113 protein-coding genes and 4 tRNA genes (2 of these 117 cut by a window edge) are annotated in these 112,052 nt (G+C 65.1%); 34 read left to right on the top strand and 83 right to left on the bottom strand.

From position 1 onward, the window contains the following. From OQZ28_RS04070 to OQZ28_RS04005, 14 genes are all read right to left on the bottom strand, one after another. On the bottom strand, positions 1 to 223 hold the beginning of the coding sequence (locus OQZ28_RS04070) for a complex I 24 kDa subunit family protein (protein ID WP_458135206.1). Its footprint begins 428 nt before the window's first position; only the first 223 of its 651 coding nucleotides appear in the window; it begins with the start codon at positions 221 to 223; the stop codon falls past the left edge of the window. Between the two features lie 5 nt (positions 224 to 228). After that, the gene (locus tag OQZ28_RS04065; RefSeq protein ID WP_130730520.1) at positions 229 to 1,485 is read right to left on the bottom strand and encodes an NADH-quinone oxidoreductase subunit D; all 1,257 of its coding nucleotides are present in this window, start codon (positions 1,483 to 1,485) and stop codon (positions 229 to 231) included. A 4-nt stretch (positions 1,486 to 1,489) separates the two neighbouring features. After that, positions 1,490 to 2,056: an NADH-quinone oxidoreductase subunit C gene (locus tag OQZ28_RS04060; RefSeq protein ID WP_408884446.1), complete on the bottom strand. Its 567-nt coding sequence runs from the start codon at positions 2,054 to 2,056 to the stop codon at positions 1,490 to 1,492. Between the two features lie 91 nt (positions 2,057 to 2,147). Next, complete coding sequence (locus OQZ28_RS04055; protein ID WP_061272189.1) at positions 2,148 to 2,729, bottom strand: NuoB/complex I 20 kDa subunit family protein; 582 nt, start codon at positions 2,727 to 2,729, stop codon at positions 2,148 to 2,150. Positions 2,730 to 2,752: 23 nt separating this feature from the next. Further along, entirely contained in the window at positions 2,753 to 3,118 is a 366-nt protein-coding gene (locus OQZ28_RS04050) for an NADH-quinone oxidoreductase subunit A (RefSeq protein WP_061272187.1), read from the bottom strand. A gap of 293 nt (positions 3,119 to 3,411) precedes the next feature. Continuing rightward, positions 3,412 to 3,488: transfer RNA gene (locus tag OQZ28_RS04045), tRNA-Asp, on the bottom strand. Positions 3,489 to 3,522: 34 nt separating this feature from the next. Next, positions 3,523 to 3,597: transfer RNA gene (locus OQZ28_RS04040), tRNA-Val, on the bottom strand. Between the two features lie 83 nt (positions 3,598 to 3,680). Then, positions 3,681 to 3,968, bottom strand: coding sequence for an HU family DNA-binding protein (locus tag OQZ28_RS04035; protein ID WP_061272185.1), 288 nt, complete (start codon positions 3,966 to 3,968; stop codon positions 3,681 to 3,683). Positions 3,969 to 4,149: 181 nt separating this feature from the next. Beyond that, positions 4,150 to 6,645 carry an endopeptidase La gene (lon, locus tag OQZ28_RS04030; protein ID WP_458135205.1) on the bottom strand — a complete coding sequence of 832 codons (2,496 nt, stop codon included), beginning with the start codon at positions 6,643 to 6,645 and terminating at the stop codon, positions 4,150 to 4,152. A gap of 162 nt (positions 6,646 to 6,807) precedes the next feature. Further along, entirely contained in the window at positions 6,808 to 8,067 is a 1,260-nt protein-coding gene (clpX, locus tag OQZ28_RS04025; RefSeq protein ID WP_078524412.1) for an ATP-dependent Clp protease ATP-binding subunit ClpX, read from the bottom strand. Between the two features lie 134 nt (positions 8,068 to 8,201). After that, positions 8,202 to 8,837 carry an ATP-dependent Clp protease proteolytic subunit gene (locus tag OQZ28_RS04020; protein ID WP_061272180.1) on the bottom strand — a complete coding sequence of 212 codons (636 nt, stop codon included), beginning with the start codon at positions 8,835 to 8,837 and terminating at the stop codon, positions 8,202 to 8,204. Between the two features lie 264 nt (positions 8,838 to 9,101). Next, positions 9,102 to 10,439 (bottom strand): trigger factor, encoded by a 1,338-nt coding sequence (gene tig, locus OQZ28_RS04015; protein WP_458135204.1) that lies wholly within the window; start codon positions 10,437 to 10,439, stop codon positions 9,102 to 9,104. Positions 10,440 to 10,536: 97 nt separating this feature from the next. Continuing rightward, a tRNA-Leu gene (locus OQZ28_RS04010) sits at positions 10,537 to 10,621 on the bottom strand. Between the two features lie 81 nt (positions 10,622 to 10,702). Next, on the bottom strand, positions 10,703 to 12,148 hold the full coding sequence (locus tag OQZ28_RS04005; RefSeq protein ID WP_458135242.1) for an NAD(P)H-hydrate dehydratase: 1,446 nt from the start codon (positions 12,146 to 12,148) through the stop codon (positions 10,703 to 10,705). A 153-nt stretch (positions 12,149 to 12,301) separates the two neighbouring features. Here OQZ28_RS04005 and OQZ28_RS04000 point away from each other — a divergent pair, with 153 nt between their 5' ends. The 3 genes from OQZ28_RS04000 to OQZ28_RS03990 all read left to right on the top strand — a co-directional run bounded on the left by OQZ28_RS04000 (position 12,302) and on the right by OQZ28_RS03990 (position 15,835). Further along, positions 12,302 to 12,754 carry a CopD family protein gene (locus OQZ28_RS04000; protein WP_458135203.1) on the top strand — a complete coding sequence of 151 codons (453 nt, stop codon included), beginning with the start codon at positions 12,302 to 12,304 and terminating at the stop codon, positions 12,752 to 12,754. Positions 12,755 to 12,968: 214 nt separating this feature from the next. Further along, entirely contained in the window at positions 12,969 to 14,549 is a 1,581-nt protein-coding gene (locus tag OQZ28_RS03995; protein WP_458135202.1) for a DEAD/DEAH box helicase, read from the top strand. Between the two features lie 11 nt (positions 14,550 to 14,560). Next, positions 14,561 to 15,835 carry a class I SAM-dependent RNA methyltransferase gene (locus OQZ28_RS03990; RefSeq protein ID WP_458135201.1) on the top strand — a complete coding sequence of 425 codons (1,275 nt, stop codon included), beginning with the start codon at positions 14,561 to 14,563 and terminating at the stop codon, positions 15,833 to 15,835. Between the two features lie 105 nt (positions 15,836 to 15,940). On the opposite strand, the gene OQZ28_RS03985 is transcribed toward OQZ28_RS03990, so the two are convergent. The 9 genes from OQZ28_RS03985 to OQZ28_RS03945 form a co-directional block, all read right to left on the bottom strand. Next, positions 15,941 to 16,321 (bottom strand): HesB/IscA family protein, encoded by a 381-nt coding sequence (locus OQZ28_RS03985; protein WP_130730528.1) that lies wholly within the window; start codon positions 16,319 to 16,321, stop codon positions 15,941 to 15,943. Between the two features lie 20 nt (positions 16,322 to 16,341). Continuing rightward, positions 16,342 to 16,803 carry an SUF system Fe-S cluster assembly protein gene (locus OQZ28_RS03980; protein WP_458135200.1) on the bottom strand — a complete coding sequence of 154 codons (462 nt, stop codon included), beginning with the start codon at positions 16,801 to 16,803 and terminating at the stop codon, positions 16,342 to 16,344. A gap of 7 nt (positions 16,804 to 16,810) precedes the next feature. Next, the gene (sufU, locus tag OQZ28_RS03975) at positions 16,811 to 17,239 is read right to left on the bottom strand and encodes a Fe-S cluster assembly sulfur transfer protein SufU (protein ID WP_458135241.1); all 429 of its coding nucleotides are present in this window, start codon (positions 17,237 to 17,239) and stop codon (positions 16,811 to 16,813) included. A gap of 9 nt (positions 17,240 to 17,248) precedes the next feature. Beyond that, on the bottom strand, positions 17,249 to 18,499 hold the full coding sequence (locus tag OQZ28_RS03970; RefSeq protein ID WP_458135199.1) for an aminotransferase class V-fold PLP-dependent enzyme: 1,251 nt from the start codon (positions 18,497 to 18,499) through the stop codon (positions 17,249 to 17,251). Next, complete coding sequence (sufD, locus tag OQZ28_RS03965; RefSeq protein ID WP_458135198.1) at positions 18,499 to 19,773, bottom strand: Fe-S cluster assembly protein SufD; 1,275 nt, start codon at positions 19,771 to 19,773, stop codon at positions 18,499 to 18,501. Before sufD ends, OQZ28_RS03970 begins: the two co-directional genes overlap by 1 nt. Beyond that, on the bottom strand, positions 19,770 to 20,543 hold the full coding sequence (gene sufC / locus OQZ28_RS03960) for a Fe-S cluster assembly ATPase SufC (RefSeq protein WP_061272166.1): 774 nt from the start codon (positions 20,541 to 20,543) through the stop codon (positions 19,770 to 19,772). Before sufC ends, sufD begins: the two co-directional genes overlap by 4 nt. Positions 20,544 to 20,558: 15 nt before the next feature. Continuing rightward, positions 20,559 to 22,049 (bottom strand): Fe-S cluster assembly protein SufB, encoded by a 1,491-nt coding sequence (sufB, locus tag OQZ28_RS03955; protein WP_110568847.1) that lies wholly within the window; start codon positions 22,047 to 22,049, stop codon positions 20,559 to 20,561. Between the two features lie 19 nt (positions 22,050 to 22,068). Continuing rightward, positions 22,069 to 22,530 carry an SUF system Fe-S cluster assembly regulator gene (locus tag OQZ28_RS03950; protein ID WP_458135197.1) on the bottom strand — a complete coding sequence of 154 codons (462 nt, stop codon included), beginning with the start codon at positions 22,528 to 22,530 and terminating at the stop codon, positions 22,069 to 22,071. Positions 22,531 to 22,651: 121 nt separating this feature from the next. Next, complete coding sequence (locus OQZ28_RS03945) at positions 22,652 to 23,947, bottom strand: DUF445 domain-containing protein (protein WP_130730532.1); 1,296 nt, start codon at positions 23,945 to 23,947, stop codon at positions 22,652 to 22,654. Positions 23,948 to 24,104: 157 nt separating this feature from the next. Here OQZ28_RS03945 and OQZ28_RS03940 point away from each other — a divergent pair, with 157 nt between their 5' ends. Further along, the gene (locus OQZ28_RS03940) at positions 24,105 to 26,909 is read left to right on the top strand and encodes a phosphoenolpyruvate carboxylase (protein ID WP_458135196.1); all 2,805 of its coding nucleotides are present in this window, start codon (positions 24,105 to 24,107) and stop codon (positions 26,907 to 26,909) included. Then, positions 26,890 to 27,780: an MBL fold metallo-hydrolase gene (locus OQZ28_RS03935; RefSeq protein WP_458135195.1), complete on the top strand. Its 891-nt coding sequence runs from the start codon at positions 26,890 to 26,892 to the stop codon at positions 27,778 to 27,780. The genes OQZ28_RS03940 and OQZ28_RS03935 overlap by 20 nt, the downstream gene beginning before the upstream one ends. Before the next feature lie 117 nt (positions 27,781 to 27,897). On the opposite strand, the gene OQZ28_RS03930 is transcribed toward OQZ28_RS03935, so the two are convergent. The 5 genes from OQZ28_RS03930 to OQZ28_RS03910 all read right to left on the bottom strand — a co-directional run bounded on the left by OQZ28_RS03930 (position 27,898) and on the right by OQZ28_RS03910 (position 33,862). Next, positions 27,898 to 28,206, bottom strand: coding sequence for a hypothetical protein (locus OQZ28_RS03930; RefSeq protein ID WP_458135194.1), 309 nt, complete (start codon positions 28,204 to 28,206; stop codon positions 27,898 to 27,900). Between the two features lie 692 nt (positions 28,207 to 28,898). Continuing rightward, on the bottom strand, positions 28,899 to 30,986 hold the full coding sequence (fusA, locus tag OQZ28_RS03925) for an elongation factor G (RefSeq protein WP_130730535.1): 2,088 nt from the start codon (positions 30,984 to 30,986) through the stop codon (positions 28,899 to 28,901). 206 nt (positions 30,987 to 31,192) lie between these two features. Beyond that, the gene (rpmB, locus tag OQZ28_RS03920) at positions 31,193 to 31,492 is read right to left on the bottom strand and encodes a 50S ribosomal protein L28 (protein WP_061272153.1); all 300 of its coding nucleotides are present in this window, start codon (positions 31,490 to 31,492) and stop codon (positions 31,193 to 31,195) included. A gap of 178 nt (positions 31,493 to 31,670) precedes the next feature. Beyond that, the gene (locus tag OQZ28_RS03915) at positions 31,671 to 31,937 is read right to left on the bottom strand and encodes a hypothetical protein (RefSeq protein WP_130730536.1); all 267 of its coding nucleotides are present in this window, start codon (positions 31,935 to 31,937) and stop codon (positions 31,671 to 31,673) included. 101 nt (positions 31,938 to 32,038) lie between these two features. Then, positions 32,039 to 33,862 carry an ABCB family ABC transporter ATP-binding protein/permease gene (locus tag OQZ28_RS03910; protein ID WP_458135193.1) on the bottom strand — a complete coding sequence of 608 codons (1,824 nt, stop codon included), beginning with the start codon at positions 33,860 to 33,862 and terminating at the stop codon, positions 32,039 to 32,041. Positions 33,863 to 33,991: 129 nt separating this feature from the next. Here OQZ28_RS03910 and OQZ28_RS03905 point away from each other — a divergent pair, with 129 nt between their 5' ends. The 3 genes from OQZ28_RS03905 (at position 33,992) to OQZ28_RS03895 (ending at position 38,172) form a co-directional block, all read left to right on the top strand. Then, positions 33,992 to 34,843: an NUDIX domain-containing protein gene (locus OQZ28_RS03905; protein WP_458135192.1), complete on the top strand. Its 852-nt coding sequence runs from the start codon at positions 33,992 to 33,994 to the stop codon at positions 34,841 to 34,843. Positions 34,844 to 34,867: 24 nt separating this feature from the next. Beyond that, positions 34,868 to 36,952, top strand: coding sequence for a S9 family peptidase (locus tag OQZ28_RS03900; RefSeq protein ID WP_458135191.1), 2,085 nt, complete (start codon positions 34,868 to 34,870; stop codon positions 36,950 to 36,952). A 74-nt stretch (positions 36,953 to 37,026) separates the two neighbouring features. Beyond that, positions 37,027 to 38,172, top strand: a complete 1,146-nt coding sequence (locus OQZ28_RS03895; RefSeq protein WP_130730540.1) for an AI-2E family transporter — start codon at positions 37,027 to 37,029, stop codon at positions 38,170 to 38,172. Between the two features lie 92 nt (positions 38,173 to 38,264). Here OQZ28_RS03895 and OQZ28_RS03890 read toward each other — a convergent pair. The 7 genes from OQZ28_RS03890 to OQZ28_RS03860 form a co-directional block, all read right to left on the bottom strand. Then, positions 38,265 to 38,338: transfer RNA gene (locus OQZ28_RS03890), tRNA-Pro, on the bottom strand. 84 nt (positions 38,339 to 38,422) lie between these two features. After that, on the bottom strand, positions 38,423 to 39,136 hold the full coding sequence (locus OQZ28_RS03885; protein WP_458135190.1) for a MerR family transcriptional regulator: 714 nt from the start codon (positions 39,134 to 39,136) through the stop codon (positions 38,423 to 38,425). Further along, the gene (locus OQZ28_RS03880) at positions 39,133 to 39,456 is read right to left on the bottom strand and encodes an integration host factor subunit alpha (protein WP_130730542.1); all 324 of its coding nucleotides are present in this window, start codon (positions 39,454 to 39,456) and stop codon (positions 39,133 to 39,135) included. Before OQZ28_RS03880 ends, OQZ28_RS03885 begins: the two co-directional genes overlap by 4 nt. Before the next feature lie 99 nt (positions 39,457 to 39,555). Beyond that, the gene (locus OQZ28_RS03875; protein WP_130730543.1) at positions 39,556 to 40,527 is read right to left on the bottom strand and encodes a beta-ketoacyl-ACP synthase III; all 972 of its coding nucleotides are present in this window, start codon (positions 40,525 to 40,527) and stop codon (positions 39,556 to 39,558) included. 89 nt (positions 40,528 to 40,616) lie between these two features. Further along, positions 40,617 to 41,705, bottom strand: coding sequence for a phosphate acyltransferase PlsX (plsX, locus tag OQZ28_RS03870; RefSeq protein ID WP_458135189.1), 1,089 nt, complete (start codon positions 41,703 to 41,705; stop codon positions 40,617 to 40,619). A gap of 166 nt (positions 41,706 to 41,871) precedes the next feature. Beyond that, positions 41,872 to 42,075 carry a 50S ribosomal protein L32 gene (gene rpmF, locus OQZ28_RS03865; RefSeq protein WP_010506434.1) on the bottom strand — a complete coding sequence of 68 codons (204 nt, stop codon included), beginning with the start codon at positions 42,073 to 42,075 and terminating at the stop codon, positions 41,872 to 41,874. A 171-nt stretch (positions 42,076 to 42,246) separates the two neighbouring features. Continuing rightward, positions 42,247 to 42,777 carry a YceD family protein gene (locus OQZ28_RS03860; protein ID WP_130730544.1) on the bottom strand — a complete coding sequence of 177 codons (531 nt, stop codon included), beginning with the start codon at positions 42,775 to 42,777 and terminating at the stop codon, positions 42,247 to 42,249. A 183-nt stretch (positions 42,778 to 42,960) separates the two neighbouring features. Between OQZ28_RS03860 and OQZ28_RS03855 the strand changes: the two genes are divergently transcribed. After that, complete coding sequence (locus tag OQZ28_RS03855) at positions 42,961 to 43,530, top strand: outer membrane protein assembly factor BamE (protein ID WP_458135188.1); 570 nt, start codon at positions 42,961 to 42,963, stop codon at positions 43,528 to 43,530. A 23-nt stretch (positions 43,531 to 43,553) separates the two neighbouring features. Here OQZ28_RS03855 and OQZ28_RS03850 read toward each other — a convergent pair whose 3' ends face one another. Both OQZ28_RS03850 and rpsU read right to left on the bottom strand, forming a co-directional pair. Beyond that, the gene (locus OQZ28_RS03850) at positions 43,554 to 44,951 is read right to left on the bottom strand and encodes a sensor histidine kinase (RefSeq protein WP_458135187.1); all 1,398 of its coding nucleotides are present in this window, start codon (positions 44,949 to 44,951) and stop codon (positions 43,554 to 43,556) included. A 91-nt stretch (positions 44,952 to 45,042) separates the two neighbouring features. Next, positions 45,043 to 45,246: a 30S ribosomal protein S21 gene (gene rpsU, locus OQZ28_RS03845; RefSeq protein ID WP_010506446.1), complete on the bottom strand. Its 204-nt coding sequence runs from the start codon at positions 45,244 to 45,246 to the stop codon at positions 45,043 to 45,045. A 239-nt stretch (positions 45,247 to 45,485) separates the two neighbouring features. Between rpsU and def the strand changes: the two genes are divergently transcribed. The 4 genes from def to OQZ28_RS03825 are packed head-to-tail and all read left to right on the top strand — an operon-like array spanning position 45,486 to position 47,935. Continuing rightward, entirely contained in the window at positions 45,486 to 46,016 is a 531-nt protein-coding gene (def, locus tag OQZ28_RS03840) for a peptide deformylase (RefSeq protein ID WP_130730547.1), read from the top strand. Then, positions 46,013 to 46,636, top strand: a complete 624-nt coding sequence (locus tag OQZ28_RS03835; RefSeq protein ID WP_130730548.1) for a COQ9 family protein — start codon at positions 46,013 to 46,015, stop codon at positions 46,634 to 46,636. The genes def and OQZ28_RS03835 overlap by 4 nt, the downstream gene beginning before the upstream one ends. A gap of 16 nt (positions 46,637 to 46,652) precedes the next feature. Continuing rightward, on the top strand, positions 46,653 to 47,201 hold the full coding sequence (locus tag OQZ28_RS03830) for a MarR family winged helix-turn-helix transcriptional regulator (RefSeq protein ID WP_458135186.1): 549 nt from the start codon (positions 46,653 to 46,655) through the stop codon (positions 47,199 to 47,201). Further along, positions 47,198 to 47,935 (top strand): response regulator, encoded by a 738-nt coding sequence (locus OQZ28_RS03825; protein ID WP_130730549.1) that lies wholly within the window; start codon positions 47,198 to 47,200, stop codon positions 47,933 to 47,935. Before OQZ28_RS03830 ends, OQZ28_RS03825 begins: the two co-directional genes overlap by 4 nt. A gap of 152 nt (positions 47,936 to 48,087) precedes the next feature. Here OQZ28_RS03825 and leuB read toward each other — a convergent pair whose 3' ends face one another. From leuB to ispH, 18 genes are all read right to left on the bottom strand, one after another. Then, on the bottom strand, positions 48,088 to 49,206 hold the full coding sequence (gene leuB, locus OQZ28_RS03820; RefSeq protein ID WP_458135185.1) for a 3-isopropylmalate dehydrogenase: 1,119 nt from the start codon (positions 49,204 to 49,206) through the stop codon (positions 48,088 to 48,090). Between the two features lie 78 nt (positions 49,207 to 49,284). Next, complete coding sequence (gene leuD / locus OQZ28_RS03815; RefSeq protein ID WP_458135184.1) at positions 49,285 to 49,908, bottom strand: 3-isopropylmalate dehydratase small subunit; 624 nt, start codon at positions 49,906 to 49,908, stop codon at positions 49,285 to 49,287. A gap of 2 nt (positions 49,909 to 49,910) precedes the next feature. Continuing rightward, a complete protein-coding gene (gene leuC / locus OQZ28_RS03810; RefSeq protein ID WP_130730552.1) occupies positions 49,911 to 51,314 on the bottom strand; it encodes a 3-isopropylmalate dehydratase large subunit in 1,404 nt (467 codons plus the stop codon). A gap of 137 nt (positions 51,315 to 51,451) precedes the next feature. Next, complete coding sequence (rplS, locus tag OQZ28_RS03805) at positions 51,452 to 51,847, bottom strand: 50S ribosomal protein L19 (RefSeq protein ID WP_130730553.1); 396 nt, start codon at positions 51,845 to 51,847, stop codon at positions 51,452 to 51,454. A gap of 31 nt (positions 51,848 to 51,878) precedes the next feature. Continuing rightward, positions 51,879 to 52,625 (bottom strand): tRNA (guanosine(37)-N1)-methyltransferase TrmD, encoded by a 747-nt coding sequence (trmD, locus tag OQZ28_RS03800; protein ID WP_458135183.1) that lies wholly within the window; start codon positions 52,623 to 52,625, stop codon positions 51,879 to 51,881. Next, positions 52,622 to 53,173: a ribosome maturation factor RimM gene (gene rimM / locus OQZ28_RS03795; RefSeq protein WP_458135182.1), complete on the bottom strand. Its 552-nt coding sequence runs from the start codon at positions 53,171 to 53,173 to the stop codon at positions 52,622 to 52,624. Before rimM ends, trmD begins: the two co-directional genes overlap by 4 nt. A gap of 40 nt (positions 53,174 to 53,213) precedes the next feature. Beyond that, complete coding sequence (rpsP, locus tag OQZ28_RS03790) at positions 53,214 to 53,558, bottom strand: 30S ribosomal protein S16 (RefSeq protein ID WP_010506467.1); 345 nt, start codon at positions 53,556 to 53,558, stop codon at positions 53,214 to 53,216. A 58-nt stretch (positions 53,559 to 53,616) separates the two neighbouring features. Further along, the gene (gene ffh, locus OQZ28_RS03785) at positions 53,617 to 55,011 is read right to left on the bottom strand and encodes a signal recognition particle protein (RefSeq protein ID WP_061272112.1); all 1,395 of its coding nucleotides are present in this window, start codon (positions 55,009 to 55,011) and stop codon (positions 53,617 to 53,619) included. A gap of 197 nt (positions 55,012 to 55,208) precedes the next feature. Beyond that, positions 55,209 to 55,745 carry a Spy/CpxP family protein refolding chaperone gene (locus OQZ28_RS03780; RefSeq protein ID WP_458135181.1) on the bottom strand — a complete coding sequence of 179 codons (537 nt, stop codon included), beginning with the start codon at positions 55,743 to 55,745 and terminating at the stop codon, positions 55,209 to 55,211. Between the two features lie 145 nt (positions 55,746 to 55,890). Continuing rightward, complete coding sequence (pstB, locus tag OQZ28_RS03775) at positions 55,891 to 56,676, bottom strand: phosphate ABC transporter ATP-binding protein PstB (RefSeq protein ID WP_078524450.1); 786 nt, start codon at positions 56,674 to 56,676, stop codon at positions 55,891 to 55,893. Next, positions 56,673 to 57,581, bottom strand: a complete 909-nt coding sequence (gene pstA / locus OQZ28_RS03770) for a phosphate ABC transporter permease PstA (RefSeq protein ID WP_458135180.1) — start codon at positions 57,579 to 57,581, stop codon at positions 56,673 to 56,675. The genes pstB and pstA overlap by 4 nt, the downstream gene beginning before the upstream one ends. Before the next feature lies 1 nt (position 57,582). Further along, positions 57,583 to 58,545 (bottom strand): phosphate ABC transporter permease subunit PstC, encoded by a 963-nt coding sequence (gene pstC / locus OQZ28_RS03765; protein ID WP_130730558.1) that lies wholly within the window; start codon positions 58,543 to 58,545, stop codon positions 57,583 to 57,585. A 182-nt stretch (positions 58,546 to 58,727) separates the two neighbouring features. After that, complete coding sequence (locus OQZ28_RS03760) at positions 58,728 to 59,633, bottom strand: nucleoside hydrolase (protein ID WP_458135179.1); 906 nt, start codon at positions 59,631 to 59,633, stop codon at positions 58,728 to 58,730. Between the two features lie 183 nt (positions 59,634 to 59,816). Then, positions 59,817 to 60,596: an ABC transporter permease gene (locus OQZ28_RS03755; protein WP_458135240.1), complete on the bottom strand. Its 780-nt coding sequence runs from the start codon at positions 60,594 to 60,596 to the stop codon at positions 59,817 to 59,819. 228 nt (positions 60,597 to 60,824) lie between these two features. Continuing rightward, a complete protein-coding gene (locus tag OQZ28_RS03750; protein WP_130730560.1) occupies positions 60,825 to 61,547 on the bottom strand; it encodes an ABC transporter ATP-binding protein in 723 nt (240 codons plus the stop codon). Continuing rightward, entirely contained in the window at positions 61,544 to 62,044 is a 501-nt protein-coding gene (gene rnhA / locus OQZ28_RS03745) for a ribonuclease HI (protein ID WP_458135178.1), read from the bottom strand. The genes OQZ28_RS03750 and rnhA overlap by 4 nt, the downstream gene beginning before the upstream one ends. Beyond that, positions 62,041 to 63,012, bottom strand: a complete 972-nt coding sequence (locus tag OQZ28_RS03740) for a homoserine kinase (RefSeq protein WP_458135177.1) — start codon at positions 63,010 to 63,012, stop codon at positions 62,041 to 62,043. Before OQZ28_RS03740 ends, rnhA begins: the two co-directional genes overlap by 4 nt. Positions 63,013 to 63,025: 13 nt before the next feature. Beyond that, on the bottom strand, positions 63,026 to 64,024 hold the full coding sequence (gene ispH / locus OQZ28_RS03735) for a 4-hydroxy-3-methylbut-2-enyl diphosphate reductase (RefSeq protein WP_078524456.1): 999 nt from the start codon (positions 64,022 to 64,024) through the stop codon (positions 63,026 to 63,028). A 251-nt stretch (positions 64,025 to 64,275) separates the two neighbouring features. Between ispH and OQZ28_RS03730 the strand changes: the two genes are divergently transcribed. From OQZ28_RS03730 to OQZ28_RS03715, 4 genes are all read left to right on the top strand, one after another. Further along, positions 64,276 to 64,854 (top strand): hypothetical protein, encoded by a 579-nt coding sequence (locus tag OQZ28_RS03730; RefSeq protein WP_130730563.1) that lies wholly within the window; start codon positions 64,276 to 64,278, stop codon positions 64,852 to 64,854. Positions 64,855 to 64,864: 10 nt separating this feature from the next. Next, the gene (locus tag OQZ28_RS03725; RefSeq protein WP_458135176.1) at positions 64,865 to 66,805 is read left to right on the top strand and encodes an OPT family oligopeptide transporter; all 1,941 of its coding nucleotides are present in this window, start codon (positions 64,865 to 64,867) and stop codon (positions 66,803 to 66,805) included. A gap of 49 nt (positions 66,806 to 66,854) precedes the next feature. Continuing rightward, positions 66,855 to 68,528 (top strand): M3 family oligoendopeptidase, encoded by a 1,674-nt coding sequence (locus tag OQZ28_RS03720; RefSeq protein WP_458135175.1) that lies wholly within the window; start codon positions 66,855 to 66,857, stop codon positions 68,526 to 68,528. A 91-nt stretch (positions 68,529 to 68,619) separates the two neighbouring features. Further along, entirely contained in the window at positions 68,620 to 68,916 is a 297-nt protein-coding gene (locus tag OQZ28_RS03715; RefSeq protein WP_130730566.1) for a hypothetical protein, read from the top strand. Here the strand turns inward: OQZ28_RS03715 and OQZ28_RS03710 are convergent. Beyond that, positions 68,888 to 69,841, bottom strand: a complete 954-nt coding sequence (locus OQZ28_RS03710) for an SAM-dependent methyltransferase (protein WP_458135174.1) — start codon at positions 69,839 to 69,841, stop codon at positions 68,888 to 68,890. The two genes, OQZ28_RS03715 and OQZ28_RS03710, sit on opposite strands and share 29 nt — an antisense overlap. Beyond that, complete coding sequence (locus OQZ28_RS03705; protein WP_458135173.1) at positions 69,838 to 70,215, bottom strand: DUF423 domain-containing protein; 378 nt, start codon at positions 70,213 to 70,215, stop codon at positions 69,838 to 69,840. The genes OQZ28_RS03710 and OQZ28_RS03705 overlap by 4 nt, the downstream gene beginning before the upstream one ends. A gap of 287 nt (positions 70,216 to 70,502) precedes the next feature. Here OQZ28_RS03705 and OQZ28_RS03700 point away from each other — a divergent pair, with 287 nt between their 5' ends. Then, positions 70,503 to 71,072 carry a DUF4142 domain-containing protein gene (locus OQZ28_RS03700; RefSeq protein ID WP_130730569.1) on the top strand — a complete coding sequence of 190 codons (570 nt, stop codon included), beginning with the start codon at positions 70,503 to 70,505 and terminating at the stop codon, positions 71,070 to 71,072. A 196-nt stretch (positions 71,073 to 71,268) separates the two neighbouring features. Then, entirely contained in the window at positions 71,269 to 71,841 is a 573-nt protein-coding gene (locus OQZ28_RS03695) for a cob(I)yrinic acid a,c-diamide adenosyltransferase (RefSeq protein WP_458135172.1), read from the top strand. Positions 71,842 to 71,847: 6 nt separating this feature from the next. Here the strand turns inward: OQZ28_RS03695 and OQZ28_RS03690 are convergent, their stop codons facing one another. Further along, a complete protein-coding gene (locus tag OQZ28_RS03690) occupies positions 71,848 to 72,423 on the bottom strand; it encodes a gluconokinase (RefSeq protein WP_130730571.1) in 576 nt (191 codons plus the stop codon). Positions 72,424 to 72,829: 406 nt separating this feature from the next. Between OQZ28_RS03690 and OQZ28_RS03685 the strand changes: the two genes are divergently transcribed. Both OQZ28_RS03685 and OQZ28_RS03680 read left to right on the top strand, forming a co-directional pair. Continuing rightward, entirely contained in the window at positions 72,830 to 73,480 is a 651-nt protein-coding gene (locus OQZ28_RS03685; protein WP_130730572.1) for a hypothetical protein, read from the top strand. 24 nt (positions 73,481 to 73,504) lie between these two features. Continuing rightward, positions 73,505 to 73,987 carry a hypothetical protein gene (locus OQZ28_RS03680; RefSeq protein ID WP_130730573.1) on the top strand — a complete coding sequence of 161 codons (483 nt, stop codon included), beginning with the start codon at positions 73,505 to 73,507 and terminating at the stop codon, positions 73,985 to 73,987. Between the two features lie 90 nt (positions 73,988 to 74,077). Here the strand turns inward: OQZ28_RS03680 and OQZ28_RS03675 are convergent, their stop codons facing one another. The 3 genes from OQZ28_RS03675 to gluQRS form a co-directional block, all read right to left on the bottom strand. After that, on the bottom strand, positions 74,078 to 75,304 hold the full coding sequence (locus OQZ28_RS03675; RefSeq protein ID WP_458135171.1) for a pyridoxal phosphate-dependent aminotransferase: 1,227 nt from the start codon (positions 75,302 to 75,304) through the stop codon (positions 74,078 to 74,080). Between the two features lie 11 nt (positions 75,305 to 75,315). Then, positions 75,316 to 76,518, bottom strand: a complete 1,203-nt coding sequence (locus OQZ28_RS03670) for a pyridoxal phosphate-dependent aminotransferase (RefSeq protein WP_130730575.1) — start codon at positions 76,516 to 76,518, stop codon at positions 75,316 to 75,318. 61 nt (positions 76,519 to 76,579) lie between these two features. Continuing rightward, entirely contained in the window at positions 76,580 to 77,458 is an 879-nt protein-coding gene (gene gluQRS / locus OQZ28_RS03665) for a tRNA glutamyl-Q(34) synthetase GluQRS (RefSeq protein ID WP_458135170.1), read from the bottom strand. Between the two features lie 223 nt (positions 77,459 to 77,681). On the opposite strand from gluQRS, the gene OQZ28_RS03660 reads away from it, so the two are divergent. Further along, the gene (locus OQZ28_RS03660; protein ID WP_078524470.1) at positions 77,682 to 78,242 is read left to right on the top strand and encodes an HNH endonuclease; all 561 of its coding nucleotides are present in this window, start codon (positions 77,682 to 77,684) and stop codon (positions 78,240 to 78,242) included. Between the two features lie 97 nt (positions 78,243 to 78,339). Here the strand turns inward: OQZ28_RS03660 and OQZ28_RS03655 are convergent, their stop codons facing one another. Further along, positions 78,340 to 78,654, bottom strand: coding sequence for a hypothetical protein (locus OQZ28_RS03655; RefSeq protein ID WP_130730577.1), 315 nt, complete (start codon positions 78,652 to 78,654; stop codon positions 78,340 to 78,342). 384 nt (positions 78,655 to 79,038) lie between these two features. Here OQZ28_RS03655 and hpnR point away from each other — a divergent pair, with 384 nt between their 5' ends. Continuing rightward, entirely contained in the window at positions 79,039 to 80,583 is a 1,545-nt protein-coding gene (gene hpnR, locus OQZ28_RS03650; protein ID WP_130730578.1) for a hopanoid C-3 methylase HpnR, read from the top strand. A gap of 557 nt (positions 80,584 to 81,140) precedes the next feature. On the opposite strand, the gene OQZ28_RS03645 is transcribed toward hpnR, so the two are convergent. Beyond that, on the bottom strand, positions 81,141 to 81,428 hold the full coding sequence (locus tag OQZ28_RS03645; protein WP_458135169.1) for a hypothetical protein: 288 nt from the start codon (positions 81,426 to 81,428) through the stop codon (positions 81,141 to 81,143). 303 nt (positions 81,429 to 81,731) lie between these two features. Here OQZ28_RS03645 and OQZ28_RS03640 point away from each other — a divergent pair, with 303 nt between their 5' ends. After that, the gene (locus OQZ28_RS03640; protein WP_130730579.1) at positions 81,732 to 81,941 is read left to right on the top strand and encodes a heavy-metal-associated domain-containing protein; all 210 of its coding nucleotides are present in this window, start codon (positions 81,732 to 81,734) and stop codon (positions 81,939 to 81,941) included. A 95-nt stretch (positions 81,942 to 82,036) separates the two neighbouring features. Here the strand turns inward: OQZ28_RS03640 and OQZ28_RS03635 are convergent, their stop codons facing one another. The 11 genes from OQZ28_RS03635 to OQZ28_RS03585 form a co-directional block, all read right to left on the bottom strand. Next, a complete protein-coding gene (locus OQZ28_RS03635) occupies positions 82,037 to 82,483 on the bottom strand; it encodes a SufE family protein (protein ID WP_130730580.1) in 447 nt (148 codons plus the stop codon). 85 nt (positions 82,484 to 82,568) lie between these two features. Then, the gene (gene hslU, locus OQZ28_RS03630; RefSeq protein ID WP_130730581.1) at positions 82,569 to 83,882 is read right to left on the bottom strand and encodes an ATP-dependent protease ATPase subunit HslU; all 1,314 of its coding nucleotides are present in this window, start codon (positions 83,880 to 83,882) and stop codon (positions 82,569 to 82,571) included. Between the two features lie 2 nt (positions 83,883 to 83,884). After that, on the bottom strand, positions 83,885 to 84,478 hold the full coding sequence (gene hslV / locus OQZ28_RS03625) for an ATP-dependent protease subunit HslV (protein ID WP_130730582.1): 594 nt from the start codon (positions 84,476 to 84,478) through the stop codon (positions 83,885 to 83,887). A gap of 71 nt (positions 84,479 to 84,549) precedes the next feature. Next, entirely contained in the window at positions 84,550 to 86,511 is a 1,962-nt protein-coding gene (locus OQZ28_RS03620; protein ID WP_458135168.1) for a response regulator, read from the bottom strand. Positions 86,512 to 86,549: 38 nt separating this feature from the next. Then, positions 86,550 to 88,412, bottom strand: coding sequence for a response regulator (locus OQZ28_RS03615; RefSeq protein ID WP_458135167.1), 1,863 nt, complete (start codon positions 88,410 to 88,412; stop codon positions 86,550 to 86,552). A gap of 9 nt (positions 88,413 to 88,421) precedes the next feature. Continuing rightward, a complete protein-coding gene (cheB, locus tag OQZ28_RS03610) occupies positions 88,422 to 89,522 on the bottom strand; it encodes a chemotaxis-specific protein-glutamate methyltransferase CheB (protein WP_275100968.1) in 1,101 nt (366 codons plus the stop codon). Then, positions 89,519 to 91,621: a hybrid sensor histidine kinase/response regulator gene (locus tag OQZ28_RS03605; RefSeq protein ID WP_130730585.1), complete on the bottom strand. Its 2,103-nt coding sequence runs from the start codon at positions 91,619 to 91,621 to the stop codon at positions 89,519 to 89,521. The genes cheB and OQZ28_RS03605 overlap by 4 nt, the downstream gene beginning before the upstream one ends. Positions 91,622 to 91,632: 11 nt before the next feature. Then, on the bottom strand, positions 91,633 to 93,315 hold the full coding sequence (locus tag OQZ28_RS03600; protein ID WP_458135166.1) for a methyl-accepting chemotaxis protein: 1,683 nt from the start codon (positions 93,313 to 93,315) through the stop codon (positions 91,633 to 91,635). 6 nt (positions 93,316 to 93,321) lie between these two features. After that, positions 93,322 to 93,873 (bottom strand): chemotaxis protein CheW, encoded by a 552-nt coding sequence (locus tag OQZ28_RS03595; RefSeq protein ID WP_458135165.1) that lies wholly within the window; start codon positions 93,871 to 93,873, stop codon positions 93,322 to 93,324. Next, entirely contained in the window at positions 93,873 to 95,267 is a 1,395-nt protein-coding gene (locus OQZ28_RS03590; protein ID WP_458135164.1) for a CheR family methyltransferase, read from the bottom strand. Before OQZ28_RS03590 ends, OQZ28_RS03595 begins: the two co-directional genes overlap by 1 nt. After that, on the bottom strand, positions 95,264 to 95,857 hold the full coding sequence (locus OQZ28_RS03585; protein WP_130730589.1) for a chemotaxis protein CheW: 594 nt from the start codon (positions 95,855 to 95,857) through the stop codon (positions 95,264 to 95,266). Before OQZ28_RS03585 ends, OQZ28_RS03590 begins: the two co-directional genes overlap by 4 nt. A gap of 133 nt (positions 95,858 to 95,990) precedes the next feature. Between OQZ28_RS03585 and OQZ28_RS03580 the strand changes: the two genes are divergently transcribed. From OQZ28_RS03580 to OQZ28_RS03555, 6 genes are all read left to right on the top strand, one after another. Next, complete coding sequence (locus tag OQZ28_RS03580; protein WP_130730590.1) at positions 95,991 to 96,398, top strand: hypothetical protein; 408 nt, start codon at positions 95,991 to 95,993, stop codon at positions 96,396 to 96,398. A gap of 20 nt (positions 96,399 to 96,418) precedes the next feature. Further along, on the top strand, positions 96,419 to 97,090 hold the full coding sequence (locus tag OQZ28_RS03575; RefSeq protein WP_130730591.1) for a cell division ATP-binding protein FtsE: 672 nt from the start codon (positions 96,419 to 96,421) through the stop codon (positions 97,088 to 97,090). Beyond that, a complete protein-coding gene (locus OQZ28_RS03570; protein ID WP_458135163.1) occupies positions 97,090 to 98,034 on the top strand; it encodes a cell division protein FtsX in 945 nt (314 codons plus the stop codon). Before OQZ28_RS03575 ends, OQZ28_RS03570 begins: the two co-directional genes overlap by 1 nt. Beyond that, complete coding sequence (locus tag OQZ28_RS03565) at positions 98,031 to 98,660, top strand: YdcF family protein (protein WP_458135162.1); 630 nt, start codon at positions 98,031 to 98,033, stop codon at positions 98,658 to 98,660. The genes OQZ28_RS03570 and OQZ28_RS03565 overlap by 4 nt, the downstream gene beginning before the upstream one ends. Positions 98,661 to 98,736: 76 nt before the next feature. Beyond that, entirely contained in the window at positions 98,737 to 99,471 is a 735-nt protein-coding gene (locus tag OQZ28_RS03560) for a lysophospholipid acyltransferase family protein (RefSeq protein ID WP_458135161.1), read from the top strand. 100 nt (positions 99,472 to 99,571) lie between these two features. Then, a complete protein-coding gene (locus OQZ28_RS03555) occupies positions 99,572 to 99,730 on the top strand; it encodes a hypothetical protein (protein ID WP_458135160.1) in 159 nt (52 codons plus the stop codon). A gap of 16 nt (positions 99,731 to 99,746) precedes the next feature. On the opposite strand, the gene phaR is transcribed toward OQZ28_RS03555, so the two are convergent. Continuing rightward, positions 99,747 to 100,283, bottom strand: a complete 537-nt coding sequence (gene phaR, locus OQZ28_RS03550; protein WP_130730595.1) for a polyhydroxyalkanoate synthesis repressor PhaR — start codon at positions 100,281 to 100,283, stop codon at positions 99,747 to 99,749. 229 nt (positions 100,284 to 100,512) lie between these two features. Continuing rightward, positions 100,513 to 101,244 (bottom strand): hydroxyacylglutathione hydrolase, encoded by a 732-nt coding sequence (gene gloB, locus OQZ28_RS03545; protein WP_130730605.1) that lies wholly within the window; start codon positions 101,242 to 101,244, stop codon positions 100,513 to 100,515. Between the two features lie 93 nt (positions 101,245 to 101,337). On the opposite strand from gloB, the gene OQZ28_RS03540 reads away from it, so the two are divergent. The 3 genes from OQZ28_RS03540 to OQZ28_RS03530 are packed head-to-tail and all read left to right on the top strand — an operon-like array spanning position 101,338 to position 103,675. Next, entirely contained in the window at positions 101,338 to 102,090 is a 753-nt protein-coding gene (locus OQZ28_RS03540) for a methyltransferase domain-containing protein (protein ID WP_458135239.1), read from the top strand. A 34-nt stretch (positions 102,091 to 102,124) separates the two neighbouring features. Continuing rightward, the gene (locus tag OQZ28_RS03535; RefSeq protein ID WP_130730596.1) at positions 102,125 to 102,802 is read left to right on the top strand and encodes a phosphatidylserine decarboxylase; all 678 of its coding nucleotides are present in this window, start codon (positions 102,125 to 102,127) and stop codon (positions 102,800 to 102,802) included. A gap of 6 nt (positions 102,803 to 102,808) precedes the next feature. Beyond that, positions 102,809 to 103,675 (top strand): CDP-alcohol phosphatidyltransferase family protein, encoded by an 867-nt coding sequence (locus tag OQZ28_RS03530; protein WP_458135159.1) that lies wholly within the window; start codon positions 102,809 to 102,811, stop codon positions 103,673 to 103,675. An 89-nt stretch (positions 103,676 to 103,764) separates the two neighbouring features. Here OQZ28_RS03530 and OQZ28_RS03525 read toward each other — a convergent pair whose 3' ends face one another. The 6 genes from OQZ28_RS03525 to OQZ28_RS03500 are packed head-to-tail and all read right to left on the bottom strand — an operon-like array spanning position 103,765 to position 109,888. Continuing rightward, a complete protein-coding gene (locus OQZ28_RS03525; RefSeq protein ID WP_130730261.1) occupies positions 103,765 to 104,205 on the bottom strand; it encodes an NADH-quinone oxidoreductase subunit B family protein in 441 nt (146 codons plus the stop codon). Next, entirely contained in the window at positions 104,205 to 105,605 is a 1,401-nt protein-coding gene (locus tag OQZ28_RS03520) for an NADH-quinone oxidoreductase (protein ID WP_458135158.1), read from the bottom strand. Before OQZ28_RS03520 ends, OQZ28_RS03525 begins: the two co-directional genes overlap by 1 nt. Continuing rightward, positions 105,602 to 106,666 (bottom strand): hypothetical protein, encoded by a 1,065-nt coding sequence (locus OQZ28_RS03515; RefSeq protein ID WP_458135157.1) that lies wholly within the window; start codon positions 106,664 to 106,666, stop codon positions 105,602 to 105,604. The genes OQZ28_RS03520 and OQZ28_RS03515 overlap by 4 nt, the downstream gene beginning before the upstream one ends. After that, the gene (locus OQZ28_RS03510; RefSeq protein ID WP_130730264.1) at positions 106,663 to 107,208 is read right to left on the bottom strand and encodes a hypothetical protein; all 546 of its coding nucleotides are present in this window, start codon (positions 107,206 to 107,208) and stop codon (positions 106,663 to 106,665) included. The genes OQZ28_RS03515 and OQZ28_RS03510 overlap by 4 nt, the downstream gene beginning before the upstream one ends. Before the next feature lie 2 nt (positions 107,209 to 107,210). Further along, positions 107,211 to 108,179, bottom strand: a complete 969-nt coding sequence (locus OQZ28_RS03505; protein WP_458135156.1) for a hypothetical protein — start codon at positions 108,177 to 108,179, stop codon at positions 107,211 to 107,213. After that, positions 108,176 to 109,888: a hypothetical protein gene (locus tag OQZ28_RS03500; protein ID WP_458135155.1), complete on the bottom strand. Its 1,713-nt coding sequence runs from the start codon at positions 109,886 to 109,888 to the stop codon at positions 108,176 to 108,178. The genes OQZ28_RS03505 and OQZ28_RS03500 overlap by 4 nt, the downstream gene beginning before the upstream one ends. Before the next feature lie 983 nt (positions 109,889 to 110,871). Between OQZ28_RS03500 and OQZ28_RS03495 the strand changes: the two genes are divergently transcribed. After that, on the top strand, positions 110,872 to 111,177 hold the full coding sequence (locus tag OQZ28_RS03495; protein ID WP_458135154.1) for a hypothetical protein: 306 nt from the start codon (positions 110,872 to 110,874) through the stop codon (positions 111,175 to 111,177). A 109-nt stretch (positions 111,178 to 111,286) separates the two neighbouring features. Here the strand turns inward: OQZ28_RS03495 and OQZ28_RS03490 are convergent, their stop codons facing one another. Further along, positions 111,287 to 112,052 carry the 3' portion of an aldo/keto reductase gene (locus tag OQZ28_RS03490; protein WP_458135153.1) on the bottom strand. It continues 86 nt past the right edge of the window, so the window shows 766 of its 852 coding nt (coding positions 87-852); its start codon lies off the right edge, out of view; its stop codon occupies positions 111,287 to 111,289.

The following is a 112,052-nucleotide window of genomic DNA, read 5'->3' as shown; positions in this document are numbered from 1 at the left end:
CGAGGCGCTCGGCCACCACATCCATGGCAATACGCGGTATCCACGCGCTGCCGGTCTGGCGGCCCATCTGCTTCTGCACCACGTAAAGCAGCGGCAGCACGCCGCTTGCCTTGCGCTCGGGCGGGTATTTGGCAAGGATCACCGCGATCTGCTGCTCGCTCTCGGCATCAAATGCGAAATGGGTCGGTTCCGCGCCCGTGGGCGCAGTGGGCTGGGTGGACATGTCGGTCACCTGTCAATCTCGCCAAACACCAGGTCGAGCGACCCGATGATGGCTACGGCATCCGCCAGCATGTGCCGGCGCGACATCTCGTCGATTGCCTGGAGATGGGAAAAACCCGTGGGCCGGATCTTGCAGCGATACGGCCGGTTGCTGCCATCGGCCACCAGATACACGCCAAACTCGCCCTTGGGCGTTTCGGTCACGGTGTAGGTGGCGCCCGGAGGCACGTGATAGCCTTCGGTAAACAGCTTGAAATGATGGATCAGCGCCTCCATCGAGCGCTTCATCTCGCGCCGTGGCGGGGGCGTGATCTTGTGGTCGAGCACCTTGACCGGGCCGGGGCGGATCTGCTCGAGGCACTGGTTGATGATCTTCACGCTCTCGCGCATCTCGGCCACGCGCACGAGGTAGCGGTCATAGCAGTCGCCCTGACGGCCTACGGGCACGTTGAACTGCACCTTGTCATAATTGTCATAGGGCTGGCTGCGGCGCAGGTCCCATGGCACGCCGGAGGCCCGCAGGCACGGCCCGCTGAAGCCCCAGGCCAGCGCCTGCTCGGTGGTGAACACGCCAATGCCCACCGTGCGCTGCTTCCAGATGCGGTTGCTGGTCAGCAGGCTTTCAAGGTCATCAATCCATTGCGGGAAGGTGCGCGCCCAGTTGGCGATGCGTTCCTCCAGCCCCGCGGGCAGGTCCTGCGCCACGCCGCCGGGGCGGACGTAATTGGCATGGAAGCGCGCGCCGGATGCGGCCTCATAGAACTCGATAAGCTTCTCGCGTTCCTCATATCCCCACAGCGCGGGCGTCAACGCGCCACAATCCAGCCCGAAGGAGGTCAGGTTGAGGATATGGTTGAGGATGCGCGTGATCTCGGCAAACATCACCCGGATCCACTTCGCGCGGTCCGGGGCCTCGATGTCGAGCAGCTTTTCCACCGCCAGCGCGAAGGCCTGCTCCTCGCACATGGGCGAGACGTAATCGAGCCGGTCGAAATACGGCAGCGCCTTGGGGTAGGTCTTGTATTCGATCAGCTTTTCCGTGCCGCGATGCAAAAGCCCCACATGCGGGATGGCGCGGGCCACGACCTCGCCCTCCATCTCCAGCACCAGCCGCAGCACGCCGTGGGCGGAGGGGTGCTGGGGGCCGAAGTTCAGCGCGTGGGAGTCGATCTCCACCACATGGCGCTTCACCTCGCCATCGGGTTCTTCTGGCAGCAGGCTGTCGGGAATGTCCGTATCGCTACGCAGGGTGACATCGCTCATCGGCTCAGCCCTTTCGCTTGATGTCGTGGCGGTCGGCATGCGCCTTTTCATCGCCCGGCAGGGTCAGGATGCCTTCCCATGGCGATTCAAATTCGAAATTGCGGAAGTCCTGCACCAGATCGACCGGTTCATAGACCACCTGCCGCCGTTCCTCGTCGTACCGCATCTCGACATAGCCGGTCAGCGGGAAGTCCTTACGCAGCGGATGCCCCTCGAAGCCGTAATCGGTCAGGATGCGGCGCAGGTCCGGCTGGTCGGTGAACAGGATGCCGAACAGGTCATACGCCTCGCGCTCCCACCATGTGGCGGCAGGCCAGAGCTGGTGCACCGACGGCACGGGATGGGTCTCGTCCGTGGTCACGATCACGCGGATGCGGTGGTTATGGGTAACCGAGAGCAGGTTGTAGACCACCTCGAACCGCTCGGCCCGGTCGGGAAAATCCACGCCACATATGTCCATCACCTGCTGGCAGGCATAAAGCGGGTCATCGCGCAGCATGGTCATGAGCGAAAGCAGGCGGTCACGCGTGGTGCGCACCACTAGCTCGCCTTTTTCGATGCCGGCGGACATGATGCCCGGCACGGTGGTGGAAAGCCGGAAGCTGATGGCCCCCAGGCTGCCCGTGACCCCACGTGGCTGGCCTGCGGGAAGGTTCTGTGCCTCAGCCACGGCGGATTGTCCCTGTCCTGCGGATCTTCTTCTGCAGTTGCAGGATGCCGTAGATCAGCGCCTCCGCCGTGGGCGGGCAGCCGGGCACGTACACATCCACCGGCACGATCCGGTCACACCCGCGCACGACGGAGTAGGAATAATGGTAATACCCGCCCCCATTGGCGCATGACCCCATGGAGATGACCCAGCGCGGCTCGGCCATCTGGTCGTACACGCGGCGCAGGGCCGGGGCCATCTTGTTGGTCAGCGTGCCCGCCACGATCATCACATCGGACTGGCGTGGCGAGCCACGCGGAATGATGCCCATGCGGTCGAGGTCATAGCGCGGCATGTAGGCGTGGATCATTTCCACCGCACAGCAGGCCAGCCCGAACGACATGGGCCACAGGCTGCCCGTGCGCCCCCAGTTGACCAGCTTGTCGAGACTGGCGACGACAAAGCCCTTTTCCGTCATCTCGCCGGTGATGCCCTTGATCACCGCATCCTGCTCCGGCCCCGGGGGTAGCATCTCGCGGTTCCAGGCAATGCTGTCAGCGGGCCGGCCTGGCCCTGATGTATCGTCGTTGCCCATTGGGGCGCCTCCCCTTGTCATGCTCAATCCCAGTCCAGCGCGCCCTTGCTCCATTCGTAAATGAAGCCGACCACCAGAACGCCGAGGAAACCCATCATGGAAGCAAAGCCGAACCAGCCGATGCGCGACAGGCTGAGCGCCCAGGGAAAGAGGAAAGCGACCTCAAGGTCGAAAATGATGAACAGGATCGCCACCAGATAGAACCGCACGTCAAAACGGCGGCGGGCATTGTCAAATGCCTCGAAACCACATTCATAGGCCGACGTTTTCTCGGCATAGGGTTTCTGGTGGCCAAAAAGCAGCGAACTGCCCAGCATGGCCCCCGCGATCACCACAGCAATGCACCCGAATATCAGCACGGGTAAATAATCAGCGATAACGGAATGCATCTTCCGTGTTCCCAACCTGTTAATACGCCGCCCGGTGTCTTTATCGACTTATGTGTGGCTGAAGGGATGCTAGACCCAACACCGTGGGGGGAACAGTTACTTAACCGTGTGCAGTCATGAACATTACCGTGAAGATGAATACAGTAACGCTTCCGTCAACACTATTTGGTCATGACCATAATAGCACGATTTATTGTTCTCATTTTTCCGTGTGGAAAAACAGGCATAAAAAAAACGCCAGTGCAATGGCATCTGGCGTGGTGCGGAACATGATGAGGGGCTGTGCGCCATAATGGCGCGAGTGACGGGGCTCGAACCCGCGACCTCCGGCGTGACAGGCCGGCGCTCTAACCAACTGAGCTACACCCGCATGGGGCATGTTCCCGTACTAACACAGGAAGACATGGTGGGCGATGACGGGATCGAACCGCCGACCCTCTCGGTGTAAACGAGATGCTCTACCGCTAAGCTAATCGCCCGCGCCCCTAGTAAGGGATTACAAAAAAGGGGGCAACCCGGAAAATGGATTGCCCCCTCTTTTTTTTCCTGAAAACAGGCGGTCTTACTTGCTGACCGCTTCCTTCAGGTTCTTGCCGGGCTTGAAACGCACGGACGTGGATTCCGGAATGTCCAGCGGTTCACCCGTGCGGGGGTTGCGGCCCTTGGCGGCCTTGCGGGTCGCCGTAACGAACGTGCCGAAACCGACCAGGCGAACTTCCTGATTGTTTGCCAGCGCCTTTTCGATTGCACCGAAAACCGCATCAACCACTTCGCCAGCCTTGGCTTTGGCCAGATCGGCTTCCTCGGCTACCGCAGCAACCAGTTCCTGCTTGTTAAGTGGCTTCTCCATTTTACGCCTTTCTTTGTACTGTGCGCTTACGCAATCGTTCAAACATCGCGCCGCATTTCTGCTCGCACTATGCCGCTGTTTTTTCTCACGTCAACCAACAGAATTCGGGGAATGACAGAGAAAACCGTCATTCCCCTCCATCATGACATTTTTGCGACCACGCACCCCTGCCCTACGGCGCTCAATGCGTCAATGCAGGTGTTGCGGCCCCTTCGGTGGAAGGAGCGGCCACCGGCTCCGTCCACTCGATCGGCTCGGGCTTTTCCACCAGCGCCTGGCCAATCACTTCATCCACATGCGAGACCGGCAGGATGGTCAGCGCCTCGGTCACCACCGTGGGGATGTCCACCAGGTCCTTCTCGTTATCCTTGGGGATGAAAATGGTCCTGAGCCCCGCGCGGTGAGCGGCCAGCAGCTTCTCCTTCAGGCCGCCAATCGGCAGCACGCGGCCACGCAGCGTGATTTCGCCGGTCATGCCCACGTCGCGCCGCACGGGGATGCCCGTCATCACGCTCACGATCGAGGTGGCCATGGCGATACCGGCCGAAGGGCCATCCTTGGGCGTGGCGCCCTCGGGCACGTGCACGTGCAGGTCGCGCTTTTCAAATAGGTCGGGGCTGATGCCGAAGGTCACCGCACGGCTACGCACATAGGACAATGCAGCCGCGACACTTTCCTTCATCACATCGCCGAGCTTGCCGGTCAGCTTGACGTTGCCCTTGCCGGGCACCATCACGCTTTCGATGGTCAGGATTTCCCCGCCCACTTCGGTCCAGGCCAGCCCGGTCACGACTCCGACCATGTCTTCCGACTCGGTCTCGCCATGGCGGAATCGCTTCACGCCTGCGTATTTTTCAAGGTTCTCGGCCGTGATCGCCACGGTCTTGGCCTTGCCAGTCACGATCTCGGTCACGGCCTTGCGGGCCAGTGTCGCGATTTCGCGCTCGAGGTTACGCACGCCCGCTTCACGCGTGTAGCTGCGAATCAGTTCGCGCAGGGCATCATCGGACACCGACCACTCGCCCGGCTTGAGGTTGTTGGCCTCCGTCTGCTTGCCCAGCAGGTGGCGCTTGGCAATCTCGACCTTCTCGTCCTCCGTGTAGCCCGACAGGCGGATGATCTCCATGCGGTCCAGCAGCGGCTGGGGCATGTTCAGGCTGTTGGCGGTGGTGATGAACATCACATCCGACAGGTCATAATCGACCTCGAGATAGTGATCGCCAAAGGTCGAATTCTGCTCGGGGTCCAGCACTTCGAGCAGGGCGGAAGACGGATCGCCGCGCCAGTCGGCACCGAGCTTGTCGATCTCATCAAGCAGGAACAGCGGATTCGAGGTCTTGGCCTTCTTCATACCCTGGATGATCTTGCCGGGCATGGAGCCGATATAGGTGCGGCGGTGGCCACGGATCTCGGCCTCGTCGCGCATGCCACCAAGCGACATGCGCACATACTGCCGCCCCGTTGCCTTGGCGATGGACTTGGCAAGCGAGGTCTTGCCCACGCCCGGCGGCCCCACAAGGCACAGGATCGGCCCCTTGAGCTTCTGGGCGCGACTCTGCACGGCCAGGTACTCGATGATGCGTTCCTTGACCTTCTCCAGCCCGTAATGGTCGGTGTCGAGCACCTTCTGGGCCTCGGACAGGTCATGGCGGACCTTCGAGCGCTTCTTCCACGGAATGCCCAGAATCCAGTCGAGATAGTTGCGCACCACCGTCGACTCGGCGGACATCGGGCTCATGCTCCGCAGCTTCTTCAGCTCGGCCAGGGCCTTTTCGCGCGCTTCCTTGCTCAGCTTGGTCTTGGCGATTTTTTCCTCAAGCTCGGCGGTCTCGTCCTTGCCGTCCTCGCCTTCGCCCAGTTCCTTCTGGATCGCCTTGAGCTGCTCGTTGAGGTAGTACTCGCGCTGGGTCTTTTCCATCTGCCGCTTCACGCGGTTCCGGATGCGCTTTTCCACCTGGAGCACGCCGATCTCGGCTTCCATATGCGCGAAAACCCGCTCCAGGCGTGCATTCACGTCCTGGATCTCGAGGATTTCCTGCTTTTCGGGAATCTTCAGGTTCAGGTGGCTGGCAATGGTGTCCGCCAGCTTCGACAGGTCATCAATCTGGTTGAGCGAGACCAGCACCTCGGGCGCGATCTTCTTGTTCAGCTTGATGTACTGCTCGAACTGGCCGATCAGCGTGCGGCCGATGGCCTCGGCTTCCTTGCCGTCGGTTTCCTGCTCGGGCACGTCCTCGATCTCGGCCTCGAAGTGGCCATCGACTTCGTGCAGCGCAGTGATGTGGGCGCGCCTGCCGCCCTCGACAAGCACCTTGACCGTGCCATCGGGCAGCTTGAGCAGCTGCAGGATGGTGGAGACCGTGCCGTAGCGATAGATGTCATCGGGCGTCGGGTCATCCTGCGCCGCGTTCTTCTGGGCCACGAGCAGGATCTGCTTGTCGCTGCGCGTCACCGCCTCAAGTGCGCGGACGGACTTCTCGCGCCCCACGAACAGGGGCACGATCATGTGCGGAAAGACGACAATATCGCGCAGGGGCAGGACAGCAATCGTGTCACGCGTCGTGTCGTCTTCAGCCTCCTCCACGCCACGCGTGGTGGCGACGGGGGTGCCGGCCGTATTGGTCTCGGTGGTTTCCGTGCCTTCAGGCACGGGAGTCAGTCTGTCAGTTTCAGACATATTGTTTTTTTGACCTCCTGATGGACGATCCCGGATGGGCACCCAACCATGTGGCCTGCCCATCCGTTGCGCCGCATATGCGACAACCTCACTTCAATGTTGTCACGACGCGCCACCACCACAAGCCCGGTGGCGACAATTCGGCGTAAAGCGGCCAGACCGTCAGGCGGACTGTTCGGCCGGCTGGTTCTTGCCATACACATAGACGGGCTGCGCCTTGCCCTCGGCCACTTCCTTGTTGACCACCACTTCCTCGACATTCTTCAGGCCGGGAAGGTCGAACATGGTCGACAGCAGGATGCTCTCGAGAATGGCGCGCAGGCCACGGGCGCCCGTGCGCCGCGCAATGGCGCGCTGGGCCACCTGGCGCAGCGCATCCTCGGTAAAGGTGAGCTGCACGTCCTCCATCTGGAACAGGCGGGCATACTGCTTGACGAGCGCGTTCTTGGGCTTGGTCAGGATCTCGATCAGGGCTGCCTCATCAAGGTCCTCGAGCGTGGCGACCACGGGCAGGCGACCGATGAACTCGGGGATCAGGCCGAATTTCAGCAGGTCCTCGGGCTCCACCTCGCGCAGCACGGCGCCCATGCGCCGCTCGTCGGGCGACTGCACATCGGCGCCAAAGCCGATGCCCGAGCCCTTGCCGCGCGCGCTGATGATCTTGTCCAGCCCCGCGAACGCGCCACCGCAGATGAACAGCATGTTGGTGGTGTCCACCTGCAGGAATTCCTGCTGCGGATGCTTGCGCCCGCCCTGCGGCGGCACGGAGGCCACGGTGCCTTCCATGATCTTGAGCAGCGCCTGCTGCACGCCCTCGCCGCTCACGTCGCGCGTGATGGAGGGGTTGTCCGACTTGCGCGAGATCTTGTCGATCTCGTCGATATAGACAATACCGCGCTGGGCCTTCTCCACATTGTAGTCGGCCGCCTGCAAAAGCTTGAGGATGATGTTCTCCACATCCTCGCCCACGTAGCCCGCTTCGGTCAGGGTGGTGGCGTCGGCCATGGTGAAGGGCACGTCAAGGATGCGGGCCAGCGTCTGGGCCAGCAGGGTCTTGCCCGAGCCGGTGGGGCCGATGAGCATGATGTTGGATTTTGCAATCTCGACATCATTGTTCTTCTGGGCATGGGCGAGGCGCTTGTAGTGGTTATGCACCGCAACCGACAGCACCTTCTTCGCATGACCCTGCCCGATGACGTAATCATCGAGAATCTTGCAGATCTCACGCGGCGTAGGCACCCCGTCGCGCGACTTGACCAGATGCGTCTTGTGTTCCTCACGGATGATATCCATGCACAATTCGACGCATTCATCGCAAATGAACACGGTGGGACCGGCGATCAGTTTGCGGACCTCATGCTGCGACTTGCCGCAGAACGAGCAGTAAAGCGTATTCTTGGAATCGCCGGACTTGTTATTCATAACCGCTCCTATTCCCGCCTGGGGGAACTTCTCCATACCTTGCGACCGGGCAAAAAACGCTGCCTGGACCGCCGCAGGCAATCCTTCCCCACCGGGGCCGGGAGCGCGCCTGCGAACGCGCCCCCTGATGCAGATTACTCTGCAGGTTTTGATGCAACGTTACGACGGACCACTTCATCCACAATGCCGAATGCCTGCGCCTCTTCGGCAGACATGTAGCTGTCGCGCTCCAGCTTCTGCTCGATCTCCTCGAGCGTGCGGCCGGTGTGCTCCTTGTAGATCTCGTTCAGGCGCTGGCGAATGGTCAGGATTTCCTGCGCCTGGATCTCGATGTCGCTGGCCTGGCCCTGCGCCCCGCCTGAAGGCTGGTGCACCATGACGCGCGAGTTGGGCAGCGCGAATCGCCGCCCCTTCTCGCCGCCTGCCAGCAGCAGCGACCCCATCGAGGCCGCCTGCCCGATGCACACCGTGCTGACGGGGCAGCGGATGTACTGCATGGTGTCATAGATGGCGAGCCCCGCCGACACCACGCCGCCGGGGCTGTTGATGTAGAACGAGATTTCCTTGCTGGGGTTCACGCTTTCCAGATAAAGCAGCTGCGCGGAAACCAGCGCCGAGACCTGGTCATAGACCGGCCCGGTAAGAAAGATGATCCGTTCCTGCAGAAGGCGGGAATAGATGTCGAATGCCCGTTCCCCGCGGGAGGTCTGCTCGACCACCATCGGTACCAGAGCGTTATTGAAGATCTCTACGGGATCCCGATCCCTCATAGCCATATTCCCGATCCTGAAAAGCAAGGGCCCGTTCCACGTTACCCGCCCGGTGCAGGAGGCACGGACAGCGCAGGCGCAGCCGGACCCTTCCCGGTTACTTATGACAAAATAGAGACAAACACGCCAGATACCACCCCACCCCTGTCATTTTGCCAGAAACGGGCCGCACAATCGGGGCGTGTTCCCCTATCCACAAACACATACGGCGCGCGGAAGTCCCCTTCCGCGCGCCGCAGGCGTTACCTATGCCGCCAGAGCGGATCAGACGTCAGCTTCCGGCATTTCGGCCAGTTCTTCCGGCGTCACGACCTTGTCCTCGACCTTGGCCAGCTCGACGATGTAGTCGATGACCTTGTTCTCGAAGATCGGGCCACGCAGGCCATCGATCGCCTGCGGGTTCTTGCTGAAATATTCGAACACGGCCTGTTCCTGGCCCGGATAGCGCGCGGCTTCGGCCCGGACGGCGTGAACGATTTCTTCCTGGGTCACGGTGATGTTGTTCACACGACCGATTTCAGCCAGCAGCAGGCCGAGCTTCACGCGGCGCTCGGCAATCTTGCGATAGTCGGCGCGCAGGGTGTCCTCGTCCTTGTCCTTGTCTTCCTCATCGAGGCGGCCGGCCTTGCGGTCTTCCTCGATGCGGGCCCAGATCTGGCCGAACTCGGCCTCGACCATGCCCGGAGGCGCCTGGAAGTCGGTCTTTTCGGCCAGCTTGTCGAGCAGCTCGCGCTTGAGGCGCAGGCGGGAAAGCTGGTCATATTCCTGCGTGACCTGCTGCGTAATCAGCTCGCGCACCTGCTCCAGCCCCTCGAAGCCGAGCTTCTTGGCCAGCTCGTCGTCGATCTTGGCTTCAATCGGGCGCTTGAGCTCCTTGACCTTGATGTCGAAGGTGGCTTCCTTGCCCGCAAGGTGCTCCGCGCCGTAATCGGCGGGGAAGGTGACGGTGATCACTTTTTCTTCACCGGCCTTCATGCCCACGATCTGCTCGGCAAAACCGGGAATGAAGCCCGCGCCGCCGAGTTCGACATTCACGTCGTCAGCGGAGCCGCCTTCAAAGGCCGTGCCGTCAACCTTGCCCACGAAGTCCACCGTCACCACGTCGCCATCGGCGGCGGGGCGGTCTTCCTCGACCTTCTCGAACTCGCGCTGGCGGCTCGCAATTTCCTTGAGCGCCTTGTCCACCGTCTCGGCATTCACCTCGGACTTGAGGCGCACGAGCGACAGGGTGGACAGGTCGGGAATGGTGATCTCGGGCAGGACCTCGAATTCGACCGTGAACTTCAGGTCTTCCTTGCTGCCCGGCTCGCTGCCCGAAACGAGGTCAACCTTCGGCTGCATGGCAGGGCGCAGGCCGCGCTCGTCAAGCAGGGTGCGGGTCGCGTCGCTTACGACCTGCTCCATCACCTCACCCTGCACGGATTCGCCATAACGCTGCTGCAGGATGCTCATCGGCACCTTGCCCGGGCGGAAACCCGGCAGCTTCATGGACTGTCCAACTTCTTTCAGGCGCGCGGTGCGCTTGCTCTCGATTTCTGCTGCGGGCACCGTAACGGTGAAACCGCGCTTCAGGCCATCGGAAAGCGTTTCAGTAACCTGCATCTGCCAGGCCATCCTCTCGGTCAGAACGTGTCAAAGAACGCAAGAAGCCGGTTGGGGCCACCACGTCTGCTCGCATAACGCGACTTGCCGGGATCATTGGTACGGGCGGAGGGACTTGAACCCCCACGGCTTGCGCCACCAGAACCTAAATCTGGCGTGTCTACCAATTCCACCACGCCCGCACAGTGCCCAGCCTGTAAGCGCGCGGCTTTAGCGCACCACAGGCCATGGGGCAAGACGCGAAGGAAAGAGGATTGGGCTTTTCAGCCAAAAACTTTTTTCGCCATGCCCTCCGCCCGGTGGCGGGCGGCGCCGATATGGCGGTCGAAATCCTCGGCCAGCGGCCATTCGCCGGCATGCAGCGCCGCATCGCCATGCAGCCATACCCCCGCGCACGCCGCCTCCCACGCGGGCATGCCGGCGGCGAGCATGGCGGCGATGATGCCGGTCAGCGTATCGCCCGAGCCTGCCGTACCCAGCATGGGGGTGGCGTGTTCATTGATCGCCACGCGGCCATCGGGCGCGGCAATGATGGTATCGGGCCCCTTGAGCACCGTTACGGCACCCGTCTCGCAGGCGGCCCTGCGCGCGGCCTCCACCCGGTCGGCACCCGGCTTGCCGAACACGCGCGCAAATTCGCCGATATGCGGCGTGATGATCGCCGCCCCCTTCAGCCGCTCCGGGTGGCCTGCCGCCATGCTGAAGGCCCCGGCATCGGCAATCACCGCGCGCCCTGCCCCCACCAGGGCGGGAAAGACCGCCGCCACCTCCGCCACCGAAAGGCCGGGGCCACACACCCACACATGGCGGCGCCCGTCTTGCAGCAGGGTTTCCAGCGGGTCGGAATCCACGATCAGGCCCGCGGGCGCGGTCATGCGGTAGACCTCCGCGCTGTCGCCCACGGCCAGCCGCACCAGCCCCGCCCCCGCCGCGCGCGCGCCCGCGGCGGAAAGCCGGGCCGCCCCCGGCATCTCGCGCCCGCCACAGATGCTGACCACGCCGCGGCTGTATTTATAGGAACTGACCGTGCAGGCCGGCGTGCGCCACAGGCCGGGTTCATTGCGCCAGGTGCGAATCGGCACATCCCCGATTGCGGATTCGGGAATGCCGATATCGGCCAGCACGGTGCGGCCGCACAGCGTGCGGCCGGGCAGCAGCAGGTGGCCGGGCTTGAGGCGGCAGAAGGTCACGGTCATCTCGGCCTGCACCGCACCACCGCGCACGCCACCCGTCGCCCCATCCACGCCGCTGGGCATGTCGATGCCCACGATGCGCCGCGCAGCCCCGAGCACGGCCAGCACATCGGGCGCCACATCGCGGCTCAGCCCCGCGCCGAACACTGCGTCCACCATCAGGTCGAAGGCTGCTGCGCTCTCGGGCGCAAACGGCACCATCGGCCCATGCCACAGGGCGGCGGCGGCCGCCGCGTCCCCGCCGGGGCGCGGCATGGCAAGGGCGGCTACGGAAACCGGCCAGCCCTGCTCGGCCAGCCTGCGGGCGGCAACGTACCCATCGCCGCCATTATTGCCCGGCCCGCACAGCACCAGCACCCGGCACGGGCGCATGTGCTGGCGTATGGCGCGCGCCACGGCGCGGCCCGCGTTTTCCATAAGCGTTGATACCGGCACGCTACGGGCGGCGGCGGCGTCGATCTGGCCCATCTGCGCCGGCGTGGGCAGCACCAGGCGGGCGGCCTGAGGGGCTTGCATCTGTTCGTTCGCGGGCATGTTCTTTTCCCTTTCCCGGCAATTGGCTGCCGCACTGGCCTTGCACATGATACAGGAATGAGGAAACAAGCATCCCGCATCCTGCTTTATGCAGGTGAGCGTTTTCCTTATTCCTTACCCCCGCAAGGAGGCTTCATGTCCCTTTCCATTGTCTGGAGCCTTGTGCTCGCACTCCATATTACAGGCATGGCGGCCTGGGTTGGCGGCATGATGTATGCGGCCTTCGTGCTCAAGCCCAGCCTGAACCTGCTTGATGCAACACAGCGCGCCTCGGTGCATCTGCAGACGCTGAACCGCTTCTTCCGCATCGTGTGGCACACCATGCCCATGGTGCTGGTGAGCGGCTGGCTCATGATCTGGCATGAAGGCGGGTTTGCGCTCGTGCCGTGGCAGATCAACCTCATGCAACTGTTCGGCCTGATCATGGCGGGCATATTCGCGCGCATCTATTTCGGCCCCTACCAGAAGGCCCGCCGCGCCCTGCGCCCGCAGCCGGGGCAGTTCGACTCGATCCGCTCGCTGGTGCTGCTCAACACCGGCATCGGCATCCTGACCATCATCACCGCCTGCCTGGCCCATCCTTTCTGACAAATATGGGGTGCAACCTCACGCCCCCTTGATTTCCATTGCAAATCTCGATACGCACAGGGAATGTGGCGCTTTGAGGGGTTTATCCCCGTTGCGTGTCACACTCCCCTTCCCTGCATTGCTGCAGGTACATCAGGGACGGCAGCCTGATACAGCGCGACACGGTGGCAATCGGACGGGGCCATATTCATCTGCTGATACGTTCGAGAGTAATTTGAGCGCCAAAAAAACGTCCCCCGCCCCGACCCGTTCCGCAAAGAAGGCGGCAGCCCCGGCTCCCGCCACCAGCACGGATGCCGCCCTGCCGCCTGACGCGCCAGAACAGGCCACCCCGGCGCAGGAAGAGGCGCTGCCCCTGTTTTCGGAACTCGGCCTGTCCGAGCCCATCCAGCGCGCCATTGATGAAATGGGATACCGTCATCCCACCCCCATCCAGGCGCAGGCCATCCCCTATGTGCTGATGGGCCGCGACGTGCTGGGCGTGGCCCAGACCGGCACGGGCAAGACGGCGTCGTTTACCCTGCCCATGCTCGAGATCCTTCAGGGCTCACGCGCCCGGGCACGCATGCCGCGCTCGCTGATCCTTGAGCCCACGCGCGAACTCGCACTGCAGGTTGCCGAGAATTTCGTCAATTACGGTAAGCACCTCAAGCTGACCCATGCGCTGCTGATTGGCGGCGAGAGCATGGCCGAGCAGAAGGAAGTGCTCAACCGCGGCGTGGACGTGCTGATTGCAACGCCGGGCCGCCTGATCGACCTGTTCGAGCGCGGCGGGCTGCTGCTGACCCAGACGAAACTGCTGGTGATCGACGAGGCCGACCGCATGCTCGACATGGGGTTCATCCCCGATATCGAGAAGATCGTGGGCATGCTCTCACCGCTGCGCCAGACGCTGTTCTTCTCGGCCACCATGGCGCCTGAAATCCGCCGCTTGGCCGATGCGTTCCTGAGCAACCCCAAGGAGATTACGGTCAGCCGCCCCTCCTCCGTGGCGTCCACCATCGAGACCGGGCTTGCCATTGTCGATGCGGCGGACAAGCGCCGCGCGCTGCGCAAGCTGCTGCGTGAGGCGGACATGCAGAACGCCATCGTGTTCTGTAACCGCAAGCGTGATGTGGATGTGCTGTGCAAATCGCTGATCAAGCATGGTTTTTCAGCCGGCGCGCTGCATGGCGACCTGCCGCAGTCGGTCCGGTTCTCCACCCTTGAGGCGTTCAAGTCGGGCGCACTGCAAATCCTCGTCTGCTCCGACATCGCGGCACGCGGCATCGACATTGGCGGCCTGTCGCATGTGTTCAACTTCGACCTGCCGTTCCATGCCGAGGACTACGTGCACCGAATCGGCCGTACCGGTCGTGCGGGCCGCACCGGCCATGCCTACAGCCTCGCCACCCCCGACGAGGAAGCGCTGGCCCAGGCCATCGAGAAACTGACGGGCAAACCCATACCCCGAATTGAGGTCAAAGGCGTGGATAACCTTGAATGGTCGGATGAGCCACGCCCCGCGGGCGGTCGTCGCAAATCCCGCACGGAAGGCGGCTCGCGCCGCAAGAGCAACGCGGCCACCCCGGCCCCGGCACCCACATCGGCTGCATCTGCTGCCCCGGTTGAGGAAGCCGCACCCGCGCCCAAGCCTTCGCGCAGCCGTTCCGCGCCTGCCTCGGGCGCAGGCCGCCGCGATCAGGGCCTGCTGCCAGCCGCCCCTGACCATACCATTATCGGGTTTGGCGATGATGTCCCGGCCTTCATGCAGTTGCCGCGCCGGGAAAAGCCCGTCGTCCCGGCTGACGAATAAACAGCGCCAGCATGGAACACGACATGGCCGGTGCCACCAAGGTGGTGGCGCTTGGCAATGACGGGGATGGCATAGCCGAGACCCCGGCAGGACGAATATTCATCCCCGGCGCCGTGCCGGGCGATGAGGTGGCGCTTGGCGCAATTCAGGGCAGTCACGCGGCCCTTGAGCGCATCATTACCCCCAGCCCGGACCGGGTCACGCCGCCCTGCGCCCTGTTTGGCCAGTGCGGTGGCTGCCGCGTGCAGCAGATGACGCTACCCGCCCTGCTGGCATGGAAGGCGGGGCGCGTAACCGGGGCGCTACATCGCGCGGGCTTTGATACCATTCCCACGCCTGCCACCGTGCAGGTTGCCCCGCAGGGGCGGCGGCGCGTTGATCTGGCCTTCCGCCGTGAAGGCAGGCACATCGTGCTCGGGCTGCATCGCCGCCGGGGCGATGTGGTGGACATGACCGCGTGCACCCTGCTTGACCCCGCCCTGTTCGCCCTGCTCTCGCCGCTGCGCGACATGCTGCATTCTCTGCCCGGCGTGCATGCGGGTGGCGACCTGCAGATCAACCTGCTCGATAGCGGGCCGGACCTGCTGGTTACGATGGATGGCAAGCCGGATGCCAATGACCGGCGCATTCTGGCCCAGTTCAGCAAGGCGCATGGCATACCGCGCATCTCGCTGGGTGGCTCGCCGCCTGAAACGCTGGCGCTGAACGGGCCGGTCTTTCATCATTTTGATGGCGTGCGCGTCACACCGCCGCCCGGTGCCTTTCTCCAGCCTGCCCGCGCTGGTGAGGATGCCATCAGGCAAGCCGTGCTGACCGCACTCCCCACCAAGGGGCTGAAAGCAGGCATCATCGAGCTTTATGCTGGCTGTGGCACGCTGTCCTTCGCGCTGGCCGCCCATGCCAAGGTGCTGGCCTATGAAGGGGACCGGGCGGCGCTCGGCTGCCTCAAGCAGGCCAGTGGTGGCACCCGGGTGCTGCCCGCGCTGCGCGACCTGAACCGCCAGCCTGTCATGGCGGCCGAACTGGCCAAGGCCGCAGCCGTGGTGCTTGATCCGCCCCATGCGGGCGCAGGCGCGCAGATGGCGCAGGTCGTGGCGGGCAGGCCGCGCCATCTCATTTATGTCAGTTGTAATCCGGTTGCCCTGCAGCGCGACCTGACGCCGCTGCAACAGATCGGCTACCAGGTGGAGCGCCTGACGGTGATCGACCAGTTCCTGTGGTCAACCGAGGTCGAGGCCGTGTGCGTGCTCAAGCTGCCGGGTACGGGCAAAAATCACCGGCGCTAAAACAGGCAAAAGTTTTTGGTGAAGCTTTTTTCAAAAAGCTTAAAAAAAATGCCGCCTTTTTGCAAAAAGGCGGCACCCAAAAACTCACATTTCTATCTGCGGCAATCAGACGTGGAAGCTTTCCCCGCAGCCACAGCGGCCTTTTTCGTTCGGGTTGGTGAAGGTAAAGCCGGATTCAAGCTGCTTGACCTCGTAATCCATGACCGAGCCGATCAGGAACAGCGTGGCCTTGCGGTCCACCAGCAGGGTCACGCCCTTGTCCACCACCACTTCATCACCGGGGCCAGCCTTTTCCACAAAGCTCATGTCATAGGCGTGGCCCGAACAGCCCTTGGTTGAAACCGCGATGCGCAGCAGGTGGCCTGCGTTCTTGGTCTGGTAGAGTTTTTCCAGCCGGGCGGCGGCCCGGTCCGTCAATGTCATGAGCGGCGGCAGGGCGCGGCGGGCGGGGGCTTTTGCGGGTGTGGCTGTCTGGTGTTCGGTCATGGCACAGTCCCCTTGAGGGTTCAGAACATGTTCAGGGCAAGGCGGGCATCTTCGCTCATGCGCGACATGTCCCATGGCGGCTCCCACACGATCTCGACCGTGGCAGTGGTCACCGTCTCGATCTTTTCCACGGCTTCCTTCACCTGCACGGGCAGTTCCTGCGCGCTGGGGCAGTTGGGGGCCGTGAGCGTCATCTCGACCTTGACCGATCCATCCTCATGCAGGTCGATGGCGTAAATCAGGCCAAGTTCGTAAATATTGACCGGAATTTCGGGGTCATACACCGTGGCGATGGCCTCGATCACCGAGTCCTCATCGGGCATGGCCGCCTTGCCTGCGGGGGCAGCGGGCTGCTCGCCATCCGGTGTCCAGGCCGATACGGGGGCCGCTTTCGGGGCAGGCGCATCGCTGGCCTCAAGGGAAAAATGCCCGGTCTCTTCCGCCATGCCGATGGCAGGCTCTACCTGATTTTTCTCGTCCATGAGACTTTCACCTGTCTTTATCATCATTGAGCATATCAATCAGTGCCGACCACGGCAGCAGGGCGCAACGCCTGCGCGAACGGTGCTGGTGCAGCGGCGCAAAGGCCGCAAGCTCACCCAGGCCCGCCGGGGCCGTGCCGGTTTCAACCGCCTCGACCAGCTCCGCGTGCAGCCTACCCACATGCGCGCGGTCCTGGCCCGTTACACGCCCGGCCATGAGGTCGGCGGAGGCAGCGCAGATGGCACAGCCCCGCGTTTCATGCCGGATCGCCTCGATCCGCCCCTGCCCGTCCAGCACCGCATGCAACTGCACCCGGTCGCCACACAGCGGGTTGGACCCCTGCCCGTTCAGCGTGGCCGCAGGGAGTGGTCCGGCATGCTGCGGTGCCCTGGCCCGCTCCAGCACCACGGTGCGGTACAGATCATCCTGCGCCATCATCTGCCATCAGACAAAAAAGCCACGGATCTGTTCCAGCGTTGCGGCCAGAAAGTCGATTTCCTCCGGCGTGGTGTAGATGCCAAAACTCGCCCGCGCCGTAGCCGTCACACCCAGCCTGCGCATGAGCGGCTCGGCGCAGTGATGGCCCGCCCGCACCGCAATGCCATTGCGATCAAGCAGGGTGGCGATATCATGCGGATGGACATCCTTCATGGTGAACGAGATCACCCCGCCACGCTGCGGCGCCGTGCCAATCACCTTCAGCCCGTTGACGTTGCCCAGCGCCTCAAGCGCGTAGGCCGTCAGCGCATCCTCATGCGCACCAATCGCGTCAAACCCGATGGACTCGATATAGGCAAGGGCCGCACCCAATCCAATGGTCTCGATGATGGCAGGCGTGCCCGCCTCGAATTTATGCGGCACGTTCGCCCAGGTCGAGCGCTCGAACGACACGGTGGAGATCATGTCGCCACCGCCAAGGAAAGGCGGCATCGCCTCCAGCAGCTCACGTCGCGCCCACAGCACGCCAATGCCGGTGGGGCCATACAGCTTGTGCCCGGTCACGACATAGAAATCAGCGCCCAGCTCCTGCACGTTCACCCGGCGGTGCACGGCAAGCTGGCTGCCATCAAGCAGCACCTTTGCCCCCGCCGCATGCGCCATGTCGATGATGGCGCGGGCATCGGTAATGGTACCCAGCACATTCGACATGTGGGTGATCGCCACCAGCGCCACCCTGCGATCAGCCAGGTTGGCCTCCAGCGCCTCCATGTCCAGCGCCCCGTCATTGGTGATGGGGGTGATGCGCAGTTCAACGCCCGTGCGATCACGCAGCATCTGCCACGGCACGAGGTTGGCGTGGTGTTCCATCTCGGACACCAGCACAACCTGCCCTGGCTTCAGCAGCCCGCCATAGGAATGGGCCACGAGGTTGATGGCCTCGGTGCTGTTGCGGGTGAAAACGATTTCCTCCCGCGCGGCGGCCCCCAGGAAGCGTGCCACCTGGTCGCGCACGGCCTCATACGCCTCGGTGGTGCGCTCGCTCATCCAGTACAGGCCACGATGGATGTTGGCGTACTGGGTACGCATGGTGTCGGCCATGCAGTCGATCACCTGCCGGGGCTTCTGGGCCGAGGCGGCGCTGTCAAGGAACACCAGATCCTTGCCATGCACCTTCTGGCTCAGGATGGGAAAGTCGGCGCGGACATGGCGCAGGCTGCCTGCGGCATCCGTGGGCGTGATGACGCTCTGGTCCATCAGGCGACCTCCCGCTTCCACCAGGCTTCCACCGCAAGGTTCAGGCTGTCTTTCAGCCGCGCATCGTCGATCTGGTCCACCACATCATGCAAAAAGGCGCGGATCAGGATGGAACGGGCCGCCTCATTCGGGATGCCACGGCTGCGCAGGTAGAAAAGCTGGTCATCATCAAGCGCGCCCACGGTGGCGCCATGGCTGCATTTGACGTCATCGGCATAGATCTCGAGTTCGGGCTTGGCATCGATCTCGGCCGTATCCGACAGCAGCAGCGCCTGGTTCATCTGGTAGCCATCGGTCTTCTGGGCAATCCGCTCGACATGGATCTTGCCCTGGAACACGCCGCGCGCATGGTCGGCCAGCACGTTCTTGACCGTCTGGCGCGAGATGCAGTCCGGTGCGGCATGGGTGATCACGCTGGTCAGGTCGCCATGCTGGTGGCCCGCCAGAAGCTGCGCGCCGTTGACATGCACGCTGGCCCCCGGCGCATTCAGCCCCGCATGCACCTCATGGCGCGACAGGCTGGCGCCAAGCGTGAGCGTAAAGCTGTCATACACCCCTCGGCTGGCAACGCGGGCGTGGCTGACCGCAAGGTGCAGCGCCTTTTTGCCCTCCGCCTGGATGCGGGCATGCGACAGGTAGCCGCCCTCTTCCACCGTAATGTCATAAAGCGGGTTATGCAGGTAATAGCCCCTGCCCACGGCGGCATCGAGCACGGCCAGCCTGCCGCCCTTTTCCACCACAATGCGGTGCTGCGGGTGAAAGGAAACCGGCGCATCCTCGCCTGCAAGGCCAATGCTGACCAGCAGCAGGCAGCCTGCATCAACCCCTGCGGGCACGACCAGCGCCAGCCCGTCATCCGCCAGCACGGTGTTGAGCGCGGTGGTCACGTCGCCTGCCGGGTCGATTCCATCACGGAGCTCGCTTGCCGGGTCAAGGGCTTCAACCTTCACCCCCTGGGGCAGGCGCGAGCGCCCGGCATCGAAACGGCCATTGACGAACACGGCGCGACTGGCCCCGGCCCCAAGGCCCGAGATGGTCTCGACCTCGGCCAGGAGCGTATCGACCGCGCCGACATCGACATCGCGCGGTGCATCAGTAAACGGCACATCGGCCAGCGCGCGCAGCGAGGTGTATTTCCACGCCTCCACGCCCGCGCGCGGCAGGCCCACCGTGCGCAGGTACTCGGCGGCCTTGCGCCGCGCGGCATTGCCCGCACCTTCACCCCGGTCGAGAAAGGCGGAAGGATTGATCCCGACCGGTGCGATGGCGTTCACGCCGCCTCCGAGAGGAACTGGGCGTAACCCTGCGCCTCAAGCTGCTTGGCCAGTTCCGGCCCACCGCTGTGGATGATGCGGCCCTTGGCCATGACATGGATGCGGTCGGGCACGATATAGTCCAGCAGGCGCTGGTGATGGGTGATGACCAGCGCCGAGAAATCGGGCGAGCGCAGCGAGTTCACGCCCTCGGCCACGATGCGCAGGGCGTCGATGTCCAGCCCGCTATCGGTCTCGTCAAGGATGGCGAAGGACGGCTGGAGCATGCGCATCTGCAGCACCTCGTTGCGCTTCTTCTCGCCACCCGAGAAGCCGACATTCACGTTGCGCTTGAGCATCTCGTCAGACATGGACAGATGCTTGGTCTCCTTGCGCACGGCCTTGAGGAAGGCCACGGCATCAAGCTCGTCCATGCCGCGCGCGCGGCGCACGGCGTTGACGGCGGTGCGCAGGAAGTTGGCGTTGTTCACGCCCGGTAGTTCCACCGGTGTCTGGAACGCAAGGAACAGGCCAAGGGCCGCACGCTCTTCGGGCTCGAGTGCGAGCAGGTCCTGCCCCTTGAAGGTGGCGGACCCGCCGGTCACCTCATAATCCTCGCGCCCGGCCAGCACATAGGACAGGGTGGACTTGCCCGAGCCGTTCGGCCCCATGATGGCATGGACCTCGCCTGCCGGAATCTCGAGGTCGACCCCGCGCAGGATTTCCTTGTGGGCTTCCCCATCATCGATGCGGGCGCACAGGCCATTGATGCTTACGAATTGCTTGCTCACGTCTTTGAATCCCTGTTAGCCCACGCTGCCTTCTAGGCTGATCTGCAGAAGCTTCTGGGCTTCCACGGCGAATTCCATCGGCAGTTCCTTCAGAACGTCCTTGCAGAATCCGTTGACGATCAGCCCAACCGCATCTTCTTCCGACAGGCCGCGCTGGCGGCAGTAGAACAGCTGGTCTTCCGATATCTTGGAGGTTGTTGCCTCATGCTCCACGCGCGCGGACATGTTGCGGTTCTCGATATAGGGCACGGTATGTGCCCCGCAGCGATCGCCGATCAGCAGGCTGTCGCACTGGGTGAAGTTGCGGCTGCCCGAGGCCTTGGGCATCATCCGCACCAGCCCGCGATAGGTGCTGTCCGACTGGCCCGCGCTGATGGTCTTGGCAATAATGGTCGAGCGCGTGTTGCGCCCGATATGGATCATCTTGGTGCCGGTATCGGCCTGCTGGTGGTTGTTGGTCACGGCCACCGAGTAGAACTCCCCCACCGAGCCTTCGCCCTGCAGGATGCACGACGGATACTTCCACGTAATGGCCGAGCCGGTTTCAACCTGCGTCCATGAAATCTTGGAGCGCGCGCCACGGCACGCCCCGCGCTTGGTCACGAAGTTGTAGATGCCGCCGCGGCCGTTCTCATCGCCGGGGTACCAGTTCTGCACGGTGGAATACTTGATCGAGGCATCTTCCATCGCCACCAGCTCGACCACGGCGGCATGGAGCTGGTTCTCGTCGCGCATCGGCGCGGTGCAGCCCTCGAGGTAGGAGACGGACGCGCCATCCTCCACAATGATCAGCGTGCGCTCGAATTGCCCGGTGTTGCGGGCATTGATGCGGAAATAGGTCGAGAGTTCCATCGGGCAGCGCACGCCCTTGGGCACGAACACGAAGGAGCCATCGGTAAACACGGCGGCGTTCAGCGCAGCGTAGAAATTATCCGTCACCGGCACGACCGAGCCGAGATATTTGCGCACGAGTTCGGGGTGCTCCTGTACCGCCTCCGAAATCGGGCAGAAGATCACGCCCGCTTCCTGCAATGTCTTGCGGAAGGTGGTGGCGACGGACACGCTGTCAAACACCGCGTCGACCGCGACCGGCGGGCGTGCTTCCTCGCCTTCGGGCAGTTCCACGCCGGCCAGCATCGCCTGCTCGTGCAGCGGGATGCCCAGCTTCTCGTAGGTGCGCAGCAGCTCGGGGTCGACTTCCTCAAGCGACTTGGGGCCCGGCTTCTTGCGGGGGGCGGCGTAGTAATGCACGTCCTGGTAGTCGATGGGCGGGTAATGGACCTTGGCCCAGGTCGGCTCGCGCATTTCCAGCCACGAACGGTAGGCCTTCAGGCGCCATTCCAGCAGCCATTCAGGCTCGTTCTTGCGGCTGGAGATGAGGCGGATCGTGTCCTCATTCAGGCCCTTGGGGGCGATATCCATCTCGATATCGGTCTCGAACCCCCATTTATAGGTGTTCTGGCCCAGGGTTTCGACCGTCTTGCGGGTTTCGGCTACTGCCGGCATGTGTCTTTCCTCCCCTGTATCAGGCCGTGGCCTCGGGCCCGTCGGGCATGGGCGGCACGTGCAGGCCGCCCAGTCTGTCGGTTACTGTATGGTTCTTCATGTCTGCCAGCGTAATGGCTGAAAGCGCATGGCGGATGGCGGCATTGACCATATCCCACTGCCCGCCCAGCCCGCAGGTGGAGCGCGCGTCGCAATCGCCGCCATCAACGCAGGTGGTGAGCGATATGGGGCCATCAATGGCCTGGATCACGGCCGCGATCGAGATGTCCTCAAGCGGCTGGGCCAGCCTGTAACCACCGCGCGCGCCGCGCTGCGAGGTCACGATGCCCTGTGTCGCCAGAATCTTGAGCACCTTCGCCACCGTGGGTTCGGGAATGCCGGTCGAACGCGACAGGACAGGCGAGGTGGTGACCTCGCTCTTCTGCCCCAGCCGGACCAGAGCCACCACGGCGTAATCGGTCAGTTTCGACAGTTTCAGCATTCCGCTCTCCCGTACGTCCTGAGCCTGCATCCATAATTGGACCAGAACAGTACTGTTTCCTGAAGTTTCAGATGGGCTACCAGCCGGGCGCCGTCAAGTCCAATCGTAACACAGGCATGCCCTAGCCGATCCCGGTTCCGAATATCAGCTGTAATAACACGGACAAGCCACACCCCGCCAGAAAACCGACCAGCGTGCCGTTAAGCCGGATATACTGTAAATCCTTGCCCACACGCAGTTCCAGCCGGTCGCTCAGGCTTTCTGCATCCCAGCCATTCACGACCGAGTAAATAAAACGCGACATGCGATCGCGCAGGAAGGGCAGGCTGCCCACGATCATGTTGCGCGCGGCGTCTTCCACGCGCTTGCGCATGGCGGCGTCATTGTACATCTGGTCGGCCAGGCGCTGCAGGGCGTCGCGCACCAGGGTGGCGACCCAGCTGGCCTCGCCCTTGTTCATATCCTCTTCAATCACGCCGCGCAGGCGGCGCCAGACATCGCTGCTCCAGCCGCGCACGCTGTCATGGCTCAGCACGCCCATCACCGCATCCGTAATCTCGCCGCGCCGCACGGGGTCGAGTTCGATCCGGTCGATCTCGGTACGCACCCATGTGGTAAAGCCTTCGCGCAGCTCGGAGTTCTGCGGGTCGATGCGGTCGAGTTCCTGGCTGGCGGCCAGCAGCACCTTGGTTGCGATCGAGCCGCCAATGGCCCAGCCCAGCACGCGGCCGCCCTGCTCGCGCACGCGGTCCTCGATCATCATGCGCAGGGCGGGCTCCTTGGCCTTGATCCCTTCCTTGAGCCTTGAGAGCAGGAAGGACAGCACCTCCTGGTGGCAGTCGCCATCCACCATCGCGCGCAGGCTGCGGGTCACGATGGGGGCGATCTCCTCGCCGCCCAGCAGGGTGGGCAGCAGGCTGGCGATGGCGGAACTTGCGCGCCCATCTTCCAGCCGGTCAAGCACGTGGGGCACGGAACCGAGCACGGCGCGATTGACCATCTCGGCGGTTTCGGGCTCCTGGAGGATATTGCCAATGAGCGAAGGCAGGTCGATGCGGCTGAAGGCCGCTCCCACTTCCTTTTCCGTAAACACGTTGTTGGAAACAAAGCGCCCGAGCGCCTGCGCCAGCCGCTCCTTCTGGGCGGGCAGGATGGCGGTGTGCGGAATCGGCAGCCCCATCGGCCTGCGGAACAGCGCGGTCACGGCAAACCAGTCCGCCAGGCCACCCACCACGCCCGCCTTGGTGCCCGAGCGCAGGATCTCGAGCCAGGGCCGATCGGCCAGCCAGCCCATCTGCGGCAGGGCGTAGCCTGCCACCGTAAGCCCCGCCATGCCGACCAGCAGGCCCGTTGCGGACCGCTTGTAGCGCAGCAGGGTGCGCCGCGCATCCTGGTCCGTTTGTGGAATACCATTCATGAAGCCACTGATACCATTGTCTCCCCGCCAGCCCAAGCAACACTCGATATAACGCCTCAAATAGACATGAATAAGCCATGCGGGACATTGCGGCCCGCCGCCGAACATGGGATTTGGAAGGCAGAACCATGACGACCTTTCATGACAGGACAACCCGATGACCGAAGCCGCCGCGCGGAATGTGTCCGACCTGCTCCAGCAGGCCAGACAGCTGATCGAAAGCCACGATGAGACCGCATCGGGCAGTCCTGTCATGGCGCTTGCCCGCCAGATTGGCAGGCAGATGACCAGCGGCGCCCTGCCGATGGGCACGGTGGAGGACATCGTGCGCCTGCTGCGCGACCGCGCCTTTGCCGGCCGCGCCCACCACATTGCCACCTACCTCGACGGGCCGGATGAACAGGCCGTGACCACGCGCATGCGCAACGTCGCCCGCCACATCGTGCAGCCCGACCCCACTGACAGCCCGGTACCCATCGCGCGCTTCCGCGCCGCCATCGAGCGCAGCCGCTTTGCCGCCGTGTTTACCGCGCACCCCACCTTCGCGCTGGCCAACCCGGTCTATGAGGCGCTGGCCGATCTGGCCTCCACCAACCCCGCGACCGCGCCCGACCACGTTCCCGCCTTCCTCACGCACCGGCGCGTGGGGCCGCCCACGCTGGATGAGGAGTTCACGCTCGCCACCCAGGCCATACTGCGCGGGCGCAATGCGCTCGACCGGCTCAACACCATCTTGCTGTCAGAGGCGCGCACCCACTGGCCGCAGCTGTGGTCCACGCTGGTGCCGCGCCCCATCATCATGACCAGCTGGGTGGGCTACGACACCGATGGCCGCACCGATATCGGCTGGTGGGACACGCTGCGCCTGCGCCTGCGCATGAAGCAGCTGCAGCTGGGCCGCCTGCAGGCCCAGCTCGAGCCCGTCGCCTCGTGCTCAAACGACCTGCAGGCCCGCGTGGCCACGGCCCTGGAGGCCGTGGCCGCCCAGATCGCCGCCTGCCCCACCGGCCCCGAGCCCGAAGGCGTGTCGCGCTTTGCCGATGTGCTGATCAACCGCAGCACGGAGGCCCTGACCAGCAGCAACGACCTGCGCGCGACCTTCAGCGAGGCGATCGACGCCGCCACCGCCGAGGACAAGATGGCGCTGACGGTCGCCCGCGCGGGCTTCATGGCGCACGGGCTTTCCGCCGCGCATACCCATACGCGCCTCAACGCGACACAGCTGCACAACATCGCCCGCCAGCGCCTCCACATTACCGACAACCCCGACATTCCCGCCCAGCGCCGCGCGCTGATCAGCCGCATGAACGAGGCGCTGGACACGGTGGAACCGGTCGAGATCGATTTCGGCTCGCTGCTGATGGAACAGGCCAGCGCGGGCCGGCTGATGATGACGGTGCGCCAGATCCTGCGCCATATCGACCGCACCAGCCCCATCCGCTTCCTCATTGCCGAGACCGAGACCGGCTACACCCTGCTTACCGCGCTGTGGCTGGCGCGGCTGTATGGCGTGGAGGACATGATCGAGATCTCGCCCCTGTTCGAGACGCAGGATGCGCTGGAAAACGGCGAACAGATCATCGAGGAGGCCCTGCGCTCGCCGCACTGGCGCGCCTACCTGCAGCGCACGCGCAAGCTGAGCCTGCAGTTCGGCTTCTCCGATTCCGGGCGGTATGTGGGGCAGCTGGCCGCGACCTACCTGATCGAGCGGCTGCGCATCAAGGTATGCGACCTGCTGCGCAAATGGGATCTCGCCTTTGTCGAGGTGATCCTGTTCGACACGCATGGCGAGAGCATCGGCCGCGGCGCGCATCCCTACCGGCTGGCCGACCGATTCGACTATCTCTCGCCGCCACATGCGCGTGCCCGCTACACCCGCGCAGGCATCCAGCTCCGTGAGGAAACCGCCTTCCAGGGCGGGGATGGCTACCTTCTGTTCGGCACCCAGACCCTGGCCGATGCCACGGTCAGCATCATTGCCGAGCACGCCTTTGCCACAAGCGCGCTTGACCGCGACCCGGTTTATGACGAGCCGGATTTCTCGGCCGATTTCTTCTCCACCATCGCCAATGGCATGACCGGGCTGGTGGAAGACCCCGGCTATGCCGCCCTGCTCGGCGCCTTCGGCCCCTCGCTGATCGACAAGACCGGCTCGCGCCCCTCGGCGCGGCAGAGCGATGCCGCCTCCACGGTCACGCGCATCAAGCACCCCAGCCAGCTTCGCGCCATTCCCAACAACGCCATCCTGCAACAGCTGGCCTGGTGCGCGAACACGTTGCAGGGGCTGGGCACGGCGGCGGCCCGCCACCCCGAAACCTTCGAGAAATACCTGGCCGAGAGCCCGCGCTTCCGCCGCGCGATGGATTTCGCAGCCCACGGCCTGGCCCATTCCGACCATGGGGTGCTGCGCGGCGTGATCCGCCTGCTTGACCCCGACATGTGGCTGGAACGCGCCACCGCCCAGCGCGACGCGGGCGCGCAGGAAGCCTGCCTGACCCTGATGCACGGGCTGGAGCAGCTTGATTTCTGGGCGTCCACGCAGGCCATGTTCCGCCGCATCCAGTCCGACCATCTCGCCCTGCGCCGCGCCTGGCCCGAAGCCCCGCGCATGCAGCCCGATGAGCTGCTGCTGCACGCCATCCGCATCGCGCTGATCGAGCAGATCTGGCTGCTTTCCACCCGCGTGCCCTACTTCTCGCCCCGGCATGCCTTCTCGCGTGATGTCATGACGCTGAAGGTGCTGTGCCTTGAAGTGCCCGCCGTGCTCAAGGAACTGGAGCAGATCTTCCCCTACCGCTCCGATGGCAGCTTCGACCTCGATTTCCACGAGCCACACGGCCCCCGGCAGGAAGGCACCTACAGCCGCGAATACACCGAAATATTCGAACCGATGCAGCGCCTGTTCCAGATGGTGCGTGAAATCAGCACCGGCGTGATGCACCATGTTGGCGCATTTGGCTAAGCCTGCGCCGCGCAACGGGTGGCGGGTCAGCGAACCGCCCCCACCCTATGAAACCCCCCTGCCCCAGACACCCGCCATAAGGCGGGTGGTCGCCCATAATCCCGGCCCCATGACCGGCAATGGCACCAATAGCTGGCTGGTGGAACATGATGGCGGCTGCGCGCTCATAGACCCCGGCAGCGCGAAGCCCGCGCATCTGGACGCCCTTGTGGCGGCGGCGGGTGAGCGGCCGCTGACCCACATCATCCTGACCCATACCCATCATGACCACCTTGATGGCGCCCGCCCGCTGGGGCAGCGCCTGGGCATTCCGGTCTGTGGGTTCCATGCCAGCGAAGACCCGGATTTCACACCCGATATCGGCCTGCGCGATGGCGACCGGATTGCGGGCCTGCGGGTGCTGTACACGCCCGGCCATGCCAGCGACCATATCTGCCTTGAAACGGCGGATGGCATCATCTTTACCGGCGACCATATCATGGGCTGGTCCACCACCATGATCCCGCCCGCACCCTATGGCTCGGTGCGGCAGTTCCTGCGCAGCATGGACTCTGTACGCACCCGTAACGCCCGCCTGCTGCTGCCTGCGCATGGCCCCGCCATAACCCGGGTGGAAGCCTGCATTGACGGGCTTGTGGCCCACCGCATGGCGCGCGAGGACAGCATCATGGCGCTGCTGCCTGCCCGGCCGAGCACGCTCGATGAAATCGTGGACAGCCTGTACCACAACCTGCGCCCTGCCCTGCACCGGGCGGCACGGCTAAACCTGCAGGCGCACCTTGAAAAACTGCTTGAAGACGGGAAGGTCCGGCTACAGGAAAACCTGTGGACCAGAATCCTCCCGCAGCAAGGTATGCATATAAAGGGTTGAGGATGTGGCCGGAGCGGGACATCCCGGTCGCTGGAGCGCGATACTGATCCCCACCCCGCGTGACGGTGGATCACGCTTCGGACCGTTCTGACTGCTTCGGGCTGCCGCCTGGGGCGGTCATGATGGATTTATTGTGCCTGGGCGTCCGGCTGTGCTTCTGCTGCGGGGTTCAGGCGCTGCCTCCTGCCACACACGATCAAGTAATGCATGGGCTTCCGTAGGCACGATAACATCGTTGAATTGTATTACAGAGGGTTTTTCGGAAACGAACACTATTTTGGATGGCTGGTTCAGGCTTAATGGAAACGCTGCATTTGTTTTATAATTACAGCTTGGGCTTGCGCGCCCGGCATTAATATTTTCTCCATAGCAACGTGTTCCGTCATCAACATCGACCACATTGGTATATTTTTTCTCTCCATTCACCGTATATCCATGTTATTATAAGCATTTCCGCCAACATCCATGGATACGCCAATATAATAGCTTTTTGATTTTGTTCTTTTCCAATTACTGCATATAAAAGTATTACAGTGTTTGCCATGAATACTTCGAATCGATCATAGCTTTAACCATTATCATAAAGATTTTTTTGGCTTATAACTTCCACCCTTAACCAAGAATGCGTAAAAACCATCGTATTTTACTGTATTTTTTATTCTTACATATTTATCAAATATTTGTATTCAGGTTTTTCTATATCTCCCGCACATCTATCAATATTTACACATAATAATATGAAAAAAATAATAAAATTAATTCTTTTTATTTCAAAAATACGAATAAAAAATAATTTGTGGCCATTTTCACCTTAAAATTCGCGTCGGCACTCTTATCGTCCGGTAATATCTTCAATGTTCATTGGGCGTGCAGGCGTCCCCCTCACTGATCTAGTGCGTATCGGTTAACTGTGAGCATTCCTGAACCTGCTTCATGGCAGGACACCAGACCCAGCCGAAAAACCTGCCAGCCTGCCCAGCACCTGACATTTATCTGCGCCCAACGGTGCGTGCTGCCCTTAAAGGGCCATGCCTCCCCAAGCCCTGTTTTTCATACAAAAAAAAACCGGCCCCCTCGCAGGGGCCGGCTTTTTTTCAGGCACTCTCTTTCGAGAAAGATCAGGCGGACTGCGCCATGATCTCTTCCGCAACATTGCGGGGCACCGGATCGTAGTGATGGAACTGCATGGTGAAGGATGCACGGCCCTTGGTCATGGAGCGCAGGTGCGAGATGTAGCCGAACATTTCCTTCAGCGGCACGGAAGCGCGGACCATGACGGTGGACCCTGCGGTTTCCTGGCTCTGGATCATGCCACGGCGGCGGTTGAGGTCACCCACCACGTCACCCACGTGATCGTTCGGCGTGGTCACTTCCACATCCATGATCGGCTCGAGAATGACCGGACCGGCCTTCTTCATGCCTTCACGGAAGCAGGCCTTGGCTGCGATTTCGAACGCCAGCGCCGAGGAGTCGACATCATGGTACTTGCCGTCGAGCAGCGTGAACTTGAAGTCCACCGTGGGGAAGCCCGCGAGCACGCCGGTCGTGGCCTGGGCCTGGATGCCCTTGTCCACCGCCGGGATGTATTCCTTGGGCACCGTGCCGCCAACGACCTTGTTCTCGAAGGAGATGCCTTCGTTACGCTCGACCGGCGCGAACTCGATCTTCACTTCCGCGAACTGACCCGAACCACCCGACTGCTTCTTGTGGGTGTAGGTCTCGACATGCGGCTTGGTGATCGTTTCACGATACGCCACCTGCGGCGCGCCGATGTTCGCATCCACGCCATATTCGCGGCGCAGGCGGTCGATGATGATGTCGAGATGCAGCTCGCCCATGCCGGACAGGATGGTCTGGCCGGTTTCCTGGTCGGTCTTCAGGCGCAGGGAGGGATCTTCGCCAGACAGCTTCTGCAGCGCCAGCGTCATCTTCTCCACGCCGTCCTTCGTCTTCGGCTCGACCGAGATGTCGATGACCGGGATCGGGAAGGTCATGCGCTCGAGCACCACGGGGTCGGCCGGGTCGGCAAGCGTGTCACCGGTCTGGCTGTCCTTGAGGCCCACGAAGGCGGCGATGTCGCCTGCGTGCACTTCAGACAGTTCCTCGCGCTTGTCGGCATGCATCTGGTAGATGCGGCCGATACGCTCCTTGTGGCCCTTGGTCGTGTTCAGCACCGTATCACCGGTCTTGAGCACGCCACGGTAAACACGCACGAAGGTCAGCGTGCCGTATTTGTCGTTGATGATCTTGAAGGCGAGGCCAGCAAACTTGCCATCGGGGTCAACCGGGATGATCGGCAGCTTGTTCTCGTCAACTTCTTCGTCTTCCGGCGGAGCGATGCGGATGCCTTCCACGTCGTTCGGCGCGGGCAGGAAGTCGATCACGGCATCGAGCAGGGGCTGCACGCCCTTGTTCTTGAAGGCGGTGCCGCACAGCACGGGACGGAAGTCACCGGCAATGGTGCCCTTCTTGATGCAGCGCTTGAGCGTTGCAACGTCCACGTCGCCCTTGTCGAAGTATTCTTCCATCGCGGCGTCATCAACGGACAGCGCGGTGTCGAGCAGGTTCTGGCGCGCTTCGGCGGCCTTTTCCTTCAGGTCGGCGGGGATTTCCTCGTAGTGGAACTTCGCGCCAAGCTCGCCGCCTTCCCACACGATGGCGCGCATTTCGATCAGGTCGACCACGCCAACGAAGTTCTCTTCCGCGCCGATGGGCAGCTGCAGCGGAATCGCCACGATGTCCAGCTTCTCCTTCAGCGTGTCGAACGCGTTGTAGAAGTTGGCGCCCGTGCGGTCGAGCTTGTTGATGAAGATGATGCGCGGCACGTTGTAGCGGTCAGCCAGACGCCAGTTGGTCTCGGACTGCGGCTGCACGCCGGCAACGCCTTCGATGATGAAGATCGCGCCATCGAGCACGCGCAGCGAGCGGTTGACTTCGATGTTGAAGTCAATGTGGCCCGGGGTGTCGATGATGTTGATGCGGTGACCTTCCCACTCACACGTCACGGCAGCCGAGGTGATCGTGATGCCACGCTCACGCTCCTGCGCCATGTAGTCGGTGGTGGTGTTGCCTTCGTGCACCTCACCGATCTTGTGGGACACACCGGTGTAATACAGGATACGCTCGGTGGTGGTGGTCTTGCCGGCATCAATGTGCGCGGTAATACCGATATTGCGAATCAGGGACAGATCAGACTTGGCGGACACGGGAGAACCTCCACAAGACAACACGGGCGCGAAGGGGAACCTTTCCCTTTCGCGCCTGCCGGAACCGTAAGCTGCTTCCGCCCTCAGTCTCTTTCAACCTGGACGACGCAGACCGGCACAGCGGAACAATGCGCCAGACTTCAGTCAGGCTTTTTGACAGCGCCGGGCCATTTCCCCGCAATAGCGGGGAAGCAGCCCGGAACGTATCAGGCCACGGCGGCCTTCTTTTCCTGAACGCGCAGGATGCGGCGCTTCACCGTCATGGCTTCCGGCGTCAGCTTGCGGTTCGGGGTGGACAGCAGGAACGAGTCCAGCCCGCCATTGTGCTCGACCGTGCGCAGCCCGTTGGTGGTCATGCGCAGGGGAACGGCCGTACCGAGGATATCGGACAGCAGCGAGGTTTCCTGCAGGTTGGGCAGGAAGCGGCGGCGGGACTTGTTGTTGGCGTGGCTGACGTTGTTACCGGTCAGCACGCCCTTGCCTGTGATCTGGCAGCGGCGAGACATTTTATCATCCTCGGATATAACTTTGGCCGAGGCATAAATGCCCGGCAAGGATCGTCTAGATTAGGCGCGGCTTATCGCCAAACCACCGCCATCCGTCAAGACGCATAAGCATGATTCGGCATATTTTGTGTGCAAAAGGGCTGAAACGACCCCGTTCCAGCCCTTTCGTGGCCCCTGTTCAGGCCGCCCCGCCTTCATGGTCGGGGTGCAGTTCGCCCGCCTGCACGCTGTGCAGCGCGTTTTCAAGCAGGCCCTGCATGGCCTCGCGCCCCATGGTGCGCGACAGCAGGCCCAGCGAGCCGCCCAGCAGGGCGGAGGCTATGGCCATGGGCGGCAGGTTCTCGCCCAGCATGTATTCGATGGCCTTGTCCACCACCGCGCCGCAATGGCTCAGTTCGGGGGGGATGGCGTCGCCCTCGGGGGGCGTGTTGGTCTTGTCCGTCATGTCACGGCTCCTTTTCGCGTTATCCCTGATATGTACCGCCTTGCCGCCCCTGACCAGTGCGGGGCGGGCATGAAAGGGGTCACAAGCCTGCGTGAGGGGCTTCACCCGCGCTCGGCATCCTCCTCCGCCTGGGCCGCCCACATGCCTGCATACAGGCCGCCGCGCTCAAGCAGGGCGCGATGCGTGCCGCGCTCGAGAATCTGGCCATGTCCCATCACAAGGATTTCATCCACGTCCACGATGGTGGAGAGCCGGTGGGCGATGATGAGCGTGGTGCGGTTGGCGGCCACCGCGCGCAGGGCGGTCTGGATTTCGTGCTCGGTGCCGGTGTCGAGCGCGCTCGTCGCCTCGTCAAGCAGCAGCACGCGCGGGTTCTTGAGGATGGTGCGCGCAATGGCCACGCGCTGCTTCTCGCCACCCGAGAGCTTGAGCCCACGCTCGCCCACCCTTGTCGCGTAGCCTTCGGGCAGGCTCATGATAAAGTCATGGATGCAGGCGAGCCTTGCCGCCTGCTCCACCTCCGCCTGCGAGGCGCCAAGGCGGCCATAGGCGATGTTGTAGCCGATGGTGTCGTTGAACAGGATGGTATCCTGCGGCACCACGCCAATGGCCCCGCGCAGGGCAGCCTGCGTGTAGTCGCGTATGTCGTGGCCATCGACCACGATGCGGCCCACCGTGACGTCATAGAAGCGGAACAGCAGGCGGCTGATGGTGGACTTTCCCGCCCCCGTCGGCCCCACGATGGCCACCCGGTGGCCCGCGGGCACATGGAAGCTGATGCCCCGCAGGATCTCGCGGTCGGGGCGATAGCTGAAATGCACGTCCTCGAAGCGGATATCGGCGGCCGGCGCCTCGTCCAGCCGTGCGGGCAGGCTCAGGGCGTGCGAGGAATCGGTAATGTCGGCGCGTTCATCCATCAGGCCGAACATGTGCTCGAGGTCGACCAGTGAATTGCGCAGCGAGGTGTACACGCTGCCCAGGAAGTTGAGCGGCAGGTAAAGCTGCATGAGGTAGGTATTGACCAGCACGAAGTGCCCCACCGTCATGCGGCCTGCCTCCACATCGCGCCCGGCCATGAGCATGACCGCGATCAGGGCCACGGCAATGATCGCCGCCTGCCCGAAATTGAGCCCGTTGAGCGAGATCTGGGTGCGGATGGCGGCCTGCTCGTAGCGGGCCTGGGCATCCTCGTAGCGCTGGCGCTCGTGTTCCTCGTTACCGAAATATTTGACGGTCTCGTAGTTGAGCAGGCTGTCGAGCGCCTTCCAGCTCGCCTCGCTGTTGATCTCGTTCATCTGGCGGCGCAGGCCGATGCGCCATGAGGTGAACTTGATGGTAAACGCCACATAGGCCGCCACCGCCGCCAGCATCACCACGGCATAGCGCCAGTCGAACAACCTCCAGATCACGAGGATGACCATCAGCGCCTCGATCAGCGTGGGCACCACGTTGAACACGCCCACGCGCAGCAGCGTCTCGATGGCTTCCGTGCCGCGCGCAATCGCCCGCGTCACCCCGCCCGACTGGCGGTTGAGGTGAAAGCGCAGCGAGAGCCTGTGCATGTGCGTAAAGCTCTGCATGGCCGCAATCCGGCTGATACGGTAGCGCAGCGGGGCGAACAGGGCATCACGCAGTTCGCCCAGTCCGGCGGCGGCCATGCGCAGCAGGCCATACCCCACGATCAGCAGGAGCGGCATCATGGCAACGCCCCCCGCATGCGGCTGGAGCGCATCGATCACGCGGCTATATGCATAGGGCACGCCAATGGTGGCCACCTTGGCCGCGATGAGCAGCAGACATACGCCCACCACGCGCAGGCGGGTGCGCAGGTCATGGCGCGGCCACAGATAGGGTAACAGGCCGCGCAGGGTGGCGGCGGCGGAGCGCTCCGGCATGTCGGGCCGGGCCGTGGGGGAAACAGCCATAGCACCGGCATGTGGCACACGCCGCCTGTTTTGCAACCCATATTCCCACCCGGCCATGGCGCGGGGTGGCATTGTCAGGCCGGGGGGCAGCCGTTATGCCACCCTCAACCCGAAGGACAGGGATGGAACATGTCACGCAGCCTTGAAGGTTTCTTTCGTCATATCGCCGCCTGCAACACGGCGGTGCTGCCCGGCGGGCGGCTGGAGTTCCGGCTGGGGCATGCCCCCGCGGGCTGGGTGCAGCCCGCCCTGCTGCCGGCGCTGCTTGAACACGGCATGACCCATGCGGGCGACACCGTTACCCTTGCCGACCCCGCCCGGCTTGAAGCCATTGGCGAGGCCATGGCGCAGGCAGGCGTGTACCGCTCGCACCATGAGCTGTTCGATGTCTGGACCGACATGGCCCTGCCCCCCGTGGCCCGCATCGACCGGGGCGCGCTGCCGCTGTTTGGGCTGATGGCGGCGGGCGTGCACCTCAATGGACTGGTCAGGCTGCCCCACGGCCTGCATCTGTGGATCGCGCGGCGCTCCATGACCAAGCGCCTCGACCCCGGCAAGCTCGACCACCTCGTGGCAGGCGGCATACCGGCAGGCCATACGGCGGCCGAAGCCCTGTTCAAGGAAGCGGCGGAGGAAGCCAGCCTGCCAGCAGAACTGGTGCAGCGCGCCCGCCCCACTGCCGATATCCGCTACGCGCTCGACCGCCCCGAGGGATTGCGGCGCGACGTGCTGCACTGCTTCGAACTCGAACTGCCGCCCGACTTCGTGCCCACTCCCGCCGATGGGGAAGTGGAGGAATTCCGCCTGATCCCGATCGAGGAAGCCTATACGCTAGTGCGTGACACGGATGCGTTCAAGTTCAACGTCAACCTCGTGCTGATCGACCTGTTCCTGCGCACGGGTATGATCGATGCCGCCAGCCCCGAAGGCCAGCGCCTGCGCCAGGGCCTGACCGGCTGGCACGCCCCCCGCTCCGCCTGAACCCCTGCCCCCGAGGACCATGCGATGACCACGCTCCCCATTGCCCGCCAGATCCCCCACGCCATCACGCAGCTTGGCCGCACCCGGCACGATGAATATGCGTGGATGAAGGATGATAACTGGCAGGAAGTGCTGCGCGACCCCACGCTGCTGCGCCCCGACATTGCCGGGCACCTGCGGGCGGAAAACGCCTATACGCAGTCCGTCCTGTCCGGCACGGACGCGTTGCAGGACACGCTGGTGGCCGAGATGAAGGGCCGCATGCAGGCGGATGACACCTATCCGCCCACCCCGCATGGCCCCTACTGCTACCAGACCAGCTACACGGCCGGCGCGCAGTACCCGGTCTATAAACGCTACCCCACCGCCACCCCGGCAGCGGAGGAAGTGCTGCTGGACGTGAATGAAGCGGCCAGGGGGCATGAATATTACGCAGTCGCCGCTGCCGCCCACAGCCCCGACCACAGCCTGTTCGCCCATGCGGAGGATACGCAGGGCTCGGAAATCTACCGCATCCACATCCGCAGGCTGGCAGGCGGCGAAGCCCCCCTGCCCCTGGTCGAGAACTGTAGCGGGGCGTTCGTGTTCTCGCCCGACAGCGCCTTCCTGTTCTGGGTCTGGCGCGACAGCCATGGCCGCCCGGCCCGCGTCTATCGCCGCCGCATTGGCGAGGAGCGCGACACGCTGGTGTATGAGGAAGCCGATCCCGGCTTTTTCGTGGGCGTGGAGACCACGCGCTCGGGCGGGTGGATCATCATCACCAGCGGCAACCACGACACCTCCGAATCCTGGCTCATCCCCGGCCACGACCCGCAGGCGGCACCACGCTGCGCCAGCGTGCGCGAGACGGGGCTGATGTACGGGCTGTACCATCAGGGCACGGATTTCATCATCCTGACCAATGCCGATGGCGCGTATGACTTCAAGCTCATGATCACGCCCGATGCGGCACCTGCGCGCGCCAACTGGCGCGACCTCGTGGCCCATGAGCCGGGCCGCTACATCACGGAGTGCATGGTCTGGTCGGGCCACCTCGCCTGGCGCGAGCGACGCGATGCCAATACGCGCATCATCATCCGCAGCGTGGATGGCGCAACCGAGGCCCTTGAACCCGATGAAGCCGCCTATGACCTGACACTGGTGGGCGGGTACGAATACGACACCACCGAGCTGCGCTACATCTACCAGTCCCCCACCACCCCGCGCACGTGGCATGCGCGTGACATGGTGAGCGGGGCCGAGACCCTGCTCAAACGGCAGGAGGTGCCCTCGGGCCACGACCCGGCGCAGTACCGCTGCTGGCGGCTCATGGCGCGGGCAGCGGATGGCGAGTTGGTGCCGGTAACCGTACTGGGCCGCCATGACACGCCCATCGATGGCTCGGCCCCACTGCTGCTGTATGGCTATGGCGCCTATGGCCATGCCATCGACCCGGTTTTTTCCACCCGCACGCTCAGCCTTATCGATCGCGGCTGGTTCTACGCCATTGCCCATGTGCGCGGCGGCTCGGAAAAGGGCTGGAACTGGTTCCTTGGCGGGCGCGGGCGCAACAAGCCCAACACGTTCAGCGATTTCATCGCCTGTGCCGAAACCCTTGTGGCCGAGGGCTTTGGCGCGACCGGCCGCATCGTGGCTGATGGACGTTCCGCTGGTGGAATGGTAATGGGGGCCATCGCCAACATGCGGCCCGACCTGTTTGCGGGCATCGTGGCCGTGGTGCCGTTTGTGGATGAACTCAACACCATGTCTGACGCGTCGCTGCCACTGACACCACCGGAATGGCCCGAATGGGGCAACCCTTTGGAAGATGTGGCAGCCTATGACCTGATTGCCAGCTACGCCGCCTATGAGCAGGTCGCCCCGCGCGCCTACCCCGCCATACTGGCCATGGGCGGCCTGACCGACCCGCGCGTAACCTACTGGGAGCCCGCCAAATGGGTGGCCCGCCTGCGCGCCAATAACCGCTCGGAGCGCCCCATCATGCTGCGCACCAACATGGAGGCCGGGCACAGGGGGGCCACGGGGCGCTTCGACTCCCTCAAGGAAGCCGCCCTGATCCACGCCTTTGCCCTGTGGGCGATCGATACGGCACCCGCCAGACAGGATTAATGTCTTTCCGCACACGGGCGCGTTAGCATAAGTAGCCCCTTACAGCAGAGCCCGCACATCCCAGAGGAACAAGAATGACGGATCCCCACAACGCGGATCAGGATGGCTTTCCCGCCCCCATGACAGGGCGCGAGGTCGATCCCTCCACGATGCGAACCTTCCGTTCATTCCGCGAGACCCAGCGCACGCAGCGCATCGCGCGCGCGATGCTGGCGCTGTTTTTCGTGCTGCTGGGGCTTTACACGGTGCGCGGCTTCCTGCCCTCGCTGATATGGGGCTGCGTGTTCGCCATCGCCTCCTGGCCGCTTTACGCGCGTGCGCGGCGGCGGTGGAACGGGCGGGCACATAAAACGCTGCTGCCGCTGCTGTTTACACTGGCCATCGCCTTCATCTTCATCGGGCCGCTCGCACTGTTCGGGCTGGAGGCGGGGCGCGAGGCGGAAGGCGTGCTGCGCTTCCTCAACGAAGCCCGTCGGTCGGGCATTCCCGTGCCGGAATGGCTCAGCCACCTGCCTTATGGGCAGGCAGCGATCACCGCATGGTGGAACGAGCACCTGAAGAACCCGGCGGATGTGTCCGCCCTGCTCGGCACGATGAATATCGGGCAGAGCGTCAAGGTCACGCAGCAGCTTGGCTCGCAGGTGCTGCACCGCGTGCTGCTGTTCGCCTTTGCCATCCTCACGCTGTTTTTCCTGCTCAAGGATGGCGATTCCGTCATCCGCCAGTCGCTCAACGTCTCGCGCCGCGCCTTTGGCAAGCGGGGCGAGCGGATCGCGTTGCAGATGATCGCCTCGGTGCATGGCTCGGTATCGGGGCTGGTGCTCGTGGGCATTGGCGAAGGCATGCTGATGGCCGTGGCCTATCTGATCGCCGGTGCGCCGCATCCCTTCCTGTTCGGGGTGGTGACGGCCATCGCCGCGATGATCCCGTTCTGCGCCTTCATCGCCATCAGCGCCGTCGCCCTCATGCTGCTCATCAAGACCGGCGCGCTGTTCGGCGCCATGGCCATCATCCTGCTGGGCATGGCCGTGATCTTCCTGGCGGACCACCTCGTGCGCCCGGCCCTGATTGGCGGCTCGACGCAGCTGCCCTTCCTATGGGTGCTGGCGGGCATACTGGGCGGGGCTGAAAGCTGGAGCCTGCTCGGGCTGTTCATGGGGCCTGCCATCATGGCGGTGCTGCACATGCTGTGGCTGAACTGGAGCCGGGCCCGCTACTGAGCCGGACCTCTGGTTTCCGGGCGCCAGATACAAAAAAAGCACCCTTTTCAGGATGCCTTGCTTGCTTGGTATTCTTATCGCAGACAGGGATATCGGGCAGGCGGGATTCGAACCCACGACCCCCAGTCCCCCAGACTGATGCGCTACCAGGCTGCGCTACTGCCCGCCTGTCTGCGATGCGCAGGGTGTAGCAGCCACCCGGGGGGACTGCAACCCATGTAATGAACCAAAACGAAAAAAAATGCCTGGCTCAGACCGGCACCATCTGCCGCAGGGCCTGCAACTCGACCAGCACGCCGCGCAGGCTGTCGCGCAGCACCGTATTTTCCGCCTGCAGGCGCTCAACCTCGATCATGACAATCTGCTCAAGCGGCGGCTGTTCCGGCTCGTCCACAGGCTCCTGCGCTGCCGTCTCCGCCACGATTTCGGGCTCAGGGGCAGCATCAGCCCCGGTTGCGGCTTCTTCCACCACTGCGGGCGCCGCAGGCACGGGCGGGGCCACCGTGGGCTGCATGTCGCAGGCAACCACGGTTTCCACCACTTCCTCGATCACCGTCACCCGCACGGCATCGGTTGCCGCTTCCTCGGCGGCGGGGGAAGCGGCTTCCACCGGCGCGTCCGGCGCCACGGGGGCCTGCGCCACGGGCGGTTCGCCGGGCGGGGTTACGGCCTCGCCGCCGGATTCGGGTGCGGCAAGAGCCTTCCGCGCCAGTTCAGCCTGCGCCTGCGCCACCGACAGCTTGCGCACATAAAGCAGGTCGGCAATCTCGCGCAGCACGATGATGTCCTGCGGGCGGTAGTAACGCCGCCCGACCGGCCCGCGCAGCGGCTGGAGCTGCGGAAAGCTGGCCTCCCACATACGCATGACATGCTGCGCAAGGCCAAGCTCGCGCGCGACCTCATAGATCGGCAGGCAGTCCGTGCCTGGCTCAAGCGTGCTGGCTGGAGCGTGCTCCGTGGTCATTCCTCGTCTCCTTCCGGCGGGGCCTGCCCGGCGGACTGTCCGTTGACATGGGCACGAAGCAGCTGGCTGGGGCGAAACACCAGAACAGAGCGTGGCAGAATCGGTACTTCCACGCCGGTTTTGGGGTTGCGGCCCGTGCGCTGCCCCTTCTGCCGGACGGAAAACGTGCCAAACCCGCTTATTTTAAGGGTATCGCCAGCCTCAAGGGTCCGTGCCATCCGCTCAAGGATATCTTCCAGAATATCGGCGGATTCATGGCGGGACAGGCCAACCTGATCGTATATGTGTTCTGCCAGAGTGGCGCGCGTGACGGTGCTCATGCGTAAAAGTTATGCATGTGCGTGCGTATCGTCAATTGAATGTCGTAGGCCTGCGGGCGGTTTGTTTCGTGCCCGTTTCAATGTGGTACCGAAACGACATTACAGCCGCGCCAGCGCCGACCCCCATGTCAGCCCACCACCCAGGGCTTCCATCAGCACCAGGTCGCCCCTGTTGATGCGTCCGTCGCGCACGGCCTCGTTCAGGGCCAGCGGAATGGAGGCGGCGGATGTATTGGCATGCCGGTCCACCGTCACCACCACGCGCTCGGGCGGCAGGGCCAGCTTGCGGGCCACACCATCAATAATGCGCAGGTTGGCCTGGTGCGGCACCAGCCAGTTCACATCCGCATGGCTCAGGCCATTGGCGGCCAGCGCCTCATCCACCGAGGAAGATAGCTTGCCCACCGCATGGCGGAACACCTCGCGCCCGTTCATGCGCAGGTGGGCGGGTTTGTCATGCTGGCCCGTCGCGCCATCGACAAAAAGCAGGTCGCCATAGCGGCCATCGGAATGCAGGTGGGTGGACAGGATGCCCGCCTCCCCCGCCGCGTCATCCGCGCCGGTCAGGAATACCGCCCCTGCCCCATCGCCGAACAGCACGTAGGTGCCCCGGTCTGTTTTATCGAGAATGCGGGAATAGACTTCGCTGCCAATGACCAGTGCCGAACGCGCCTGCCCGCTGCGAATGAGCGAATCGGCCATGGACAGCGCATAGATGAAGCCCGAGCACGCGGCGGCAAGGTCAAAGCCAAAGCCGCCGGTCATGCCCAGTTCGGCCTGCACCCGCACGGCAGTGGAGGGGAAGGCCTGGTCGGGCGTGCTGGTCGCGACAATGACGGCATCGACATCATCAGGCGTGGCACCGGCATAATCCAGCGCCTGCCGGGCTGCCTGGGCGGCCATGGAAACGGCGGTATCGTTCTCGCCCGCCATGTGGCGCTGGGCGATTCCCGTGCGGGCGCGAATCCATTCATCCGATGTATCGAGCCAGGTGGCCAGTTCATCGTTGGTAACGATCCGCTCGGGCAGGTAACCGCCAAAACCGGACAGAAGCGAGCGTTTCGCCGTCATGCCTGTTTTTCCACCACTATCATTTCATATGCACGGGCGGGCGCAGGCAGGTGCAACCTGCTGACCCCGCGCCGGCTGTTATTGCCGCATCAGGATGCAGGGACCGTCTGCGACGGGTCGGACGCCTTGACGGCGGTGAGGCTTTCCATGTGCCCGAGGCGCTCGCGGATACTGTCGGTAAAGCGGTGGGTGACCATGTCCATCGCCACGTCAACCGCCGCGGCAAAGCCTTCGGCATCCGTGCCGCCATGCGACTTGACCACAACCCCGTTCAGCCCCACGAACACCGCGCCATTATAGCGGCGCGGGTCGAGCCATTCCTTCATCCGCTCAAGCCCGGGGCGCACCAGCAGGTAGCCGATCCGGCCCAGCAGGCTGGAGGTGAAGACCTGCCGCAGCAGCGTGAACGCCATTTTCAGCGCGCCCTCGCCCGTTTTCAGCGCGACATTGCCGGTAAAGCCGTCCGTCACCACCACATCGGTCGTGCCGGCGGTGATGTCATGGCCTTCCACAAAGCCGTGGAACTGGCGGGCAAGCGAACTGTTGCGCAGCACTTCCGCCGCCTGGCGCAGGCGCTCGTCGCCCTTGAGCTCCTCGGAGCCGACATTGAGCAGCCCGATGGTGGGCGCGGGCAGGCCGAGCACCGCCTTGGCGAAGGCCTCGCCCATGATGGCGAACTCGACCAGGTTGCGCCAGTCGCACGAGACGTTGGCGCCAAGGTCGAGCATGACCACGTCACCCCGCGTGGTGGGGCTGATGGCGGCCATGGCCGGGCGGGTAATGCCGGGAAGGGTTTTGACCACAATCTTGGCCAGCGCCAGCATCGCGCCACTGTTGCCAGCGGAAACGACGCCCTGCGCCTCGCCCTGTGATACCGCATCCATGGCCAGCCGCATGGAGGAATCGCGCACGCGCAGGGCTGCGGTGGGCTTCATGTCCATGGGAATGGCCGAATTGGCCGGACGGATTGTGCAGATGGCGGCCGCGCGCTGATGGCGGGCCAGAAGGCCGGACAACGTCGCCTCATCGCCAACCAGAAGAATCCTGGCTGAAGGATGTCGGTCTGCCGCAATCGCCAGTCCGGCCACTACAACTTCCGGACCACCATCCCCGCCCATGCCATCAATGGCAAGGGTGTAAGGCCCAGTCTCGGAAAAGGAGGAACCTGTCTCGCTCATGCTCGTCTTGTGCCGGGTAAGAAAGGAACGCGCAAGATCGGGGAATACACTTTGAAAAGATCATATTCCCCGCGCGACCCGGACAGGACGGCCCGAGGCCAGCCCGCCGGCGCGACCAAGCAGGGCCGCGCCGTTACCGGGTAATGACGCCTGTGGCGTCGTGTTATCAGGCGCGGACCGCCGTCTTCAGCGCCTTGCCGGCGGAAGCGACTTCGCGGCCATCATAATGCCCGCAGTGGCTGCAGACGTGATGCGGGCGCTTGAGTTCGCCACAGTTGGAGCATTCCGCATGCGCCGGAACACTCAGCGCAGCGTGGCTGCGACGCATGCCACGACGGGACGGCGAGGTTTTTCTCTTGGGTACAGCCATGGGCCCGGGCCCCTCCGATCTGGATCACAACCGGCAGGCACACCCTCGTGGCGTTACACCGGTCAGTTATCAATAATTGAGGGGGGCGCTCTAGCAGACCATTTGCACTTGCACAAGGGATTATGTGCATGAGCCATGGCGAGACACCCCCGCTCGCGCCTCTCCTTTGCGTCAGTTCTGCTTTTTTTTCAACTCGGCCAGAGCGGAAAAAGGCTGCCTGCGCGGGGTTTCTTCCGGAGCCCCCTCTTCGGTGCCCGCAAATTCGGCCGGAATTTCGCAGCCGGGCTTGTGCGGATAGGGATCGAGCGCGAGCGAAACCTCCTCTGCCGCGAGTTCGCCAAGGTCGATGGTATCGCGCTCGTAGGGCACTTCATCAATCGAGAACGGGTCGACCTCGTCGTCCTCCCTGAAACGCGCGGCAGGGATGCAGCGCACGGTGAACGATTCCGCCATCACATCCTCGAACGGCTCGAGGCTGACCACGCATTCCTGCGTGACATGGGCGGTCAGCCAGCCCTCGGCCAGCACCTCCCCGTCCTGCCCCGGCTTGAGCCGGTAGCGGCACGACAGGTTGCGCAGGCCGGGAATGCCGAAGCGGCGGGCCAGCGCGCGGCATTCGGTGTCTTTCGCCTCGATCACCGTTTCCATGCCCTGGACCGGGATGCGGCCCACGGCAAGCGGGCGGGAAAATTCTGCATCCATCTCGTTAACTCCTGCACATGTGACCACGGGGGGCCCCCGTGTTGCGACGATGGTAAAAACATGGGGCTGGCGGGGTGTTTTTCCACCACCAGGGCGATCTGCGATTGACTTCATTTACCCGATGGGGCACCGGGAAGACGAACCGCTTTGCGCCCTGCCCCATTTCAGGATATTTTTCCGACCATGAGGTCACCCAAGGACAACCAGCTCCGCTCCCGTTCATTACGCGTGTTTTCGTACGCTGTCATCGGGGCGGGGATCGCGCTGTCCGGATGCAGCGTTTTCAAGCCAAGCACCATGCAGCGCGGCTCGCTGGTCGAGGCGGATGACTACAACAAGCTCAAGATAGGCGAGACCTCACGCTCGGACGTGATGGACGCGCTCGGCTCGCCCACCGGCCATGCCACGTTTGATGACAATACATGGCTCTATGTTTCCATGAAGCAGGTGCTGGCGCCCATCAGCTTCCCGCAGGTGGAAAAGCAGGAAGTGGTGGTGCTGACCTTCGACCAGGATGGCGTGCTGCGCAACCTGCGCACGCTGCACAAGGATGACGCCCGCTACGTGACCATGATGCCGGGCAGGACCCCCACGCCGGGCACCAAGATCAACATCATGCAGCAGATCCTGGGCAATGTGGGCCGCTACAACCCGCTCAGCCAGATGAGCAGCACCTATGGCGGCAGCACAGGCCCCATGAACAGCATGAACGGTGGCCCTGGCCATGGTGGCGCGGGCAATACCCTGCCCTGACGCAGTGCCTGCCCGGGCCATGCTCAGGCAGGCAGCTCGATCCTGACCCGCGCGCCGCCAAGCGGCCCCGCCTCCAGCCCGATATGGCCGCCATGGGCATGGATGATGTCACGCGCGATGGCCAGGCCAAGCCCGGTGCCGCCTTCCTTGTCGCTCTCGAAGGCGCGGAACACGCTCTCGCGCCGGGCTTCCTCCACCCCGCAGCCGTTATCATCGATATACACGAACACCTGCTTGCGCCCGCGCTCGGCTGAAAGCTCGATCCGGGTGGCGTAATGCCGTGCGTTTTCCACCACGTTGTTCAGCACGCGGCGCAGGGCATTGCTGCGCCCGGTAATGCTCAGATCGGGCGGATTGACGAACCCGATGCACGCCTGCGCCCCCACGCGGCGCAGGGCGGCAACGCTTTCCTCGAACAGGTCTTCCACCCGGATGACCGTGGGCGTTTCCGCCCCTTCCCCGCGTGCAAATGACAGATACCCCTCGATCATATGCTCCATCTCCACGATATCACCGATCATGTCGGCAATATCGGGCTGAAGGTCCTCCGCACGGACCATGCCGGTGCGCGGAAACATGGCCAGTGAAAGCCGCAGGCGGGTGAGCGGGGTGCGCAGGTCATGCGAGACGCCGGCAAGCACGGTGGTGCGCTGCTCCACAAAGCGGTTGATGCGGTCGCGCATGCGGTTGAAGGCCACGGCGGCCTTGCGGATTTCCTGCGCGCCTTCGGGCACGATGGGCACCGTATCGCGCCCCAGCCCGAACAGTTCCGCCGCCCGCGCCAGCCTGCGGATGGCGCGCACCTGATTGCGCATGAACAGCGCCGCAATCAGGAACAGAAGCAGCGCACTGCCCGAGGCCCACGCCACGAACAGCCACACCGGCGCCACGTCGAGCCGCTTGCGCAGGGCTACGACCTGCAGCACGCCAATAGGCGTCTGCACCAGGATCACGACACGACGGCGGGCCTTTTTCCAGTCGACAAAGGTGGGCCAGCGCACGCTGGCCTGCAGGTCACGGGCCAGGTCCTCATCGATGGGGCCAAGCACGTGGTTCGAGCCGCGCCTTTCCAGGCTCTCCCCCTCATGCAGGGTCATGACCAGCCCGGCGCGGTGGCCGGCATCCTCCAGAATCCACTTGCGGTCGGCGGGGGAAGGATAGCGCTCGAGCATGTCCAGCGTCATGGAGATGGTTGTGGCCATGTCAGATGACAGGCGGCGCGAGACGATCTGCAGGTAATTGCCATAAAACAGTTCGAGCGAGATGGCCTGCGTGGCCAGCAGCGGGATGAACCCGATCAGCAGCATCCGCCCCAGCAGGGAGCGTGGCAGGACGCGACGCGCCAGCCGCGCCCGCCACCGCGCCCAGCCTGCAGGGACCTCGGGCGCGTATTCAGCGCCGGGTGCGGATTCCGTGCTCATGGCTTTTCCCTCTCCAGACACAAAAAAAACCGGCTTCCTTGCAGAAGCCGGCTTTCTGTGGGTCATGACCCGTATTCCGATACGCGAAGGATCAGAAGCCTTCACGCTCGAGGCGCTTGCGCTCCATCTTGCGGGCGCGGCGCACGGCTTCGGCTGCCTCGCGCGCCTTGCGCTCGGACGGCTTTTCATAGTGGCGACGCAGCTTCATTTCGCGGAAGATGCCTTCACGCTGCATTTTTTTCTTGAGGGCCTTGAGGGCCTGATCAACATTGTTGTCACGAACGAGAACCTGCACTGGGTCGTCAACTCCTGATCTGCCATCCGGTATGGATGATCCATGAAACTGAAACTTGGGGAACGTCCGCCCGAGGCCATTCCCTTCGTGCGATTCCCAAACGGGCCGCACCTATATCACACTCGCGCCGCGCAACACAAATCATTCCCGCATATCGGGGCGCATGAATTTTGGTGCTGCGCTTTGCGCACCAACGCTGTCATATACATGTTCCCCAAAACAGGAAGGCCTTTCGCTGCATGACGCTGCTCAAGATCGCTCGCATGGGCCATCCGGTGCTGCTGCAACCAACGCAGCCGGTAGCCGATACGCAGGCCCCCGCCATCCGCACGCTGGTGGCCGACATGATCGAGACGATGCTGGATGCAGGGGGCGCGGGACTCGCGGCGCCACAGGTGCATCACGGGCTGGCGCTGTTCGTCTACCATGTGCCGCTGGCCCGCAGCACGGGCGAGGATGACCCGCCGCGGCCGCCTTCCGCCCTGATCAACCCCGTGCTGGAGCCGGTGGGCGATGAGATGGTGGACCGGCTGGAGGGCTGCCTGTCCATTCCCGGCCTGCGGGGCTGGGTGCCGCGCCATGCCCGCGTGGCCTACAGGGGGCTGGATGCGCACGGGCACGTGGTGCAGGGCGTTGCATCAGGCTTTCTGGCCAATGTATTGCAGCATGAATACGACCACCTGAACGGAATCCTCTACCCCATGCGCATGACCAACCTTGGCCGCATGGGCTTTGACAGCGAAATGGCCCGTTATGGAGAGCGCCCATGAACCCTTCCGCCCTGGTTGCCCGCGCGGCGGCGTGCCTGCATCCGCCCGCCATAACGCATTCACCACAAGGTGATGCGCTGCTCCACCGTTTCCTGGCCGATTCGCGCGCGGGCGCCCACGCCTGGACCCCGGCGCTGCTGCGGCAATGCGCCGGGCCGGATTCGGACCTGCTGTTTCCCGGTGGCATGGCGGAACTGGCCGCGGCCTGCTTCGACCTGATGGACCGCGACATGCTGGGCCATGCCCACACCTTCCGCAGCCGCAAGATCAGCCGCCGGGTGCGCGCGGCCATCCTGTTCCGGCTGGAACGCGCCGCCCCCCACCGCGCGGCCATAAGGCAGGCGCTGGCGGTGCTGCTGGTGCCCACCCATGCCCGCAGCCTGGCCCATGTGCTGGGCCGCAGCGTCAATGCGATATGGGAGGCGGCGGGTGATTCCTCCACCGGCTTCACCTACATGACCAAGCGGCTGAGCCTGAGCGGGGTCTATGTCGCCACCCTGCTGTTCTGGCTCACGCGCGGGGGTAACCCGGCCTCGGTGGAGGAATTCCTTGACCGCAGGCTTGCCGAGATCGGGCGCATCACCCGCCTGCGCAACCGGCTGGCCGGCCGCATCGCCTGACGCCCAGCCGCCTGCCATGACCACCCCGCCCCGGCCGCCTGCCGCGCGCCCTGCCCCTGTGGCGGGCGCGGGCGTGGAACTCCTGTTCCTGCGCGATGAGGACATGCGCCAGGCGCAGGAACTACTGCTGCTGGCCTGCCGCGCCTTTGGCAACGTGATCGACCCGGCCCTGCAGGAATACGGGCTGGGCCACGCGCATTACCGCATCATGCAGACCGTGGCGCTGCAGCCGGGCATTGCCGTGGGCGCGCTGCTTGATGTGCTGGGCATTACCAAGCAGAGCATGAGCCGCACGCTGGGCGAACTGGTGGCCCATGGCCTGCTGCGCCACGAAACCACGCCACAGGACCGCAGGCGGCGCTGCCTTTACCTGAGCGCGCGCGGGGTGGAGATTGAAACCCGGCTCTTTTCGCTGCAACGTGAAGTGCTGCTACGGGTGTACCGCAATGCGGGGGGGCGGGCGGTTGACGGTTTTCGCCGCGTCATGCGCGGCCTGATAGACGAATCGGCCACGCCCGGCGTATCCACCGATGCCTTTCACCCTCCTGACCGGAGTTCTTCATGATCCAGACGGCCTGCGATTCCGCCCTCCCCCACGACAGCATGATCATGGATGCCCATGTGGTGGTGGTGGATGATGACCCCCGCCTGCGCCGCCTGCTGCACCGTTACCTCAGCGAGCAGGGCTTTCGGGTCAGCGCCGCGTGCTCGGCGCAGGAGGCGCGGCAGGTGCTGGGCTTCATGCAGCCTGATGCGCTGGTGCTCGACATTACCATGCCGGGGGAAAACGGGCTGGAACTGACCCGCGAGCTGCGGCGCGACAACCTGAACTTTCCCATCCTGCTGCTCACCGCGCGCGGCGAGCCGGAAGACCGGATCATCGGCCTCGAAGCCGGGGCCGATGACTATCTGGCCAAGCCGTTCGAGCCGCGTGAGCTGCTGCTGCGGCTCAAGGCGCATCTGCGCCGCTTCGTGCCGCCCGCGCCAAGCAGCAACCTGCGCATCGTGCGGCTGGGCGAGCTGGAGTTCGACCCCGTGCGGGGACTTTTGTCGAATGCGGAGGGAATCGTGCACCTGACAGGCGGCGAATCGGCGCTGCTCTCGGTGCTGGCCCGTCACCCCAACGAGATCCTGTCGCGCACCGCCATCGCCAGCACGCTGGACATGGAGGAAATTGGCGAGCGTGCCGTGGATGTGCAGGTAACCCGCCTGCGCCGCCGCATCGAGCCCGACCCCAAGGAGCCCCGCTTTTTGCAGACCGTGCGCGGCAAGGGCTACGTGCTCAAGCCAGGATTGTGAAAAGGTAAAAGTTTTTGGGTGCAGCCCTTTTTCAAAAAGGCTGCGTTCCTTGAAGCTTTTTGAAAAAAGCTTCACCAAAAACTTCTATTCGTTATTCCAAATAAAAAGCCCGGCATGAACATCATGCCGGGCTTCCTGGTAAGGGGGTTTAATCAGCCCGCCTTATTCAGCCGCGCCAGTTCTTCCACCACGGCGGTGCCCATGCCATCCGTGTTCACTTCCGTCCTGCCTGCACTCATGATGTCAGGCGTGCGCAGGCCACGGTCCAGCACGTTGGAGACCGCCTGCTCGATCAGGGCTGCATCGTCCTGCATGTCGAACGAATAGCGCAGCAGCATGGCAAACGAGAGGATCTGCGCCAGCGGGTTGGCCTTGCCCTGCCCCGCAATGTCGGGCGCGCTGCCATGGATCGGCTCATACAGCGCGGGCATGCGGCCATCCTCGCCCTTCGCACCCAGCGTGGCCGAAGGCAGCATGCCCAGGCTGCCGGTCAGCATGGAGGCCAGGTCGGACAGCAGGTCGCCAAACAGGTTGCCGGTCACGATCACATCAAACTGGCGCGGGTTGCGTACAAGCTGCATGGCGCAGTTATCGGCCAGCATGTGGGTGAGCTGCACATCGGGGTATTCGAGCGCATGCAGGTCGGTCACGACCTCTTTCCACAGCAGGCCGCTTTCCATCACGTTGCATTTCTCGACCGAGCACACGCGGTTGTCGCGCTTGCGGGCCAGTTCAAATGCCACGCGGGCCACGCGCTCGATTTCCGGCGTGATGTAAACCTCGGTGTTGATGCCACGGCGCGTGCCATCGGCCAGGGTCTCGATGCCACGGGGGTTGCCGAAATAGATGCCGCCCACCGTCTCGCGCACGATCATGATGTCGAGGCCGCGCACCACATCGGGCTTGAGGGTGCTGGCATCGGCCAGCGAGTCGAACACCTTGGCCGGGCGCAGGTTGGCGAACAGGCCAAGTTCCTGCCGCAGCTTGAGAATCGCAATCTCGGGCCGGCGGTCAAACCCGGCGGAAGCCCATTTCGGGTCACCCACCGAGCCGAACAGCACCGCATCCGCCGCCCGCGCCGCATCGATCACCTCCTGCGTAATCGGCTGGCCATGCACCGCAAGCGATGCGCCACCCACGAGGTCTTCGCTCACATCAAAGCGGATGCCGCGTGCCTGCGCCATCCAGTCCATGATGCGGCGGACTTCGTTCATGATCTCGGGGCCAATGCCATCGCCAGGCAGGATCAGCAGCTTCTTGGGTGCGGACATGAGGTTTCCCATCCGGTTTCAATCAGGTTTGTCAAATGCTCTTTGCCGTGCGGCTGCGGCGGCCTGCGCCCTGCCCGCTCAATCGAGCACGATGCGCGGAATCCACGGCTGCGCCTTCGCACGGCGTTCCTCAAAAGAGGTGATTTCCTTCTCGTGCTGCAGCGTCTGGCCAATATCGTCCAGCCCTTCGAGCAGCAGCTTCTTGCGCAGCGGGTCGACAGTGAACGGCACTTGGGTGCCATCGGGCCGCACCACCACCTGCCGGGGCAGGTCGATGGTCAGGCGCGCATTGCCGCCCATGCGGGCATCTTCCATCAACTGCGTGCAGACATCATGCGGCAGGACGATGGGCAGGATGCCGTTCTTGAAGCAGTTGTTATGGAAGATATCGGCGAATGACGGCGCGATCACGCAGCGAATGCCAAAATCCAGCAGCGCCCACGGCGCATGCTCGCGCGAGGAGCCGCAGCCCAGATTGTCATACGTGATCAGGATCTCCGCCTTGCGGTAAGGCTCCTGGTTCAGCACGAAATCCGGGTTCTCCGATCCATCCGCCCGGTAGCGCATGCTGTCAAACGCATGCACGCCAAGACCGGTGCGCTTGGTGGTCTTGAGAAAGCGCGCGGGGATGATCTTGTCGGTGTCGATGTTTTCTTCAGGCAGCGGGGCCGCCACGGCCGAGAGAACAGTGAATTTATCCATTTTCAGATCAGCTCCCGCACATCGGTCAGGCATCCGGTCACGGCAGCAGCGGCCGCCATGGCGGGGGAGAGCAGGTGCGTGCGCCCGCCGGGGCCCTGCCTGCCCTCAAAATTACGATTGGACGTGGAGGCACAGCGCTGCCCCGGCGTCAGCCGGTCGGGGTTCATGCCAAGGCACATGGAACACCCGGCCTCGCGCCATTCGAACCCGGCTTCAAGGAACACCTTGTCCAGCCCTTCCTCTTCCGCCTGCGCCTTCACGATGCCCGATCCGGGCACGATCATCGCCCGCACGCCCTCAGCCACCTTGCGGCCTGCTGCAACGGCAGCGGCAGCGCGCAGGTCCTCTATGCGGCTGTTGGTGCACGAGCCGATGAACACGACATCAACCGGCGTACCCGCAATCTTCTGGCCCGCTTCAAGCCCCATGTAGTCCAGCATGCGCTGCATCTGGGCACGCTTGCCGGGGTCGGCCTCGGCTGCCGGGTCGGGCACGGTGCCGGTAACGGGGATGACCGTCTCGGGGCTGGTGCCCCAGGTCAGCACCGGCGTGATGTCCTCGGCGCGGAGCTCGACCACGCGGTCGTAATGGGCACCCTCATCGGCGGCCAGCGTCTTCCAATAGGCCACGGCCGCGTCAAACGCCTCGCCCTTCGGTGCAAAGGGGCGACCGCGCACGTATTCGAACGTGGTCTCGTCAGGGGCCACCAGCCCCGCGCGGGCACCGGCCTCGATCGACATGTTGCAGATCGTCATGCGGCCCGCCATGTCGAGCTCGCGGATGGCCGAGCCCGCGAATTCGATCACATGCCCCGTGCCGCCCGCCGTGCCGATATGGCCGATGATGGCGAGCATGATGTCCTTGGCGGTCACACCGGGGCCAACCTGCCCCTCGACCACCACCTTCATGTTCTTGGCCGGCTTTTGCAGGATGGTCTGGGTCGCCATCACATGCTCGACCTCGGACGTGCCGATGCCGAATGCCAGCGCCCCCATCGCGCCATGGGTGGAGGTATGGCTGTCGCCGCACACGATGGTCATGCCCGGCAGCGAGATGCCCTGCTCGGGGCCCACCACATGCACGATGCCCTGCCGCGCCGAGAGCAGCGGGAAATACGGCACGCCGAATTCCTTCACGTTGCGCTCGAGCGTTTCGATCTGGTTGCGGCTTTCCGCCTCCTCGATCGGCTGGGTGCGGTCGGATGTGGGCACGTTGTGGTCCACCACCGCAATCGTCGCATCCGGGTGGCGCAGGCGGCGGCCGCTCAGGCGCAGGCCTTCAAACGCCTGCGGGCTCGTAACCTCGTGCACGAGATGGCGATCGATGTAGAGGATGGCCGTCTTGTCCGGAAGGGTTTCGACCACATGGCTGTCCCATATCTTGTCGAACAATGTGCGCGGGGCCATCTTGCTTATCCTCTCCCGGACGGAAACAGGCCGCCATCACGCGCAAACGACGCACACAACAGGCAGCCGGAAAATCTTGCATGAAACGGTTCGCCCGTTTCCACCATGCGGCGGGAAACGGGCGAAGGGTCGGTGTATTACTCGGCTGCCGCGGTCGCGGCGGGTGCTGCCACTTCGCGCTTGCGCTCGGCAATACGGGCGGACTTGCCGCGACGGCCACGCAGGTAATACAGCTTCGCGCGGCGCACAACGCCACGGCGCACCACAGCGATCTCGGCAATGGTGGGGGAATACAGCGGGAACACACGCTCCACGCCTTCACCGTTGGAAATCTTGCGCACGGTGAAGTTGCTGTTCAGGCCCTTGTTGGAGCGGGCGATGACCACGCCTTCGTAGTTCTGCACGCGCTTGCGGGTGCCTTCAACCACTTCCACACCCACGCGCACGGTGTCACCCGGCGCGAATTCGGGCACCGCGCGGATGGCGGTCAGGCGGGCGATCTCTTCCGCCTCGTACTTCTGGATAACATTCATGATCCGGTCCTCGTTCGATAGGATTTCATGTTCAGTTCAGCCGGTCCACATCGGCACGGGGGCCTGTAGTCCGGGGAATGTCTTGACCCGTGCGGGCCTGGTAGGCCGCCCACAGGTCCGGCCGACGCGCCTGCGTCACCGTCTCGGATGCCGCGCGGCGCCATTTGGCGATCGCGGCATGATGACCGGACAGCAGGACCTCGGGCACGTCGCGCCCGTCCCATTGCGCCGGCTTGGTATAAAGCGGATATTCAAGCAGGCCGTCGGCAAAGCTTTCCTCAACCGCGCTCTCGCCCGATCCCATCACGCCCGGCAGCAGCCGCACGCAGGCATCAAGCAGCACCGTTGCCGCCACCTCCCCGCCCGAGAGGATGTAATCCCCGATCGAGACCTGTTCGGCGCCAGAGGCTTCGAGCACGCGCTCATCCACCCCTTCGTAGCGGCCACACAGCACCACAACGCCCGGCCCCGCCGCATAACGGCGGATATCGGCCTGCGCCAGCGGACGACCGCGTGGCGTGGGATACACCAGCGGGCGACCGGCGCGGTCGATATCGGCAATGGCCGCAGCCACCACGTCAGGCCGCATGACCATGCCCGCGCCACCGCCAAAGGGCGTGTCATCCACCACCCGATGGCGGCCCAGCCCGTAGTCACGCATGTCGCGCGCATCCATTGACCAGATGCCACGCTCGAGCGCGCGCCCGGCCAGCGACTGCCCCAGCGTGCCGGGGAACATGGCGGGGAACAGCGTCAGTGCCGTTGCCTGCCACGTCATGGCGCATCATCCGCGCTGGCCGTGCCGGGAAAGCATTCGACCGGAACCTCGATCTCGTCGGGCAGGCAGACTTCAATCCAGCCTGCGCGCACATTCACCACCGGCACGCAGCCTTCGGTGAACGGCAGCAGGAGGTTGCCCCCTGTCCCATCGATTTCAAGGCTGGTGCCCGCGCCATAGTCATGCACGGCCATCACGCGGCCGATCACCCGCCCGCTGCCCTGCTCGCGCGCCTCCAGCCCGACCAGATCGGCGAAGTAGAATTCATCCGCATCGGGTTCGGGCAGGCTGGTGCGCGGCACGTACAGCTTGCGGTTGACCATCTGCTGCGCGGCCTCACGGCTATCAATGACATTGCCTGCCGCATCATGCAGCCGGGCGATGCCATTGCCATGCCATGTCAGCCGCCACGGGCGGCCCAGATCATCGACCAGCCCGTCATAGGTGGCCAGGTCTTCCGCCACGGCGGTGTAGCTGTGCACATGCACAAGCCCCCGCACGCCATGCGGACGACCCACCACACCCATCAGGACCTGATCGCGGTTCATGGAATGACTGCCTGCCTTTCCTGCCTGTCTATCGCGTCAGTTACGCTGCGGCTGCTTCGGCAGCGGCGGCGGCACGCTCCTGCGCGCGCTTCTTGGGCGCGGACTTCTTGGGCTGCTCGTTCCAGGTCGGCTTCGGCGCCAGGCCAGCGTTGCCCAGGAAACGGGCCACGCGGTCGGTCGGCAGCGCGCCGTTGGACAGCCAGTGCGTGATGCGCTCGGCCACCAGGCGCACGCGGTCGGCGTGGTCGGACGGCAGCATCGGGTTGTACGAACCCACGCGCTCGATGAAGCGGCCATCACGCGGGGAGCGGCTGTCAGCCACGACAATGTGGTAGTAGGGGCGCTTCTTCGCACCAGCGCGGGCGAGACGGATCTTGAGGCTCATTTAAGATTTCTCCAGACAGTAGAAAGACAAAAAGAAAAAACGGGAACGACGCTCAGGCTCAGCCGAAAGGTGGCCGCCCGCCGCCGCCCGGGGGGCGACCCCCGTTTGGCATGAGTGCGGACAGACCCTGACGCATCAGTCCCTTCACGCCCAACTTGCTGAACCGCTTCATCATGGAGGCCATGGCGTCATACTGCTTGAGCAGACGGTTGATCTCCTGCACGGTCGTACCGGACCCGCTGGCGATGCGCTTCTTGCGCGAGGCCTTGATAATGGAGGGCGTGCGCCGCTCCTTGCGGGTCATGGATGAGATGATGGCCTGATGGCGCTTGAGCACGGAGGTATCAAGCTCCTTGTCGCCCAGCGCGTCCTTCAGCTTGCCCATGCCCGGCAGCATGCCCAGAATGCCGGAAATGGACCCCATCTTGTTGATCTGGCGGATCTGGGCGGCGTAGTCATCCAGATCGAACTTGCCCTGCATCATCTTGAGGGCGAGCTTCTCGCTCTCCTCATGATCAAGGGTATCGGCGGCCTTTTCCACCAGGCCCGCGATGTCGCCAAGGCCGAGGATACGGCCGGCAACACGCTCGGGGTGGAATTCCTCCAGGGCGTCGAGCTTCTCGCCCGAGCCGGTCAGCTTGATCGGCGCGCCCGTGATCGCGCGCATGGACAGGGCGGCACCGCCACGGGCATCGCCATCCATGCGGGTCATGACCACGCCGGTCACCCCCACGGCCTCGTTGAACGCCTTGGCGGTGTTGACCGCGTCCTGCCCGGTCATGGCATCGACGACGAGCAGCGTCTCCGCCGGATCGGTCGCGGCACGGATGGCGCGGACCTCGTCCATCAGCGCTTCATCGATGGACAGGCGGCCAGCGGTATCGAGGATGACGATGTCATACCCCTCGCGGCGGCCCGTATCCATGGCGCGCTCGGCAATCTGCACCGGCGTCTGGCCCGCGATGATGGGCAGCGAGGTCACACCCGCGCGCTCGGCCAGCTGGGCGAGCTGCAACTGGGCAGCGGGGCGCTGGGTATCGAGGCTCGCGAGCAGCACCTTCTTGCGCTCGCGCTGGGCGAGGCGGCGGGCGATCTTGCCCGATGTGGTGGTCTTGCCCGAGCCCTGCAGGCCGACCATCAGGATCGGCACCGGCGGGGCGGCATTGAGGTTGAGGGGAACCGCACCGGCGCCGCCAAGGGCATCGATCAGCGCATCGTTGACGATCTTGGCAACGGCCTGGCCGGGCGAGATGCTGTCGAGCACCTCATGGCCTACGGCACGTTCACGCACCTTGTTGACGAAATCCTTGACGACAGGCAGCGCCACGTCGGCATCCAGCATGGCCAGACGCACTTCGCGCATTGCTTCCGTAACATCTGCTTCCGACAGGGCCCCGCGCTTGGCAAGACCATCGAACACACCGGAAAGCTTGCCTGACAGCGTCTCGAACAACGTATTTCCCCAAAAGAAGACGCGCCACTGCGCGAACCCTCGCGAAGTGACGTGCCTGATTAGTCGGGCCGATGTATCGCGCCCTGCCCCTGCCTGTCAAGCATTGCCGGGAATCCGCAATAAAAAACGGCTGCCGGGCACGGAGCCGGGCAGCCGCTTCTTTCAGGCCTCACCTGCGCGGGGCAGGCAGGGCGGTCTTATTTCTTCGCATCTTCCGGCGGCTGCGGGGGCGCGGTCAGCGCACGCAGCTGCTCGTGCAGGCTGTCGACCTTGTCCTGCGTCGTGCGGATCTGGTTCAGCTGGTCGGCTGTCAGGATGTCGTGGATGCGGATGGCCGTCTGCAGGCGGGCGGCTTCATGGCGCTGGTGAATGGCCGTGATCTGCTGCTGCAGGCCAACGATCTGGGATTCATCAACCTTGCCCGGCGCCACCAGCAGGTTCTGGATCTGCTTGTGCAGCCCATGCTCCTGCTCCATGTCGGCGCGGAAATCGGGGTGGCTGTCCTTCAGGATCGCCTGCAGCTTCTTGTGCTGGGCCGAGGTCAGCTGCACGTTGCCAAGGAACGGCATGCCGTAGCCACCGCCACCCGGGCCGCCCATCGGGCCAGCCATCATGCCGCAGCCACCACCCGGCGGCGGCGGCGGGCCATGGTGATGCTTTGCAAAAGCCTGACCGGAAAGGCCGGTTGCCATACCGCCGACGATCGTGGCAGCGAGAATCAGTTTCTTCATCATGGGAACCAAGTCTACTCCTGTTATAACCTGCTTCATACCCTGCATGCAGCCTGCGGCTGACACAAGGCCTGTAAACGCAACGCTACATCACCCCGCCCGGTTCAATAGGGACAAACTTGCTACAAAATGTAAGGTCCGGGCGCGGCTAGCCAAAGCGCCCGGTAATGTAATCCTGCGTGCGCTTTTCACGGGGCGTGGTGAACATGCGGTCGGCGCTATCTACCTCCACCACCTCGCCCATGTAGAAGAACGCCACCTGGTCGGCGCAGCGCGCGGCCTGCTGCAAATTGTGGGTGACGATGGCGATGGTGAAATCGGCCTTCAGCTCATCGAGCAGTTCCTCGATGCGCGCGGTCGAGACCGGGTCGAGCGCACTGGTCGGCTCATCGAGCAGCACCACTTCGGGGCGGGTGGCGATGGTGCGCGCAATGCACAGACGCTGCTGCTGCCCACCCGAAAGGGCCGCCGCCGAATCGCGCAGCCGGTCGCGCACCTCGGGCCACAGGGCCACGCGCCTGAGCACGTCTTCCACCCGCGCCTCCATCGCCGCGCGGTCGAGCCGCTCATGCAGGCGCACGCCAAAGGCGATGTTGTCATAGATCGACATGGGGAATGGCGTGGGCTTCTGGAACACCATGCCCACGCGCGAGCGCAGCACGTTGAGGTTCACCTTCGGGCCGATGATGTTGCAGCCATCAAAGATCACCTCGCCCGTGGCGCGCTGGCCGGGATAGAGGTCGTACATGCGGTTGAGCACGCGCAGCAGCGTGGACTTGCCGCAGCCTGAAGGCCCGATCATGCCCGTCACCTGCCCTTGCGGGAAGTCGATGGAGATATTCTTGAGCGCATGGTGCGCGCCGTAATAGAAATCGAGGTTCCGCACCGAGATCGCTGCGGGCGCGGCATCATTCTGCGCGACTGTCATGTTCATTTCCTGTTACGTCCCAGCCCCAGCCGCACGGTTATGTTGATCATCAGGATGGCCGCCGTAATCAGCAGCGCGCCGGTCCAGGCCAGCGCGGTCCAGTCCGCATAGGCCGCACCCGCATACTGGTAGATGGTGACCGGCAGGCTGGCCATGGGTTTGCCGGGGGCTATCGACCAGTTCATGTTGCCCAGCGAGGTGAACAGCAGCGGCGCCGTCTCGCCTGATACGCGGGCCAGCGCCAGCAGGATGCCCGTCGCCACCCCCTCGCGCGCGGCGCGCAGGCACACGAACAGGATCATCCGCCACCGTGGCGCGCCCAGCGCAATCGCCGCCTCGCGCATGGCCAGCGGCACCAGGCGCAGCATGTCCTCGGTGGTGCGCACCACCACCGGCACCACCAGCATGGACAGCGCCAGCGCCCCCGCAAGCCCCGAGAAATGCCCGCTCGGCACCACCACGATCATGTAGATGAACAGCCCCACCAGAATGGACGGGGCCGAAAGCAGCAGGTCGGAGACAAAGCGGACGAAATTGATCAGCTTCCCGTCAGTGGCCGTAAACTCGGCAAGGTAGATGCCCACCAACAGCCCTACGGGCGCTCCGATCAGCACGGCCAGCCCGGTCTGGATCAAGCTGCCCACGATGGCGTTGGCCAGCCCCCCCGCCTGCCCCGGCGGCAGGGTCACATGCACGAACGTGACCCAGCGCAGGCCACCCACCCCGTTGCGCACCAGCACGAACAGGATGGAAAACAGCATGAGCAGCACCAGCACGGTCGCCGCCCAGCACAGGGCGGTGGCCACGCGGTCCACCATGCGGCGGCGGATGTCGGACACGCTGTTGCCCTGCCAGCGCGCGCCGGCGCAGGGGGCTGCCTGTGCGGCTGGGGTGGTCGGATGGGTGGTCATGTCAGCGGCCCGCCGCTTTGGTGCGCAGGAGCAGCCGCGAACAGACCAGCGTGCCCAGGGAGATCAGCATGAGCAGGAACCCTGCCGCCATGAGGGAAGAAAATTTGAGGCTGCCCACCGCACTTTCGGGAAATTCGAGGGCGATGAGCGAGGCGATCGTGTTGCCCGGCGAGAACAGCGACCAGCCGATATGGTTGGCGTTGCCGATCACGAAGGTGATGGCCATCGTCTCGCCCAGTGCGCGACCCAGCCCCAGCATCACGCCCCCCACCACCGAGGAGCGCGACCATGGCAGGATGATGCGGCGCACCACCTCCCACCGCGTCATGCCCAGCCCGTAGGCGCTTTCCTTCAGCACGGCGGGGATGGACAGGAACACATCGCGCATCACCGCGCAGATGAAAGGCGTGATCATGACCGCGAGGATCATGCCGCCGGTCAGGAAGCCGGTGCCGTAGGGCGCGCCACGGAACAGCGTGCCGATGCCTGGCACCCGGCCCAGCGTGTGGCTGGCCAGCGGCTCGACATAATGCGCCATGAACGGCACCAGCACCGCAAAGCCCCACATGCCGAAGATGATGGACGGCACGGCGGCCAGAAGCTGGATGAGCGTGCCGATCACGCCTGCGATCCGCGCCGAGGCGATCTCGGTCAGCCACACGGCAATGCCGAAGGCCAGCGGCACGGCGAGAAGAATGGCCAGCAGCGCGGTGATGACCGTGCCGAACATCGGGGCCGCCGCGCCAAAATGCTGGGTGACGGGATTCCACGCCTTGTCAAACACGAAGCCCGGCCCGAATCTGGCAAACGCGCCGCGCGCCCCCCAGGCCATGACGGCGACCATGCCGCCCAGCCCCAGCAGGATCAGGGCTGCGCTACAGCGGACAATGGCGGCGAATACGGCATCCCCGTTTCCCTTTGCCGCCCCGGTCAGGGCCGAAGGGGATGTTGCAGACCGCTCCATACAGAAGACCTCCGTGCCGCCACACGCATCAAAGTTCTCAACATTCGCGCCCGCAGGCACACCGGAATGCCGGGACCAATACTGGACCGGATGGCGGTTCTGCAACCGTCATGATCGCCCAAGGGCAAAGTTTGCATCATATCGTTGTATTTTTGTGCAATTCCGGCGGCATGTGCCCCGCGTCACTGCACCGCGGCCAGCAGCAGGTCGCGCAGCACGCCACGCGCCGCATCAACCGACATGCGCTCGAGCACGAGGGCATTGGGCAGGTCGCCCGAAGGCCCGAGCGGCTCGATCACGGTCATGCCCCGGGTGAACGTGCCGCAGCATTCCACCTCCACATGTGCCAGATGCCCGCTGAACAGGGTGGGCGCCACCAGTGCCAGCAGGGGGGCAGCGGGCGCCAGCGCAAGGTCGGCCCCGTTGCCACCGCCGCGGCCCATGCGGGCGGCCACCAGATCGGCATGCACCCGGCCCGCGACCGAGGCCGGGTTGCGGCCCATCGGGGCGAGCTGTTCCATCCACACCGCATCGGCCACGAAGCGGGACGTGCAGTCGAGCGGCACGAGCGTGACCGGCACGTCCATCCCCAACACGACGGACGCGGCCTCGGTGTCGGCTGCGATATTGCGCTCGGCCACCGTCGTCATATTGCCCGGCACATGAAAGGCGCCGCCCGCAATGACCACGCCATGCAGGTGCCCCGCCAGATCGGGGGCCTGCACCATGGCAAGGGCCAGCGTGCTCAGCGGGCCGCTACAGCACACGCTCACGCTATCGGGCGGGCAGGCGCGTATGGCCTGCACCAGCGCGGCCGCCCCCAACCCGTCATGCCCCGCAGGCAGGCTGCGCCCCGCGCCATAGGGAGGCACCATCGGGCCGGGCGCGCCTGCGTAGACGCCCACATCCGCCAGGCCATACTGGTCGAGCATGTCGCGCGCATGGGCCATGGCAACCCCGACCTCCGTGGCCTCACCGCTGAACAGCACGCCCGCCAGCCGCACATGCGTGGGCAACTGGAGGGCGGCCAGCAGGGTTGCCGCTGCCTGCGCGCCGGGTGTCAGATCAAGAATGATGGGGCGTGTCATGGGCATCCTGTCCTGCATGGGTTGCGCGGTGTGTTGGTGGTGGCCTGTTACAACAGTTCCGTCAACCACGGCGCAAACATGAGAAAGTTTTTGGTGAAGCTTTGTGCAAAAAACTTCAGGGAACGCCGCCTTTTTAAAACAAGGGCGGCAGAAAAAAACTTTTATCCTTTTTAAAACAATACTTTAATTAATATCCGCATGGGCTGGCCGCCAGTACAGCGCCCGCGCCAGAAGCCTGTCCACCCCCCACCACAGCAGCACGGTCATGGCGGCCAGCACGGCAAGGGCTGCAAACATGAGGTCGGTCTGGAAGCGGGTATTCGCCGTCTGCATGAGAAAGCCAAGGCCGGAGGATGCCCCCACCCACTCCCCCACCACCGCCCCGATGGGGGCAATGGCCGTGGCCATGCGCACGCCGGTGGCAAAGGCGGGCATGGCGGCGGGCAGGCGTATATGCACCAGCACGCGCCAGCGCGTGGCCCCCATGGTGCGGGCCAGGTCCATCCACCCCGCCTCGGTCTGGCGCAGACCATCGCCAAGTGCTGATGTAACGGGAAAGAAGATGACCAGCACCGCCATCACCACCTTGGACGCCATGCCGAATCCGAACCACAGCACCAGCAGCGGCGCGAGTGCGAAAACCGGCACCGCCTGGCTGAGCAGCACCATCGGCATGACCCAACGCCGCAGGGGCGCCCACAGCGCCATGGCGATGGCAAGCGCACTGCCCGCCCCGATGCCGATGCCAAGGCCAAGCAGGGTTTCCTCCAGCGTGGTCAGGGCCGCAGGTTCAAGCTGGGCGCGGCCCGACCACAGGGCGCGCGCCACGGCATCCGGCGCAGGCAGCATGTAGGGCGGCACATGCCCCCACCGCGCCAGCGCCCCCCACAGGGCCACCAGCCCGGCACAGGTCAGCACCGGGCGCAGCACCGCCATGGCGCGATGGGAAGCGGGCCGGGTCATCGCCCCCGCCACCAGCATGACCGCGTGGGCGGCACCGACGCACCAGATACCGGGCACCGCGCTTTCATGACATGGAGAGAGCTGAAGCCTGTCATGGCCCTCGCCGCCAATACGACTGCGCACGCCGTCTCTACCGAAGGGAAAATGCGGCCTCTCATTGCGCCCCCCACCGCAGCCGGTGTGGCTGCGCACGGGCCACCGTCAGGGCACAGGAACGGATGGGGGGTGTCATTGCATCATCCGCCGCAGCAGGCCCGCCTGCGCGCGCAACACCGCCGGGGCATCGACCGGGCGCGGCACGGCGCCCTCGGGCACGTCCATGCGGGTAAGGGTGGCGGGGTTGCCTGCCATGAGCAGCATGGTATCAGCCAGGCGGCAGGCCTCGAGCGGGTCATGGGTAATCAGCACCACGGTGCGCTGGGCCAGCATGCGCCCGGCCAGATCCTGCATGCGCGCGCGCGTGACGCTGTCGAGCGCGGAAAAGGGTTCATCCATCAGCACCACGGGGCGATCTTCATACAGCACCCGCGCAAGGGCCGCGCGCTGGCGCATGCCGCCAGACAGGGCGGCAGGCAGCATGCCCGCCTGATCGGCCAGCCCCACGCAGCCCAGCAGGTGACGCGCGCGGGCGCGGTCAGGCCGCCCGCCACGCAGGCGCGCGCCCAGTGTCACGTTATCAATCACGCTGGCCCAGGGCAGCAGCAGGTCCTGCTGGCCCATCCACGCCACCCTGCCCGCAAGGGGCAGGCCATCATCAGCGACAATATGCCCGTAATCCGGCACGGCCAGCCCGCCAATCATGCGCAGCAGCGAGGTCTTGCCCACCCCGCTTGCGCCGAGCAGCACGGTCATGTGCCCGGCGGCCAGAAGCAGGTCCAGCCCGCGAAACAGCGGGGCGCTACCAAAGTCCAGCCCGACGCCTTCAAGCCGGATGCCGGGGGGCGGCGTCATTTTTTACGTTTGGGGTAGGCGATGCCCAGCGCATCACGCGCGGCGGTGGCCATCTGGTCCACGCGCTCGTTATTTACATCGCCCGAATGCCCGCGCACCCATTTCCACTCGATCTCGTGCCTTGCGCTGATATCGAGCAGCCGCCGCCACAGGTCCATGTTGGCCACAGGGTCGCCCGCCGCATTGCGCCACTTGCGCCGCACCCAGCCGGTGCTCCAGCGCGTGATGCCGTTGCGCACGTATTCGCTGTCGGTATGCAGCACCACGCGGCAGGGGCGCTTGAGGGCCTCGAGCGCCTCGGCGGCGGCAGTGAGTTCCATGCGGTTGTTGGTGGTCTCCGCCTCCCCGCCAGAAAGCTCGCGCTCCTGCCCGCGAAAGCACAGAAGCGCCCCCCAGCCACCGGGGCCGGGATTGGGCTTGCAGCCGCCATCGGTCCAGATTTCCACCAGATCGGTCGTGGGCTGCGCCACGCCGGCCGGAGATGTGTCTTCGCTCATGCGGGGAATTCCTGACCCAGATGGGCGGCAAAGAATTCCATGCGCGCCAGATAATCAAGCGGGTTCTTGCGCGTGACCAGCGCATCGGGCGGGGTGTTGATCCAGTCATACAGCCGGGTGAGCGTAAAGCGGATGGCCGCCCCCGTGGCCAGCGTGGTCAGGGCCGCGTCTTCCGCTTCTTCCAGCGGGCGCACGTGGCGGTAGGCCGCGATCATGGCCGCCGCCCGCGCGGGCATGAAGCGATGGTCGGCATCGAAACACCAGGCATTGATGGTAATGGCCAAGTCATAGGCATACCAGTCGGTGCAGGCGAAATAGAAATCGATGATGCCCGAGAGCGCCCCGTCACGGAAAAACACGTTATCGGGGAACAGGTCGGCATGGATCTGCCCACGCGGCAGGGTGGGGTTGTTGCCCACCCCCGGCCATGCGGGCAGCACGCGGGCCAGCACCGCCCCGATATCGCGCACGAGACCCGCGCGCAGTTCATCACCGCGCGCACGGCAGGCATCCAGCAGCCCGGTCCAGGCCTGCGGCCCCATGGAGTTGGGGCGCTCGGCAACAAACCCCTCGCCCAGCAGGTGCAGCCGCGCCATGGCGGTGCCCACCTGCGCGCACATATCGACATCCACCGCCACGGCACCCTTGCCGGGCAGGAAGGTGGTGATGGCGGCAGGCCTGCCGCACAGTTCACGCAGCGTGCGGCCGTGGCGGTCGGCTACCGGCAGCGGGCAGGACAGCCCGCGCGCGGCCAGATACTGCATCAGCCCGAGGAACCATGGCAGTTCCCCGGGGTTCACCCGGCGCTCATAGAGCGTCAGGATAAAGGTGGCCTCGGTGGTCTTCAGCAGGAAATTGCTGTTCTCCACCCCTTCCGCAATGCCGTGGCAGGCGACGGGCCTGCCGATGTCATAGCCTTCGAGAAACGCAGCCAGCGCATCGTCCGGCACTTCGGTATAGACTGCCATGTGACGGTACGGATCAGCCCAGCGGCGCCGGCAGGCGGAAGGCCACGTTTTCTTCCTTCACGGTAATTTCCTCGATCTCGAGCGTGAAGCGCTTGGCAAGGGCGGCCACCATTTCCTGCACCAGCGATTCCGGGGCGGAGGCGCCAGCCGTGATGCCCAGCGTGGACACGCCATCGAGCGCCGACCAGTCCAGCGCGTTCAGGCGCGGCACCAGCAGGGCGCGCGGCGCGCCCGAGCGCTCGGCCACCTCGCGCAGGCGCTGCGAGTTCGACGAGTTGGGCGAGCCGATCACGATCACCAGGTCACAGCCCGGCGCGATGGCCTTGACCGCTTCCTGCCGGTTGGTGGTGGCGTAGCAGATATCCTCGCGGCGCGGGCCTTCGATCAGCGGAAAGCGGTCGCGCAGGATGTCCACGATCTCCGCCGTGTCATCAACCGAGAGCGTGGTCTGGGTGATGAAGGCAAGCCGCGAGGGGTCGGCCGGCTGGACGGTGCGGGCTTCCTCGGCATCGTTGATCAGCGTGACGGCCCCCACGGGCAGCTGGCCCATGGTGCCCACCACTTCGGGGTGGCCGGCATGGCCGATCATCAGGATATGGCGGCTTTCCGGGCCACCATCGGCGAAGTGGCGCTCGGCCTCGCGGTGCACTTTCGAGACCAGCGGGCAGGTGGCATCCAGGTAAAGCAGGTTGCGGCGCATGGCCTCGGCCGGCACGGTCTTGGGCACGCCATGGGCCGAGAACACGACCTGGCCATCGGCGGGGACTTCATCGAGTTCCTCGACAAAGATCGCGCCCTGCGCCTCGAGCGCCTCGACCACGGTGCGGTTATGCACGATCTCGTGGCGGACATAGACCGGCGCGCCATAACGGCGGATTGCTTCCTCCACCACGCGGATGGCACGATCGACACCGGCGCAGAAGCCGCGGGGGCCTGCGAGCAGCACCTTGAGCACGCGGGGCGGGGCATCGGCGGCGGTATTATCGGGCGTATGAATCATCTGGTCGGGCATGGTGTTCCCCAAACATCCGGCGGGCGGTATAGGATACGGGCCGCGATCTGCTACAGTTGCGGCGCCGGCATCCCGAGCGATGGACCCGGCCCTACGCAAACCACGGCAATGGCGCAAGCCATTTTCCCGTTCATCCTAACGTATTCTGCCATGCCTGTCCTCCCCCCACGTCCTGCCGCCTGCACATCCCGCCCCGTGCCATGCCCGTGCCGTGGGGCTACATCCACACCTGACCTAGCCGGAACACCCGCATGATCCCTGCCCCTGTGTCGCCGCGCCTGTGGCGCAATGCCCTGAAAATCTGCACGGTCGCGGGCCTGTCCCTGCTGGGCGCGTGCGAGGGCGAATCCGATTCGATCGATTTCGCCCCGGCCTGCCCGGTGGTGGAAATTCCGGGCGAGGCGGCGGATTACTACCAGTACACCGGCAATGACCATGACATTACCCACCTCGTGGCGCGCGCCGGCCTGACACGCGTGGTCGGCTCGTGCGAGGAAGGCCAGCACCGCACGGTCATGACCAACATGCAGATCGGCCTGCATGTCGAGCGCGGCCCGGCCTCGGGGGTCAATTTCGTCAACATCCCGTATTTCGTGGCCGTTGTGTTCAATGGCGAGATCAAGAGCAAAAAGGAATTCGTGGCCCATGTCTCGTTTGATGACGGGCGCATGCAGGACCTGACCCACACCCGCAACATTCCCATCACGCTGCCGGTGTCGCGCCATATCCACAGCGACCAGTACCATATCGAGATAGGCTTCCAGCTCACCAAGGCGCAGCTTGACTTCAACCGCGCCCATCTTGTCATGCCCACCTTCCACAAGATGTAAGGCCGCCCCCATGCCCGACCGCGCAGCAGATACGAGGGAACTGACCTGGCGCGGCGTGGTGATCGGCGCGCTGATCACGGTCGTCTTCACCGCGTCCAATGTCTATCTGGGCCTGCGGGTGGGGCTGACGGTGGCGACCTCCATCCCCGCCGCCGTCATTTCCATGGCGGTGCTGCGCGCGCTGGGCGGCGGCACGATCCTCGAGAACAACCTCGTCCAGACCCAGGCTTCGGCGGCGGGCACGCTGTCATGCGTGTTCGCCAGCCTGCCCGCGCTGGTCATGGCCGGGTTCTGGCAGCGCTTCCCCTTCCTCCAGACAGCCCTGCTCACGGCGGCGGGCGGCATGACGGGCGTGCTGTTCACCATCCCGCTGCGCCGGGTCATGCTGGCCGACCCCACCCTGCCTTTCCCCGAAGGGGTGGCGGCGGCCGAGATCCTGCGCGCGGGCCACCATGGCGAAAGCCCCGGCGGGCTGCGCGCGCTGGTGCAGGGCGGCCTCCTTGCGGGCTGCCTCACCTTCGCCACGGCGGGGCTGCGGCTGCTGGGCGATGGGATGACGGCCTCGCTTGCCTATGGGCTTTCGGCCTTCCGGTTCTCGATCGGCTTTTCACCCGCGCTGCTCGGCGCGGGGTATCTCGTGGGGCTGGAAGGCGGACTGGCCATGCTGCTCGGCGCGCTGCTGACATGGGAGGTCGCCATTCCCGTCATGGCGCACCTACTGCCGCACCCGCCGGGACTGGGTGCGGGTGATTTCGCAACCAGGATCTGGAAGGACAAGGCGCGTTTCATCGGCGTAGGGCTGATTGGCGTCGCCGCCATCTGGACCGTGCTGCGCATGGGCCGCCCGCTGCTGGGCAGCATGCGCACGCTGCTGGCGCGCCAGCCCGCCACGGCGGCCCGGCCCGAGCGCACCGATACCGACCTCCCGCCACGGGCCATGCTGGCCGTGGCCGGGCTGGTGACCGTGACGATTGGCGGCATGTTCATGGCCTTTTCCGCATCCGTCGGGCCTGTATCGGCGCTGGTGGCGGCGCTGGCGGGGCTTGCGTGCTGCCTGGGGCTGGGGCTGTTCGTGGCGGCGGCATGCGGCTACATGGCGGGGCTGGTGGGGTCATCCTCCTCGCCGCTGTCGGGCGTTATCATCCTTGCGGCGATGTGCCTGGCCTGCGTGTTCGTGGCGCTACGCGCGGTGGGGCTGTTCGCAGGGGCGCAGGGGCAGCATTTCGCCATCGGGTTCTGCCTGTATGCGCTGACCGCCATCACCGCCTCCGCCGCCATTGCCAATGACAACCTGCAGGACCTGAAAACCGGCCGCATGGTGAATGCCACGCCGTGGCGACAGGAAATCGCGCTGCTGATCGGCTGCGTGACCGGGGGCATGGTCATTCCGCCCGTGCTCAACGTGCTGTACCAGACCTACGGCTTCGTGGGTGCCATGCCGCATGCGGGCATGGACCCCGCGCAGGCGCTGGCTGCCCCGCAGCCAGCACTCCTGCTCATGATCACATCGGGCATTTTCCTGCATCAGCTTGACTGGAGCATGCTGGGGCTGGGGGTGGCCACAGGCTGCGGGCTGATTGCGCTCGATGGCACCCTGCGCCGCAGCGGGCGCGGCGCGTTGCCGCCACTGGCCGTGGGCATTGGCATCTACCTGCCCATGAGCATTTCCATGACGCTGGCCGTGGGCGCCCTGCTTGGCCATGTCATGACCCGGCTGACCAAAGGGGCGGGCCGCCATCAGGGCACCATGGTCGCCTCGGGGCTGATCGTGGGCGAGAGCCTGACCGGGGTGGTGCTGGCCTGCCTGTCGGCTGCAAGCGGGCGTGACGCGCCGCTTTCGCTGCGCCCCGCGGGCATGGGCGGCACGCTGCCCGAACTGGCAGGGCTTGCGGCCTTCTGCGCCCTGTGCCTGTGGTTTGGTCGCGCGCAACGGCGTGGTGCGGGCCAATAACCCGCTGGGGGCATGGACGCAGGCCCGCTTTCCATGGCACCCTGCCTGCATGTCCCGCCCTTTTGACAGCCTCGCCTTTCCCCGCCCCGCGCGTGATGCGCTGGCCCTGCGCTTCGGCCAGGTCTCGACCCTGCTCGATCAGGGTCGCGTGGCCGAAGCCGCAGGCCTGTTCGATACGATCCGCCGCGATTATGAAAGCTGGTCCGCCCTGGTCGACCTGCGCTTCGCACAGGACACCACCAGCCCGGCCGCCAAGGCCGACCGTGATTACGCCGATGGGCTGGGCCCGTATGTCACCGCGCATGAAGTCACCCTCAAGCGCAGGCTGCTCGAATACCCCGACCCCACGGCGGTGGCCCAGGTGGTAACGCCCCACACGCTGGAACTGTGGCGCACCGACATCACCACCTTCGACCCCCGCATTGCCGATGCGCTGGAGGAGGAAGCTCGCCTGAGCGGTGAATACACCGCCCTGCTGGCCAGCGCGCGGGTGGAGATTGGCGGCCAGCAGGTCAACCTGTCCGGCCTCGCCCCCTATGCCGAGAGCACCGACCGGTCCGTGCGCCAGCAGGCCGAACAGGTGCGCTGGGCGTTCTTTGCCAAAAACGCGACCCGGCTCGATACCCTGTTTGATGACATGGTGCACCTGCGCGATGGCATGGCGCGCACGCTGGGTTATGACAGCTACATTCCGCTGGCCTACCGCCGCATGCGCCGCGTGGATTACGGGCCTGCCGATGTTGCCCGCTTTCGCGAGGACGTGCGCACCCATGTCGTGCCGCTGGTGCATGACATCGTGCGCAAACGCGCCACCACCATGGGGTGGGAGGTGCTATATTCATGGGATGAACCGCTGGTCGACCCGCTGGGCAACCCCCGCCCGGCAGGCGGGCATGACGTGCTCATGGCGCGCGCGCAGGCCATGTTCGACCGCATGGGCGGCGATCTCGGCCCCTTCTTTGCCCAGATGCGCGAGAACGGCTATCTCGACCTCATCAACCGGCCCGGCAAGGCGGGGGGCGGGTTCTGCACGTCCTTCCCCACGGTGGGCATGCCGTTCATCTTCGCCAACTTCAATGGCACGCAGCACGACATCAACGTGTTCACGCACGAGATGGGCCATGCCTACCAGAACTGGAAAAGCCGCAAGCTGCCCGCCATCGACCTGCTGTGGCCAACCATGGACGCCGCCGAGATCAACTCGATGGCGCTGGAATTCCTCACCTGGCCGCATATCGACCTGATGGTCGAGCCCGGTCAGGGCGAGCGCTACCGGCGCATGCACCTCATCTCGTCGCTCGCCTTCCTGCCGTACGGCGTGTGTGTCGATCACTTCCAGCACGAGGTCTATGCCCGCCCCGACATGACCCCCGCCGAGCGCCATGCCGTGTGGCGCGCGCTCGAGCAGCGCTACCTGCCCTGGCGCGACTATGGCGGCCTGCCCCACCCCACCATGGGGGGGCGGTGGCAGGCACAGGGGCATATCTACCGCTCGCCGTTCTATTACATCGATTACGCGCTGGCCCTGTGCTGCGCCATGCAGTTCTGGATCCGCAGCCGCGACGACATGCCGGGCGCACTGAAGGCCTATGTGGACCTGTGCGCGCAGGGTGGGGCGCAACCCTTCACCCGGCTCGTGCGTTCTGCCGGGCTTCAGTCTCCCTTCCAGCCCGGCACGCTGGCCGATGTGGTGCGCACCGCCCGCGCCCTGCTGGATGACTGAAAACGGAAGGCCGTTTTTTGGGTGCGTCCTGAAGCTTTAAAAAAAAGCTTCACCAAAAACTTTTGTCTCTTATCCATATTTCGGGGAATGCATGCCCACCACCACGCCTACGGTTACCCGCACGCTGTACAAGACGCTGGCCGTGCTCGGGCTGACAGTGCTGTTCATGCTCAGCCTGCGCCTGAGCACCACCGTGGCCGGCCTGGTCGACCGCATTGCGGGCACCGACCTGTGGCTGTCCGTCTACCGCCTTGCCGGGGCCACGGATGAGACCGAGCAGGAACGGCTGATCGTGATGGCGGTGGCCCTTGTGTGCTGCGTGCTTGCCATCGGCGTGGTCGAGATTGCCGACCGGCTGCTCATGCGCCGCGCTGCCAGAAAAAGGTGAGTTCATGCTTGTTGTGCCACAGGTGCAGCACGCACCCGCCGGGAATGGCAGCGAAGGCCTCCGCCGTGTCGTGGTCGGTCTCGCCCTGGAATTTGATGGTCATGACAATCCGCGCAGCCCGGCCTGAAGCAATCCACCGCTGCGCCAGCGCAAGCAGGCGGGCGGGATAGGCGATGATGTCGGAGAACAGCCAGTCCACGGGTTCGCAGGTGGCGGGGTCCAGGCCGAAGGCGCTTTCATAGCGGCATGTCACGTTGGGCAGGGCGGCAATACTCTCGGCCAGCGGCGCGCGGTCAATGGCCGTGACCTGCGCGCCCTGGCTGGCCGCAACCCATGTCCACCCGCCGGGACAGGCGCCAAGGTCGATGCAGGTCTCGCCCGCCACGGGCCACCGGCCAAGGCGGAACAGGGCCTCCCACAACTTGAGATAGGCGCGTGAAGGCGGGTCGGTACGGTTCTCGACAAAAGCCACCTCGCCATTGATGAACGGCGCGGACTTGGTGGGCGAGAGCAGCAACTGATCTGGCGCCAGCAGCGTCCAGCCGCCCAGATGGGCATCAGGCGGCATGGCGGGAAAGCTGACCGGCTTCGGCCGCACCGGCGGCAGGGCATCGGTAATCAGGGCGCTGCGGCGGTGGAGCGTGGGCGCATAACCTGCCCAGTTGCGTTGCAGGCCGCGCATGATCCGCGCCGCCCCCTTGATGGAGGGCACCGCATGCAGTTGCGGCGCATCCCATACGTCAATCGCCCACAGGCTGGCCACGGGCAGTGCTGCTGACAGCGCCAGCCGCCCATGCCAGCACAGTGCTCCCGCCCCCTTGCGCGTCAGTTCCTGTTCCAGAACCTCTTCAAATCCGGGGGCGGCCAGATAGGCGCTGCGCACGGGCCAGGCGGGCTGCGTATATGTTTCGGGCTGGACGGTCATGCGCGCATGACCCCCACCGCCAGCAAAAGCCATGCCCCCATGAGGATGCTGCCCCCCGTGGGCGCCACCGGACCGGGATGAACGCCCCAGAACGCCGTCAGCGCCACGCCTGCGCTGAAAAGGACCGTGCCCACCGCCATGAGGCAGCCGGACAGGGAAATGAGCGCGCGGCACCCCTGCTGGATCAACAGCACCGCAATGCCGATCATGGCCAGCGCATGCCACATCTGCATCTGTATGGCCTGCCGGGCCATGTCACGCCCGCCCTCGGCAAAGAAACGATCGGGCAGATGGGCGGTGAGTGCTCCGCCCATCACGGCGGAAAACGCGGCCAGCGCCGCAAAACACAACAGGAACCGGACAACAGTAGGCATTCAGCATATCCGCAAACAGGGTGACGACCCGCACACGACGCGGGCAGGCACACCCTACTCCCGCCGTGGGCGCATCGTATAGGCCAGCCCGGCATGAAGGGCGGCCACCACCCGGCAGACCGGATCAGGACGGTAGGAAAGTTTTCCTCTGGCCTGTCCTGTCGCCTTCATCTGCCGCAAGGGGCTGGTATTGTGGCCTGCTGGCTTTGTATGGCGGCCCAAAACTGATAAACTATGAAGACGTTCAGTAAAGCCGCCTGAATTTTACACGTTGGGAAGATGAAAGCATGAAAAATTACGCCGTCTGGTTTCTTTGCGCGTCTGTCAGCCTTCTTCCCGCAGCAGGCCTTGCGGCCCGTCCTGCCACGCCACCCGCAGCCCCCCCTGCAGCAGCGCCCGCGCCGAGCCTGCCGCCGCTTACGGAATCCGATTCCACCTTTGCTGAAAACGTGTCGGCCCTGAATGCATTCGAGATCACCATCTCCAAAATGGCCACGACGGAGGCCAAGCGGCGGAAGGTGCAGGAATTCGCCGCGCGCTCGGTCAAGCTGCACACCGCCAACGAGACAGCCCTCTCCACCCTCACCCTCAAGCACGGGCTGACCCTGCACAAGGAAATGAGCCCGGACGAGGATGAAGTCGCAGCCCAGCTCAAGACCGAAACCGGCGCCAAATTCGAGCGTGATTACCTCGACCTGCAGGCGCAGGCCGCAAGCGATGCGCTGGCCATGTTCCAGAACGAGGCGGAATCCGCTGCCGACCCCGAGCTCAAGACCTATGCCTCCACCACGGCAGACACATTGCAGACCCTGCTCAACGATTCCCTGAAGCTGGGCGCGGCCAAGCCTTCACGCTAAAAAGCGCCGCCGCATTACTGATAAAAATTTCTGTATACTTCTTTTTTCAAACAGATGGCGTTTTTTGAAGCTTTTAAAAAAAGCTTCACCAAAAACTTTTGATTTACAGAATATATATTTCTTGGGTTTTATTTATATATAACGGTTTGACCTGAAGATATTTTTATTACTTTCCTCATGACAAACGGATCAATCCATGAGCATTCGCATCGACCGGGTCGTGACCCGTGGCGGCGACACCGGACAGACCGCGCTGGGCAATGGCACGCGCGTGGCCAAGGACTCGGTGCGCATCGAGGCCCTTGGCGCCCTTGATGAAGCCAATGCCGTAATCGGGCTGCTGCGCGCGAGCCTGCCCGCAGGCCGGAACGCCCGTTTCGTTGCCTGGCTGCAGGGGCTTGTGTTCGATATTGGCGGCGCGGTGTGCATGCCCGGCAGCCCGCCCCGTCCGCTCGCACAGGGCGCCGTGGCGGTCAGGGCCATGGAAGACGAGGTGGAGCACCTGCGCGCGCATATCCCGCCGCTGACCAGCTTTGTCCTGCCCGGCGGCACAATGGCCGCGGCCCATGCCCATCTGGCGCGCACCGTGGTGCGGCGGGCGGAGCGACGGCTGGCCACGCTGGCGCGAAGCGAAGACCTCGGCCCCGATATTCCCGCCTGCATGAACCGCCTGTCCGATTACCTGTTCATGCTGGGGCGCCACCTCAATGATAACGGGGCCGGTGACCTGACATGGACCCCAGCCGCCCCGCCGCCCACGGCTGGATGAGGGCACTCAGCCCGGCAGGCGCTCCAGATGCAGGCAGGCCTGCTCGGCCAGATGGGCCTGCGGGGCGTTGACATCGAGCGTCATGACCACCTCATGGTGCATGTCGGGTTCCTCCAGTGTGGCGAACTGGCTGTCGAGCATGCCAACCGGCATGAAATGCCCCGTGCGCTGGCGCAGGCGCGGGGCAATGTCTTCCCGGCTGCCCTTGAGGTAGACAAAGCACACATCCGCATGGCCCGCCCCGATCCGCTCGCGATAGGCGCGCCGCAGCGATGAACAGGTCACGATGCCGCATTGCCCCTGCTCACGCCATGCCAGGATGGCCGCGGCAATACGATCGAGCCAGGGGGCACGATCCGCGTCGGTCAGGGGAATGCCGTTGCTCATGCGCGCGATATTGGCGGGCGGATGCAGGTCGTCGCCTTCAATGACAGGCCAGCCCATGCGCGCGGCCATGAGCTGGGCCACGGTGCTCTTGCCACACCCCGATACCCCCATCACCACCAGCACGCGCGGGCGCGCCGCCTGCCCGAGCCTGCGCGAGAGAGAGACCGCTACAGCGTTTTGCCCATTGTCACACATACTGCATCCTGCCGGATATTACGAAAAAAAGACGTTATCGCGCCTTATCTGGCCCAAACAGGTCTCAAAACGCAAGTGACTGCTGCCACGCAGAAATACCAATACAGGGCATTTCATTATGAAATCTGCCGTTTTTTTGTTTATAAATAAAAAAATATTATTAATTTATATTATTATTTCTTCTTCATTTATTTGAATTTTGTTAATATATATTATGACATAATAATTATGTCATTCATTATTATATTTATCTTCATACCTCTTGCGCAGGTCGCCCCTAAGGCTTTATATACTCGATCAATCACTTAAAAACAGACACCATCGGCATCCCGGTCAGAGGAATATTTTCCTAAATATGGCCCTTTCAACATCTCGCATGGTGCATTGAGTTATCGAGAGTTCTGCTGTGTCATCTTATAACGATTTTCTTTCCTTTTCGAAGGAAGAAGACCAGAGCCCCCAACGCGAAGAAGTCAATGAAACCGCCTTCCGCCAGGCGCTTGAGCGCCTTGGCAAGGGCAAGCCGCGCGGCCCCGCCGCGCCCAAGGCCCCGCAGGCCAAGGCGCGCCCCGTGCGCCAGGCCGACCCCACCCAGCGCCGCCGCAAATTCGTGCAGGATGGCGATGTACGTGTCGAACATCATTCGCTGACCACCGGCCGCGCCTCGCCGCGCGTGCTGCATGCCCAGCCTGAAGACCGGGGCGAGGCGGAGCAGCTGCGCCACAAGATCCAGTTCGAGCAGAAGCTGCGCGAGGAGGCTGAACTCCGCCTTTCGGAAGCGCAGGCGCAGATCCGCTCCCTGACCACCCGCATCGGCCATGCCGATGTCATCGCCGCCGAGAACAAGACCAGACTCGCCGAACGCGATGCTGAAATACTGAGCCTGCGCGCTGAAATCTATGCTGCCCGCGAAGAAGCCGACCGCCTGCGTGAGGAAGCCAGCCGCCTCAAGGCCAGAAGCCGCGTGGCGGAAAACCGGATGGCGCCAGCCCGCCCCCCCCAGGCAGACGATGACGCGACTGACCCCAATGAGCCCGAACCCGTAAAATGGTGGTAACGCCAGCCTCAGGCCGCCATGCCCATGGAACCCGATGAGCCGCCGCCCAACCCCGCGGCCCGGCAGAGGCAGATCGGGCTGATCATTGTCGCCACCTGCACCAGCATGAGCCTTGCCATCATGGTGCTGCTGCCGCTGGTCAGCGGGTTGATCAACCTGTTGCGCGACATACTGGGCGTGCTGATCCTGCCTTTTTCTTTCATGTTCGGGCTAGGAAGCGGCACGCAGGAACAGTCGCCCGCGCTGCTGCGCCTGCTGTCGGATATGGGATTGCAGACGCAGCTGCACCCGCTCCGGCTCGGGGGGGCCGCGGTGCTGGAACTTGTCGCGGTCTTCCTGTTTGTCATTGCCGAGCGCCTGGGCGGGCGCACCGGCTACATGGGGGCCTGCGCGGCCTCGGCGGGGGCGATCGTGCTGTCGGGCCTGCCACTGGCAACCCCGCTCCTGCCCGCCATCCTGACCGAGGGGGTGTTCCTGCTCAACCCGCCCTCGCCCGATCCGGACTGAACGCGGCAGAACATAAAGACGTTCGTGGTGAAGCTTTAGAATGCCGCCTTTCGCGAGAACAGGCGGCACCCGAACGCCCTGATAGTCCCTTCAGGACAACCCATCCACAAACCGCGCAAGGCGCGTGCAGCATTCCGTAAGAATATCATCGCTCGTGGCATAGGACAGGCGCAGGTAAGGCCCTTGCCCGAAGGCCGAGCCATGCACCACGGCCACATGCTGCTCGGCCAGCAGGGCGATGGCGAAATCCTCGTCCGTATTCAGCATCCGCCCCCCTGCTGTCCTGCGCCCGATGCAGCCCGCAATGCCGGGATAGGCATAAAACGCCCCGTGCGGCATGGCGCAGGTCAGGCCGGGAATGACACGCAGGGCCGAGACCACCATCTCGCGCCGGCGGGCATAGACCGCGCACATCTGCGCGATAATGTCGGGCGGCCCGTCAAGCGCCGCAGCGGCGGCGGCCTGGCTGATGGAACAGATACCTGAAGTCGAGCTGCCCTGTATGGCGGTCATGGCGCGGATGAGCGGCGTGGGGCCACCCACGTAACCTATCCGCCAGCCGGTCATGGCATAGGCTTTCGACACGCCGTTGAGGGTCAGGATACGGCCCTTGAGATCTGGCGCCACGGCGGCAAGCGAGGCGTGGCGCTGCCCGTCATAGAGCAGGTGCTCGTATATCTCGTCACTGAGCACATGCACATGCGGGTGGCGGCGCAGCACTTCCGCAACAGTCGCGAGATCCGCCTCCCCCATGGTGCCGCCAGTGGGGTTGTTGGGGAAATTGAGCACCAGCCACTTGGTGCGTGACGTGATCGCGGCCTCCAGCACCTCGGGCCTGAGGCGGAAATCATCGGCCTCATGGCAGTCGGCATAGACCGGCGTGCCGCCAAACATCTCGACAATCAGCGGGTAGCTGACCCAGTACGGGCGCGGAATGACCACTTCATCGCCCGGCTGCACGGTGGCCATGAACGCATTGAAGATGACCTGCTTACCCCCGTTCGAGACCATGATCTCGCCCGGCGCGTAGTCCAGCGCGTTCTCGCGCGCGAATTTGCGCGCGATCGCGGCCTTGAGCGCAGGCGTGCCATCAACGGGGGGGTATTTGGTCTGCCCGTCCAGCGCCGCGCGGTGGGCCGCCTCGATTACGGCAGGCGGCGTGGCAAAATCGGGCTCGCCCAATGCAAGCGAGAGCACTTTCCCGCCCTTCGCGCGCAGTTCGCGCGCGCGCTGCGCCATGGCAATGGTGGCGGGCACGCTCAGCCGCTCCATCCGCTGCGCAAACAGCGGATAGGCCAGTCCTTCATTCCTGTTCATGGCAGCGCCCCTTAACGCAGGGCTGCGCAGAAACGCTGGATGCGCAGGCACGCCTCCTTCAGGCTGGCCGTGTCGGTGGCGTAGGAGATGCGGAAATGCCCGGCAAACATGAACGCGCTGCCATGCACGGCGGCAACGCCTTCCTCATCGAGCAGGGCGGTGACGAAGGCTTCATCGGTATCGATCAGCGTGCCGCCCGCGCTGGTCTTGCCCAGGCAGCCGACGAGCGAGGGAAACACATAGAATGCCCCTTCGGGTACCGGGCAGTGCAGGCCCTTCGCCTCGTTGAGCATGCCCACCACGAGGTCACGCCGCGCCTGATAGGTGCTGACCATGGTGCCGATGAAGTCCTGCGGGCCGGTCAGTGCTTCCACCGCCGCGGCCTGGCTGACCGAGCCGGGGCCGGAGGTGGACTGGCCCTGCAGCTTGTTCATGGCCCGCGTCATCTGCACGGGGGCTGCGGAATAGCCAATGCGCCAGCCGGTCATGGCATAGGCCTTCGACACGCCGTTCATCGTAACGGTGCGATCACGCAGGCGGGGCTCGACCTCGACCACGGTGGGCGCGCGGAAGCCGTCATAGACCAGCTTGTTATAGATGTCGTCGGTCAGGATCCACACATCGGGGTGGCGCAGCAGCACGTCGCACAGGCCGCGCATCTCCTCAAAGGAGTAGGCCGCCCCGGTGGGGTTGTTGGGTGAGTTGAGCAGCAGCCACTTGGTGCGCGGCGTGATTGCGGCCTCGAGTTCGGCGGGCTGGAGCTTGAAGCCGTTCTCCACGCTGCACGGCACGATGACGGGCGTGCCCTCGGCCAGCGCCACGATATCGGGATACGATACCCAGCACGGCGCGGGAATGATCGCCTCATCGCCCGGATTGATGGTGGCGACCATGGCGTTATAGATGATCTGCTTGCCGCCATTGGCAACGATCACTTCATCCCAGGTGTAGTCCAGCCCGTTATCGGCGCGGAAGCGCGCGGCAATGGCGCGGCGCAGGGCCGGCGTGCCCGCAACATCGGTGTATTTGGTCTCGCCTGCCTCGATTGCGCGGATGGCGGCTTTCTTGATGCTGTCCGGCGTATCGAAATCCGGCTCGCCGGCGGAAAGGCTGATGATGTCCTTTCCCGCCGCCTTGAGTTCACGCGCCTTGGTCGAGATGGCAATCGTCTGGCTCGGGCTGATCCGGGCCAGCCGGGCGGCGGTAAGATCCATGGTATCAAGATCCATCAACAGTGAAAGGACACATCCGGCACGTGACCGGGGCGGCCGTAGCCTAGAGCGAACCCGTGCCCGAGGAAACAGCAGATATGTGATGCCCGCCCCCGGCGGCTTCCATCACCTGCCGCGGCGTCATGCCCCCTGCCCGCATGGCGCGGATGGAGGGCGCGCCATCGCGCTTGGCCAGCCGCCTGCCCGCGGCATCGCACAGCAGCGCATGGTGGCTGTAGCGCGGCGCGGGCCAGCCCATGATGTGCTGCAACAGCCGGTGCAGCCCGGTTGCAGGCCGCAGGTCCGCCCCGCGCGTGACAAGGGTGATGCCCTGCAACGCATCATCATGGGTGACGCATAGATGATAGGAGGCAGGCACATCACGCCGCGCCAGCACCACATCGCCAAATGCGGCCGCATCGGCGGGTTGCGGGCCTTCGCCCAGTTCGTGCCATGTCAGCGTATTGGCGCCGGGCCATTGCAGGGCGCGCGCCATGTCCAGCCGCAGGGCATGGGGGGTGCGGGCCGCAAGTCTTGCCGCCCGCAGGCCCGGGTCCATGTGGCGGCAGGTGCCGGGATAGACCAAGGCGCCATCGGGCGCGTGATGGGGCGCGCCCGCGGCCTCGGCAATATCGCGCCGGGTGCAGAAGCACGGGTAAAGCAGGCCATGCGCGGCCAGATGGTCGAGCACGGCGCGATAATCGGCCATATGTTCTGACTGGCGGCGCACCGGCTGCGGCCAGGACAGGCCGAGCCAGGCGAGGTCGGCATACAGGTCGGCAATGAACTCGGGGCGGCAACGCGTGGTGTCGATATCCTCCACCCGCAGGATGAAGCGCCCCCCCGACTCCGTGGCCGCGCGCCAGCCGTGCAGCACCGAGGCCACATGCCCCAGGTGCAGGTGCCCCGTGGGGCTGGGCGCAAAACGGGTAATTTCAGCCATTATCAAGTCAAATCAGGGTTATGGCGAAAAAATGCGCCCCCACCCTGCCCTGCTGCGTTGATGGATCAACTCCTGCGCCCGCGCGGGCATGGGGTTGCCACGCCATGCGGGGTCTGCAATAGATTCGACAGTTACCTGACGACGACGCACATCCATAAGGCGTTCGCTTCGGAACAGAGTACGCCTGAACTTTGTGCGGCGGCATTCGGAAAGGAATGCGTCCGTGCCCTGTGACAGTCAATACCTGCCAGCTCTCGTCCTGAATGCCGATTTCAGGCCGCTCTCCTATTTCCCGCTTTCGCTATGGTCATGGCAGGATGCCATCCGCGCCGTGTGGCTCGACCGCGTATCGGTGCTGAGCGAATATGACACCGTTGTCCACTCCCCCACCCAGAGCCTGCGCCTGCCCAGCGTGATTGCGCTGAAAGACTATATCCCCACCGCCCGCAAGCCTGCCTTCACGCGGTTCAATGTCTTTCTGCGCGACAATTTTTCCTGCCAGTACTGCAACACCCGCTTCCCCACGCAGGAACTGACCTTCGACCACGTCATTCCCCGCAGCAAGGGGGGCCGCACGAGCTGGGAGAACGTGGTGACCGCATGCAGCCCGTGCAACCTGATCAAGGGCTCCTACATGCCGCACCAGATCCGCATGTACCCCGCCCGCACGCCCGCGCGGCCCTCAAGCCGCAGGTTGCAGGAAAATGGCCGCGCCTTCCCGCCCAATTACCTGCACGAAAGCTGGCGCGACTACCTGTACTGGGATACCGAACTTGAAAACTGAAACCACCCCGCCCCGGCAGGCGCAATAACCCGCCACAGGAGCGGAACGCGGGTGCTACGCATCAAGGCGGCCAGGGTTCCCTTACCGGGCGGACACGCTATTTTGTGTAGCTGTAGCCGTATTCATCGGCCATCTTCTGCAGGTCGGGCGCGCCACGCAGGTTGAGCGGCAGCGGCACGGCCTTCTTCTTCTTTGAACCGAAGATGAAGTTATGGTCGCTCATGCGCTGGCAGGTATTCGCCGCGATGGGAAAGCTGAGCTGCATGGTGGTGCCCAGCTGCTCGCGCAGGCATTTTACATCACTCTCGAACGGCTTGCGCCCGATCTCGGCCGTGCAGCCACCAAGCACCACCAGCCCACATGCCAGCAGCCCGAGGCGGGCGGGCAGTTTTTCCACAATCTTCAGCTTCATTTCGACCCCGTCGCTTAAGCGGTGGCAAGACTGCCACGAAAGTGCTGCCCGCGATAGAGGACAAGACGCCCCATGGGCGGTGCCGCGTGGGCAATGCATAGGTGCCCTACCGGCAATGCCGGACATGAACACAAAGCATACCTGCCAAGAAGATATGATGAAGCCGGATGGTGGTATCATCTGAATGCATAGGTGATATTACCGTGATCTTGGTGACAGGCGGGCCTTATATTGCCACCCTCTGTCATTATTCTGATTTTTTTTAAATCATACGTGATATATAAAAATTGCAAATACAGCACCGGACCGGCTGTAAATTTGTTACCAGATTGCGTATGGCTGTCGCGCGTTGTCACCGTCCCCATCGATGCCTGAGGTAAAAGAATGAGATTACTGGCCGTTCATCCAAGCTCGCTCATGTACACGAAGGTCTTCCTGCGTCTTGAACCGCTGGGGCTTGAACTGGTTGCCGGTGCCGCGCGCAACAAGGGGCATGACGTGCAGATCCTCGACCTGCAGGTCGAGAAACACCCCGATTACTGGCAGCGCATCGAGGAATTCCGCCCTCATGCCATCTGCTTCTCGGGCAATTACCTGGCCAATGTTCCCGAGATCATCGACCTGTGCAAGGAAACGCGCAAGCGCCTGCCCAACGTGTTCCTGTTCATTGGCGGGCATTCCATCTCGTTCATCGCGCGTGACGTGCTGGCCCTGTCCGATGGCGCCATCAACTGCGTGCTCAAGGGTGAGGGTGACGCCACCGTCGGCCTGCTGCTCGAGGCCTGGGAACAGGGCAAGGACCTGACCACCGTGCCCGGCGTGGTGACCATGGATGGCGAAGGCCCGCCGCCCATCTTCATCGAATCGCTCGATGAGGTGCGCCCCGCGCGCGACCTGCTGCGCCACCGCCGCAAATACTTTATCGGCACACTCGACCCTGCCGCCTCCATCGAGTTCGCCCGTGGCTGCCCGTGGGACTGCACCTTCTGCAGCGCATGGACGTTCTATGGCCGCTCCTACCGTACGGCGAGCGCCAAGGTGATTGGCGAGGAACTGCAGGAGATCAAGGAGCCCGGCATCTTCATCGTCGATGACGTGGCCTTCGTGCATGCCGAGCACGGCATGGCCATTGCCGACGAGATCAAGCGCCGCAACATCCAGAAAGAATACTACCTCGAGACGCGCGCCGACGTGCTGATGCGCAACAAGGAAGTGTTCGCAGTCTGGAAAGAGATCGGGCTGAGCTACATCTTCATCGGGCTTGAGGCGGTGGATTCCGAAGGGCTGAAGCGCTTCCGCAAGCGCGTGTCGATGGACCGCAACTTCGAGGCGCTGGAATATGCCCGCTCGCTCGACCTGATCGTGGCCATCAACCTGATTGCCGATCCGTCATGGGACCGCGAGCGCTTCGAGGTCATCCGCCAGTGGTGCCTCGAGATCCCGGATATCGTGAACATCTCGGTCACGACCCCCTACCCCGGCACCGAGATCTGGGAGAGCGAGTCCCGCAAGCTGACCACGCGCGACTACCGCCTGTTCGACATCCAGCACGCGGTCATGCCCACCACCCTGCCGCTGCGCGAGTTCTATGAGGAACTGGTCAAGACCCAGCAGATCCTCAACAACAAGCATCTGGGCTGGAGTGCCATCAAGGACACGCTGGGCATTGCCCTGCGCCTGGCCCTGCGGGGGCAGACCAACTTCCTGACCATGATCTGGAAGTTCAACTCGGTGTTCAACCCCGAGCTGCAGATGGCCGACCATGCGCAGAAGCCAGAATATGAAATGCCGCTCAAGCCGCAGGGCTCTGACCAGAAGATCGACCGCAAGACGCTGTACGTGCATGGCCCCGCTGGCCGCAAGTCGCGCAAGATCGATGACGATACCGAAAAGTTCGTTGATGAAACCCGCATGAGCACGGTTGACTGACGCGCGCCACGTCAATCATCGCGTCCATGCAAGGGCCGGTTGCGCAAGCACCGGCCCTTTTTGCATCCCACCCCTCCGCACACGGTGCCCGGGCCGCCAGGAAAGCCGTCTGGGGAAACGCCTGTGATCTTCAGGCAAGGCTTTCAAGCACGCCGCCTTTAAAAAAGGCAGTGCCCAAACTTTTATCCTTTTTTTATCAATGCACTATTCCCAAGCAGTCACGCATTCGCCATGTGCGCTACAGCCAGTTTTCCATTCCATGATGCCACATGAACACGCTAGGATCGCGACCGCTTCCTGTTCGGGCATGGAATGGACAGGCTACCATTTTTATTATGATCGATAATATCATTCATGATACTGACCACGCAAAAGGCGCGCCAGCCTGCAAGCGCAGGCCACTCCAGAAATGACTTTTAAAAATTAAGAAAAGTCTTTGGGCGTCCCCTTTTTGAAAAAAGGCGACGTCTTCCAAAGTGTCTCGAAAAAAGCTTCACCAAAAATTTTATAATTTCAGGATGTCATCCGGGCTGCTTTTTCAAATAGGCCCTGAGCCATCAGCCGGGGAACAGGATTTCCCCATCCGTTGCGCTGACATCAAAAAAACCGACCCGATGCCGGATAGCCAGTTCACGCGTCAGGGCATACGCCTCTTCAGCCACCGACCATGCAAAAGCCGCGTAGATCATGTGCGGGCTGACGGTTGAATAATCAGTCAAATAAGGACCGGCATCATCTGACGCATCCAGTTCTGCGCTGCCCATATCCAGAAATGTGCGGCACATGTCCCTGTACCATGCGCTCAGTGCCGGCGTTATGGCACTGCCTTCACCCGCGTCTTCCATCTGCTGGCGATACCAGGCAAGGAATTCCGTCCTGTCACGCGGGGCGGTAACGGGATCAAAAACCATAAGATCATAACTCAAGGCATCCGGCCTCCATTTTCACCATGCCCCAATATATACAACGTATCCCATAATGGGGTGATCTCTCTCTATCCGGCGCACCGCAATCCGGCCTGCGTTCCGCGCCACGGGGGGAGCACTGTGGAAGAGGTCATGGTGCAGCGCCCTGTTCCATTGTAATGATTCGACGGATCAACCCAACGCAGCCACTGCGGGCGTGCGACAGCAGAAGGTAGCCAGACCATGGAAAAAATGACACTGAACATACAGGGCATGACCTGTGATGGCTGTGCCGCCAAGGTACAGCGCGCGCTCGAAGGGGTGGATGGCGTCTCGATGGTGGAAGTCTCGCTCGAGCAGGGCAAGGCCTTTATCACCTACGATGCCCGCTCCACCAACCCCGAAGACCTGTACGCCGCCGTGGATGACGCAGGATTTGATGCGGGTTACTGAAGGCTGGAATAGTCCACGCGCTGCCTTTTTTCCCAAAAAGGCAGCCGTTTCTGAAGCTTTTTGAAAAAAGCTTCACCAAAAACTTTCTTGCGTTTTCAGGCTGGCAGGGCGGCAGCCGCCTTGCGAATGGCCTGCGCCATGGCCTCCACCCCATTGCCCCGGTTGGTGGAGAGCGCCTGCACCAGCCCCAGTTCGCGCAGGAAGGCTGGGTCGGTATCGAGTATCTCCTGCCGGCTGCGGCCGGAATAGACCCGCAGCAGCAGCGCCACCAGACCCGACACGATGGCGGCATCCGACGCACCGGCAAGGTAGAGCACGCCATCGCGCGGCTGCACCTCCATCCAGACCTGGCTCTGGCAGCCCGGCACGCGATGGGCGTCATCCTGCCACGCGGGCGGAAAAGGCGGCAGCTTGCGCCCGAGTTCGATGATGTACTGGTAGCGCTGCATCCAGTCATCAAACAGGGCCAGTTCCTCGCCAATCTCGGCAATGGCGTCAGCGGCGGTATCGTCCTCGGGCTTTACAAACGGGTCGGTCATCATCTTTCCAGCATTGGTGGCCATCAAATCGGTCAGAATGCAAAAGGCCGCGCCCTGCGGCACGGCCTCCTGCGGATCGGGTCATGCCCTACAGGATAAAGCGGCTCAGATCACCCTTGCGGGCCAGCGGCGCCACCTTGGCCTGCACGTCGGCGGCCTCGATCAGCACAGCCTCGCCCTTGCGGTCGGCTGCGGTAAAGGACACATCCTCCAGAAGGCGCTCGAGCACGGTGGCCAGACGCCGCGCGCCGATATTTTCAACCCGCTCGTTAATATCCGCCGCAAGCTCCGCCAGCGCATCAATCGCCCCGTCGCTGAACGACAGTTTCACATCCTCCGTGCCCAGCAGGGCAACATACTGCTTGAGCAGCGAATGCTCCGGCTCGGTCAGGATGCGGCGCAGGTCCTCGCGCGTAAGCGAGGCCAGTTCCACCCGGATGGGCAACCGCCCCTGCAGCTCGGGCAACAGATCGGACGGCTTGGCAATATGGAACGCGCCCGATGCAATGAACAGGATATGATCGGTGCGCACCGGGCCGTATTTGGTCGAGACGGTGGTCCCCTCGATCAGCGGCAGCAGGTCGCGCTGCACGCCCTCACGTGAGACATCGCCGCCCCGCGCGCCCCCTTCGGCGGCACGGGCGCAGACCTTGTCGATCTCGTCGAGGAAGACGATGCCATGATCCTGCGCATGGGCCACGGCCTCGCGCGTCAGGGCCTCGGTATCGAGCATCCGGTCAGCTTCCTGCCGGATCAGGGCGGCACGGGCGGCGGCCACCGTCATGCGCTTTTGCTGCGGCACGCGGTTCATGAAGCCCTTCATCATGTCCGAGAAGTTGATGACGGTGCCCGGCGTCATGTTCGGCATGTCGGACTGGGTCGGATTGCCGCCCTCGGCAATCGAGATCTCGACTTCCTTGTGCTCGAGCTCGCCCGCGCGCAGCATGCGGCGGAACTTGTTGCGGGTCTCGGCCGAAGCCCCCTCGCCCACCAGCGCATCGAGCAGGAGCTTCTCGGCCGCTTCCCCTGCATTGGCCTCGACATCCCTGCGCCGCAGGTCGCGCAGCATGTTGATCGAGACCTCGATCAGGTCGCGGATGATGCTCTCCACATCGCGGCCCACATAACCCACTTCGGTGAATTTGGTGGCCTCGACCTTGAGGAACGGCGCCTGCGCGAGTTTGGCGAGGCGGCGGGCGATCTCGGTCTTGCCGCAGCCGGTCGGCCCGATCATCAGGATGTTCTTGGGCACGACCTCCTCGCGCATCGCATCGGGCAGCTGGGCGCGCCGCCAGCGGTTGCGCAGCGCAATGGCCACGGCGCGCTTGGCATCGCCCTGCCCGATGATGAAGCGGTCAAGTTCGGAGACGATCTCACGCGGGGTATGATTGGGTATTTCCATTATCAGGCCGCCCCTTCATGCGCATCCGCGCCCAGTGTCTCCACAATGACGCAGTGGTTGGTATAGACACAGATATCACCGGCAATCTTCATCGAACGGCGTGCGATTTCCTCGGCACCCAGCCCGTCAATGCCCAGCAGGGCGCGCGCGGCCGAGAGCGCGTAATTGCCGCCCGAGCCAATGGCGATGATGCCATCCTCCGGTTCAAGCACATCGCCATTGCCCGTAAGCGTGAAGGAACGCTCTGCATCGGCCACGGCCATCATGGCCTCGAGCCGGCGCAGGTAGCGGTCGGTGCGCCAGTCCTTGGCCAGTTCCACGCAGGCGCGCTCGAGCTGGTTGGGGTAGCGCTCGAGCTTGTTTTCCAGCCGCTCGAGCAGGGTGAAGGCATCTGCCGTCGCCCCCGCGAAGCCTGCCAGGATCTGCCCCGTCGGCCCGATGCGGCGCACCTTGCGGGCATTGCCCTTGATCACGGTGGCCCCCAGCGTCACCTGCCCGTCGCCCGCCATGGCGACACGCCCGCCGCGGCGCACACACAAAATGGTCGTACCATGCCACCCGACAGGGTCATGGGATGAGGAATGATGATCTTGCATGGTCCTACAGATAAAACCTTCCTGCGCCAGCACAAGGGGCAACGCGCCCGCTGCCGGGCGCGGGCCGCAATTCAGTCAGGCGGGCGCTGCATGATCCGGTCGATATGGGCGGCAAGGTCCGCCTGCGTGAAGGGCTTGTGCATGACATTGGCGCTGCCCGCGGGCAGCGCGCCCGCGCTGGCGTAGCCGGTCAGGTACAGCACGCGCAGGCCGGGACGCAGGGCCTGGAGGTGGTGCACCGTCTCGAGCCCGCCCATGCCCGGCATCATCACGTCCATGATCACGAGGTCGATCGGGCCGAGCCCCGCCTTCATCGCCTCCACCGCCGCCGTGCCGGAGGAATATTCAAGCACCTCATGCCCCCGCGCGCGCAGAAAGCCTGCCGTGACCGCCCGCACGCCCGGCTCGTCATCCACCACCATCACATGCAGCGCGCGGCCATTTTGTGCCCCCGCCTGCAGGCTGGCCACGGGCCGGGCCGGGTCCTGCGCCCTGATGCCCCCCTGCACCGGCAGGCACAGATCCACGCGCGTGCCCTGGCCCGGCTGGCTGCGCACCTGCACCTCGCCGCCCACATGGCGGATGAACCCATAGATCATGGACAGGCCCAGCCCCGTGCCGCGCCCCACATCCTTGGTGGTGAAAAAGGGCTCGAACACGCGCGCCAGCGTATCGGGCGACATGCCCACCCCCTGGTCGGTGACCGAGACCATCACGTAATCACCCGGCACGAGGTTGGTGCCCGCCACGATCTCCTTCACCTGCTTGAGGGCGGTCGAGACCACGATCATGCCACCGCCGGGCATGGCATCGACGGCGTTGATGCACAGGTTGAGCACGGCGAGCTCAAGCTGGCCCGCATCGGTGCACACAGGCGGCAGCCCCCCGTCGGATGCAGCGGTGTCGACCACGATGGAACAGGGCTGCCCGCGGGCCCCCTTGCCCTGGCGCGAGACCACGGTCTGGGCCAGCAGGTCCTTCATGCCATGCAACAGGGCGTTCACGTCCACCGGCTCGAGGCTCAGGTCGCGCGGGCGGCTGAAATTGAGCAGCCTGCGCGTGAGCGAGGCGCCACGCTGGGCGGCGGCGGCGGCGTTGTCGAGCAGGCGGGCCATCGGCCCTTCCTCCGGCCCCATGTCGCGCACGAGTTCGAGCGAGCCCAGCACTGCGGTAAGCAGGTTGTTGAAGTCATGCGCGATGCCGCCTGCCAGCGTGCCGAGTGCCTGCATCTTTTCCGCCTGGCGCAGGCGGGCCGCCATTTCCTGCTGGCGGGTGATGTCGCGGTTGATCACGACCGAGCCGGCCGAGCCATCGCCCAGCGCGCCCAGAACCACGCGCGTGATCTCGCGCCACCGCCCCTGTGCCGCACCCCGGATATGGGCAGGCAGTTCGAGCGCTTCCTCATCCCGCCCTTCCGCCTGCAGGCGCGCCTGCGCTGCCCGGATGATGGGCAGGAGGTCGGCATCGCACAGTTCCTCCTCCGTGTGGCCAAGGCAGGCATTGATATCCCGGCCATAGAAATCGGCCGCCTGCTGGTTGATGCGGATGAAACGCCCCTGCGCATCCTTGAAGCCAAGGCCCGAGCGCAGGTTGTCAAGCAGCCCGTGCAGCAGCATGCGCTCGGTGCGCAGTTCACGCTCGAGGCGGTGGTAATCCGCCGCCTGCACGATCATGGCGCGCAGGGCGTCGGGGTCCCATGGCTTGTGGGAATAGAACGAGATGCGCCCCTGGTTGAGTGCCGCCGCCACCGCGCCGATATCGGCATAGCCGGTGAGCAGGATGGCCTGGGCATCGCTATGGGCACGGGCACGGGCCAGCATCACGTCCCCGCCCATCTCGGGCATGCGCTGGTCGGACACGATCACGTCCACGTCGTTGCGGGCGGAAAGGATCTGCAGCGCCTCGGTGGGCGATGTGGTGGACAGGACGGTAAACGTGTCTTCCAGCAGGTCGGTCAGGGCAACGAGGATCTCCGCCTCGTCATCGACCAGCAGCACGACGGGGCGCGCCTGCGCGGCAGGATCTGTGTTCATGGGCATGGTCTCTCCCTGCACGCGGGCTGTGGGCATGGTCAGGCCATGCGCCCGGATGATATGGCGGCCGGTGGCGGGCTTTCACTTCCCTGCTCCGGATGCCACGGTACGGAAATGGTGAAGCGCGCCCCACCCTGTGGCGCCCGCCCCACCGACAGGCTGCCGTGATGCGCCTGCACCACGCTATAGGCAATGGCCAGCCCCAGCCCCGTGCCCGCCCCGACCGGCTTGGTGGTGAAGAACGGCTCGAAAATGCGCTCCTGCACATCGGGCGCAATGCCGGGGCCACTATCGGTAATGACAAAGACGTAACTGTCGGGCCCGCTGTCATTATGGGCGAGGTAGGTGTGGATCCCGATCTCGCCCACCGCCATGCCGCCCTGACCAGACATATCATCATGCTGGGCGGCAAGAATTGCATCCGCCGCATTGCTGATAATATTCATGATGACCTGATTGAGCAGCGCCGCCTGGCAGTACAGCCGGTCAGGCGCCTCATACTGGCGCCTGACCGCAATGCCGCTGCCCAGTTTCTGGGTCAGCAGCGCCATGACCGTTTCCAGCGCCTCGGGCACGTCGATAAGCTGGAACAGCCCTTCATCAAGCCGCGAGAATTTGCGCAGGTTCAGCACAAGGTTCTGGATGCGCCGCAACCCCATGTTCATCGACCCCACCCGGTCGCGGCACTTGGCCAGGATCGCGCCCCGCTGGTCGTGGTCGGCATCGGTGGTGGCGTCTTCCATCGCCGCAAGCCGGTCCAGCCCGCGCGCCACCGTGTCCTTGTGCGCCAGGATGAAGGCCAGCGGGTTGTTGATCTCGTGCGCGATGCCCGCCACCAGCTCACCCAGGGATGCCATCTTGGCGGTCTGCACCAGCTTGCCCTGGGTCTCGATCAGCTTGCGGTTGGCATCGGCCAGCTCGCGGTTGGCCTGCTCCAGCGCCTCGGCCAGCGACGCCTTCGATGCAATGGCCGCCGCCTCCGCGCGCGCACTCTTGACCGCGATCTCGCGCGCCTGCCGCTCCACCTCGATGCGGCGCACGTCATCCTGCAACAGCTTGCGGCGCACCAGCACGCGAATGCGCAGCGCCAGCGCCGCAGGCCCCACATCGCGCGAGACGAGATCATCGATCCCCGCCTCGAACACGCGGGCCGAGAACTCCTTGGCATCGGGCCGGGGGGCGCCATCCACGCCGAGTATGCGCGGCGGCACGTTGCCCGAGAGCAGGTCCTCCTGCCGCCATTCATCAAGCTTGCGGCAGACTTCAAGCCCGTCGAACTCCCGGCACGCAAGATCGATCACCACGCAGTCGGGCATGTGCTCGGGGTCATGCAGCAGGGCGGACACGAGGCGGGAGGGGTCATGCCACAGGGTGACGATGTGCCCGTCGCGCCGCAGCTGGTCGAGCAGTTCGGGCACGGCGCGCCTGTGTTCGGGTTCGGGGGCGATGACCATGATGCGCGCGCGCCGGAACACGCGCTGCGGCACGAGCGAGGGCGCATGCGCCGCGTGCTCGCGCAGCAGCGCACGGATGCGGAAGACGATCAGCGCCGGGTCGGAGGATTTGGGAATATAGGCATCCGCCCCGCTTTCCAGCCCCTCGCGCTCCAGCCCCGGCTCGATCCCCTCGGTCAGGATCAGCACGGGTATGGTGCGCGTGACCGCGCTCATGCGCAGCTGGCGGGCAAGCTGGCCGCCATTCATGCCCGGCAGGTGATAATCGGCGATCACCAGCCCCGGCAGGCGCACATCAAGCGTATCGAGCGCCTCCTCCCCGCTGGCCACGCGATGGACATGAAAGCCGTGGCTTTCCAGCATGCGGCGGATGCGCAGGGCCTGCGTGTCCGAATCCTCCACCAGCAGCAGGGTGTCGGCAATGGCTTCGCGGTCGGTCAGCACCATGGGGTCGTCTTATCCAGCCAGGGGGTCTTGGGAGGGAACAGGGCCCCCCGCCATGGCCCGGAGAATATGGGGGGCGATTTCATGCACCGGCAGGCTGATGCATGCCGCCCCCGTGCGCTCGGCAGCGCCCGGCATGCCGTGAATGACGGCGGTGCTGCGGTCCTCCACCACCGTGTAGCCTCCGCGCGCGCGCAGGCGGCCCAGCCCCTCCACGCCATCCTCGCCCATGCCGGTCAGCAGCACGCCAAGCCCGTCGGCGCCAAAAACCCTTGCCACGGAGGAAAACAGCACGTCAGCCGAGGGGCGCTGCCCCTGCACCGGGGCTGCGTCGTGCAGCAGCACCTCGCCGCGCGGGCCCACCGTCATGTGCCGGTTACCCGGCGCCACGAGCACCTGCCCGCGCGCGAGTGGCATGCCATGCTGCGCCAGCCTGACCGGCAGCGCCACCTGCTGGTCCAGCCACTGGGCAAAACCTTCCATGAAGCTTTGCCCCATATGCTGCACCAGCACTACCGGCAGCGCGAAATCGGGCGGCAGGTCACCCAGCACGCGGGCAAAGGCGGTCGGCCCCCCGGTGGAGGCGGCCATGGCGAGGATGCGGGGGTGGATGACAAGCGGGCGCGACCACATGCCCTTGTGGCGAAAGGGCTCCGCCTGCATGAGCCTGCGCCGGATGACCGGCACCTGGCTCATGATGTAGAGCTGGGTGGCAATGCCCTGCGCCACGGCCGCCCCCGCGCTGCCCGTAAGCCCCTGCGGCTTCTCGATCACCGACAGCGCCCCCGAGCGCAGCGCGTTCATCGAGACCTGCGTGGCCTGGCCGCCCAGCGTGTCGCTCACGATGACGATGGGGGTGGGAAAATGCGCCATGATCTGCCGCGTGGCCTCAAGCCCGTCCATGCCGGGCAGGCAGATATCCATCGAGATCACGTCCGGCCGAAGGCGCGGCACTAGGCGCAGGGCCTCCTCCGCCGTTTCCACCGCCTCGGCCAGTTCAAGGCGCGGGTCATCGGCCACCACGCGCATGAGCAGGTGGCGCAATACCGCCGAATCCTCCACGATCAGCACGCGTCTTGGCGGCTGGACCGGCTGGGGCAGGACTGCGTTCACAAAAGCCCCCTTATGGTGTCGATCAGTTCGCCCTGGTCGAAACGCTGCTTGGTCAGGTAGGCCCGCGCGCCGCCTTCCATGCCGCGACGGATATCCTCGCCATCATCGCGCGAGGTCATGAGCACGACGGGAATATGGGCCAGATGCACATCCCCCTGCATGGCCGCGAGCAGGGCCAGGCCATCCATGCGCGGCATTTCCACATCCGTCACCACCACATCCACATGCCGCGAGGATTGCTGGAGCATGGCCAGCGCCTCCTCTCCATCCACCGCAAGGCACACGTCATAACCGTGGGACTGGAGGATCGTTTTCTGCAATGTCCGGGTCGTGATCGAGTCATCGACCACCATCACCAGCGGCGCGTGGCGCACGGGCACCACGGGGGCGGCGCTGTCCACATCGCTGAAATGCGCCCCACCCCCATTGCCGCGCTCGCGCCAGCGCGCAAACAGCCGGTCGGGGCTGAGCACGAACACCGGCTGGTCCTCGCGCGGCCAGGCAATGCCGGGCACGAGCTCGCTGTCCAGCCCCACGGCGGTGGCGTCCGACACCAGGAGCGTGCGCACATCGACCATGCGCTCGACGGCAAAGCCGCAGCGCACGCCATCGACCTCCATCACCACCACGCTCACCGCGCCATCGCGCACCGGCAGCGGCGCGTTTTCATCGCCCACGAAGGCGCGCAGCGGGGCGAGCGGCACCAGTTCCTCCTCGCGCCGTTCGTCTGCCACACCCGCGCCATTGGGCGGGTGGGGCACCACGGCAAACGGCATGCCGCCCACCAGGCGGATCTCGTCACGCCGCACGCGCAGCAGGTGGCGGATCACCCGGCCGGGCAGGCCGAGGGACTGGCCCTCGTTTTCCACCAGCAGCACGGTGCGCTGGCGCTGCGACACCGGCACGGTCAGGATGACGGTGGTGCCCGCGGGCTGGCGCTGCTCCATGCGCACGCTGCCATGGAGCGCGCGCGCCGCCTCCGCCACCACGGAAAGCCCCACCCCGCGCCCGGCCAGGCTGTCGGCCTTGCCACGGGTGGAAAAACCCGGCTCGAACACGCGCGCCAGCAACTGCCGTGCATCGAGCGGGGCATCGGCATGGACCAGCCCCTGCCCTGCCGCGCGGGCGGCGATGGCACGCAGGTCGGGGCCGCGCCCGTCATCGCTCACCGCGACCTGCAGCCGCACCCCGGTCATGGTCACGGCGATGGTGATGTTGAGGTCTTCCGACTTGCCCGCCGCCAGCCGCTCGGCACGGGTTTCGTGCCCATGCACGATGGCGTTGCGCACGAGGTGGATGACCGGGTCGCGCAATGCCTGCATCACGCGGCGCTCGGTCTGCACGTTCATGCCGGTCATGTGCACCTCGACGCCTGCCTCCGGCCCGCCATGCTCGCGCGCGATGCGCCGCGCCATGGCGGCCAGCGAGCCGAACACGCTCTCGGCGGGCACGAGGGTTACGGCATGCACTTCCTCGCCCAGGCGCAGCAGGGCACGGTCGATCTGGCCCGCCATGAGCTCACGCTCGCGCCCCACCCCCATCAGCCGGCGCGTCATGCGCGCGAATTCGGCCACCGGGTCGGCGCGCATGCGCTCGGGCGCGTGCATGACGGCGCGCGCATCACCCAGCAGGTCCATCACCTGCGCCCATAGCCGCTCATGCCGGTCGGCCACGGCCATGAGGTCATGCACGGCGGCGGCCAGCGCATCGAGCCGGGCCACGGGCACCTGCACATAGGCCGGGTTTTCCACCTGCGTCGCCGCCTCATCGGGTGCGGCGGGCGCATCCGGGGGCGTTGCGGTCATGAGCAGGTCGATCTCGTCGAGCGTATCGGTAATGGCGGCAAGATCGGCCGCGTCGGGCAGCGCATGGGCCGAAAGCAGGGCCGAGAGGCGGTTCTCGAGCGCATGGGCCACGCCCTCGACCACCGGCAGTTCCACCGCGCGCGCCGCACCCTTAAGCGAATGGACGCGGCGGAAGATCTCCGCAAGGCCCTGCGCATCCGGGCAGCCCGCCGCCACGATGGCGCGGATGGCCCGCAGATGGTCGCGGTATTCGGCATCGAACACCGCCAGCAGTTCGTCCCTCAGGTTATCCACGGGCTGGCCCGTCAGGTCCGGTAACGCGCGGAAATGGTGAGCAGCTGCTTGGACAGCTTGCCGAGGTTGCTGGCCGAGACCTCAAGGTTGCGCGTGCCGCCCGATGTCTGCTGGCTGGCCTGGCGGATGCTCTGCAGCGCGGTCATGACCTGCTCGATGCCGATCTGCTGCTGGTTGGTCGAGGCCACGATCTGCTGGAAGGCATTCACGCCCTCCTGGATGCCGCCGGTCATGCGCTCGATGGTGCGGTAGGCGATGTCGGTGCGTTCCTTGCCCGCCGAGACGCGCTTGACCGCCTCCTCCGTCAGCATGACGGAGGTATTGATGCCGCGCTGGATGTCGCCCAGTATGGCGCGCACGTTCTGGGTGGCGTCACGCGACTGGTCGGCGAGGATCTTCATCTCGGCGGCCACCACGGCGAACGAACGGCCATGCTCGCCTGCCGCCGCCGCCTCGATCGCGGCATTGAGGGCAAGCAGGTGCGAACGCTCCGACAGGTCATTGACCGAGGCAATGATCTCGCTGATCGCCTCGGTGCGCTCGGACAGCGCCACGATGTTCGAGGCCACGGCCTCGGCGCCATCATGGGTGTGGGCCATGGCGCGCGCGGTTTCCTCCACGGCCTCAAGCCCGCTGGCCGAGCTGTGCACGATCACCTCGGCAGATGAAATCACCTCACGCGCGCGCTTGCTGATCTGGGCACCGGAATGGGTGATCTCGTCCACCGTGGCAGCCGTTTCCTGGACTGCGGCAAACTGTTCCTCAACACTTGCAGCCTGCTGCTGGGTGGAGGCGCGGATCTCGGCCACGGCGGCATCGAGGTTCTGCGTCACCTCGCCGCTCTGGCGGGCAATCTCGCGCAGGCCATCGATCATGCGGTTGAGCCCGGCGGCAAGGCGGGCGACCTCATCGCGCTCCTCGCCCATGCCGCCCACCTTGGCGCGGGTGGCAAGGTCGCCCTGCCCCACGCGCTCCATCACGTGCATGATGGACGAGATCGGCTCCATGATCGAGCGCCGCGTCCAGAAGGTCACGATCAGCGCCACCACCACGGCGAGCACCATGCCAATGGCCAGCGAGCGGCGGCTGTAGTCATAGGAGGCCGCACCTTGGGTTTCGGCCACCTGCACCCCGTGGTCGAGCAGCGAGGCGGCACGGCCCACGAGCAGGTCGATCGACTGCTCGCGGCTGTCTATGCGCGAGGCCTGCTCGCGCACGCTGGCATCATTGCCCGCACGGATGGCCTGGAACAGGAGCCCCGCACCGCGTGTATCCATCTGGAACTGGCTGGAAATATCACGCAGCTGGCTGGCCACGGTACTGAACATCTCGCGCTGGTCGTTGCTGCGCGCAAGGCGTCCGCCTTCCTCGGCACGGGAAAGCACGCCAGCGAGCAGGCTGTCGGCCTCGCGGGCCTTTTCATCCCAGCTGGCAATGGCATCTTCGAGCACGGCGGGCGCGGTCTCGAAATCATGGGCGTAGTAATGCGCCAGGATGGCGAGCCTGCGGGCGACGAGGTCGTTCTCGTTGGCGCGGATATGGGTCAGTTCACGATAGACCGACAGGTCACGCGTGACGATGATGGTCATCTCGTCGCGCACGTCGCGTATCTGCCCCAGCGCATAGATACCCAGCGAGACCATGAGCAGGACACCGACCATGAAACCGAACAGCAGGCGATTGGCGATAGTCACGGCACTTCACACTCCGACATAACGGGAAGAAAACAGGCGCGCGGGATCGATGACCGTCATGCTGCGCCCATCGGCCAGCCTGGCCTGCGGAAAGCCCGAGGGCGTAAGGGGGGTGGGTGTTGCGGTAATGTCCACCGTGCCGCCCGCCCTGCTGGCCAGCAGGGCGATGCGCCCGAGCGGAATGCTCGACACCGAGCGCAGCAGCAGCATGACACCGGGCTGCGCGAGTGCCATACCCCCAAGCAGCACCGACAGGTCGAACACGGTATAAAGGTCACCCTGATAGCCATGCACGCCGCGCACGCCGGGCGGGCAGTCGGGCCTGCGCGGCATGTCGCTCCACACCGGGTCGGTCACGCGCAGCACGGCATGCAGGTCCACCCCGCAGCACTGGCCCGCAAGGTCGAGCAGGACCAGCGGGCGCGCGGGCACGCCGGGGCCTTCGGTGTCGGCGCGAGCGGCCATGATGCGCGCGCGGTCGGCCAGTACGCGCCGCGCAAAGGCCTCGCGCCCCGCAAGGGGGGGGGCGGCAGGCGGCGGGCCGAAAAAACGCACCATCAGGACGGCACCTGCTGGGCACGAACCATGGCCTGGCGCGCGCCAGACGGCGCACCGGGCGGCTCATCAAGCTGGCGCACCAGCCGCAGCAGCCCGCCCGCGGTCAGGCCATCGCCATCAGGCAGGGGGGCATCGGGCGGGCAGCGGCTGGCGAGTTCCGTCATCTGCGCGCGGATGCGCGCAGCCTGCGCATGGCCGCCCGCATCTTCAAGCAGGCGGGCGAGGTAGCAGCGCGCCATGACGTGGTCGCGGCACAGATAGATGACCCGGCGGAACGATTCCTCGGCCTGCAGCAGGTTGCCGTGCCCCCATGCCAGCACGGCGAACAGGAAATGGATGCGCACGTCAACCGGGTGGCGGGCCAGGTGGTCGCGGCACATCTGCATGGCGCGCGCCACGTGCCCGCCATCAGCCACGCGGCGGATGGCGGCGGCCACGGGCGTGCTGTCGGACAACGACGCAGGAGGCGTGGCACGCGGGGTGCGGGGCACGGGCGGCGGCCGCGTTGCGGCCAGTGCCGCCTGTGCACCCCCCACGCATGGCGCGCGGAACGCCAGCGTGCCGGGCAGGCGCACGGTCTCGAGAAACGGCCTGAAATCGGAAACCGGCTCCGAATGCCCCAAAAGCAGCCAGCCCTCGGGCACGAGGCGCCCCGCCATGGCGTGCACCAGCCCCACCGCCTGCGCCTGCGCGAAATAGATCAGCACATTGCGGCACAGGATGAGGTCGAACGGACCGGCGGGGCCGCCATCGGGGCGCAGCAGGTCAAGGATGTTGCTGTAGCGGAAGGTGACCATGCGCCGGTACCCCTCATGCAGCCGCCACAGGCGCGCGCTGACGGGGGTGAACCATTCCGCGCGCTGCGCAGGCGCAATATCACGCAGGCTCCATGCGCTGAACGCGGCCTCGCGCGCCTGGTCAAGGGCGCGGGTGCTGATGTCGGTGCCCAGGATGTCGATCCGCCAGTCCGCCAGTTTCTGGCCTGCCTCATCGAGCAGGCGCGCCAGCACGATGGCGATGGAATAGGGCTCGGCCCCGTTGGCGCAGCCCACGCTCCAGATCCGCAGGTGCCGCGTGGCCTGCGCCCTGCGGATCAGCCGGGGCAGGATGGTGCGCTCAAGGGCCGCGAACTGCTCGGCATAGCGAAAGAAGAAGGTCTCCCCGATGGTGATGACCGATTCCAGCTCGCGCCATCCCGCATCGCCTCGCGCGCCGTCGGCCAGCAGGGCCAGGTAGTCATGGCAGGTGCGGCAGCCATGCAGGCGCATGCGCGCGCCCACCACCTCTTCAAGCAGGTCGGCCTTGTCCACGTAGTAATGCAGGCCGGTGCGCCGGGTCACGGCATTGACGAGCCTGCGAAACCCCGCTGGCGGAAAGGCGGCCGATCCGCTCACGGCGCGCCATCCGCTGCCGTGGTGGCGCCGGGGTCCGTCTGCGCCCAAAGGGCCGCGCGCGCGCGGGTGCGCTCGAGCAGGCTGTCGAGCCGCATGCGTTCACCATCGTCCAGGATGTCGGTCATGCGCAACATGAAGGCAGTGCTGCCATCCCCCAGTTCAAGTTCCTGCCCCGCACCCTCTGCTTCCGTGGCGCCTGCGTCAACCATGGCGGGGCTGCCCTTTGGGGGGTGCATGACATCAAGGGCCGCATCGACCAGCAGCGCGACACAGCCGCCGCCGGGCTGGTTGCACAAAAGCAGCGGGCGGTAGAGCAGATCAAGCGGCGCACGCACGGCGTGGGCGCGCACGCCAAGCAGCACGCCAAGGTCAAGCACCGCCACCATGGCACCCCCGAGCCGGAACCAGCCCGAAACATGCGGCACCGTCACCATGGGCGCGCGCAGGGCGGGCACGGGCATGCACTCGCGCACCACCAGGCCCGCGGGCAGGCCGTACTGCCGCTCCCCCACCCGAAAGACCATGACCGGCGGGGCTTCGGGGCGGGCCCGCCCCGTTGCCGTGGCCTGCTGTGGGCTGGTGTGATCCATTGCTCCGGCGCCCTTCGCTGTTTGCCATATGCACAAGGCAGAAGTTTGCATTTAATACAAGCCATCGCTACCTCGGGCAGGAATGCATTTCCTACAATCCGGGGAAGCCGCCCCTTGCCGGAGTCTTGTTTTGATGGACAGTTCCTTTTCCAGCCGTTCCCAGGACCGCACGCTGCCGCCTGACGCCACCCCTCCCGGCAGGCTGAACGGGCCGCGCATCGTGCGCATTGGCGTGTGGGCGGTGTTCTATTTCGCGTTCTACCTCGTGCAGCAGGTTTCAGAGCTGGTGGCGCCCCTGGTGCTGGTGCTGGGCATTGGCTGGAGCGCGCTGCCGCATGTGATCGGCATCGTCAACGGGGCGGCGGGCAGCGACCCGCAGGCGCGTGACATGATCGCCCATGTGGCCCACTCCATTCCTGACCATCTTGAGGTGGGATCGCATTTCCTCACGCCGTCCTCGCTGGTGTTTGACGGGTTGATGCTCATGGCGCTGGCGGCCCTGTGCGCAACGCTGTCGACCATCGCCGCGCGCACCATGTAACAAACGGACGGACCCGCCCTATGTTCCGCCTGCATGATGTCAGTTACGCCTATGGCGGCAGCCAGGCCGGCGTGGCTGCGCTGTCGCATGTCAGCCTTGACGTGGCGCAGGGCGAATTCCGCTGGCTGCTGGGGCCGTCGGGGGCGGGCAAGTCGTCGCTGCTGTCCATCCTGTCGCTGGAGGTGCAGGCCAGTTCCGGCATGGTCGAGATCCTGGGTGTGCCGGTCAGGCAGACGCGGCGCGCGGGGCTTGCGCGGCTGCGGCGGCGCATCGGGGCGGTGAAGCAGGATTTCGGCCTACTGCCCGACATGAGCGTGTTCGACAACGTGGCCCTGCCGCTGCGCCTGCAGCACCGCGCCGAGGCCGAAATTGCGCATGAGGTGCATGCCATCATGAAATGGGTCGGGCTGGAACACAGGCTCGATGCCCTGCCACCCCAGCTTTCGGGCGGCGAGCAGCAGCGCGTGGCCATTGCGCGGGCCGTGATCTACCGCCCGGCCCTGCTGGTGGCCGATGAGCCGACCAATGCCCTTGATGAGCGCCAGGCCGGCCGCCTGATGCGCATGTTCCACCGCCTGGCCGAACTGGGCACCACCATCGTGGTCGCCACCCATAACGATGCCATCGTGGCCAAGTACCCTGCGCCCACCATCGAGCTCCTCCACGGCCATCTCGTGCGGGATCACGGCTGATGGCCCGCCAGCGCTATCATGACGGGCTGGCCCTGCGGCAGGCGCTGCCGGGGCGGTTCCTGCCATTCCTTGTGGGCAGCATGGCTTTTCTTGCCGCACTCGCGCTGGCGGGCGGCATTGCCGCGCACAGCCTCTCGCAACGCTGGACCCACGGGGCAGGCGCTGTGACCACCGTGCAGGTGCCCGGCCCCACCGATCCCGCCACCACCATGGCCGCCATGGGCCAGATGCCCGCGACCCGCATCGACGCGGTGCTGGCCATCCTGGCCGCCACCCCCGGCATTACCGACACCCATCGCCTGAGCGATGCCGAACTGCGCGCGCTGCTCGCCCCATGGATCGAGCAGACCGGCGATGCCAGCCTGCCACTGCCTGCCGTGATCGAGCTGCACACCGCCCCGGGGCAGGACGTGGCGGCCAGCCTGCTGCCCCGGCTGCAGGCGCAGGCGCCGGGCGTGCTGATGGAGCATGACAGCGTATGGAGCGACCGGCTGGCAGCCCTTGCCGCCAGCCTGCAGGCCTGCGCGGGCCTGGCGGTGCTGGTGGTGATGACGGTGGCGGTGTGCGTGGTCATGGCCGCGACGCGGGCTGGGCTGCTCACGCGGCGGCAGGCCATCGGGCTGATCCATGCGCTGGGGGCGACCGACAGCTACATCTCGGGCCGGTTTGCCACGCGCGTGGGGCTGCTGGCGCTGTGGGGCGGGCTGTGCGGCAGCGTGCTGGCGCTGCCCATGCTGCTGGCTCTGTCGCAGCTCGCAGCGCCCTTCACCACCATGGGCGATGCGCCCGCTACCGCCCCCGACTGGCGCGACCTGCATGCATGGAGCGCCCTGTTGCCCCCTGCCCTGCTGTGGATGCTCGTGATCGTGCCACCCGCAGCCGGGCTGACCGGCTGGGCCACGACGCAACTGACCGTGCGGGCCTGGCTGCGCCGCCTGCCATGACACGCCTGCGCCGCCTGCTGCTGCCGGGCCTGCTGGGCCTTGCCGCGTGGTGCGCGGGGCTGGGCTGGTTCATTGTCGATGCCCGCCGCCCGGCCGCCGTGCCCCCGCATGCCGATGGCATCGTGGCGCTGACCGGCGGGCAGGGCCGCATCGAGCAGTCGCTGCAGTTACTGGCGCAGGGCTATGGGGACCGGCTGCTGATTTCGGGCGTGGACCGGCATGCAACGCTGGGTGATTTCCTGCGCCACCAGCCCCCTCCCGTGCCCCTGGCGCTGTGGATGCATACGACACTGGGCCACCGGGCCGCCTCCACGCTGGGCAATGCGGATGAAACCGCCGCATGGGTGCATGAATACGGCATGAAAAGCGTGATCGTGGTCACCGCAGGCTACCATATCCGCCGCGCCATGCTCGAGATCGCGCGCACCGTGCCCGGCGTGCGCCTGTATGGCTACCCCATCCGCTCGCCTGCCCTGCGCCACCCGCTGCATCCCGGCACGATCCGGCTCATGGTGGTGGAATATGACAAATGGCTGCTCGCCTGCCTTGACATCGCCCGCCTGACCCGCCCGCTGCACGGCATGCTCCACCATGCCGACACGCGGCCCATAGCCCCCATGGGGTAAGCGGGCGGCTTGTCGCAGGCCGCGTTTTCTGGTGTTAGGGTAGCGCTGAACCACCCCCGATGGACCTGTTAGCCCCATGACCGTACTGCGCGCCTTCGTGTTCAACCTGTATTTTGTCGTGCTGACCCTCGTGATGGGCATCGCGGCCTTCGCCATCCGGCTGTGCGGCAAAAAATACGCGCTGGCCTACGCCAAGCTGTGGACCGGGCTGACCCTGCGCGGACTGGAACGCATCTGCCGCATCGACATACAGGTGAGCGGGCTCGAGCACCTGCCGCCCGGCCCGTGCCTGCTGGCATGCCAGCACCAGTCCATGTTCGACACATTCGCGTGGATGAACATCGTGCCGCTGCCCACCTATGTCATGAAGCGCGAGCTTGAGCGCATTCCGCTCGTTGGCCCCATGCTGCGCCTGACCGGCATGATCGGCGTGGACCGTGATGGCGGGGCCAAAGCACTGCGCGCCCTGCTGGCCGAGGCCGACCGCGCGGCGAAGGAAGGGCGGCAGATCATCATCTTCCCCGAAGGCACGCGCACGCCGCCTGGCGCTGCGATAAAGCTGCAACCGGGCATTGCCGCCCTCTCGGCGCATACCGGCCTGCCGGTCATTCCGGTCGCGACCGATGCGGGGCTGCACTGGGGGCCAAAGGCACTGGTCAAGACGCCGGGCACCATTCACATCGTGGTGGGCAGGCCCCTGCCCGCAGGACTGAAGCGCGCGCAACTGCTGCCTGCCATTGGCAGCGCGTGGCAGGATCTGTGCACGCAGAACGGGCTGCCCGTGCCCAGCGCGGCCTCCCCGAGCGCATGACAGGGCCACGTCATACCTGGCCTGCGGCTCTCCTGACCTGAGCAAGCCTGCTTATGATGCGTATGGCTGTTCCTCGTTTGAAATCTGCCCGTGCCGCGGCATGCCGTTCGGTTATGGGGATGCCGGGTTCACGCACGCGCAGCTTCGCGCCAGATGGATTGCCCAGGGCTGCCCGTGGCATTCCACCATCATCGCCCCGCCAGCACGGCAGGATGCCCGGCGGCAGATGGTCCGGACCGGACTGATCGGGGCTGCGTAAAAAAAACCGCTGCCTGTCAGTCCGCCGTGGGGGAACTGCCCGCAAGCTGGCCGCGCAATGTTTCCACCTGCTGGCGCAGGTCCATGATTTCCTGCAACAGGTTCTCCACCGTGCGGTTGCCCGCGCGTTCCACCGCGTAAAGCGAGGTGAACAGCGACATGGCCTGCCGCACCACGGCGGCCTGCTCCTGGCCCAGCGCCTCAAGCCCGTCGCCTGCCGCATCCGGGGCCTGGCGGTCCATGAATTCACCCATCATGCGCTCGAGGTAGTCGGACACTTCGCCCTGCCTGCTGTCGCCATAACAGCGGATGAGCTGGCGCAGGAAGGCGACCGGCAGCATGGCACGACCGCGCGTTTCCTCCTCGAGCATCACCTGGGCGAGCACGCCGCGGGTAATGTCATCGCCGGTGCGGGCGTCGAGAATGACAAAGGCACGGTCGAGCTTGACCATGTCGATCAGGTTCTCGAGCGTGATGTATGCCGACACTTCGGTATCGTACAGCCGCCGGTTGGCATATTTCTTGATGACGACGGGAGCAGAAGAGACCGACACATGCCTTCCTTTCACATGGCGCGGGAACCGAGCCGAGGGGCCACGGCGCCCCGCGCGGACGCCCTGGCGTGAGGCGTGCCCCTTCCCTTTAGGGCATAACCCGCGCCCCGACCATGAGCCGTGTCATAAAACCTTCATTTCCGCCCTGGCAAAACGGCCTGTCCTGCCCCGCCGGAGCGCCACGCACAGGCTTTCCATGCCCGGCGCATTGCGTTCATGACGTATTATGTCAGAAACTGTCCTTTTCCTTGCGCAGCCTGCCCAGCGTCGCCACGTCGGGCGCGCGCAGGAAGGGATTGGTCGCACGCTCCTCATCGAGCCGGACAGGCAGGGTGGGCAGGCCCCGCGCCCGCAGGCTGGCGACCTCGGCCGCGCGCGCCTGCACGGCGGGGTTGCCGGGCTCGACATGCAGGGCGAAACGCGCATTTGACTGCGTATATTCATGCCCGCAGCACAGCAGCGTTTCACCGGGCAGGGCATCGATGCGGCGCAGCGAGGCGAACATGTCAGCCGGCGTGCCCTCGAACAGACGCCCGCAGCCCATGCTGAACAGCGTATCGCCACAGAACAGCGCAGGCCCCGTGGGGAAATAATACGATACCTCGCCCGCCGTGTGGCCCGGGGTTGCAATCACCTGCACCTGCTGCGTGCCAAACGCCACCACATCGCCATCGCGCACCGCGATATCGAGCGGCGGCAGGCGGTACGCATCCACCGCCGCCCCCACGATCCGCGCACCATAACGCTGGCGCAGCGCCTCGGCTGCGGCAATATGGTCGGCATGGTGGTGGGTGAGGAAGATCATGTCCAGCCGCCCGCCCGCTTCATCAATGGCGGCAACGAGCGGCGCTTCCTCGGCGGGGTCGATCATGCCAGCGGGGCCTGCCGGGCCATCATGCACGAACCAGGCGTAATTGTCCGACAGGATGGGAATCGCCCTGATCGAGAGTTTCCGTGCCATGACATGTCCCTCCATGTAACCTGATCTCCTGCCACGCCATGGGCATGGCATGCCCGCGTGCAGCCTGTTAGTGTAACACCCATGGGCGCCAACATGCACACCGCCGCAAGCTTTTATGCTTCCCGCCGGGGCCAGATGGCCGCCCGGCTGCTTGGCCAGCGCATGGCCGGATTCTGGCCCGAGGGGTCACGGGGGCACATGCTCGGGCTTGGCTATGCCCTGCCCTTCCTGCCGCTATGGGACCGGCCCGGGCAGCCCTGCTTCTCGGCCAGGCTCGACGCGCCTGTCACACGCGAGAGCGGGCCGTGGCAGGGGCGCGACTGCGTGGCCCGGGGCGACAGCCTGCCCTTTGATGACCTGAAATTCGACCGCATCCTGATGATCCACGCGCTTGAAACCAGCGAGGACAAGAACACCCTGCTGCGCCAGGTGTGGAAGATCCTCAAGGATGACGGCGCGCTGCTGCTCATCGTGCCCAACCGGGCCGGGCTGTGGGCGCATATGGACAATTCACCCTTCGGGCAGGGCACGCCCTTTTCGCGCCGCCAGATCGACCGCTGGCTGGCCAATGCCTGCTTCCGCGCCGAGCGCCATGAGGATGCCCTCTACATTCCCCCCGCCGGTCCATGCCCCTCGGGCCCCGCCACCATGGCGGAATGGACGGGGCGCACCCTCTTCCCCCGCCTTGGCGGCGTGTGCATGATCGAGGCGGTGAAGGACATCTATGCGGGCGTGCCCACCCGCCCGGCCACGATCATGCCCGCCGGGCTGCGGCTGCGGCCCGCGCGGCTGTTTTCACGCAGCATCGCCCACCGCCCGCGGGGTGGGAACACGCAGGATACTTGACCAATTTTGCGGGAATCTCCATGAACATTGTCCCATGTCGCTAATTCAATCCCTCAAGCTTGTCCTTGCCCCGCCGCACCCGGCTGCGCGCCCCTTCCTGCTCGCGTCCGGCGCGGGCGCCGTGATCGGGCGGCTGCTGCCGTGGCGGGCAACCAAGCTGCTTGGTACGGCCAGTGGCCTGTTCTTCGGGTTCTGCCTGTATTTCTTCCGTGACCCCGAGCGCGTCACCCCGGCCGAAGCCAACGTGGCCGTGGCCCCGGCGGATGGGCATATCGTCTCGATCGAGAAAGTGGCGCCGCCGCCGGAACTCGATATGGGCGATGCCCCGGTGTGGCGCATCGCCACCTTCCTGTCGGTGCTTGACGTGCATGTGAACCGCATGCCCATCGCGGGCACGGTCACGCGCGTGTCGTATCATGCGGGGCAGTTCCTTAATGCCAGCCTCGACAAGGCATCCGAGCTCAATGAGCGCAATGCCCTGCGCCTTACGCTCAAGGACGGGCGGCAGCTTGCCGTGGTGCAGATCGCGGGGCTGATCGCGCGCCGCATCCTGTGCGATGCGGAGGAAGGCATGCAGTATGAAACCGGCGAGCGCTTTGGCCTGATCCGCTTTGGCTCGCGCACCGACCTGTACCTGCCCGCCGACGTGGCCCCGCTTGTCGAGGTGGGCCAGACCATGATCGGCGGCGAGACCGTGATGGCGCGGCTTTAAGCGGTTATGGCAGTCCCCCCCCCCGCCAACCGGTCACGCCGCATCCGCAGGCTGAAAAAACGCCAGCGCCCCCGCGTGCGGGGCCTGTCGTTCAACCGGATGATCCCCAACCTCATGACCATGCTCGGCCTGTGCGCGGGGCTGACGGGCATGCGATTCGGGCTGGAGGGGCGGTTTGGCGGCGCGGCCACGGCCCTCCTGATTGCCGCATGCATCGACGGGCTTGACGGTCGCATCGCGCGGCTCCTGCGCGGCACCAGCCGCTTTGGCGCGGAGTTCGACAGCCTGTCCGACTTCCTGTGCTTCGGGGTGGCACCCGCCTTCGTGCTGTACCTGTGGGCACTGCACGAGGGGGGGCGGTTTGGCTACATTCCGTGCATCATGTTCACGGTCTGCATGGCGCTGCGGCTCGCCCGCTTCAACGCCAGCCTTGATGATGACGCCAACCAGCCTAAATACGCCGCCAATTTCTTTACCGGCGTGCCCGCGCCCGCGGGTGCGGGGCTGGCGCTGTTTCCGCTCTTTCTGGGGCTGGAGGCGCAGCGCCTGCACCTTGACTGGCTGTATGACCTCACCCGCGACCCGCTCATGCCCGCTCTGACGCTCAGCGGCACGGCCTTCCTGCTGGTATCGACGCTGCCGGTGTGGTCGTTCAAGAACTTCAAGGTGCCTTCGCCGTTCATCCTGCCCACCATGCTGGGCACGGGGGTCTATGCCGCCATCCTGATTGCCGAGCCATGGGGCGCGCTGGCTGCGGCGGGCGTGATCTACCTCCTGCTCCTGCCCATCAGCCGGCGCAGCTTTCACCGCCTGCGCCGCGCGGCGGAAGACCTGCAGGAAAGTGACGAGCCCGCGCCCCACAGCCCGGGCTGATACAGGGAAGGCGCCGCCTTTTTTCAACAGGGCGGCGTTTCCTGAAGCTTTTTGAAAAAAGCTTCACCAAAAACTTTTATCTTTTTACTTCAGGACTCTCCGGCAGCCTGCCAGCGCACCAGGGCTGTCAGGATTTCATCCGGCGCGGGCGGGCATCCGGGTAGCGACACGGTGGTGCGCGCCCGCACGCCCACGCCGCCCAGCACGGCGTAATTGCCGCCAAACAGCCCCCCATCCACCGCGCAGTCTCCCACCACGGCCAGCACGCGCGGACCAGGCATGGCCTGCCAGGCCAGTTCGACCACGGGCGCCATGCCCACCGTCAGGCTGCCGGTCAGCAGCAGCATGCCCGCCTGCCGGGGCGTGGGCACGAAGCGGATGGGGTGATTGCCCGCCAGCAGGGCGCGTGACAGGCTGGCCAGTTCAAGCGCGCAGCCGGTGCAGCCGCCACTTTCGATATGAAAGACATCCAGCGCCTCAAGTCGCGGCAGCGGCGTGCCTTCGGGCCAGAACAGGTGCAACTGCGCCATTACAGGTCCGCCCCGGTGGCTGACAGGCCCAGCGAGACCAGGATCAGCTCCACATCCTCACAGGCCGCGCCCGACAGGATCGTGGGCAATGCCTGCACCAGCGCCAGTGACGGGTCACCACACCACCAGGCCGCAACATGCCCCGCCTCAAGGCGCAGCCAGTGCCAGACCGGGCCTGCCGGGCCATCGGCCCGGCCCAGACCTTCTCCCCCTCCGCCTTCGACCTCCATGACAGGGCTTTCAGGCAAGGCTGCAAGCAGGGACAGGCTTTCCCCGATCTCGCTCAGGCGGGCATCAAGCCGGTCGGTCACATCGCCCTGCCCCCTTTCCGCCGCCCGCGCGTTACAGCCCATGATGCCCCAGCGGGCAGCCGTTGCGGCTGATAGCACGCCCTTGCCACGCGCCTGCGCCGCAAGGCCACGGGGCCGCCAGAACAGCCGGTACAGGGCGGTGTGCCCTGCTACCAGCGTGGCCAGTTGCGTGTCATCCATACGCGGCTTCAGGGCGGCCGGGGGCGGGATGACATCGAACAGCAGGCGCCGCCCGCACAGATCCCGGCAGGCCTGCCGCACCTGCTCCAGCATGGTGGCGGCCAGGGTGGCGCTGCGTCCATCGCCCAGCATCGCGCCGGCCTGTGCCAGCACATCCAGATGGGTGGCAATCCGTTCCACATGACCCAGCATCACGCCTGCCGCCACGCCCTGCGCGGGCATGGGGGTGCCGGTGGCGTTGTGCAGGGCACGGGCAAAGGCAAGCTGGTGCGCGACGGTCGCTGTTGCATCAATCCGGGCGACCAGCCTGACTGCCTGCTGTGGCGCAAGCCCCCGCAGCCGCGCGGCCAGACCCCGATGCGCGTAGCCCATGCAGGGCTGCACTGCCACAATGCGCTCGCCCGGCAGGCCGAGCCGCAGATGGAACGGGGCGCGAAAATTCCCTTCCGCCGGACCATGACCCAGCACTGTGCCGCCTGCCTGCATCACTGCCGGTCCATCAATGAACTCCCGCCCCTCCGGCAGGCCGGGCGTGGGGGCGGGATGGGCCGCCAGCGGGGTTGCCACCGGCCACCGGCCCTGATCCAGCCACGGATCGCACCGCCCCCCGATGACCGGAATGCCCCACAGCTCATGGATGATGCGCTCGGGCGCCTGGGCCCCCACCCGCACGGGCGACAGGGCGGGATAGCCATCGGGTGATACCGCAACGCTGGCAACCAGCGGGGTTGGGCCATGGCGGAACAGGGCATGCACCTGCACGCCGTCAGACCATAGCCCCAGCAGGGGCAGGTCGGCCGCGCGCAACCCCGCGATCATGGCCTGCCACGCATCAGCCTCCAGCACAAAGCGCCCGGCGCAGGGCGTGGGGGCACCGTGCCGAATGAGGGCTGCGACATCCGCGCTCATGCCAGCACCATCCCGCCACGCAGGGCCAGCGCCAGCACCATGCAGCCCAGTGCCAGCGCCAGACCTGCCCGCGCCCGTGCCGCCGGGTCCGGTTCTGTCCCGGCAGGCGCAGCACCGGTGAACACTGGCCACAGGCAGGCCCCGGCCAGAAGGGCCACCCCCGGCGTGGCCTCCATCTCGGCCAGCAGCAGCAGGGCCAGCGCCACCCCCGGCAGGAAAGGTGGCCACAACAGGCCCGGAGCCCCGGCCCCGCGCCCGGCCCCGCCACCACAGGCCAGCGCCAGCAGGCAGGCCGCAAGCGGCAGGGATGCCGTGGCAGAAGGCAGCCCCGCAGCCAGCACGGCGCAGCCCGACCAGTCCACACCGCCTGAAGGTGCGCGGAACCGGGGCAGGAGAGACCACAGCAGGCACACGCCGCCCAGAAAGGTCAGCGCGGCATGAAGGGCAGGCCACGTTATCGCCGCCTGAGCCAGCACTGCCGTCGTGGCCAGCAGCGCCATCTGCCCCTCTGGCGCCCCCGCCGGGCGCTCCTTGCCCGACAGCACGCCACAGGCCAGCAGCAGCCCGCCTGCCAGCAGCACTGCACCGGCCTGCTCCTGCCGTGCGCCCCACCCGGCCTGCAGCACGAACAGCCCGCCCTGCGCCATGACCAGCCCCCCCAGCCCCACGCGCAGCGCGGTCCAGTCGCCCTGCCTGCCCAAGGCGAGATGCACGCCCAGCCCCAGCCCGATGAACATGACCAGCAGATCGCACCGCCCGCATGACAGGGCCAGCGTGGCATTGCCTGCCAGGAGAAAGGGCCCAAGCCCCGCCATGCCGCCTGCTTCCCGCGCCACAGTTTCCGGCATGAAAACACGCACGCACAGCGCCAGCGCCGGGCTGGCCAGCATCAGCGCCTGCACCATGGTGTGGGCAGGCTGGCAGCCAACAGCGCACACCCCCATGAGCAGCACGGCCAGCAGGCCACGCAACGCCTGTGAGCCGCCGGTTGCCAGCAGGGCAGTAAACGCCAGCACCATCCAGCCCGCCACCAGGCTGATGAAAAGAGCGGGCGACATCATGATGCTGACCCTCCGGACCGGCGCGCGCGCAGCAGCATGAGGTTGAGGGCCGCTGCCGCCACGAGTGTTTCCGCCATGACCAGCGGGCTATCGGCCAGCCCCGCCAGCAGCATGACGCCATCAAGCCCGCAGGCCAGCCCCGCGCACAGGGCGGGAGCCGCCCGCGCAATGCACGCGCCCCACACCCCGCACATGATGGCGGATAACCCCGCCAGGCCCATGAGCCGCCCTGTCATGCCGCCGGGCATGCCGGGCACGATCACCTGCGCCAGCACCGCAACACAGACCAGCCCACCGGCAAGGCGCAGGCCAGTGCGCTCACGCGGGCCTGCCTGCCCGTACAGGAGTTGCAGGCCCAGCAGGCCGACCATCCCCGCCTGCGCCACCGCCAGCAGGCATGCGACCCCCACCCTGCCCTGTGCCCATTGCCACAGCCACACGCATGCCGCCGCAAGCCCCGCATGCCAGGCGAGGCCGCCGCCCCGCCCCCCGGAGCCCGAAAGCGACAGGATCACCACCATGCCCAGCAACAGCACCAGCATGCTCAATCCGCCCCCCGGCCCGCAAACAGCAGCACCCCGGCCATCAGCGCGCATAACAGGGCAAGCCCGGCCCGCCAGCCCGCATGCTGCCTGCCCGCCGCGACCACGAACACCCGCAGCCCCGCAACACACCCGCACGCCAGCAGCATATGCCCGGCCCACACCCCCATTGCCCCCAGCAGCGACACACCCCGCCATGACCGGGCCATGAGATCGGGCTCCACGATCGCTTCGGGCCAGACCAGATCACGCGCCACCATCATCCACACCACCGCCAGCAGGTCACGTGCATACAGCGCCACCGCGCGGTCGGGGCCTGCCAGATCCTCCAGCATGGTGGCAAACAGGCGTAATGCCGCGCCATCGCTTTCCTCCACCCCCGCCAGCACCAGTGCAGCCGCCACCAGCGCCAGCGGCACGCGCACCACGTTCATATCCGCCACATGCGCCTGCCGCACCAGCCCCGCCAGCGTGCCATCGGGCAGGCACAGCCCCAGCACCACGCACACCAGCAGCAGCACGGGCTGGATCATGATGCCCATGCACGCCGCCTTCAGCCCCGCATGGCCGGGCCGGGCCAGCCCTGCCGCAAGCGCCGTGACCACAAGGGCCAGAAACGCCATTTCCAGCAACCCGCCCACGATCAGCAGGTCCGACAGGTCGCTGCCGGGCAGGCCGATGCAAAACGAAGGCACCAGCCCTGCCGCAGCCAGGCCTGCCGCAAGGCCCAGCCAGGGCGCCACCGCCGTAACCTGCGCGCCCGCCGCCGAGCGCACCCCCGCCTGCCGCCATGCATGGCGCAGCACGCGCCAGTGGGCCAGCGGGGCGGGCGGGCGGCGCTCGCCTTCCATGCAGGCTGCCATCCAGCGCAGCAGGGCAATCCAGACCGGCGCCATCAGTGCAACCAGCGCCATGTGCCAGCCCGCCAGCAACAGCGCCTGCATGCGTGCTGCAAGGAACGGTGCCATCATCCCTGCCCCCGCCACGCAATGAACATGAGCGCCCCTACGCAGGCCGCCAACAGCACTACCGGCCCCGGCACCCGCCGCCAGCATGCTGCGCCTGCCACCCGGCCCGCGCCCACCCGCACGAGCCTGCGCGCCAGCCGCAGGCCATGCGCGTAATCGCGCACGAAATACTGCCGCGCCGGTGCGGCCGCGACCAAATCGAGCAGCATGCGCGCGGGGTTGCCCGGCCCCACCTGCGTGAGCGGATCACCAAATACCATCCACGGTGGCACCCCGGGCGCACCCTGCTGCCACCCTGCCACCTGCCGCGTGGGCGCGCGGCAGGCCAGCCAACGCACCACCGCCACAACGCCCCCCACCAGCGCTACAAACAGGCACAGGCGGGGGGGATGCAGGGCTGCGCCCCCATCGGGCGATGTCAGGGCAACCACCGCAAGGCCGGACCATCCGCCAGTCCCTCCCGCGCCCTGCATCAATGCCAGCCACCAGCCGGGCCAGATGGAAACCAGCACGATCGGCAACCCTGCCACCAGCACGGCCCACTGCTCCCGCGCGGGCGGGTCCGCCGCCCCCGCGCCGCGCGGCGTGCGCGGCCTGCCACACAGCATGACTGCCACAATGCGCACAAGGGCGAGCATGCGCACCGCCCAGCCCACGCCCAGCACGGCCAGAGCCAGCAGCAGTGGCGCCTCGCCCGCCAGCCCGCCCGCATGCGGCATGGAGGCCAGCAGGCGCAGCAGCATCCAGATAATGGAAAACCCCAGCAGCGGCGGCAGCCCGCTTTCGGCCAGCAGCGCCAGCGCAAACAGCGCGGACAGGCGCGGCATGAGCACCCCAAGCCCGCCCAGCCTGCCCAGCGAGAGCGCGCCCGCCTCGCGTTCCATCACATCAAGCGCGCGGGCGCCCAGCACGCCAGCAAGCAGCAGCCCCGCCACCAGCAGGTAGGTGCGCTGGGCGCAAGCGGCCATGCCCGGCAGGTCATCGGCGCGCGCCAGCAGCATGAGGCCCGCGAGCGTGATAATGATGGCCCCCGTGCCGCCCGCCAGCCCGGTCAGGACCCGGCGCGCATCAGGAGCCCGCAGCGCCCGCCACGAGGCGGTCATGTAAAACAGGCACCCCGCCACGATCAGCACGCCCCCCCAGCGCATGTCGGCCGCCGCCGTGCCCGCGGGCAGGCGCGCCCACAGGCTCATGGCGGCGATCATCGCGGCGATATCGGCCATGTGGAACGGCCGCAGGCCACGCGGGGCCACGCGCAGGGAGAACGAAAGCCCCAGCAGCCCCCGCGTGGCCAGCCAGCACAGCCCCGGCAGCAGATAATCGACCTGACCGGGCGACCGGCTGCCTGCCGCCAGCAGCAGCAGGGCCATCATGTCGGGCGCGTGCCGCCTGCCTGCCTGTGTGGTGCGGCACAGCGCCAGCAGGACCCACCCCGCCCCGATGGATGACACGATGCCCCCCCCGATTACCACAAGGGCCGCGCCAAAGCTGGCCGAACAGTCACGCGGGGTGCGGGCCAAAGCTGCGACAAGCCCGAGCGGCACCAGCAGCATCACATCGGGGCCACCAGCAAAAACGCCCGGCCATGCCACCACCCCGCCGGGCAGGGCACACCCGTGCGAACAGGCCATGGCCATGCCGCACACCACCAGCCAGCCCGCCGCCAGCGCGGGCCTTGCCCAGCGCGCCTGCCGCGGCAGGCCGACGCACAAAGCAGTTGCCAGCCCTACCACAAGCAGGGCAACGACAAGGATGACAGGAATGATGATGGCCCTCCGGCTTGCTCCCGGCTGGCCGGGTGGATCAGATCATGGCCGGCGGCCCCTTGCGGCGCGGCGGCGCGATGCTCCATCAATCTCCGCCAGACCGTCGCGCGTCAAGATGATCGCGGTTGCGCTGGCGGTTTCATGCGGGCAGCACGCTGACCGACCATCATGTCATGCGGCTCCTCTCGCCACGACACGGCGGGCGGCCCACGCATGGCGAGACATCGCCCCCAGCGGTGCCGGTCTCTAAAGCAGGCACATGCCACGCCCGCACAGGCCCGCCCGGCCACGATACCGACCGGCGGCACGTCTCCGTGGCCGACATGTTCTCTCGCAGTGCTCTTTGGGCATGGAAGGGTTCAGGTTTTGCGGGCACTTTACTTTCATGGCGGGCCGCATGTCACGGTGACCGGGCCGGTTCATTCCGGCCATGCCTGCGCATGGATGCCCATGACCGGACAGGCGCGACTTGGTCGGTTCATGAATAGGTTTGTGGCGGATATATAAAATTTTGGTTTGTTCAGCCTGATCGGCCTGCTCTGCGCCCTTGCCCCCTGGGGTGCGCGCCCTGGCTTAACAGCCCGTTTGCGCGTTTTCTGAATCTTGGCCCGCTGGTAACCGTGGTTCTTGCTTTCTTTTACTACAGGCGGGGCCTCAATGCCTTGACGGAGAAGGCAACCGGAGCCTTCAGTGGGCTTGGCGGATCATTCGCATCTTCAATGGCTGATGAATTAACAAAGCGGATTCATGATTCCGTATCATTGGGGTTCGGTTTCTATGTCTGCACCCTGACCGCGATCATCATCGCCGTCTCCGGGATGAAAAGCAGAAACGACTGATACAACCTGCAATGGCATAAGCATAAGGCTGTGCAGGCACGATCTGTACAGCCTTATCCTGCATTCCATATCGTGCAAATGAGTAAAGACATGCGCCTCAATACCAGACATATCCGCAGCCTGATGTTCGCCCTGCCCGTTGTCGCCCTTTCCGCCTGTGGTGACAAAGCCCCTGAGCCACAGGACCTCAAGCAGGTCGCGCAGGAGTATATCAATCAGAAATTCAGCTATGACAAACCCGTCGTGACCGAAGTCAGGGATAGCGCCTTCGCTGACGAGAACAAGAAAATTTTTAAATGCCATATTGTCATGCAGTTCCCCAACCAAGCCACTGATGAACGTGTTCAGTTTTTCAGGCAGGATGACAAGAAGCAGTGGGTTGCATCAGACCAGTAAACTGGCCATCACGCTTACTGCCCATAGAGCATAATAATAAATAAAGTTTTCAAACGCCGCCTTTATTAAAGTAAAGACGGCGTTTTATTTATCCAGACCTGCGGGCCTGTCAGATCATGGCCAGCGGTTCCTTGCGGCGCGGCGGGGCGATGGCGGCGTCAATCTCGGCAAGATCATCGCGCGTCAGGGTAATTTCGGTTGCGGCAAGGTTTTCGTGCTGGTGCTTCGGGCTGCCTGCCTTGGGTATGGCCAGCACGTTCTCCTGCCGCAGCACCCATGCCAGCGCAATCTGGGCGGGGCTTGCCGGGCCGAGCGAGGTCTTGTGCCGTGCAGCCACCCGGCCCAGCACCGGCGCACGCAGCAGGTCACCGCCCTGCCCCAGTGGCGAATAGGCCATGGTTACGATGCCCGCTTCACGGTCACGTGCCAGCAGGTCGAATTCCGCACCGCGGTAGTCGAGGCTGTACAGCACCTGATTGGCGGCGCACGGCGTGGTGGCCTTTATGCTTTCCACCTCGCGCATGGCGTCGGTATCGAAATTGGAAACACCCCAGCTACCGATCAGGTCCGCTGCCACCAGGTCATCAAAGCCTGCTATGGTTTCCTCCAGCGGCTCGCTGCCTTCCCAGTGCAGCAGGTAGAGGTCGAGATATTCGGTGCCCAGCCGTTTGAGCGAGGCCTCGCACGCGCGGCGCACGCCCTTGCGCGAGGCGTTCGAGGGCAGCACCTTGCTGACCAGGAACACATCATCGCGCCGCCCTCGTATCGCCTCGCCCACCAGTTTTTCCGACCGGCCAGAGCCATACATCTCCGCGGTGTCGACAACGCGGATACCGGCCTCGAGCCCTGCATGGATGCTTTTTATTTCATCCGCA

The sequence above is a fragment of the Komagataeibacter sp. NFXK3 genome (assembly GCF_054182245.1).
This window is presented reverse-complemented; position numbering and strand designations above follow the sequence as displayed.

Bases quoted from the DNA above. Each gene is read 5' to 3' on its own strand.
- OQZ28_RS04065 (WP_130730520.1), bottom strand. From the start codon at position 1,485: ATGAGCGATGTCACCCTGCGTAGCGATACGGACATTCCCGACAGCCTG.
- OQZ28_RS04060 (WP_408884446.1), bottom strand. From the start codon at position 2,056: ATGTCCGCCGGCATCGAAAAAGGCGAGCTAGTGGTGCGCACCACGCGT.
- OQZ28_RS04055 (WP_061272189.1), bottom strand. From the start codon at position 2,729: ATGGGCAACGACGATACATCAGGGCCAGGCCGGCCCGCTGACAGCATT.
- OQZ28_RS04050 (WP_061272187.1), bottom strand. From the start codon at position 3,118: ATGCATTCCGTTATCGCTGATTATTTACCCGTGCTGATATTCGGGTGC.
- OQZ28_RS04035 (WP_061272185.1), bottom strand. From the start codon at position 3,968: ATGGAGAAGCCACTTAACAAGCAGGAACTGGTTGCTGCGGTAGCCGAG.
- lon (WP_458135205.1), bottom strand. From the start codon at position 6,645: ATGTCTGAAACTGACAGACTGACTCCCGTGCCTGAAGGCACGGAAACC.
- clpX (WP_078524412.1), bottom strand. From the start codon at position 8,067: ATGAATAACAAGTCCGGCGATTCCAAGAATACGCTTTACTGCTCGTTC.
- OQZ28_RS04020 (WP_061272180.1), bottom strand. From the start codon at position 8,837: ATGAGGGATCGGGATCCCGTAGAGATCTTCAATAACGCTCTGGTACCG.
- tig (WP_458135204.1), bottom strand. From the start codon at position 10,439: ATGCAGGTTACTGAAACGCTTTCCGATGGCCTGAAGCGCGGTTTCACC.
- OQZ28_RS04005 (WP_458135242.1), bottom strand. From the start codon at position 12,148: ATGCAAGCCCCTCAGGCCGCCCGCCTGGTGCTGCCCACGCCGGCGCAG.
- OQZ28_RS04000 (WP_458135203.1), top strand. From the start codon at position 12,302: ATGTCCCTTTCCATTGTCTGGAGCCTTGTGCTCGCACTCCATATTACA.
- OQZ28_RS03990 (WP_458135201.1), top strand. From the start codon at position 14,561: ATGGAACACGACATGGCCGGTGCCACCAAGGTGGTGGCGCTTGGCAAT.
- OQZ28_RS03985 (WP_130730528.1), bottom strand. From the start codon at position 16,321: ATGACCGAACACCAGACAGCCACACCCGCAAAAGCCCCCGCCCGCCGC.
- OQZ28_RS03980 (WP_458135200.1), bottom strand. From the start codon at position 16,803: ATGGACGAGAAAAATCAGGTAGAGCCTGCCATCGGCATGGCGGAAGAG.
- sufU (WP_458135241.1), bottom strand. From the start codon at position 17,239: ATGGCGCAGGATGATCTGTACCGCACCGTGGTGCTGGAGCGGGCCAGG.
- OQZ28_RS03970 (WP_458135199.1), bottom strand. From the start codon at position 18,499: ATGGACCAGAGCGTCATCACGCCCACGGATGCCGCAGGCAGCCTGCGC.
- sufB (WP_110568847.1), bottom strand. From the start codon at position 22,049: ATGCCGGCAGTAGCCGAAACCCGCAAGACGGTCGAAACCCTGGGCCAG.
- OQZ28_RS03950 (WP_458135197.1), bottom strand. From the start codon at position 22,530: ATGCTGAAACTGTCGAAACTGACCGATTACGCCGTGGTGGCTCTGGTC.
- OQZ28_RS03945 (WP_130730532.1), bottom strand. From the start codon at position 23,947: ATGAATGGTATTCCACAAACGGACCAGGATGCGCGGCGCACCCTGCTG.
- OQZ28_RS03940 (WP_458135196.1), top strand. From the start codon at position 24,105: ATGACCGAAGCCGCCGCGCGGAATGTGTCCGACCTGCTCCAGCAGGCC.
- OQZ28_RS03935 (WP_458135195.1), top strand. From the start codon at position 26,890: ATGTTGGCGCATTTGGCTAAGCCTGCGCCGCGCAACGGGTGGCGGGTC.
- rpmB (WP_061272153.1), bottom strand. From the start codon at position 31,492: ATGTCTCGCCGCTGCCAGATCACAGGCAAGGGCGTGCTGACCGGTAAC.
- OQZ28_RS03915 (WP_130730536.1), bottom strand. From the start codon at position 31,937: ATGACGGACAAGACCAACACGCCCCCCGAGGGCGACGCCATCCCCCCC.
- OQZ28_RS03910 (WP_458135193.1), bottom strand. From the start codon at position 33,862: ATGGCTGTTTCCCCCACGGCCCGGCCCGACATGCCGGAGCGCTCCGCC.
- OQZ28_RS03905 (WP_458135192.1), top strand. From the start codon at position 33,992: ATGTCACGCAGCCTTGAAGGTTTCTTTCGTCATATCGCCGCCTGCAAC.
- OQZ28_RS03900 (WP_458135191.1), top strand. From the start codon at position 34,868: ATGACCACGCTCCCCATTGCCCGCCAGATCCCCCACGCCATCACGCAG.
- OQZ28_RS03895 (WP_130730540.1), top strand. From the start codon at position 37,027: ATGACGGATCCCCACAACGCGGATCAGGATGGCTTTCCCGCCCCCATG.
- OQZ28_RS03885 (WP_458135190.1), bottom strand. From the start codon at position 39,136: ATGACCACGGAGCACGCTCCAGCCAGCACGCTTGAGCCAGGCACGGAC.
- OQZ28_RS03880 (WP_130730542.1), bottom strand. From the start codon at position 39,456: ATGAGCACCGTCACGCGCGCCACTCTGGCAGAACACATATACGATCAG.
- OQZ28_RS03875 (WP_130730543.1), bottom strand. From the start codon at position 40,527: ATGACGGCGAAACGCTCGCTTCTGTCCGGTTTTGGCGGTTACCTGCCC.
- plsX (WP_458135189.1), bottom strand. From the start codon at position 41,705: ATGAGCGAGACAGGTTCCTCCTTTTCCGAGACTGGGCCTTACACCCTT.
- rpmF (WP_010506434.1), bottom strand. From the start codon at position 42,075: ATGGCTGTACCCAAGAGAAAAACCTCGCCGTCCCGTCGTGGCATGCGT.
- OQZ28_RS03860 (WP_130730544.1), bottom strand. From the start codon at position 42,777: ATGGATGCAGAATTTTCCCGCCCGCTTGCCGTGGGCCGCATCCCGGTC.
- OQZ28_RS03855 (WP_458135188.1), top strand. From the start codon at position 42,961: ATGAGGTCACCCAAGGACAACCAGCTCCGCTCCCGTTCATTACGCGTG.
- OQZ28_RS03850 (WP_458135187.1), bottom strand. From the start codon at position 44,951: ATGAGCACGGAATCCGCACCCGGCGCTGAATACGCGCCCGAGGTCCCT.
- def (WP_130730547.1), top strand. From the start codon at position 45,486: ATGACGCTGCTCAAGATCGCTCGCATGGGCCATCCGGTGCTGCTGCAA.
- OQZ28_RS03835 (WP_130730548.1), top strand. From the start codon at position 46,013: ATGAACCCTTCCGCCCTGGTTGCCCGCGCGGCGGCGTGCCTGCATCCG.
- OQZ28_RS03830 (WP_458135186.1), top strand. From the start codon at position 46,653: ATGACCACCCCGCCCCGGCCGCCTGCCGCGCGCCCTGCCCCTGTGGCG.
- OQZ28_RS03825 (WP_130730549.1), top strand. From the start codon at position 47,198: ATGATCCAGACGGCCTGCGATTCCGCCCTCCCCCACGACAGCATGATC.
- leuB (WP_458135185.1), bottom strand. From the start codon at position 49,206: ATGTCCGCACCCAAGAAGCTGCTGATCCTGCCTGGCGATGGCATTGGC.
- leuD (WP_458135184.1), bottom strand. From the start codon at position 49,908: ATGGATAAATTCACTGTTCTCTCGGCCGTGGCGGCCCCGCTGCCTGAA.
- leuC (WP_130730552.1), bottom strand. From the start codon at position 51,314: ATGGCCCCGCGCACATTGTTCGACAAGATATGGGACAGCCATGTGGTC.
- rplS (WP_130730553.1), bottom strand. From the start codon at position 51,847: ATGAATGTTATCCAGAAGTACGAGGCGGAAGAGATCGCCCGCCTGACC.
- trmD (WP_458135183.1), bottom strand. From the start codon at position 52,625: ATGACGTGGCAGGCAACGGCACTGACGCTGTTCCCCGCCATGTTCCCC.
- rimM (WP_458135182.1), bottom strand. From the start codon at position 53,173: ATGAACCGCGATCAGGTCCTGATGGGTGTGGTGGGTCGTCCGCATGGC.
- rpsP (WP_010506467.1), bottom strand. From the start codon at position 53,558: ATGAGCCTCAAGATCCGTCTCGCCCGCGCTGGTGCGAAGAAGCGCCCC.
- OQZ28_RS03780 (WP_458135181.1), bottom strand. From the start codon at position 55,745: ATGATGAAGAAACTGATTCTCGCTGCCACGATCGTCGGCGGTATGGCA.
- pstB (WP_078524450.1), bottom strand. From the start codon at position 56,676: ATGAACATGACAGTCGCGCAGAATGATGCCGCGCCCGCAGCGATCTCG.
- pstA (WP_458135180.1), bottom strand. From the start codon at position 57,581: ATGACCACCCATCCGACCACCCCAGCCGCACAGGCAGCCCCCTGCGCC.
- pstC (WP_130730558.1), bottom strand. From the start codon at position 58,545: ATGGAGCGGTCTGCAACATCCCCTTCGGCCCTGACCGGGGCGGCAAAG.
- OQZ28_RS03760 (WP_458135179.1), bottom strand. From the start codon at position 59,633: ATGACACGCCCCATCATTCTTGATCTGACACCCGGCGCGCAGGCAGCG.
- OQZ28_RS03755 (WP_458135240.1), bottom strand. From the start codon at position 60,596: ATGACCCGGCCCGCTTCCCATCGCGCCATGGCGGTGCTGCGCCCGGTG.
- OQZ28_RS03750 (WP_130730560.1), bottom strand. From the start codon at position 61,547: ATGACGCCGCCCCCCGGCATCCGGCTTGAAGGCGTCGGGCTGGACTTT.
- rnhA (WP_458135178.1), bottom strand. From the start codon at position 62,044: ATGAGCGAAGACACATCTCCGGCCGGCGTGGCGCAGCCCACGACCGAT.
- OQZ28_RS03740 (WP_458135177.1), bottom strand. From the start codon at position 63,012: ATGGCAGTCTATACCGAAGTGCCGGACGATGCGCTGGCTGCGTTTCTC.
- ispH (WP_078524456.1), bottom strand. From the start codon at position 64,024: ATGCCCGACCAGATGATTCATACGCCCGATAATACCGCCGCCGATGCC.
- OQZ28_RS03730 (WP_130730563.1), top strand. From the start codon at position 64,276: ATGATCCCTGCCCCTGTGTCGCCGCGCCTGTGGCGCAATGCCCTGAAA.
- OQZ28_RS03725 (WP_458135176.1), top strand. From the start codon at position 64,865: ATGCCCGACCGCGCAGCAGATACGAGGGAACTGACCTGGCGCGGCGTG.
- OQZ28_RS03720 (WP_458135175.1), top strand. From the start codon at position 66,855: ATGTCCCGCCCTTTTGACAGCCTCGCCTTTCCCCGCCCCGCGCGTGAT.
- OQZ28_RS03715 (WP_130730566.1), top strand. From the start codon at position 68,620: ATGCCCACCACCACGCCTACGGTTACCCGCACGCTGTACAAGACGCTG.
- OQZ28_RS03710 (WP_458135174.1), bottom strand. From the start codon at position 69,841: ATGACCGTCCAGCCCGAAACATATACGCAGCCCGCCTGGCCCGTGCGC.
- OQZ28_RS03705 (WP_458135173.1), bottom strand. From the start codon at position 70,215: ATGCCTACTGTTGTCCGGTTCCTGTTGTGTTTTGCGGCGCTGGCCGCG.
- OQZ28_RS03700 (WP_130730569.1), top strand. From the start codon at position 70,503: ATGAAAAATTACGCCGTCTGGTTTCTTTGCGCGTCTGTCAGCCTTCTT.
- OQZ28_RS03695 (WP_458135172.1), top strand. From the start codon at position 71,269: ATGAGCATTCGCATCGACCGGGTCGTGACCCGTGGCGGCGACACCGGA.
- OQZ28_RS03690 (WP_130730571.1), bottom strand. From the start codon at position 72,423: ATGTGTGACAATGGGCAAAACGCTGTAGCGGTCTCTCTCTCGCGCAGG.
- OQZ28_RS03680 (WP_130730573.1), top strand. From the start codon at position 73,505: ATGGAACCCGATGAGCCGCCGCCCAACCCCGCGGCCCGGCAGAGGCAG.
- OQZ28_RS03675 (WP_458135171.1), bottom strand. From the start codon at position 75,304: ATGAACAGGAATGAAGGACTGGCCTATCCGCTGTTTGCGCAGCGGATG.
- OQZ28_RS03670 (WP_130730575.1), bottom strand. From the start codon at position 76,518: ATGGATCTTACCGCCGCCCGGCTGGCCCGGATCAGCCCGAGCCAGACG.
- gluQRS (WP_458135170.1), bottom strand. From the start codon at position 77,458: ATGGCTGAAATTACCCGTTTTGCGCCCAGCCCCACGGGGCACCTGCAC.
- OQZ28_RS03655 (WP_130730577.1), bottom strand. From the start codon at position 78,654: ATGAAGCTGAAGATTGTGGAAAAACTGCCCGCCCGCCTCGGGCTGCTG.
- hpnR (WP_130730578.1), top strand. From the start codon at position 79,039: ATGAGATTACTGGCCGTTCATCCAAGCTCGCTCATGTACACGAAGGTC.
- OQZ28_RS03645 (WP_458135169.1), bottom strand. From the start codon at position 81,428: ATGGAAGACGCGGGTGAAGGCAGTGCCATAACGCCGGCACTGAGCGCA.
- OQZ28_RS03640 (WP_130730579.1), top strand. From the start codon at position 81,732: ATGGAAAAAATGACACTGAACATACAGGGCATGACCTGTGATGGCTGT.
- OQZ28_RS03635 (WP_130730580.1), bottom strand. From the start codon at position 82,483: ATGATGACCGACCCGTTTGTAAAGCCCGAGGACGATACCGCCGCTGAC.
- hslU (WP_130730581.1), bottom strand. From the start codon at position 83,882: ATGGAAATACCCAATCATACCCCGCGTGAGATCGTCTCCGAACTTGAC.
- hslV (WP_130730582.1), bottom strand. From the start codon at position 84,478: ATGCAAGATCATCATTCCTCATCCCATGACCCTGTCGGGTGGCATGGT.
- OQZ28_RS03620 (WP_458135168.1), bottom strand. From the start codon at position 86,511: ATGAACACAGATCCTGCCGCGCAGGCGCGCCCCGTCGTGCTGCTGGTC.
- OQZ28_RS03615 (WP_458135167.1), bottom strand. From the start codon at position 88,412: ATGGTGCTGACCGACCGCGAAGCCATTGCCGACACCCTGCTGCTGGTG.
- OQZ28_RS03595 (WP_458135165.1), bottom strand. From the start codon at position 93,873: ATGGTGCGTTTTTTCGGCCCGCCGCCTGCCGCCCCCCCCCTTGCGGGG.
- OQZ28_RS03585 (WP_130730589.1), bottom strand. From the start codon at position 95,857: ATGGATCACACCAGCCCACAGCAGGCCACGGCAACGGGGCGGGCCCGC.
- OQZ28_RS03580 (WP_130730590.1), top strand. From the start codon at position 95,991: ATGGACAGTTCCTTTTCCAGCCGTTCCCAGGACCGCACGCTGCCGCCT.
- OQZ28_RS03575 (WP_130730591.1), top strand. From the start codon at position 96,419: ATGTTCCGCCTGCATGATGTCAGTTACGCCTATGGCGGCAGCCAGGCC.
- OQZ28_RS03570 (WP_458135163.1), top strand. From the start codon at position 97,090: ATGGCCCGCCAGCGCTATCATGACGGGCTGGCCCTGCGGCAGGCGCTG.
- OQZ28_RS03565 (WP_458135162.1), top strand. From the start codon at position 98,031: ATGACACGCCTGCGCCGCCTGCTGCTGCCGGGCCTGCTGGGCCTTGCC.
- OQZ28_RS03560 (WP_458135161.1), top strand. From the start codon at position 98,737: ATGACCGTACTGCGCGCCTTCGTGTTCAACCTGTATTTTGTCGTGCTG.
- OQZ28_RS03555 (WP_458135160.1), top strand. From the start codon at position 99,572: ATGCCGTTCGGTTATGGGGATGCCGGGTTCACGCACGCGCAGCTTCGC.
- gloB (WP_130730605.1), bottom strand. From the start codon at position 101,244: ATGGCACGGAAACTCTCGATCAGGGCGATTCCCATCCTGTCGGACAAT.
- OQZ28_RS03540 (WP_458135239.1), top strand. From the start codon at position 101,338: ATGCACACCGCCGCAAGCTTTTATGCTTCCCGCCGGGGCCAGATGGCC.
- OQZ28_RS03535 (WP_130730596.1), top strand. From the start codon at position 102,125: ATGTCGCTAATTCAATCCCTCAAGCTTGTCCTTGCCCCGCCGCACCCG.
- OQZ28_RS03530 (WP_458135159.1), top strand. From the start codon at position 102,809: ATGGCAGTCCCCCCCCCCGCCAACCGGTCACGCCGCATCCGCAGGCTG.
- OQZ28_RS03525 (WP_130730261.1), bottom strand. From the start codon at position 104,205: ATGGCGCAGTTGCACCTGTTCTGGCCCGAAGGCACGCCGCTGCCGCGA.
- OQZ28_RS03520 (WP_458135158.1), bottom strand. From the start codon at position 105,605: ATGAGCGCGGATGTCGCAGCCCTCATTCGGCACGGTGCCCCCACGCCC.
- OQZ28_RS03515 (WP_458135157.1), bottom strand. From the start codon at position 106,666: ATGATGTCGCCCGCTCTTTTCATCAGCCTGGTGGCGGGCTGGATGGTG.
- OQZ28_RS03510 (WP_130730264.1), bottom strand. From the start codon at position 107,208: ATGCTGGTGCTGTTGCTGGGCATGGTGGTGATCCTGTCGCTTTCGGGC.
- OQZ28_RS03505 (WP_458135156.1), bottom strand. From the start codon at position 108,179: ATGATGGCACCGTTCCTTGCAGCACGCATGCAGGCGCTGTTGCTGGCG.
- OQZ28_RS03495 (WP_458135154.1), top strand. From the start codon at position 110,872: ATGCGCCTCAATACCAGACATATCCGCAGCCTGATGTTCGCCCTGCCC.